The following is a 114,474-nucleotide window of genomic DNA, read 5'->3' as shown; positions in this document are numbered from 1 at the left end:
CGCCCACTGCGAGTTGGAGCCGACGATGTCGACTAGTACCCATGCGAGCCCTCTTGGGGGCCCGCAGAGCGAAGAACTGAGCGAGGAGTCGAACATGCGCGAGAACCAAGGGCCAGCGCCCCTGCTTGAGGTCGATAACCTGGTCGTCATCTTCGATGGCGGTGCTGGGCCAACGTCCGCAGTTAAGGGCGTCTCTTTCAGCGTTAATCCCGGAGAGACGGTTGCCATAGTCGGGGAGTCCGGCTCAGGCAAGTCGACCACGGCGATGGCGGTCATCCGCCTACTCGCGCGCAATGGTCGAATTACCGGCGGGACCGTTCGTTTCGACGGAAAGGACCTTACGTCACTCCCGGAACCGCAGTTGCGTTTGATGCGCGGCAGCCAAATCGGCTTAGTTCCACAAGACCCCATGTCGAACTTGAACCCGCTCATGAAGATCGGCGAACAGCTGATCGAGACAATCAATGCGCACAGGAAGCCGGCCGGCAGAGACACACAGGCTCAGGCGATCGAGGCTCTGACCGCCGCTGGAATCCCGAACCCGGAGATGCGCGCGCAGCAGTATCCGCACGAGCTCTCGGGTGGCCTGCGCCAGCGTGCACTGATCGCATTGGCACTGGTGTGTCGTCCGCTGCTTCTCATCGCCGATGAACCCACGAGTGCGCTCGACGTCACGGTGCAGCGTACGATCCTTGATCAACTCGAGGTTGTTACCCGGGACACTGGGACAGCCGTACTCATGATCACGCATGACATCGCCTTGGCCGCCGAGCGCTCGCAGAAGATCATCGTCATGAAGGACGGAAAGATCGTGGAAGCGGGAGCAACCGAAACGATCCTCGGCAATCCGCAGCAGGAGTACACCCGAGCGCTATTAGCCGCCGCTCCGAGTATTGCAGTGGCCAGGCTCCGCTCCGAGTCCCCAGACGTCGAACGTGAAGCCGCCGACGATGCGGCGGGCCCACTGGTCATCGCCTCAAGCCTTTCCAAGAGGTACAAGATGCGGGGTCGGAGAGCGGACGTCACTGCAAATGTCGATGTGTCGTTCACCATCCCGCGCGGAAAGACTGTTGCGATTGTCGGTGAATCCGGCTCGGGAAAGACCACGACGTCCCGCATCATGCTCAAGCTGATCGAACCAACCTCCGGTCAGATTGCTTTCGACCACACAAACCTGGCAACCATGACAAAGAAGCAGCTGGCGGAGTTCCGGCAGCGCGTTCAACCCATCTTCCAGGATCCATACTCCTCATTGAACCCGATGTACACGATCGGTTCGATAGTAGGCGAGCCGCTAGCTTTCTACCGGCGCGGAAGTAAGCGGGAACGCCGTGAACGCGTGCTTGAGCTGCTCGAGCAGGTGGCTCTGCCTGCTCACCTCATCGACCGCAGGCCAGGCCAGCTTTCCGGTGGACAGAGGCAGCGCGTGGCCATTGCGCGCGCCCTCGCCCTCAATCCCGAACTCCTCGTGTGCGACGAGCCAGTCTCCGCCCTCGACGTCATCGTGCAGGCACAGGTTCTTGCGCTGCTTGGCCGCCTTCAGCGCGAACGCGGGTTGAGCTACCTGTTCATCTCGCACGACCTCGCAGTCGTTCGATTGATCTCGGACTATGTATGTGTCATGAAGGACGGCGAGATCGTGGAGGCGGCGCCCTCGGAGGAGCTCTTCAAGAACCCGCAACACCCGTATACCAAGGCCCTGCTCGCCTCGATACCGGGCAATGAGCTGGGCATCTCGGTGGTTTGAGACGTGAAGAAACTTCCATGGAGTGTGCTCCTGCCGATGGCTTCAGGAACGGTGTTGAGCGCTCTGAATTCGTCCATGATCGCGGTCGCCCTGGTGTCGTTCATGGTCGATTTCGATTCCACGGCGGTTGCGGTGTCTTGGCTTGCTTCAGCGTTCTACCTCACCTCAGCGGTGGCACAGCCGGTTCTCGGCCGGATGGCCGACCGGTTCGGAGCTCGAAGAGTCTTCCTGCTCGGGATGGGAGTTGTCGTCATCAGCGGTGTGCTCGGACCACTTTCTGCCAACGTGCTCATGCTGGTCGCCTGCCGGGTTATCCAAGCGGTGGGCGCATCTGCTGCATACCCTGCGGCGGTATCGATGATCCGACAGTTTGGGGCTTCGCACGGCTCTGACGTACAGCGAGCGCTCAGCGGAATTGCCACGGCGAACTTCACGGGTGCGGCCGTTGGCCCGGTACTCGGTGGCTTTGCGGTCTGGGCTGTAGGCTGGGAGGCCCTGTTCTGGGTGAACATTCCGCTCGCCCTCTTCGCGGCGCTGGGGATCATGAAGATCGTCCCCCGCGATGAGGATCATGAACGTGTGACATTCCGTGCCTTGGTGGTCGGTTCTGATCTCCTGGGGATCGCTCTGTTCGCGGGGGCGACTGTGTTGCTGCTCCTATGCCTGATGCCGCCCCTCGGACTGCTCACTGTGGCGCTCGCCTCTGCGTCGGTTGCGCTCTTCGTGATCTTCCTCGTCTGGGAGAAGCGCACGCCCCAGCCCTTCCTCAACGTCGTGATGCTTCGCGGAAACAAGACGCTGCTGTCGGTCTACGCACGCTTTATCGGATTCAACCTGCTCTTCTACGGCGCCCTGTTCGGGATCCCACAGTGGCTTGAGATAGTGAAGAGCCTGACGCCGGCACAGGTCGGCTTGGTGATGCTGCCGCTGGCTTCCTTGGGCGGCATCATGTCTGCCCTCTTCGGACTGTGGATTGCACGCATCGGGTCGCGGGCGCTGGTGCTGGGTAGCACTCTTCTCGCGGCCAGCGCAGCCGGCATCCTGCTGTTGTTCACGAACACCGCCCCGCTCTGGGTGATTCTTGTGGCTTGCGCGCTGTTCGGGATCTCCTACGCCGGCACGAACCTCGGCCTGCAATCGCAGATGTACGAGAGCACCGACCCATCAATGCTCGGTGTTGCATCAGGCCTTTATCAGTCTTCCCGCAGCCTCGGTGGCGTGCTATCAACCGGTCTATTGGCGGTCGCCTTCACCTCGGGGGTCGATACGGCAGCAATCCAGACCATTGCAATTGCCATGCTTGCCTGCTCACTCGTCCTTGCCATCGCCAACGCGATATCAGTAAGAAGCCGATCAACCGGTTCGCGACTTCCCCGCGCAGAGGAGGTTCCGACGTCAGGAAGTGCCTGAGAGCAACGCTGCGGAGGGTTCACACGAACCGCCACTGACCTGAGATGCGGGTGGTTCGCAGCGCAAAAGACTACAGCCAGCACCAGCAAATCACTACAAAGAGGTAATGAAAAATGCTTTCCAAACGAACACCCATCAAAGTTGCGGCGTTAGCGACGGCTGTAGTCCTCGCACTCGCCGGATGCACGGCAGCTCCAGAGGAGCAGGCGGCCGACGACGAAGCCGTCCTGATCATAGGATCGGAAAGCGAGATACCGTCACTCGACCCCCACACCATCAACGGAACGGTTGGGCTCCGTGTGACAGACGCGGTGTACGAGACCCTCCTCAAAGAGGACCTCCAAACAGAAACAAAGTCAGCGGCCGAAGTCATTCCAGGGCTTGCATCGGAGTGGGACGTGTCAGAAGACGGGCTCTCTTACACATTCACAATTCGCGAGGGAGTTACCTTCCACGACGGGACAGAGCTCACGGCCGAAGCTGTGCTCGCCAACTTCGCTCGCCTCCTCGACGAAGAGTCGCCGCTCTATTCCGACGTTGCGGCAGCAAACATGACCTTCCTAACCCGCTATATCTCCGATGTCGAGGCTGCGGAGAACACCGTCACGGTGTCGCTCGAATCTCCTTTCGCCGAACTGCCACGGTTGCTCACAGACCGGCGTATGGCCATCATCAGCCCGACCGCACTCGAGGCGGAAGGGGACAACATCGGCAGGGCACCAGTGGGCACGGGACCATTCACTATCGAGACGGTATCGCAAGGGCAGCAACTCGAATTCACGCGCAATGAGGAGTATTGGGATGGCCGTCCCGGTCTGGCCGGCATTGTCTTTGTGACAATCCAGGATCAGACAACGATGGCGACCTCGCTCGAGACAGGGCAAATCGATGTGATCCTCTTCGCCGGCCCCGAGCAAGTCTCGCGGTTGAGCGGCAATGACAACGTGGTGATTCAGTATCCTGACCCCGCAAATCAGTACTTCATCCGCTTCAACACCGAAGCTGAACCGACCGACGACGTCAAGGTTCGTCAGGCCCTCAACTACGCGGTAAACCGAGAGGCGATTGAAGCTTTGCTGAATGATCAGGTGAGGCCGTCATATGGTGCAATTCCCGTCGGTAGCGCGGCGTGGGACGAATCAATCGAGCCTTCGTACGAGTACAACCCTGAGAGAGCAGCGGAGTTGCTTGAGGAAGCGGGCGTAACCCTTCCTCTGGAAATTGATATATTCTCTCCAAGCTCGGGGCCCGGCTTCGCCGCGGCAACCGACATCATGTCGCTCGTGCAGCAGGACCTCGCAGCGGTTGATGTAAATCTGAATGTCGAATACGTCGAGTTCACGTCCATGGTCGCTTTGGAGAGCCCCGGTTATGAACCGAATATTAGTGGTTCATTCAACGGGTGGAGCACCGGTGCGGATAGTGCATTCTGGCTCGAGCGAATGTTTGGGCCCGACCAAGTGCCGCCGAATGGTGTAAATCGCGGATGGTATGTGAACGATGAGCTGCGCGATATTTTCGAAGCGGCGCGCGAGACGGTCGACGCTGAAGAGCGCGGTGCACTGTACCGCGAGGCCGGAGGGATCATCACGGAAGACGCTCCTTGGCTGTTCATGTACCAGAATCGGCTGCCGCGCATCTTCAATGCGAACGTGCATGGGATCGTGGAAGCACCGAGTACGTTCATTGACTACTCGAACGTAACCAAGACCGGCTAGCACCACTGGTGACGGTGGTGGTCCGGTGCTAACCCGGACCGCCACCGTCGCGCGATCAGACAGCTGGTGAGAGCCCACGCTGCAGGCGAAGACTGGTCGAGATGGTCGTACACTCCCACTTGGTCGATTGCTGCCGTGCTGGTGAAACGTCCGACCCGTCGATAGGCGCAGGCGACCCACACTACTGCCACATTGTTCATCCCGCGTTTCATTACAAGTACACCGTTCTCGTAATTCCCGGTCACCTCCCTCGGATTGAATACAGACGTTCTCGATATTCGAAACGTCCCCCGTGAAAGGTCCACCATGCGCTACAGCACCGTTCCTGCTTTAGGCATTCTCACCGTCCTCGCGCTCACCGGCTGCCAGGCCGCCACCTCACAAGAAGCCTCCCAAGAAGCGACGACACAAGAACAACCCATCACTATCGCCACCATCCCCCTCGGCGATGACCCCACCAAGGCCAACCCCATCGACGCCTTCGCCGACCTCGTAGAGAAGGAAACCGGCCGCCCCGTCGAGGTCACCGACGTGCCCGACTACCTCAGCGTCGTCGAAGCCATCCGCGCCGACCACGTGGACATCGGCATCATGAGCGGCTTTCCCTCCGCGCTCGCCGTCAACACCGGCGAGGTCGACTCCCTCATGGCCTGGGCCGGCGATGACGAACCCGTCTCCACCTGCGTTGTCCTCAACGACTCCCCGGTGAAAACACTCGAAGACCTCCGTGGCAAGACCGTCGCCTTCGCGGACCAGGCCTCCAGCTCCGGCTACTTCATGCCCGTTTATATGCTCCACGAGGCCGGTCTCGAGCAGGGCACCGACTACGAGGCCATTTTCGCCGGCGGCCACGCCGGCAGCTTCGCCGCGCTCGAACAGGGCCAGGTTGACGCCGCCTGCACCGCCATCATGCTCACTGAACTGGGCGCACCCATGTTCCCCTTCGTCGATGGCGAGTGGCGCGGCGTGGGCGAAAGCCCCGCCATGGACGTGGCCGGCAGCGTCCTCGCACGCCAGACGCTCGACGACGAAACCCGCGCACTCCTCCAGGAAGCCCTCCCGAAGGTCTTCTCCGAGGAAAACGCGGAAGAGCTCGGCGCACTCGGCGAAGGCTTCGTGGGACTCGAGGAGGTCATGGACCCCGACCCCAGCATCTTCAAGGGATTCGCCGAAATCGCAGAGGTCGCCGGCGTGCAGCTCGAGGACCTGGGCTAGATGAGCACCCCAACCCAAACCCAGCCGACGACGGCGGAGCTCCGGCAGGCGCTCCCTCTCGTCACCGTACGTGGCCTGGACGTCGCCTACGGCGACCAGCCGGTGCTCAGCGGAGTCAACCTCGACCTTCGCCCCGGCGAGATGGTCGCCCTGCTCGGCGCATCCGGTTCCGGCAAATCCACCCTGATGAAAAGCCTCACCGGCTTCGCGCCCATCACCGGCGGCAGCGTCCGCGTCGTGGGCTACGACGTCACCAACCTCCTGCGAGGCGAACTGCAAAAGCTGCGCTCCGACGTCGGGCAGGTCTTCCAGCAGTTCAACCTGATCCCGCGGATGAGCGTGCTCACCAACGTACTGACCGGCGCGCTTCACGCCGCGGGACCCGTCAACCTGGCGGGCGGCTTCAGCGGCAAGCACCGGAAGCTGGCCATGCACTACCTCGACCGCGTTGGCATCGCCCACAAAGCCAAGGACCCGGCCCGTTCGCTTAGCGGCGGCCAGCAGCAGCGCGTCGCGATCGCCCGGGCGCTCATGCAGCAGCCCCGCGTGATCCTCGCCGACGAGCCCGTCGCCTCGCTCGACCCGAAACTCGCCGATTCCGTGCTCGAACTCCTCCGCGGTATCGCCACCGAGGACGGCATACCCGTACTCGTCAGCCTCCACGTGCTTCCGCTCGCCCTCGCGCACAGCGATCGCATTGTCGGCCTCCGCCACGGCGAGATGCTCGTCTCCGCACCCACAGCCCGGCTCGACGCCGCGAAGCTCGCGGGTCTGTACAGCCAGGAAGGAGCAAACCATGACGACGACGGCGCCTGACCCCACCCGCGCGACGAACGGAAAACCGCTCGACCCAGCCGAACGCCTGCGCCTTGAGCGCGCCTTCTCGGTACCCAGGGCGAGGTTCCTGCTCGGACTGCCTGTCGTCGTCGTCGTACTGGGCTGGTCCTTCCTGGGCGCGGAGTTCAACTTCACCAAGCTCGGTGAGGGAACGGTCAACATGGGGGAGTTCCTCTCCCGGCTCTTCCCGCCCGATTTTTCGAAGTTCGGCACCATCGTCACCCTGCTGATCGAAACCCTGCAGATGGCGATCGTGGGAACCGTGCTCGGCGCGGTGCTGTCCCTGCTCGTCGCGTTCGCGGCGGCGTCGAACATTGCACCGCAGTGGCTGTATTACCCGGCGCGCTGGATCATGAACGTTATCCGCTCCGTGCCGGACCTGGTGTTCGCACTCATGTTCGTCTCCGCCGTCGGGCTTGGCCCGTTCGCGGGAATTCTCGCCATGACGCTCGGATCCCTCGGCTCGATCGGCAAAATTTTCGCCGAAGCGATGGAGTCCGTGGACCGCGGTCCGATCGTCGCCATGGAAGCGGTTGGCGCGTCGAAGCGGCAGGTCATCCAGTACGGGATTGTGCCGCAGGCTGCGCCACTTCTCGTCTCGTACACGCTCCTGCTGTTCGAGGGGAACGTGCGCGGCGCGACGATCCTCGGGCTCGTGGGCGCCGGCGGCATCGGCCTGGAACTCACCACCGCCATGCGCATGTACGACTACGGCCACCTCAGCGCCATCATCATCTGCATCATCGTGCTGGTCACGGTGATCGACCAGGGCAGCGCCCTCATCCGAAGGAGAATCACATGACAATGACCACCACCCCCGAGATCGAGCCCAGCGCACCGGTCAACCTGCGCGACCTCGGCGGCATCCCGGTCGCCGGCGGCATCCTCCGCGAGGGGCTGGCCCTGCGTGCCGATGACCTTGCGGTGATTACCGACGACGACGCCGCCCGCCTCGTGAGTGCGGGCCTCACCTCAGTGATTGACCTGCGGACCAGTGATGAGGTTGCTCTGACCGGCCGCGGGCCGCTTGCGTCCCATCCGGTGGCGTACCACAACCTGCCGCTGATGGCGAGCATCGGTGCGGGGATGCCGGAGGACCGATCCTTCGTCATCGATCACGTGGCGATGGGGGAGATGTATGCCCGGATGGTGGAGACCGCAACGCCGCAGCTGGTGACCGCGCTGGGGATTATTGCGGTGTCACCTGGCGCGACGGCGTTCCACTGCGCGGCGGGCCGGGATCGGACCGGTGTGCTCGCGGCGATCCTGCTGCTGGTGTTGGGAGCCGACGACGACGACATCGTCACCGACTACGCCCGCACCGACCTCAACATGGCAGCCATTCACGAGCGGATGCGCCCGGTGATAGGGACGCTAATGGCTCGGCTCGGGTTCGACCTCGAGGAGATGACTTCGCTGACGCTGTCCGAGGAGCCGATGGATATCTCGATGCGGACGATGCTCGACCGGCTTCGTGAGCGGCACGGTGATGCGCTGGCGCCACTGCGTGCAGCGGGATTGTCGGATGCGATTGTTGCCGGTCTGCGCGAGCGGTCGGTTGCATGACGACCACGCTCGTCGATGTCGCGACGCCGGCGCGCACTGTGCGTCGGCGTCCGGGCCGTCCGCGTAATGAGGAGATTGACAGCCAGATCCTGCAGGTGACTTTGGAGCTCATTGACCAGGGGGCAGAAATTACGGCTTCACGGGTTGTGGAGCGCAGTGGCGTGAGCAAGGCGGCGCTGTATCGTCGGTGGCCTTCGCTGACGACGCTGATCGCTGCGGCTCTCGACGTCGGCCGTGAAATGCCGCCTGCTGTTCCGATTGATGGCAACCTGCGTGAGTCAATCATCGGGGGACTTCTTGGCGGAAGCGATGGAGCCGGACTTGGCGGCTACTCGGAGGCGCGGTTCCGTCAGCGCATCCGGCTGGCGATGGCTGACCGCGAACTGCAGAAGGCGTACTGGAAATCGCATGTATCGCGTCGTCGGGCGCCGATCGAGGCAGCACTCCGCGCCGGAATCGAGAAGGGAGAGCTCCGTGCAGACCTGGATGTGGAGGCTTGCTTCGACCTCATCGCCGGCGTCTTTTACTACCAGTTGGTGGTCCGCGGAGACCGCGTCGAGGACCCGAAAACTCGTGCCCGCTGCCGTGCCGCACTCGACGTTGCGTGGCGCGGGATGGAAGCTCGCCCCACTGTGTGATTGCTCAGCAGCCTACCGGAGCAGGTCCCGAACCATCGGAATGACCTTCGTTCCATACAGCTCGATACTGCGCATCAGCTTTTCGTGGGGCAGCGGGCCAGCACTGTATTTGAGGTCGAAGCGGTCGAGGCCCAAGGTCGTCGCTGTAGCCGCGATCTTGCGCGCGACGGTCTCCGGGGAGCCGACGTAAAGGGAACCGGAGTCGGCCTCCACGTCGAACTCCGCGCGGCTCGTTGGGCCCCAGCCGCGCTCGGCCCCGATACGGTTTCGCATCACAGCGAAGTCGGGCCACAGCTCCTCCCGAGCCTGCTCGTCGGTGTCTGCGATGTGGCCGGGGGAGTGGACGCCCACGGGTAGTTTCGGTTGGCCCAGTTCGGAGAGGGCGCGGTGGTACAGATCGACGTAAGGCTCGAATCGGGCCGGGTCGCCGCCGATGATGGCAAGCATGATGGGGAAGCCGTAGCGGGCTGTGCGCACAACGGATTCGGGGCTCCCTCCGACGCCGATCCAGGTTTTCAGCTTTCCGGAGGCGGTCGTGGGAAAGACGCGCTGGTTCGTCAAACCGGGGCGGGTGCTTCCCGACCAGGTGATGGGCTTTTCCTTCAGGACTTCGGCGAACAGGTCGAGCTTGTCCTCGAAGAGTGCCTCGTACTGCGAGAGGTCGAAGCCGAACAGGGGAAAGGACTCAGTGAAGGAGCCCCTCCCGAGGATCACCTCCGCCCGGCCGTTGGAGGCTGCGTCCAGTGTCGAGAAGCGCTGGTAGACGCGTACGGGGTCATCGGAGCTGAGGACGGTGACCGCAGATCCCAATCGGATCCGCTCGGTCCGGCCGGCAATCGCGGCCAGCACTGTTTCAGGCGCAGAGACGGCGAAGTCGTCGCGGTGGTGTTCTCCGACGCCAAAGAAGTCGACTCCGACCTGGTCGGCGAGGACTGCCTCGCTGATGACGTTCCGGATCACCTGGTCGTACGCAACGGGATTGCCGTCCACGCCCCGGGTGACGTCTCCGAACGTGTCGAGTCCGAGCTCGAGTTCCTTCGCCATGATCGTGCTCCTGTATTGAGTTGACGCTAATCAAAAGACCTGCGGCCCAGTGGAACCGCTGGGCTTCACAACGCTCCGTGGTTAGTGTGCATTCCCAAGACCAGCCTCGAGCCACGCCGTCGACAGGTATAGCGCAGCCTTATAGACGACGAGCTGGAAGCTCACTGCCATAGTGACTTGCCAGTCGGCATGGCGCCGCCAACGAGGTAGCCGAATCTAAGGGCAGATCGCACGAAAAGCAGCCGAGCCTGACCGCGAACTCACACATTTGCGCCCTTTAAGCGACATAGGGGCCGTTATCGGCACTTTTCATCAGGAGCTAGAGTGAGGTGGGCTGTGCCGAAGAACGGTGCACCTCCAATTTCTGCAGGCCCTGTGACTCCCGAATAGCTGCTCGCCATAACAGGCTTGCTGGTACTGGGACAGAAGCTCTTCTCGTTGCCGAGATTTACCTGCCCGTGGCCGGCGGTCGCTTGCTCTCCTCGAACTGTCTCCCAGCTTCACTGAGCTCGGTTAGCTTGTTCGTAATTACTAAGGGCTTGATCGCACCCGGGGGCCGATCCTTCGGTTTGTCGTTAGATGTTTTGTCGTCGGGCATGGTTTTTCCTTTGCTTCCTATGATTCCACTGACATAAAGCTACACCCACCAGAGGAGTTTCCGCTTCCTGGGCTTACCCCTAGCCCTACACTCAGGGCGGTCGCTTGCTCTCCTCGAACTGTCTCCCAGCTTCACTGAGCTCGGTTAGCTTGTTCGTAATTACTAAGGGTTTGATCGCACCCGGGGGCCGATCCTTCGGTTTGTCGTTAGATGTTTTGTCGTCGGGCATGGATTTTCCTTTGCTTCCTATGATTCCACTGACATAAAGCTACGCCCACCAGAGGAGTTTCCGCTTCCTGGGCTTACCCCTAGCCCTACACTCAGGGCGGTCGCAAGTAACATCGCTGACGCTGCGTAAAAGGCCCATTTCAGGCGGCCACTCCGTTTCCGTTGCTGATTCAATCGATTGAGGACGGATTCCCGCATCAGCGTCAGCTGATAATGCTTGAACTCATCGACTGAACTCTCTGAGGTCTCTGCGTACTTAACCAACTCGTCTAGGTAGACAACATTTGCTGTACGTGGCCATATCGCAGTGATGGACAGAACTGCGGTTGTGAGTGCAAGCGCAACAGCAACCAAGCCGACGATGCCACCAGCTTGGATATGGCCGGTCCACTCAATTGATCCTTCAAAAAAACTGCTCGCCGTAACGACACCAGTAAGTACCAAGAGCAGGGAAGCTTTAGTGTCGGACGTGGAAGCGATGTGGGATACAAGCGCGTCCTGTCGCTCGAAGGCGGTGATGAGTATCTCTACCTTCGCGTCTTCACGAGCCAGGATTTGTGCCTCTGACTCAGTTACCCCTGCTGAGCTGTGTAAGGGCTCCTGAGCTTTACTCGTTGGCGGTTGTTGGGAGCGGCGGAGGCAACGGCCGAGATTCCTAAGTTTTTGCACGTCTCAACCTTGTCAGGTCAGGTGCTGAAAACTGATGACCTCAGCTTCCGTGATGGTCACTCCTGACCGGGGGGGCGATGGTTGAGATGGTTCCGCTCCATAAACCAAAAAGCGTTGACTCGTCCAGGTGATTTAAGCCCAGCCTTGTCGGTTGTCTCAAGTCTTCATCGTTGATGTGAGGAAGTAGCTCTGGAACCCATGCTACGAACGGTTCGTCAATCGGAACGGTCATAGTGATCGAATCGGTAGGGGGGTCACTGGCAGGGACTGCCGCTACCTGGTCAGCTCGCATCAACGGGTGTCTCACCAGCAGCTGAGGTATTGGTATGTATGTGCTGTTTCCTAGCTTGAACGAACGCTTCGCCATTAGCACAGCTTGAGGGACAACTCCACTTGGCGCGGTAATCTGCATCGGCGAAGGAGCGAGCGGCACAATGTGTCCTTCCATCAATAACCGGGCTTGTCGCAAGGTTGCGCGATGAACGATCGAGTAGGACCCCTCCAATGGAGCCAAGGGCTCCTCCAGAATCTCCTCGATCGCGACTAAATCGCTGAACGTATCGATGGAAACGTCTATGAACGCCGCTCTCTCCGCGCTCATCGGGGGGACCGTAAACGAGAAAAATTCAGTATCCGACGCGAAGAAGTTAACCTTTGCGGCCTCTCTCATCTCACGTTGTAACTTCAAATCGGCCAGCTTCATCTTGTTTGTCGTCGCATTGCTGTCCCATCCGATGAACCGACCGTCAGAGACAACCCGATCTTGAACCCTTACGGCAAACTCCGCTGTGACTACGCCCGCTATCAACACCGCCCAATGAGATTCTTCGCTCTCCTGCCAGCGCGCTGACACAGCCGCCTCGTGGGTAGCTATAGTCGACCCATCCGCAGCCGAAATAACAACCTCGACCTGATTGTGAGGATTGTTGCGCAGCAAGACTGTTGGCGTGAAGTGCTCCCAGCCTTCGGGAAGATCATCAAACACGGATTCCATACTTGGCATCGGGCCATCGGTTGGCCCCACATAAGCCACGCCCTCGTCAATGAGTTCGTTCTTACCGACCACTATCTCTGTATCAAGCGATAGGGGGTCCAGCTCAATCGCGCCGGAACTGTACAACTCTATGAAGGCGTCATGAGTTGCCAGCGTCAGCAGTGCAAGGCGGGAGAAGACGGTTACGGCAGCGGAGTATCGTTCCTTGATTGGGAAGAGTAGGCCATCTCGCTTCGGGCCCTTGGGGTCGGAGTGCACCAAGTCGGCGTACATCCACGAAGAGGCAAGTTGGATATCCGAGACCGGGGGCGTCCTGCCAGATCCGTCACGACGCTCAGCTTGTACCCAAAACGTTAGGTACCCACGGCCCTGTAGATCGATCGCGGCCCAATCCTTGTGCAACTGCGCCAGCCGCTCGCCCATTTCTTCACTAGGAGCTTTGTCAGATGACTCCAGGAGTCGATGAAGAGCCTTGAAGGTTTCCTTGAAGTAGATAGGCTCGCGCTCCAGCGTCATTGGGCGCACGCGGGCGGCGAGAGATTCAAAAACTTCCTCATCTGGCAATTCCCGCCGCATCGACATGACACCTTCCGATGTGACCTGTCCGTCGATCTTGAACCCAGCAAACGTCTCGAGCTTGCCGCGCTCCTGGGCCAACGAGTGAGCGGCAACGCGCCGCGCGCGGAGAACAAACTGAGAAACTATGCGGACGTCCTTTTCATCGTTCATGGAAAAACCCTCCCATGAGGAATCTGCCCTAGGAACCCACGGCCTTACCGAGTAAGGGTAGATGACGTTGCGGAGGTATGTTCACAGTTCGTTTGAATGGGGCATCTGCTTTTACGGGGAAAGTGAAAGCCCACCCCGACGCTGGGATGGGCTTTCCAAGCCTTGGCGGGATTCGAACCCGTAACCTCAACCTTGGTAGGGAAGCGCTCTATTCTTTGAGCTACAAGGGGCTTATTTGGTACTTTACAATTCTAACACAATAGCTTATAATTCGCAAATCGCGCACAACGCAGCGGATTGGTTACACGCTTGCACCCCAACCGGGATGAGCCCTTGCATTACTAGGCTGGTTCTACGCGCACGTCGGCGCACTGGAACCGAACGGAACGCTTATGACTGACGCCTCCCCCAGTACCGACGACGATATCCAGCTATACGACTTCACGGACGACGCCGACGGCATCACGCGCGAGATGGTCTCTCCCCGCGACTTCCAGCTTGAGACTCTGCTGGACTTCGCCTTCGGCGTCGACGACGAGATGAAGGAAGGCATGATCAGCCTCACCGTACATTCACAAGGGACCGTAATATCTGGTACTGCGATCCATCCTGACGCGTGGGCCGATGAAATGGTCGAGAACATGGCCCCGATCGGTGACGGGGGCCTCTCAATGGGATTCAAGAAAGTCTATGAGAACGTCGCCGAGAACCGCGAGGAGATGCGTGCCCGCCGCACAGGGAAATACCGCCCCTGGCCAGCACGCCGGTATCTCCACATGAAGGAAGTCCTCATTAATCCAGGTAACGGCGAGATTTGACGGGCTCCCGGCTGTAGCCGACGGCAGATCTCGTCGTGCTGCCGTTGGCGCAGGTCTGGTTGAGAGGTTGCCTGTGTTCCCTAATGCTCCGATGAACCACATTCTGGAGGCACGAGAGGAGCTTGCCGAGGGTCGAAGCGACTACAGGGCGTCCGTGAAGGAGCTGAGCAGCAAGCTCGAATCCTCGGCGCTAGATCCCACGCTACCCAGTGAAATTGACGAGCTGTGGCGCGACACAGTACGGCCCAAGCTGAAGAAACTGCAGAAGTCGACGATGAAGACGCGCTTGATGCACGGTAGGGGTGTACGCCTCATCGACGAGATCCAAAACTTGCCCACAATACTGGTGGCGGTTGTTGACCTCGGTGAGCTGGCAGACACACTTCCCACTCTGACTACGGCAGCAGCCGCCGCCAGTCGCGTTGTGGCCGCGGGTGCCAAGAGGCGCTCCAGGCGCATTCGGCGGTACGCGACCATGAGGTCGGCGACTTGCCGGTCGGTATCCTGGGCACGAGTTGATACCCGCGCATACCCAATCAGCTTTCCCATACCGCTCCTTCACATCGATAGCCCCCAAAACTGTCTCGCAACCTACTTCTCAGTCACGGAAGGATGCCCTTACTTGGGAGACAGGGTAGCAAGACATAGGGGGAGTAGTAGTGGCGGGGGAGTGGGGTTGTCTCGTCCTAGTGTGTTGCAATCCTAGAGTTGCAACACAAACAAATGTTGCTGACGCCGGACCTTTATTTGCGCATTTTCTCGGGCAGGTCTTACGGGATCGGTGCGCCTGTGAGTCCGCGAGCTTCGACTGTTCGCATAGACGTCCGAGGGCGTTCGGTTGAAGTGCCGCCTTGATCGCAGGGTTCCGAAGTTCAGTCTCGTAAACGGTGGGAGGAGCACTAATGTCAGCACCGATCATTACGCTGATAGGGCACTCGCTCTAAAACTTGAAATTGGGGGACCATGACTCGCAGAACTGACCACAGCGCCGCCATAGACACCATACTCCGGACCAAGCTGGACACGAGGTGGGGCCAGGTGGTGCCGACGTCCGACTCGGTGAACCTGAGTAATGGCGGGGTCTGGTTGAAGGCGGTCTACCTTTATACGGATATGGCGGACTCCTCGGGACTGGCGAAGAAGCACACTGCCACCACCGCAGCTCAGATCGTGCGGGCGTTCTTGGCCGCTGTTACAAGGGTCATTCGTGATAACAAGGGCGAGATCCGAAGTTATGACGGAGACCGTGTGATGGCCATTTTCATTGGCGATGGAGCTGCCTCTGTTGCAGCGAAGACCGCGTTAGAGATCAAGTGGGCGGTAGATGAGCTTGTCAGGCCGAGCCTCTCGTACCGTCTAAATGAGTACCTCAAATCAAGCTGGGTACTGAGCAGCCGGACAGGCATTGACATGGGCGACGCTCTTATCGTGCGCGCCGGTGTCCGTAACAACAACGACTTGGTATCTATTGGAGATGCTCCGAACATCGCCGCGAAACTCAGCGAACTGCATCTCGCACGGACTATCATCACGGACAGAATGTGGAATGCGATGAGTTATTCGACTTGTTATTCCCGTATTGATGGAAAAGCCATGTGGTCGATAGCTTCCACAAAGGACATAGGGGGCGGGCGCGTCGAGCAGATTCGGACGTCCAACTATGGGATACAAATCGACTGAACTTAACAACCAGTCTCGTGAGCGTATTGCGAACCATAGGTGTGCTTTGGATACGCTCACTTCAACGTTCAGAGGGAAGCAAGGGGAGAATAATGCTCAAGTCAGACGTCGAAGGTGATATCGCAAAGACGATCAACACCAAGCTCACGACGACCGAGCGGAACGACGGTGTAATCGAGACGGTGCCCGACCCCGCGAAAATGGGCTATTCGGAGGGTCTTTATCTTCCATCGACCTACCTATACGCTGACATGGCCGACTCATCCGGCCTGGTCGCCATCGCCCCCGCGGATACGGTCGCGAGAGTCATGAAGGCTTACCTCGTTGTCAGCACAAGGATTATTCGGTCCAATAAGGGTCACATCCGAAGTTTTGACGGCGATCGCGTTATGGGCATCTATGCGGGGCCGAACAGGTACGACCGCGCGGTGAAGTCCGCTATGCAGATCAAGTGGGCGATGAGGAACTTGGTCCAGCCTGCGATTACTAAGCAATTCGGCTCCATCCAAAAGAGCGGATGGCAGCTCAAGCACGGCTGTGGCATTGCTAGTGGTAAATCCCTCTTGGTTCGTGCCGGATTCCGCGGCAGCGACGACATGATCTCCATTGGAACCGCTCCGAACCTCGCGGCTAAGCTCAGCGACCAGCGGCAGGGAAAATACTCCACTCTTATCGGCGGGAACACCTACAACAAGTTGACCGACGCGTTGAAGCTCAGCAAAGGCGTTCATATGTGGGAAGGCCCCTACACCCACGTGATGGGTGCCAAAAACTACTCCTACTACAAGACTTCTTACCACTGGTCGTTCTAGTGAAATGGCGTAATCAGGCGAAGATGGAGCCAAATACCAGAGACAAAGAGGCGCTCGATACCGCATGGAAGATCCATGCAGCGCTTGTGGACTGGACCGGCAAGGTTGACGCCAAGGCCTCTTTTTCCTTTACCCTGCAATCCGCGGCGCTGGGTGTAACGGTAGCCCTTTCAGCATCAGACCGGATGTTTGCAGTGCTTGAAGGTCCGTGGCAGAACATTGCTTACGCAGTCGCGTGTGTCTCGCTGATCCTCGGAGCGGGTTGTTCCATGTGGGTTGTTATTCCTCGGCTTAGGCTGTTCCACGTCAAGAAGGAGTGGCCGGACAACTTCATCTACTTCGGGCACGTAAAGTTTTGGAAGCCTGGTGACCTCAAGGAGAAGATTCGTGACGCTGACATGCTTTCGGTGCTGAGTAACCAGATGGTTCGCATGAGCCGTATCGCCTGGACGAAGCACATTCTGGTCAAGCTATCGATGAGCTTCGCTTCCATGGGCGGCATAAGCCTCTTGCTTTGTGCTGGATTACTTCGCTTAGGACTGACGCCTTAGTCCGATAGCTCCGTTGCTGGCACATATTGGATTTGAGTGGTCGGTCAAAACTAGCTGAGTGCCGCCTTGCGACGAGGACCCATCTACATCCCACTCGATGGATCGGGCCTACGCGGCGGTGGATTAGGTGTTGGAGCGCGAGTCCGAGCCTGTCCGTGGTCCGATCGTTGGTTCCGAATTGACCACTGATCAAAGGCCGTACTCCGACCGGGTTCAGGTCCACCTGCATCCGAATCTAGCTGCTCGAGAGCGTCTAGCGGGACCTGTCTCGTCCTTCTGTCTTGCATCCCATGGGTAGCGAGACCCTCCAGCGATTCTGATTAGAAGAATTCAGAACCGGCGTCCCACGAAGGCCTTTTGGCGTTGTCGGTGCCGCTGACAAGGGACGGATACTTCATCATCGCCGAAGGCGGTGACCTAAGCGTGCACCCGGGATATTGGGGCTCAGGAGCCGGCGGCAACCTGGAGATCTGACGCCTTGGCAATGACGTCGAAGACATCGATCGCGACGGAGTTTTCGATCCACTCCGCGCGGTCGCCCGGGAGGCCAAGGAAGAGCTTGGCTTGACGCTGGTTCCATCGCAAATTCGAGCGACGGGGGGTCACATTGCGAATGCGGAGGAAACCGGCACGTGGCTGCTGCCAACCTTCGCACCAACCGGCCAGAGCGTGGAAGACGTCTCTCTGGCCACACTCAACGCGGATGCTGTATCGGGGCGATGGGAGGTTGGGACCCATCTTGCAGCCGTGCCCCTTCCTCAGAGTCCAGACCAAGCGCATGGACTGGTCTCCTGGGCCATGAGGAACGAAAACGTTATGCCGCACCTCACGATCTCAATCCTGAAGTTGGTGTCGCTCCTGACGATGTCGAGCTGGCCAGGTGAGGTACCAAGCCATCGCACTGACCAAGATGAGATTCCCCCCGGAGCGGTGAACTTCCGATTCGGTCAATCGCTGGAGTGCTTCCGGCCGGGATGACTTCCGTTCCGCTCGTTGTCTTACAGGCTTCTCCGTGGTTTGGCCACGGGCAGGTTGAGAAAACGGAAGTCACAGCCCTCGTTCGCTTGGGTTACTTCTTGAACGTAGAGACGTCGGTAGCCGCGATCGGGGACTTCGGGTGACGCGGGACCGAGCTCTTCGTCGCGAAGGGTTAGTTCCTCTATCGACACTTCAAGCTGCACCAGACGCCGGCTGACACTCAACGTGACCGTGTCCCCGGTACGCGCCAGCCTCAGCGGTCCACCGACGGCTGACTCCGGCGTCACATGCAGGACCACGGCACCAGCTGCGGTACCGGACATCCGGCCATCCGAAATTCGAACCATGTCCTTCACACCCTGGGCCGCCAGCTTCTTCGGGATCGGCAGGTACCCAGCCTCCGGCATCCCGGGATTACCCACCGGACCGATATTCCGCAACACCAGGACCGAATCAGCGGTGACGTCGAGCGAAGGGTCATCGATTCGCGCGGCAAGGTCAGCTGCGTTCTCGAACACCACCGCCGGCCCGGAGTGCTCGAGCAACGCAGGCGACACCGCTGCCTGCTTGATGATCGCCCCACCCGGCGCCAGATTCCCACGTAACACCGCCAGACTGCCCTGAGGGTAGATCGGATCCGACAAGGGCCGGATGATGTCCTGCGGGAAGCCTGGACCGGCGTCGTCGATCTCTTCACCCAACGTCCGCCCGGTCACGGTGAGCACATCTCGCTTGATCAGCGAACCCAGCTCACGCAGCACAGCCGGGACACCGCCGGCACGGTGGAAGTCCTCCATGTAGTACCTGCCCGACGGCTTCAGGTCCACCAGCACCGGCGTCTCCGCACTCATCCGGTCCAACTCGTCCAGTGACAGTTTGATACCGAGCCGCCCGGCCACGGCGGTCAGGTGAATGATCGCGTTCGTCGACCCACCGATCGCCAGCAGCATCCGCAGCCCGTTTTCGAATGCCTCAGGCGTCAGGATCGCAGACGGTGAAAGCCCAGCGGTCGCCAACGCAACAGCCTGCGTTCCGGTCGCCTCGGCAATCCGCACCCGGTCCGCCGTCACAGCCGGAGCCGAAGCCGACCCAGGCAGCGCAATCCCCATCGCCTCGGCAACGCACGCCATGGTGCTCGCCGTCCCCATCACCGAACACGTGCCAACGCTGCCCACCAGGCGCGAGTTCACGTCGTCGATCTCTGGTTTTGTAATCTCCTGCGCACGGAAGCGGCCCCAGAACGCCCGGCAGTCCGTACACGCACCGACCCGCTCGCCCCGGTACCCACCGGTCAGCATCGACCCGGTCACCAACGAAATCGCCGGAACACCTGCCGAAGCCGCACCCATCAGCTGCGCCGGCACGGTCTTGTCGCACCCACCGATGAGCACGACGGCGTCCATCGGCTGCGCGCGGATCATCTCCTCGGTGTCCATCGACATCAGATTCCGCAGGAACATGCTGGTGGGTGAGGAGAAGCTCTCGTGCACCGAGATGGTCGGGAACTCGACCGGCAGCCCGCCTGCCAACATCACCCCACGCTTCACCGCCTCCACCAGCGCCGGCATGTTGCCGTGACACGGGTTGTAGCCGCTGCCGGTGTTCACTATCCCGACGACGGTCCGGTCCAGTGCATCATCCGAGTACCCGGCGCCCTTGATGAACGCCTTCCTCAGGAACAGTGAGAACTCGGCGTCGCCGTAGCTGGTCAGGCCACGGCGGAGGCCGGACGGTTCAGGCTCGGGGAAGTGACTCACCGGAACGCAGGCGTGCCCGTGATGTGGTTCCCCAAGATCAGGGTATGCACTTCGTCGGTTCCCTCGTACGTCCGCACGCTCTCCAGATTGTTCGCGTGCCGCAGCGGCGAGTAATCCAGGGTGATGCCGTTGCCGCCCAGCATCGCCCGGGCCTCCCGACAGATCTCGATCGCCTCACGGCAGTTATTCAGCTTGCCCACGGAAATCTGGTACGGCTCCAGCGTCCCGGCATCCTTCAACCGGCCAACCTGCAGTGCCAGCAACATCCCCTTGTTGATCTCCAACGCCATGTTCACCAGCTTCTGCTGCGTCATCTGGTACCCGGACAGCGGCTTTCCGAACTGCAGACGCTCCTTCGAATAGTTCAGCGCCGCCTCGTAGCTGTCCCGCGCCGCGCCCATCGCTCCCCAGATGATCCCGTACCGCGCCTCGTTCAAGCATTCGAACGGCCCGCGCAAACCACGAGCGTTCGGCAGCATTGCCGAGTCAGGCAGCCGCACGTCCGTCAGCTCGATGTCGCACTGGATCGATGCCCGCATCGACAGCTTCTGCGTGATCGGCGTCGCCACGAACCCGGCAGTGTCAGTGGGCACAACGAAGCCGCGGACGCCGTCGTCGGTCATTGCCCAGATGATCGCAACCTGTGCCACCGACGCCAACCCGATCCAACGCTTGGCCCCGGAGAGCACCCAGTCGGAACCGTCGCGACGAGCGAACGTGGTCATCGACCCGGGATCAGACCCGGAGGAGGGCTCCGTCAGCCCGAAGCAACCGATCGCCTCGCCTTTAGCCATGCGCGGCAGCCACTCGTTCTTCTGCTCCTCGGACCCGTGCTTGGCAATTGCGCTCATCGCCAGCGACCCCTGCACGCTCACGAATGTCCGCAGACCCGAATCGCCGGCCTCCAGCTCCAGCGCAGCCAGCCCGTACTCCACCGAGCTGCGGCCCGGGCACCCGTACCCCTTGATGTGCATTCCGAGCAGCCCCAGCGACGCCATCTTCGGCACGATCTCCAGCGGGAATACCGCGTTGTCATACCACTCGGCGATGTTGGGCCGGATCTCGGAATCGACAAAGGACCGCACGGACGCGCGCAATTCAATTTCTTCCGAAGACAGGAGCGAGTCGATGGACAGAAGGTCAACAGTCATGGGTCTCCTACTTTCCGCTGATGGTGGTCGTGAGCGCCGCGAACGTCGCATCGTTGTGCTCGCCAAGCAACGGCGGCAAGCGCCGGTAGCTGGCGGGGGTCTCGGACAGATGGATCGGGTTGGCGACCTGGTGGCTGGTGCGGGCGCCGTCGTCGTCGTTCATTTCGACGGCGGGATCAAGCCCCAGCTCCTCGGCCAGCTGAAGCGCCTCCACAATGGAGTTCACCTTCCCGGCCGGGACGCCCTCCCGGGACAGCTCAGCGGCCCACTCGGCCGCGGACCGCTTCGCCAACTGTTCCTCCAGCAAAGCCTTGAGCGAATCGCGGTTCGCCACGCGCTGGGTGTTGGTCTCGAAACGGGAATCAGACGCAAGCGCGGGCACGCCCAGCACCCGTACCAGCGCGGCGAACTGCCGGTCCGTCCCAACGGCGACGGCGAGCGGCCCGTCGGCAGTGCGAAGCGTCTCGTACGGCGCGATCGACGGGTGCGCGTTCCCCATCCGTTGCGGCGACTCCCCGGTGGCCAGCGTGCTCGACGCCTGGTTCACCAGCCCAGCCAGCAGCGACGACAACAGGTTCACGTCAATCCGCTGCCCCTGCCCGGTCGCGTCCCGATGACGCAGCGCCGCAAGGATCCCGAGCGCCGCGTTCTGCCCGGTCACGACGTCCACCAGCGCCACACCCACCTTGCTCGGCTCCGAATCCAGCGACCCCGTCACGCTCATCAGCCCACCGACGGCCTGCACCAGGAGGTCGTACCCCGGAAGGTGGGCTCCCGCCGTCGAACCGAATCCGGTGATGGAGCAATAGATGAGGTCGGAGCGCTGCAGCGTCTCATAGTCCAGCCCGAACTTTTTCATCACGCCCGGCCGGAAGTTCTCGATGATCACGTCAGCGTGAAGCGCGATCTCCTTCGCCCGGGCGAGGCCCTCGTCGGTCCGGAGGTCACACACCACCGAGCGCTTGTTCCGGTTCACGCTCGAGAAATACGTGCCGACGCCGTGCTCATCGACCGGCGGGGTCCACGACCGCGTGTCATCGCCGGCAGGGCTCTCCACCTTGATGACGTCCGCCCCGAAATCGGCGAGCATCATCGACGCATACGGCCCCGCGAGCACGCGGGAGAAGTCCGCGACACGAACGCCCTCAAGCGGGCCCGATGCAGAGCGGCCCGAAACTGACGTGCCCATTGCGCGTCATCCTCCTTACTAGTGCATCGAGAGGCCGGAAATGACCGCCTTCGTCGCCGAAAGACGCTATTTCTGGCCGCTCGATGCGGGTGGTACAAATCCGTAACTCAGGTACCCGTAATCACGGGGTTGCTCAAAACGCCGACGCCGGAAACCCGCGCCTCGGCGACGTCACCAGCGCGAATGTGGATCGCGCCCGGCGTGCCGGTTGAGATGATGTCGCCCGGGTAGAGCGGCATCACCTTCGAGTGGAAACTGATCAGATACTCGGGGCTGTACCGCATGTGCGCCACGGTGTTGGTCCGCAGCACCTCGCCGTTGACCACCGTTGACACCTCCATGTCCGCGAGAATCCCGTCACCCACGGCCTCGGCGAGCGGCACAATCCGCGGCCCGAACGAGAAGAAACCGGGAAAGTTCTTGGACCGCGTCAGGAACCGAGGGTTCCGCTGCAGGATGTCCTCGGCCGTCTGATCCAGCACGGGCACGACGCCGGCCACATAGTCCAACGCGTCCTCCACCTCCACATTGCGGCAGTAACGGCCGATGACGACGGCGACCTCCCCCTCCGCCGTGGTCCGCTCGCTTTGGGACGGGATGGGGATGTCCTCGCCCGGCCCGATGACCGTGTGGTCGCCCTTGATGAACGACGCCGGCTCCTCCGGCACGCCCTCGGACAGGTCCGACGCGTGCTCCACATAGTTCAACCCGATGCCCCACAGCATCCGCGGATGACGGTACGGCGCGCCGTACGCCACCGACGCCGGGTCGCGGAACACAGTGTCGTTCGCTTCGGACGCAGCGCTCTCCAGACGGTCGAGCAGCTCCTCGACCAGGACCTCCCGGACATCACCGCGGAAATCACGGATCAGGTCACGAACCAGCGCGACGCCGCGCTGCGGGTGCACAACGGCGGCGAGCTCGTCCGCGCCGTCGCCGTCGTGAACTGAGCAAAGGTGCAGGGTGTGATTCATCATTGCCATGCTCCTCGCTGGCTCAGGCTGTTGAGTGCGCAGATAATGGCGTTATGCGCCGATGATAAGGCGATTATCTGCACACTCAGCGTGGGGTTGTTCATCATCAGTAGCTCCTCACCAGGCCGCCGTCACAGCGGATCTGCTCGCCGGTCACATAGGCCGCGGGCCCGCTTGCCAGGAACGCGACGACGGCGGCGAACTCCTCCGGCTTCCCGTAGCGGCCTGCGGGGATGGTCGCTTCGGAGGAGGCGCGGGCTTCCTCGGGCGTCTTGCCGGTGCGCTTGGCCGCGGCTTCGTCCAGCGACGCGACGCGGTCTGTGTCAATCCGGCCGGGCAGCACCATGTTTACGGTGATCCCGTCGGCAGCAACCTCGTTGGCGAGGGTCTTCAGGTAACCCGCGAGCCCGGCCCGGCCGATGTTGGACAACGCCAGGTTCGGCAGCGGGCTCTGCACCCCGGACGACCCGACCGCGACAATCCGCCCCCAGCCGCGCTCCCGCATCCCCGGCAGCACCAGCGAAGTGAGCCGAATGTGCTGCAGCAGCAACTGGTGCACGGCGGCCAGCGCCTTCTCATCGGACACGTCAGCTGCACCCCCGGGCGGCGGGCCACCGCTGTTGAGCACCAGCACGTCGATCGGCCCGAACGCCTTCTCAGCGGCCTCGACCAGCCGCTCCGGCGCATCCTCATGATTGAGGTCCAGACCGATTCCGACGGCGGAGGGCAGCTTCGCTGCCTCGGCCTGGACTAGGTCCTCGCGGCGGGCAGCGAGCACCACATTGGCGCCCTCTTCAGCCAGAGCCTGCGCAATGGCCAGTCCGATCCCGGAGCTCGACCCCGGCACCAGTACGTTCTTTCCCTTGAGTCCGGTATCCATCTAGGCAAGCTCCTTTACAGCGTCGAGGTGGGCGTCGATCATGTCGGCAAGTTCGGACGGCAGAGTGGGTGCCGGCGGGCGGACCAGCGCCTCCGCGATGATGCCGCGCCGACGAAGGATCTCCTTGCGCAGCGCGAGCCCGATCCCCGGCTGCCCCTCGAAGTTCGCAAGCGGCAGCCACGGGGCAAAGGCGTCGCGCGCGGCGCGGAAGCCGCCGTCGTCGTTCGCTGTGATCGCAAGCTGCAGCGCCTCGGGATGCGAGAAGCCGGTCATGGCGCCCGCGGCACCGGCGGCAAGCTCATCCAGGAGCCCGACGCCGCCGAGCCCACCGAACACCGGCACGTCGGTCGCGCGGGTCAACTGAGCAATCGCCGCAGCAGTAGGCGGCGCCTCCGATTTCACGGCCGCAATGAACGGACAGCGTTCGACGACGGCCAGAATCTGCGCCGTACTGATCTTCACGCCGGACGCCACGGGGTAATCCTGCAGCACGATGTCGGCGCCGGAGGCCCGGTGGATCGCGGTGAGATGAGCCACCAGGGCATCCGGCTGAGGCGTATTCGCCTGCACCATCAGTGCTGCCAGTTGAGACCCGGCAGCATTGACCGCCGTATGTGCCTGCTCGATCGCCACGTTAGTGGTCCGCGAGGACAACCCCACCACGAGCGGCGTCTCTTCCGCAGCCTCGGCGACCGTGGAAACGGTGAGGAGCTGCTCACCCGTATCGAGCGTGGCACCCTCACCGAACACCCCGAGCACCACCAGACCGGTGGCGGGGATGTGCGTGTACAGCTCGACCTCGCGCTTCAGCGACTCGGTGTCGACGGCGAACGATGGCCCCGCGAACGGCGTAGCCAGCACGCCCCAGAGCCCCCTTTTCAAATGCGTCATGCGGCTTCCTCTTCGTTTAGGACCTGCGAAACAATGTGCTCGGCAATCGCGAGCGAGGACGTGGCGGCCGGCGACGGCGCATTGCGCACCGCAAGGACCGAGCCGTGCCGGGTGATCCGGAAGTCGTCCACCAGCGAACCGTCGCGGTCCAGCGCCTGGGCGCGGATCCCGCTTGGCCCGGGAACGACGTCGTCGACGGTCAGTTCCGGCACGTACTTACGTGCCTCGTTCACGAAGCGTCGTTTGCTGAGTGAACCGATCATTTCGACGGCGCCGGTCCGCCAGTGCTGCTTCGCGAAGGCCCGGAAGCCGGGGTAGGCAACGGCGTCGCCGAGGTCGCGCGGGGAGAGGGTGCCCCAGCCGTACGCCTCGCGGGCCAGCGCCAGCACGGCGTTCGGCCCGACCATCACCTCGCCGTCGGTACGCGGGGTGAGGTGCACGCCGAGGAATGGATAGCGCGGATCCGGCACCGGGTACACGAGCCCGCGCACTAGTGAACGACGTTCGGGGCGCAGCAGATAGTACTCGCCGCGGAAGGGAACAATCTTCGGATCCTCCTCGTCACCGGCCAACTTCGCGACCCGGTCCGCGTGCAGCCCGGCGCAGCTGACCACCGAGTCGAAAATCTCCCACGTCGGCGAGCCGTCAACGGTCCCGGTCACCAGCGTCTCGCCGCCGCGGGTGTTCAGTCCCGTGACCTCGAACCCCATGCGCACGGTCCCACCGGCAGCAACGACGTCGTCAGCGAAAGCCCGCGTCACTGCGCCGTAGTCCACGATCGCCGTGTGCGGGGAGTGCAGCCCGGAAGTCCCGTCGACGTGCGGCTCGAGGTCGCGCAGTTCGGACCGGTTGATGATCCGAACACCCGGGACGCCGTTGGCCCGGGCGCGGTCAAGGATGTCGCCCAGCCGGGATTCCTCCACAGCGTTCCGGGCGACAAGGACCTTGCCGATCTCGTTGTACTCGAGGTCACGAGACCCGCAGTACTCCTTGAGCAACTCGACCCCGCGCCGGCACAGCCGCGCCTTGAGCGACCCGGGCGTGTAGTACAGCCCGGCGTGCACCACACCCGAGTTCCGGCCGGTCTGATGCGCAGCCAGCGAGGACTCCTTCTCCAACACCGTGACCTGGGCGTCCGGCTGCTGCTGCAGCAGGCGGCGCGCAACGGCGGTGCCCAGGATGCCGCCGCCAATAACTGCGTAGCGTGTCATGAAGACTCCTTAACAACTGTTGAAAAACGAACGGGGAGGCCGCGGGATTTTCGGATCAGCCGCCTCCCGATGCGGAAGGTCAGAGCAGCGAAAAGCGCGACGACGCCGGCCACCACCCAGGCGGTGGAATACGAGGTTGCGCTCACCAGCAGCCCGAACAGCAGCGGACCACCGGCCGCGCCGAGTGAAAGTCCGGTCTGCACAACGCCGGTGGCCGAGGCGGCCGCCATCCGGTTATCGCGCACGATCGCGAAGTGCAGCAGCCCCGGCCACGTCCACCCCGCGCTGTAAGCGAGGAACGTGCCGGCCAGGACCAGCGGTTCGGAGCCGACACTGAGCAGCAGATAGCCGACGACGCCGGCCACCAACAGGTTCGCGATCAGTACGTAGGGGCTGCGGGTCGGCATTTTGTCCATGAGGGCGCCCAGCAGGATGCGGATGCCGAGTCCCAGCACTGCGGCTCCGGCGAAGAAAAGCCCGGCTGCGCTGGGGGAGATGCCGGACTGCACCATCGAGTCAACCAGGAACACACCGAGCGACGTCGCAGCGGCCGCAGCGAGGCCGGCGCCGATCGTCAGTACCACCAGCCCGGCGCGCGGGGTGCCGCGGTCCTCGGGGTGGGCCGCCGTCGTCGTCGTACTAAAAGGTGCCCGCCCGCGGAAGAAGGCCCAGACCGCAAGGCACAGTGCCAACAAAGCGCCGATAAAGAACGCGTACCGCCAACCGAATACCAGCGCGATGCCGGGTACAGCGAGGCCGCCCAGCAAGGACGCCGCCGGGATTGAGGATTGCTTCACGCCGAACGCCAGGCCCAGCCGGTCACTGCCGATGCCCCGGGAGATCCCGAGGTTCGCAGAGGGCTGCGCCATGGCGTTGGCAGTGCCGCCGATGAACAGGGCCGCCACCAAAACGGGAAATGACGGTGCTGCTCCGACGCCTGCCAACGCCACGGTGGCCAGGGAGGCCGAGATGACCATGCCCCGGCCCGCGCCCACCCGCTGTACTACGCCACCGAGTGTCCGCGCCAGCACCCCGGAGGTCGCGAACAGCGTTGCCGCCGCGATGCCCAGCTGTGCCGGGCCGAGGTGAAGGTCGTCGCGGATCTGTACTGCCAGTGCTCCGAGGAGGAACGCGGGCAGTACCCCGGTGGTGGTGACGGAGACGGCCTGCAGCAGGGTGGTGACAGGCCGTCCGGGTTGGTGGGAGGTCACGACGCTCGTACAGGGGCCGTCGTCGTCGTGGGGCTTTCATCGGACTTGTGCCGCTTGATGCGCACAATGTGGAGGACGAGTCCGACTGCGATGAGCGCGGCACCGATCCCCAGGTACATCGGCTCCATCACCAGTAACGGCAGGGAACCGACGCCGATCAGTCCACGCTCCAGCCAGTTGGCCGGCCCCATGATCCAGCCGCCCGTAGCAACCGCCAGCGCCGCAACCGCGACGGTGGAGACCACCAGCGCCATCAGCACTGTGCCGATTCCGCCCTGCATCAGCAGGCCGATTCCCGGACCGGTGAGTACGAAGATGAACGGCACCAGGAACGCCGAGAGCGTGTACCGCCAGGTGAGCCACATGGTCTTGATCGGTTTACCGCCGGTGATGGCCGACGCCGCGAACGGCGAGAGCGCGGTGGGCGGGGACACTTCGCTGAGGACGGAGTAGTAGAAGATGAACATCGCGGCGGCGAAGGCGGGAACACCGACGTCCTGCAGCGCCGGGCCGATGATCACCCACGAGATGATGAAGCTCGCCGTTACCGGAACCGCGAGGCCCAGCAAGATCACCGAGATCGCCGAGAACAGGGCCGTCAGGAACAGGCTGCCGCCGGCGAAGTCCACGATGATGTTCGCCAGCTTCAGGCCGAGCCCGGTCAGCGTCATGACGCCGACAATCAGGCCCGCCGCCGCCATCACGGGGATGACCGAGAGCGCACCGGTTGCGCCGGTGGCCAGCGCGTCCCAGATCCGCTTCGGCGTCATCCACGACTGCCGGTCGAAGAAGCTGAGCACAAACGCGAGGACGGTGGCGAAAACGACGGCGCGGAACGGCGTCATGCCCATCGCCATGAACACGACAATCGCCACGAGCGAGCTGAAGTGGTACCCGAAGCGCAGCAGCAGCTTGCCGACGGGCTTGGTGTCGATCTCCACGGCGTGGGTCTTGAACTTTCGGGCGTCCATCTCGATGGCGAGGATGATGCCGAGGTAGTAGAGCAATGTGGGGATGGTGGCCCAGATCAGCACCTGCAGGTAGGAGACGCCGAGCAGCGCGGCGATGATGAACGCCGCGGCGCCGAGTGTTGGAGGAGACATGATCGCGCCGATACCGGCAGCCGCGAGCACGCCGCCGCCGTGTTCCTTCGGGTAGCCGGCTTTCTTAAGCAGCGGCCAGGAGATGCCACCGAGGGTCACCGTCGTGGCAACACCGGAACCGGAAACCGTACCGAGCAGGAAGCCCGCCAGTGTCACAGTGCGCCCGGGGCCGGACTTCGACTGCCCGAACGCCGAGAAGGAAAGGTCGATGAAGAACTTCGTGGCGCCCGACGCCGTCAACACGGCGCCGTAGATAGTGAACAAGATGATGTACGTGGCCGCCACATCCGTTGGCACACCGAAGATGCCCTGCGTTCCCATGACGTTGTGACCCACCAGCCGGATCCAGCCGAAGGATGAGGTCCCGAACGGATCCGGGAAGTACGGGCCGAAGTAGGCGTACGCGAAGAAGAATACGACGACGATCGGCACCAGGATGCCCACGGTGCGGCGGCAGGCCTCGAGCACCACGAGAATGGCGATGGTGCCCATGATCAGGTCGAGATAGGTGGGGATGATCGCGCGCCGGAAGAACGCGTCCCAGTCACTGATGATGTAAGCGAACGGGATGATGGCGATGACCGCGAGCGCCCAGTCGAGGGCGTGCGGGTTGTCGGCTTTCTTCTTTTCCTTGTCCTTATCCGTTCGTCCCCAGCCGCGATACACGAGGAACGTCATGGACAGCCCGATCATCAGGAACGCGGGCAGGTAGAACTGGGTGGCCATCGGGTTGAACACCCAGTACAGGCCGAACACGGACAGCGCGACCCCGATGACCTTGATGATGATTTCCGGCTTGCCGCTGAGGTGCCGGGCGGGCTTCTCGGCCTCGAATTCGGCAATGAGCGCCTCTTCGTCGATCGAGTCCTTCGCCGGGTCGGGGGAGCCGGCGAGGGTGACGTCGTCGTCGTTCTTGTCCCGGTCCTTATCCTGGACCTTGTGTGCAGCCACGGCGCCTTTGCCGTCGGGTCGCTCGGTCATGGGGTCTCCTTGATGTCTAGCACAACGAACGGATTGCGGTCCCCGACCAGCTGCCACAGCTCGAGCGGCGGTTCTCCGGGGACGTGGAGGGTGCGCTGCCCGAGGTCGGTGGCAGCGATCGAGAGGGTGTCAAAGACCACCGGGCGGTCCGGGTTCGGCGGTACAACGTGGTTGCGGCGGTCATCGGGGACGGCCGCCTCGGGGGCTCCGGGGACGCCGTAGTACTCCTCGAGGACCGCCAACTGGTCGGCGGCGATTTCAACCAGGCGGTAGGAGCCGTCGGCCTGCACTTCGTAGCGTTCCTCGGCGTAGGTTTCGTAGATCGAGTTGCGGTAACTCACCGCGAAGGTGTCCCCGGTGAGGGGCACGCGGGCCAGCTCGCCGTCGTCGTTCGTCACTGTCAGGAAACGCTCGGTCGAGCCGGCATTTCCCGCGGCGATCCCTCCCAGTGTGCCCAGGCACACCAGCAAAGCAACGACGACGGCGAGCTTGCGCATGTTTGGTTAGCCCGCCTGGTCGAAGTAAGCCTGGGCGCCCGGGCAGGTTTCGACGAACGGAACCTCACCCGCGGTGGCCGCGTCCATTTCCTCAGCGGCAGGGTGCACCTGGATGAGCTGTTCCTTGTTCTCGAACAGCGCCGTCGTGATGTCTTCCTGCAGCTGCTCGTCCATGCTGGCCGAGGCTACGAGGATGTTCGGCGAGGCGATGACGGAGATGGGTTCGGTCTGGCCCTCGTAGGTGTCAGCCGGGATCTCCTGCTCCACGTAGTAGTCGCCGTATTCCTCGGCCATCGGTGCTGCGTACTCGCCGATCGGGACGATTACCATGTCGCCGTCGCTGGCGAGGTCGATCATGGCGCCGGTGGGCAGGCCGCCGGACCAGAAGCCGGCGTCAATGGTGCCGTCACGAAGTGCCGCGACGGTTTCCGCGACACCGAGCTGGCGGCGGTCGATGCCGGACTCTGGGTCAATTCCTGCGGCTTCGAGCGTGCGGATCGCTGCAACTTCCGTTGCAGATCCCGGCGCGCCGACCGAGATGACCTTGCCTTCCATGTCCGCGACGGACTGGATTCCGGTGCCTTCGACGGTGATGGGCTGCAGGAAGTTGTTGTAGACGTTGCCGAGCGAGCAGACGTCCAGGGCATTGCCTTCGAACTCGCCTACGCCTTCGACGGCGTCGGACACCACATCACCGACCGCCAGTGCGAGCTGCGCGGCGTCGCTCTGGATCAGCAGCATGTTGTCGACGGAGGCGTTGGTCTCCTGCACGGTGGCGTCGTAGCCTTCCACGTTTTCGCGGATGACAGTCGCGAAACCGCCGCCGAGCGGGTAGTAGACGCCGCCGGTGCCGCCGGTCGCGATCGACAGGGTGCCGCCGTCGCCGCTGTCAGCTCCGCCGCCTCCTCCTGCGTTATCGGTGACGGGACTGCCGCAGGCGCTGAGGAACAGTGCCGGTGCAAGGATTGCGGCGGCAACGATGCGCGATCCGCGAGCCTTGTGAGAGGTGCTGGTCATGGGTTTCTCCCTTGATACTCGGTTGGATTTCATTCGGGTTGGGTGGTGTCTTCTGGAGTTTGGTCTTCAGGGGCTTTGACATTGGCGACTGCGAGTAGGCCCGCGAGGGTGCGGTAGTACCCCACGAGGACCGTGACTTCGACGGTTCCCTCATGGCCGAGGTGTTGCTGAGCGTCCTCGAAGGTGCTGTCCGGTATGCCGGCTTCGGCGATCAATTCGCGGGTCAACTTCAGCGCCGACTTCTCCGCGTCCGACGCTTCCTGAGGGATGGTGCCCGCCTTGAGCTGGGTGAGTTCCTCCTCGGTTACACCGACGACGACGGCGGCGCGGCTGTGCGCGTACCACTCGTACTCGGAGTTCAGGGCGGCTGCGACGGCACAGATCACGAGTTCGCGGGTGCGGTCCTGGAGCTTTCCCTTGAAGCGGAGTGCGGAGCCGAGTTCCTGGACGGCGTCGCCGATCAGGGGCGCATGCGCGAGGGCGTTGAACGGGCCGGCGAGGGTGGCGTCGTCGTGCATGATCCGGAACGGACCGTTGGCACGTGGGCCGGCGGCGATCCGGTTGTAGAGACTGCGCTGGTCCGCGGTCATGTTCTCAGGGTGCAGCAGGGGCAGGCGGCTAGACAAGGGTACGGCCTCCATCCGCGTAGAGAACGTGTCCGGTAACGAAGGATGCCTGCTCGGAAGCGAGGAAGAGGACGGGACCGGTGAGGTCCTCGACGGTGCCGAGCCGCCCGGCCGGGACCAGGGACGTGTAGTGCTCGCGGACGCCGGGCTTGTCCAGGTGGGCCTTGGTGAGGTCGGTTTCCGTGTAACCGGGAGCGATCGCGTTGACGGTGACTCCGTCCTTCGCCCACTCCCGTGCCATGACGCGCATCAGCTGGTTGATGCCGCCCTTGCTTGCGGCGTACGGGCCGTGGTCCGGATGGGCAAGCAGGCCCGACACCGAGGAGCAGTAGATCTGGCGGCCCCAACCGGCGCTGACCATGTGCTTCCCGGCGGCCTTGCCGAGGCGGAAGGCGCTGGAGAGGTTGATGTCGAGGGTGCGCTGCCAGTTTTCGTCGGTGGTGTCGAGGATGTTCACGCGGTGGTTGATGCCGACTGCGTGGACGAGGACGTCGATGCCTTTGAGTTGTCCGACGGCTTGTTCGACTGCGTCTTCGCAACCTTCGGCGGTCGAGAAGTCTGCGCGCAGGGTGTTCTCGTGGTTCTGCAGTCGCGTCTCATTGATATCCGCGAGGACCACGCGGGCACCCGCCTGGGCAAACGCCGTCGCGCACGCTTGCCCAATGCCGCCGGCGCCGGCGATCAGTACGCGCCGGTTGGCGAGGCCGAGCCAGTTCTCCACGAATGAGTTCCCTTCGGGCGGTCCTGTGCGCTATTGAGTGGCTTTGGAGATTGTATACAAAAATTGTAGCCGATGTAACCGTCGTCACACAATAGTTCGTAGAAGTAACTTCGTCTTTTTCGCTTCGCCAACTGCGCACGCTCCGCCGCCCTCAGTCCCGCAAATTTCGGTCGATATCAACAAAGTCGTCCAACCATCTGACGAGATTGACGATTTCGACCGAAATTATGAGGTCCAGCTGCGTGCCGGGGTCTACGGAGTTTCGAGGAAGGTGCGAAGGGCATCGACGGCGTGGTCGCGGTGCTCGTCGAGGTGCTTGACGAGGCGGTCGGCGTCGCGGTCGGCGAAGGCATCGATCATGAGGTTGTGTTCGTCTTCGACGCGCTGGCGGTTGGTGGGGACGCCGTAGTAGACGAAGCGGTAGGTGTCGGTGGCGTCCCAGAGCTGTTGGATAAGCCGTTCCAGCCGCGGCATCCCGGACGCTGAGAGCAGCACGAAGTGGAAGCGGCGATTCGCTTCAGTCATGGGGAGGATGTCGGCGGCGGCGCTGGCGGCTTCGACTTCGCTGGCGGCGTCTTTCATTGTTTGCAGGACTGATTCGTCGGCGCGTTCGACCGCGGCATAGGCGGCCTCGGTCTCCAAAAGTTGGCGGATGCGGTAGACCTCGAGCAGGTCCGCGAGGGAGAGCCGGGCGACCTTGAAGCCGCGGTGCGGTTCGTAGACGATCTGCCCTTCGCCTTCGAGGATCTTGAATGCTTCTCGCAGCGGAACCCTGCTGACGCCGAGCCGGTCCGCAAGTGCGTCCTGACGGAGGGGCTGGCCGGGCTGCACTTCGCCGGCGATGATCATGCGCCGCAACTCACCCAGCGCGAAGGCCTGTGCGGTGGGTGGGCGCTTGGGGGAGGTGCCGGTCACCACTGGGCTTCTCCTCTCCATTGCGGCCGATTCCTGACGACACTAGTTCAACACATCTCGCGCTCAGGGTGACCAGCCGGAGGTGTGAAGTGTTTCTGGGGAGTGCCTGCACTGCACTCATCGCAGGCAAAGGCTGCAAAGTGCAGGCTGCGTGCACTTTCTAGAAAGGACATAGTGCCGGGCGGGAGGGAACCAGAGCCGGCCGCACCACAATTCTTGAGGAAAGCTTCGGCGAAAATCGGGCAGTCTCTTGAAATGGGCGGTCCAGACTAGGTATATCCGAAGCAGACGTGCCGGCCCGGAACTCCACCTCCGGGCCGGCGATCCCCAAAACTCCTCCGGACCGGACCGTTCGCCGGTCCGGAGGTTGGGGAAAACCTCCAGGGGGAAGGGACAGACCATGCCGATTGTTGGAGTGAGCGCAGCGTTCCCTCTCTGCGGCGACATCCTGTGCGAGGACGACTGGTGCGGAAACGGTTCGCACACGACTTCCACCCGTATCAATCCGTCCGTTTTCACTGATCGGAGGCGCCAGATGGCCTGGTTCAAGACCAGGAAGGCTCGCATAGTGGACAGCGCCGAGCTGACCGTACCGGACAGCCTGTCCGTTCACCGACGCGATGTCATCGAGCAGTTGGCCACCGAACTGCCGAGCCCCGAAGACGCCCTCCGCTACCGCGACAATTTCGCACGCCTCCTGCCGGAACGGATCCAGAACCTCACAGTCAGCCTCCGGTCGAAAGACGAAGCCGCCGCGATTGCCACCCTGATGAGCCTGAACATCGGTGCCTCCATGGTCGGTGCGCCACGCCTCGAGTACGTGACCAAGCAGTGCCTGACCGACATCCGCAATGGCGACCGAAGTTGCTACCTTCCCGCGCTGGTCCGCGAAGCCGAACGATTCCTCTCCCACCTCGCCACCGAGCAGCGCGCGTCCGGTTGAGCAGCGCGCCCGGCTGAGCCCGAGCTTCGGTCCAGACCGAACTAGGTAACCGGCACCAACCGATACCCAACGCCGCGCACCGTTCGGATGAACCGAGGCTCCCTCGTATCCTCGCCGAGCTTCTTGCGCAGGTTCCGGATATGCACCTCGACGAGGTGATGATCGTCTGTCCACCCCTCGCCCCATACCCGCGCGAGCAGGCTTTCGCGCGTCCACACCCGGCGCGGCCCGGTGATGAGCGTGGCGAGCAGATCGAACTCGATCTTCGTCAGCGCAAGCTCCTCACCATCCAGCCACGCCACCCTTCCCTCGATATCAACCGAGAGGGCACCATGCACGACGACGGCGCCGCCCCCGTCGGGATGGCCGGCTGCGGACGCGCCCGCTACAGAAGATGCAGCGGAAGGAGATGCAGGAGAGCCGGCTGCAACAGATGATGCAGATGCCGAAGCGCCGCCAGTAGTAGAAGAATCAGTAGCCGGACCCGCAGAAGATTCCGCGAGGTTCCTCGGACGACGGAACATGGCAGCGACGCGGGCCCGGACTTCGCGCGGGCTGAAGGGTTTGACGATGAAATCGTCCGCCCCGATCTCGAGGCCGAGCACTCGCTCGATCTCCTCAACGCGCGCAGTGACCATCACGATGTAGGCGTCGGTCATGGGCCGAAGCTGCCGGCAGACTTCCATCCCGTCGAGGTCCGGAAGGTTCAGGTCGAGGGTGATGAGGTCGGGCTGGTGTTCCCGGACCAGGGCAAGGGCCTCTTTCCCGCTCGCCGTCTCGATGATGTTGAAGCCGACCATCGAGAGCGTCAGCGCCAGGAGCTCACGGATATCGGAATCGTCCTCCACAACAACGGCTGTGCGCTCAAAGGAATCAGAGACCATAGCTATCACCTTGCCAGACTGCACGTCAGTGTCGAGAGGCTGAACGGTATTGGTGCCGAACGTGTCCAAAAGGTTTCAGGACCGCGGCAGCTCGATCGTCACGGTTGTTCCCTTGCCGAGTTGGGACTGCACGCCGAGGGTTCCGCCGTGCCTTTCAACGGCTTGCGCGGCGATCGACAGCCCAAGGCCGGTCCCGGGTATTTCGGCGGCCACCGAGTTCGATGCCCGGTAGAAACGGGTCAGCAACTGCGGAAGTTCGTCCGCCGGGATGCCCATGCCGGTGTCTTCGAACTCGACGCGGACGGCGCCGTCGTCGTTGTTGTCCGGCCTGAACCTAATGGTGACCGAACCGCCGTCGGGAGTGAACTTCACGGCGTTGGAGAGCACGTTCACGAAGGCGCGCTCCAGTAGTTCCCGCACGCCGCTGACCAGTTGTTTCGAATCCGTCGGGGCCAGCGAGACGCTAACGCCCTTGGCCGAGGCCAGCGGCAGAAGGTCGGTGACGATCGATTCGACTAAATCCACCAGGTCCACCGGCGCGGGAGCCAGCTCAGTCCCGGCATCGAGGACGGAAAGCGCCAACACGTTCTCCACCAGGCTGCCCAGGCGCTGCCCGTTGCGCTCGATGATCTTCAGCATCTTCAGCGCGGACGGGGGAAGGTCGCCGCCGTCGCCGTCCTGAAGCAGCTCAACGTAACCGAGGATCGAGGACAGCGGAGTGCGCAGCTCGTGATGCACGGTGGCAACGAACGCGTCCTTCGCGGAATCGAGCTCGTGCAACCGGTCCAACACCTGCTGCTGCCCCAGGATGAGCTGACCCTGAATCACGCCATGAGCAAGGTTCCCGAGCAGGTGCGTCAGGAGCGAGATCTCCGCGCTGGACCACTTGCGCCGCCCGCGGTCGGCCACGATCCACAGCACACCGAACGCGCTGGACCCCTCGCCGATCGGCAGCAGCAACCCGCTCTGCGTGAAGTCGGCCGACGCGGCGCGCAGCAGGTGCAGGCGGGCGGGAACGTCTTCGGACTCGCCGTCGATCACGGCCACCGAGCCCGAGGTCCGCCACAGGTCCGTCCCAAGTTCACGCAGCTCGTCGATCAGCTCACCCACGCCCGCGGGCGTCACCGCACCCTCGCCGCTGCGCCACGCGCCCGAGTCGCAGGAGATGCGCCGGTCGTCGAAAATGTGCAGCATGACCTCGTCCGCGCTCAGCGCTTCACCGATCCCGGCAAGGCTCAGGTCAATCATCTCCGAGGGGGAGTTGGTGTGCCGGATGGCGTCCGAAATGCGGCGGATCCGTTCGCGCAGGAACGCCGATTCGTTGCGCCGTTCCTCGCGCAGCCCGTTGCGGTGAACCGCCGTAACCACGCGGTGCACCAGTTCGTCCGGATCGAGGGGCAGCAGTACATAGTCGCTCGAGCGCATCGCCAGCTCGGGATGCGACGTCACCTGCCCGGCGGTGGCAGCGGTCAGCACAACGGGGATGTTGCGCGGCAACAGGTGGTCGGCTTCCTTCGCGATCGTCCCCAGGTACTCAAGGGCGACAGAAGCACCGACGACGGCGACATCCGCCTTCCCCTGGTGCGCCGCCTCCATTCCCGGCGCCACATCGCTGTGCGCGATGACGGCGTACCCGGCGGCACGAAGGGCGTCGGCAACCTGTCCAAGTACGACGACGTCGGAATCCACCGCGAGCACCGTGCCCGCCCCGGTGAACTCACCGATCTCGCCCACGCCCTGTTCCCTTCAGCCGGTTCGCTCTACCCCAGCAACGGGGCAGTTCCAGCCGAGTCTATCGGCGCAGATCCCAATCCGGTCAGGACACAAGCTGTAGGATCGTGCATCAGTCGCAATGGAGGAAAGGTTCTGACGTGCGTCGTGGCACCAACCTCCCCAGGATGGGGGATTTCAACCAAAGCGTCATTCTTGATGCCATCCGTCGTTCAAGCGATGGTTTGAGCAGGGTGGAACTGGTGGACCTGATAGGGCTATCACCCCAGGCTGTCTCCAACATCACCCGCCGCCTGATCGCCGAGGAACTTATCGTGGAGGCGGGCAAAACCGGCAGCGGACCGGGCAAACCGCGCACCATCCTGCGGATCAACCCCTCCGGTCGGTACGCCATCGGGGTTCACCTGGACCCGGCAGTCATGACGGTGCTTCTCATGGACCTGATGGGTACCGTGCTGCACCGCCGCGTCCGGGAAACGCCCATCGGCACCGAGCCGGAGCAGATCATCGACGCAATTGCCGGGGAAGTGCGGGCGCTGCTCGAGGAATCTCCGGTGGATCCGGCGCGGATCGAGGGAATTGGAGTGGCACCCCCGGGGCCGATCGACCAGCCGGCGGGCGCCGTCGTCGACCCTCCGCTGCTGCTCGGCTGGCACCGGGTGCCGCTGCGTGACGCGCTCGCCGAGGCAACGGGCATGCCGGTGCTCGTGGAAAAGGACGTCACCGCCGCGGCCGTTGCCGAAATCTGGGCGGGCGGGCATGAGAGCACGCAGAGTTTCATCTTCGTCTATATCGGAACCGGTATTGGCAGCGGCATTGTGGTGAACGGTGAGGTGCTGCGCGGTGCGTCGGGGAACGCCGGCGAGATCGGGCATATCGTGGCAGACCCGAACGGCCCCGAGTGCGAGTGCGGGATGCGCGGCTGCATTGCCGTGACATGTGATCCGCAGTCACTCGTGCGGGAAGCTGAGCGCCTCGGGGTGCTCAGCGCCGAAAGGCACCGCAACGGGGACATCGCCGACGGGCTGACACAACTGTGTGCCGCCGCCGAAGAGGGCGATCAGCAGGCGGTCGAGATCCTGAGCCGCGCCGCCGTCCGGACCGCGCGGGCGGTGTCCGTCGTCGCGAACATCCTGGACGTGGACCGGGTGGTCTTCGGCGGCCCGTTCTGGGAGCCGTTGGCGAACCGGTACCTTGAGGTGGTGCCGTCGTCGTTGCTCGATTTCCGGGCCGCGCGGAGCATCCACCCGGTGGAGGTGGTGTCCACCGGAATCGGGGACGACGTCGCTGCCATCGGCGCCGCCTGCCTCATGCTGGAACGCACGCTCGGCCCCCGCGCGGAGCGGCTCCTCCTGGCCCTGTGACGCACCGTTGTGCCTTAAATCCATTCGACGTACTATTTCGGTATCGGACAGTCTCCCGATGCCCCGAAGTTTCAAAGGAGAACCATGCGCGGCGCCTCTCGAATTGTTCCAGCGGCGGCGGTTGCCGCGCTTCTAGCCCTGAGCGGATGTTCCGCGGGCACCGAGAGTTCCGAAGACACCACGCTGCGCATCATCTACCAGAAGGCCGGCGACGCCTCACCGCTGGACACCCTGATGCAGACAACAAAGGAACAATTCGAGGCCGCGAACCAGGGCGTGACCGTTGAACTCGAACCGGTCGAAGGCACCGACGAGGACTACAACACCCGCCTCGCACTCTCACAGCGCTCGCCGGACACCGCTCCGGACGTCTTCTACGAGGACACCTTCCGCCTCCGCTCCGACGTCGATGCCGGTTACCTCCTGAAGCTTGACGAACACCTCGCCGGCTGGGACGAGTGGGAGAACTTCAACGCAGCCGCGAAGGAAGCAGGCAAAGCCGACGACGGCGGCACCTACGCGGTGCCCCTCGGCACTGACACCCGGGTCATCTGGTACAACAAGCAGGTGCTGCAGGACGCCGGTATCGAGGTCCCGTGGCAGCCGGAAAGCTGGGACGACATCCTCGAGATGGCACGCACCGTCAAGGAAGCGAAGCCGGATTCAGTGCCGTTCAGCATGTACGCGGGCACGGGCACCGGGGAGGGCACCGTGATGCAGAGCTTCTACGAGCTGCTCTACGGAACCGAAAGCGGCGGCTTGTACAACGAGTCAGAGCAAAAGTGGATCGCCGGATCGGAGGGGTTCGTTGATTCCCTGGCCTTCCTGAAGACGCTCTATGACGAGGAACTGGCCGTCACTCCCGCCGAGGCGCTGGATCCGAACGTCTGGCAGACCGTGATCGGCACCCTTCTGCCCGGGAACAAGATGGGCGGAACCGTGGAAGGTTCCTACGCGCCGTCGTTCTGGCAGGAAGGCGGCCAGTTCGAATGGGCGGAGTACGGCGAGGTCATGGGGGTTTCGCCCTTCCCCACGCAGAACGGGCAGGAGCCCGGTGCGGTGAGCATGTCGGGCGGCTGGACGCTGGCGGTCGGTGCCGGAACCGGGAACCCGGACCTGGCCTTCGAGTTCCTCACCACGGCCATGAACCAGGAGAACCTCCTGCAGTACACGATCGACAACTCGCAGATCGCCGTACGGACGGACATCGCCGAGGACCCTGCATACCTTGAGGCGAACCCCTTCGTCGAGGACGTTTCCGCTGTGGTGGACGTGACGCACTATCGGCCGGCGACGTCCGACTACGCCGAAATCTCCACGGCTGTGCAGGAAGCCACCGAGGCAGTCATCACCGGGGGAGCCTCTCCCGAGGAAGCCGCTGCGACCTACGACGAGGCACTTGTCTCGATTGTCGGCGAAGAGAACGTGCTGGAGGAGTAGCCATCTCTTCGACCGTCACCTCCCGCTCAACCGGCAACAAAAGGCCGGGGCCGCGCGGGACCAACGGACAGGAGCGGGAGCGCAACGGACGGGCCTCCCGCTCCATTTCTTCATTGTTGAGGGGAGTGCCGAGGGTCCTTCCAATAGTGCCGGCACTCATCCTGATCGGGATCTTCCTGGCCGGGCCCATTCTCTGGTCCTTCTACGGATCATTCACCAACGCAGCGCTGACCGGCGCCAACGCCAAGAACCCGGAGTGGATCGGGTTTGAAAACTACGTGAACCTGTTCACGGATCCGCTGTTCCCGCAGTCGCTGCTGCTCACGGTTATTTTCGTGCTGGTGTCGGCGGTGATCGGGCAGAACTTCCTGGGTCTCGGCCTGGCGTTGCTGATGCGGCGGGCGCACAGGGTGGTTGCCGCCGTCGTCGGGGTGTGTGTGGTTGCGGCGTGGGTGCTGCCGGAGATCGTGGCGGCGTTCGTGGCGTACGCGTTTTTCTTCCGTGATGGGACGCTGAACCAGTTGACCGGGCTCGTGGGACTCCCGGGCGTTGACTGGCTGTTCGAGCACCCGATGCTCGCGATCATCCTCGCCAACATCTGGCGCGGCACAGCCTTCTCGATGATGGTGTACCAGGCGGCGCTGGGCGATGTGCCGCGGGAGGTCACGGAGGCGGCGGAGATTGACGGCGCCGGCAGTGCACAGTCGCTGGTGTTCGTGACGCTTCCGATGATTCGGCGCAGCATCGCCACCAACCTCATGCTCATCACGCTGCAGACCCTCGCGGTGTTCACGCTCATCTACGTGATGACCGCCGGCGGCCCGACCAACCGCAGCACCACCCTGCCGATCATGGCGTACGAGGAAGCCTTCCGCTACAGCGACATCGGCTACGGAACCGCCATCGCCGTTGTTCTGCTGATCATCGGAGCCGCGTTCTCACTTGCGTACATTCGCCTGCTGCGGGAGAGGAAGCCGTGAGTCTATCCGGTACGACGACGGCGCCTTCCTCCGCTGCCCCGCGCTCCGGCTCCTCCCACCGAGGCGCCTCTCGCCGCGGTGCCCCGAGTTGGTCGGCCAGCGCCGTGCTCGCCGTGATCGGGCTGTGCTTCGTGGTGCCGCTGAGCTGGCTGGTGCTGGCATCCCTCGATGCGGAGGCCACGTACGAAACTGCATTGCCGTCGTCGTTCTCGTTGGCGAACTTCACGGCGATCCTGACGCCGGAGCAGACGTTCATCCCGCTGTTGAACAGCCTGATCCTCTCCGGTGGATCCGCACTGGTCACGGTGTTTGCAGCCGTGCTTGCCGCGTATCCGCTGTCCCGGTTCCACACGCGGTTCAACCGGCCGTTCCTCTATACGGTGCTGTTTGGGACGTGCCTGCCGATCACCGCGATCATGGTTCCGGTGTACAGCCTCTTTGTGCAGCTGAACCTGTTGGACTCGTTGGCGGCGACCACATTCTTTCTTGCCGCGACATCCCTGCCGATGGCCATCTGGATGACCAAGAACTTCATGGATTCGGTGCCCGTTTCGCTGGAGGAAGCGGCGTGGGTGGACGGAGCGTCGTCCATGAAGGCGCTGTGGCACATTGTGGTCCCGTTGATGCGGCCGGGTCTCGGCGTCGTCTTCATCTTCGTGTTCATCCAGGCGTGGGGAAACTTCTTCGTTCCGTTCATCCTGCTGTTCTCCCTCGAGAACCAGCCGGCCGCGGTGAGCATTTTCCGGTTCTTCGGGCAGTTCGGGACGGTGGCGTACGGCCAGCTGGCCGCCTTCTCGATCCTGTACGCACTGCCCGTGATCATCCTGTACATCCTCGTTTCGCGCGTGTTCGGTGGCTCGTTTGCCATGTCCGGCGCTCTGAAAGGTTAGGTCCATGCACGACAATCGAATCCTCGTCGAAGCCCGGATTGCGCGCTTCCTCACCGAACGGCTTACCCCTGCCGTCTGGCCGGTTCGTGTGCCGTTGGAGGTTTCGATGTGGCAGGCGCCGGGGGAGCCGGTGCCGTTCGCCGACGCCGTTTCGGGGCGATTCTCGCCGTTCGCGGTCGGGTCCGCGTGGGGCAGGCCGTGGGGTACCACCTGGTTCCGGTTCAGTGGCACCGTGCCGGAGGAATGGAGCGTGTCCAGCGGCTTTGCCCTCGAAGCGGTTGTGGACCTGGGATTCACGACGACGATGCCCGGCTTCCAGGCCGAAGGACTCGTCTACGCGCCGGACGGTCGGGTCATCAAGGCACTCGAGCCGCTGAACGTGTGGGTTCCGCTTTCCGCTGCTCCCGGCGAACCGGTTGAGTTCTATGTTGAGGCAGCCTCGAATCCGAACGTGATCCATGGGTTCGATTACCAGCCCACTCCGCTGGGTTCCCTGTCCACTGCCGGAGCTGATCCCCTTTATACGTTGAGCAGGGCGGAGGTTGCGCTGTTCGACAGTGAGGCCTGGGAACTGGGGCAGGACGTGTGGACGCTGAACGGGCTCATGCACGAGTTGCCGGTCGATCTGCCTCGCCGGCACGAAATCCTGCGGGCGCTCGAGAAGGCGGTCAACGCCGTCGACCCCTCGAATGTCTCGCGCACTGCCTCTGCTGGCCGTGCATGTCTGGCCTCTGTCCTGGCATCCCCGGCGTATACCAGTGCGCACCGGATGCATGCCGTCGGCCATGCGCACATCGACAGTGCCTGGCTGTGGCCGGTGCGCGAGACCGTGCGGAAGGTGGCGCGGACGTTCTCGAACGTACTGGATCTGATGGACCGGGACCCCAACTTTGTGTTCGCGGCGTCCTCGGCGCAGCAGTACGCGTGGTTGAAGTCTTCTTATCCTTCTGTCTTCGAACGAGTTGCTGAGAAGGTGCGAACCGGACAGTTTGTGCCCGCCGGTGGCATGTGGGTGGAGTCGGATACCAACATGCCCGGTGGTGAGGCGCTGGCACGGCAGTTCGTTGCGGGGAAGCGGTTCTTCCTGGAGAACTTCGGGGTGGAGCCGAACGATGTGTGGCTGCCGGATTCGTTCGGCTACTCGGCCGCGTTGCCGCAGATTGTTAAGGCCGCCGGATCCGAATGGTTCCTGACGCAGAAGATTTCCTGGAACGAGACGAACCTGTTCCCGCACCACTCCTTCAACTGGGAGGGCATTGACGGGACGAGGGTGTTCACGCACTTCCCGCCGGTGGACACCTACAACTCCGAGATCTCCGGCCACGACCTCGCCCACGCGCAGCGGCGGTACCGGGAAAAGGGTGCGGCGAACACGTCACTGGTTCCGTTCGGTTGGGGGGACGGCGGTGGCGGGCCGACCCGCGAGATGCTCGCTGCGGCCGCGCGCACTTCGTCGCTGGAGGGTTCGCCGACCGTGAGCTTGTCCTCGCCGTCGAGGTTCTTCTCGGAGGCTGCCGCCGAATATCCGGATGCGCCGGTGTGGTCCGGGGAGTTGTACCTTGAGTTTCACCGCGGAACGTACACGTCGCAGGCGCGCACCAAGCGGGGCAACCGGCGCTGCGAGCACCTGCTGCGTGAGGCGGAACTGTGGTGTTCGCTCGCGGCGCTGCGTGCGGGGTTTTCCTACCCGTACGACGCCCTTGAGGATGCCTGGCACACAGTGCTGCTGCAGCAGTTCCATGACATTCTGCCGGGGTCTTCGATTGCATGGGTGCACGAGGAAGCGGAGCGGAACTACGCCTCGGTTGCCGCCTCCCTTGAGTCGCTGATTTCGGACGCGTTGAGTGCTCTGTTGGGTACGGGTTCAGCGTCCGTTGCGCTCAATGCGGGACCGTACGACGTCGCCGGCGTGCCTGCGCTGGGTGGTGCGGTTGTGTCCGGTACGGAGTCTGACGGCTCGTTCGTGCCCTCGCGGGTGGGATCTTCGTGGGTTTTCGAGAGCCCGTCACTAAGGTTGACGGTTGATGAGAACGGCCTGTTCACGTCGCTGGTGTCTCTTGCGGACGGTGGCCGTGAGGTTCTTCCGGCGGGCATGCGGGCGAATGTGTTCCAGTTGTTCCGGGATACGCCGAACCAATGGGATGCCTGGGACATTGATGAGCACTACAAGTTCAATGTCACCGAACTGACTGACGCTGCGGCGATCGACGTCGTTGGGTCGGTGTTGCGGGTTGAGCGGGTCTTCGGGAAGTCGCGGCTGGTGCAGCGGATTTCGCTGAGCGGTGATGGAACGGCTGTGGACCTGTCGATCGAGGCTGACTGGCATGAGCAGCAGAAGCTGTTGAAACTGGCCTTCCCCGTTGATGTGTTGGCGGACCGGGCGGCATCGGAGATCCAGTTCGGGCACATTCACCGGCCGACCCACTCGAACACTTCCTGGGACGCTGCACGGTTCGAGACGGTGGCGCATCGGTGGATTCAGGTCGGGGAGCCCCGCTTCGGGGTGTCACTGGCCAACGATTCGACCTACGGGTACGACATCACGCGCGCTGAATCGCCGACGGGTTCGCCGTGCACGTTGGTGCGGGCGTCCCTGCTGCGGGGGCCGTTGTTTCCGGATCCGCAAGCCGATCAGGGATCGCACACATTCGAGTTCTCGTTGCGGCCGGATTCTGCCGTGGCCGATGCCATCGCCGAGGGGTACCGGTTGAATCTGCCGGTGCGTACTCTGGCCGGTGTTTCCGGGGCGTCTGTTTCGCCGGTGCTGCGTGTGTCTGATCCTGCAGTGGTTGTGGAGGCGGTGAAGCTGGCGGAGGACCGCAGTGGCGACGTCGTCGTCCGCTTGTATGAGGCGTACGGTTCACGTACCTCAGCGGAACTTACCCCTGGTTTCGACTATTCCTCGGTGGAGGTGACGGATCTGCTGGAGCGTCCGATACCGGCGGACTTTGTTTCCACGAACGACGACGGCGAAATTTCCCTTTCGTTGCGGCCGTTCCAGCTGGTGACGCTGCGGTTCAAGCGGGCGTAGCGTTTCGACGGGTTCCGCGAGGGCCGTGTCGGTGGGAGCATGGTGCAATGAGCGAGAACCCAGAACTTGGACGTGAACAGGAACCTGCCGCCGACGAGGAGCGCGATTGGCAGAGCGCCAACCAGGATGAGCAGGCGGTGGCGCGTCGCCGTCGTGAGGCCGAGGAGAAGCTGAACGAGCGCCAGGAGGAAACCGGGCACGGCGAAGAGGACTGACCGTCTTCGGCTGTTCCCGTCAGGACGCGTCGACTTCCGTGACTCGAGCCTGTTCGCTGAGCGTGCGGGGGCATGAGTGTTTGGAGAATCTGCCTGCACTGCAGGCAACGCAGGCAACGCAGGCAACGAGAGCAATCTGCACTCTGTGTTCCACCGTGTGATTGCAATGTGTTCGCTGTGTGCCACTGACACTCCAGTCCGGCGGCGCGCAGTACTTGATGTCCTACGGACTCACTTGATTCAGCTTGAGAGGTCGTCCGCCAATTCAGCTTCCAGTAGTTCGATGCTGGGCAGGGTTGCTGCGAATTCCTCGGGTAGAGAGTCGACAATCTCTTTCTGCCATTCGGCCACGCCGATCGGCGCCGAGTAACCCCGAAGCGCGTACTCGGCGACGATGTTGTTCTTGGTCTTGCAGAGCAGAAGACCGACTGTGGGCTTGTCATCGGGATGGGCGAGCAGATCGTCGACCGCAGCCATGTACATCCCGAGCTGACCCAGGTAATCCGGCTTGAACGCCGTTGCCTTGAGTTCGACAACTACAAAGCAACGGAGCTTGAAGTTGTAGAACAGAAGATCGGCGAAGAACTCCTGCTCGTTGATCTGCAGGCGCACTTGTTCGCCGACGAACGCGAACCCCTGGCCGAGTTCCAGCAGGAACGTCTCGACGTGGGTAGCGAGCTGTGTCTCGAACTCCCGCTCGTTATGCCGGTCGGTCATCGCGACGAAATCGAAGACGTACGGATCCTTGGTCATCTGTTGGGCGAGATCAGAGTCCGACGGCGGCAGGGTCGCCTTGAAATTGGCAACGGCGTTGCCGGATCGCTCGTGTAACCGCGTTTCGATCTGATGGACCAGGACGTTCCGTGACCAACCCTCCTCTATGGCCTTTTCGGCGTACCAGAGACGGGTCTGCGGGTCATCCGCTTTCTCAAGCAGAGCGACATGGTGGCTCCACGGCAATGTTGCAGACGGCGTCTGCAACATTGAGAAATCGGGCCATGTGTCCGCGAAAGCTTTCATGTAGCGAAGGTTACGCGGCGAGAAACCACGGGCTTGCGGAAAACGTTCCCTAAGATCAGTCGCCAGGCGCGTCACCACTTTGGCGCCCCAACCTTCGAGGGTCTCCCGCTTCAGGAGGTCACGACCGATCGACCAGTACGTAGCCACGAGCTCCTGATTCGTCACAGCTGCGGCGCGGGTACGTCCTGCAGAAACTCTGCCCGAGACAGTACTAAGGAGTTCCGGGTACCACTCAGGCATCGCGGAACGTGCAGGGGTGGACGGGAACGTAGCTGGTGCTAAGGAAGTGCCTTCGGCTGGGTTGTTCTCAGCGGCGGTCATGTTTGCGCTCCGTTCAGTGGACTCCGTGGGGTTTCCTTGAAGCTATACCGCCGTTCTGACACTTTTACGGCGATGACCGGAGAAGTGCCTAAACCGAAACCCCTGGCAGCGCCCACAGCCGCACGCCGGGCCCACCGCTCCGGAACCGTACCGCGTCGGCACTCCAATCAGCCGTGACGTCGCCGCTGCCCCACAGTTCGGGAACGCCGTCGGTGGAACAGCAGACCAAATGCCCCGACAGCTCCACTTCGAACCCCGCCCGGGCAGCCACCACCAGCACCGACCCGGACGCGTGCTCGCGTACGTAGATCAGGACGTGACCCTCCGCGTATAACCACCGGAACCCGCCGTCCGGCAACGCGGCAACCTTCAACCGAAGCCGGCCGAGGTGAGCTACGGCGTCGCGCAATTCATGATGGCGATCCTCGAGCCTGTCCCACGGCAAGGGCGCCCGGGAGTCTTCACCGTTGACGCCTTCGAGGCCAAACTCGTCGCCCGCAAAAAGAGTAGGAATGCCGGGCATAGTAAACATGATGCCGAGCCCGATCAGCAGTCCGCCCGGAATCATCACAGTCGCTGCCCGGGCGGTGTCGTGTGTATTGAGCGCGATCATGTTCTGCGTCCGCACCTGCCACGGGAACGCGGCAGCGAACACTGAATGCAACTCCACGAACTGCTCCGCTGGAATCCGGTTGGGCCCGGCCAACGGCGTGCCGAAGAAGTTCACCCGCGCGTCGTCGCGCGCCAGCCACTGCCACAGCGGCCGCGTGAAGTTGGAGTAAGTCATTGCGCCGTGCCAGGTGTCGCCGTCGAAATCAGCCGCCGCATCATTGGTACTCTCCGCCAGCAACAGACTGTCCGGCTTCACCCGCCGCATGGTTTCGCGTACCTGCAGAGCCACCGCCCGGTTCACATCGACCGCACCATGACGCCCGGACATGTTCGCGACGTCGATGCGCCACCCATCGAGGTTGAACGGCGGCTGCAGCCACTGTGCGATGACCGCTGTGAACCGCTCCCGCAACCCGGCAGACGTCCAATTCAGCTTGGGCAGGCTCGGAACGCCGTACCAGGACGCATAGATGGCGTGGTCCGCGGAGAAATAGTAGAAGTCAGCCGACGACGACGACGGATCCGCCAAAGCCGACTGGAACCACTCATGCGCATCCCCGGTGTGGTTGGTGGTCAGGTCACCGATCACCCTCATGCCGCGTGCGTGGGCAGCATCCACCAGTCGGATAAGCGCCTCGTCCCCGCCAAGGAGGGGATCCACGCAGCTGAACGTAGCGGCGTCGTACCGGTGGTTGGACCGGGCCGGAAAGAATGGCGTCAGATACACCACCGTTGCTCCGAGTGACCGGATGTGGTCGAGGCGCTCTGTAATCCCGTCGAGGTCGCCGCCGTAGAACTGGCGGGGCGCGTCAGGACCCTCGAACGATACCGGGGTATCCCAAGTGCACTCCACGGCCCACTCGGGAGTCGCTCGCTGTGCAGCGGAAGCGGCACCGGAAGCGGACCGCGCGAACCGGTCAGGGAAGACCTGGTAGATCACTCCCCGCCGGGCCCAAACGGGCGCGGGTTCGTGGCAGACGGCCCGGAAGTCATGGACGTCGGGGGTATCCCTGCCGAATAGGCCCTCGGCGTTCAGCCAGTGCCACTCGCTGCCTGCGTTCCCGGAGATTTCAAGAAGGAACCGGTAGCGCGTCACAGGATTGACCAGGCTAACGCACGCTTCCCACCACTCCCACCCGGAAGAAGCGGCGACATCATGAGGAACCCGGGAGGCGTCGTCGTAATGGGGCTCCCCATCACGCAGGGACCGGACGTACACGCGAAGCACACGCCCGTACCCGGTCAGCGGCACGCGGAGCCGAACGCGCACAGTGTCGCCGAGGGACGGCGTCTGATCCGGTAGGTAGAGTTCGGAGCCGTCGTGGTGCGGCAGAAGAAACATCAGCCCTTGACCGAACCCGCGGCCAGGCCGTGCACAATGTACTTCTGCAGGTAAAGAAACAGCGCCATGACCGGGACGGCGGCGAGCACCGCGCCCGCAGCGAACACACCCCAGTTCTCCGACCGCTGCTGGCCCACGTAGGAGTACAGGCCAACCGCCAGGGTCTGGCTGTCCGGATCGGTCAGCACCACGCTCGCGATGACAAACTCGCTGCTGAGCCCAATGAAGGCAAGCAGCCCGACGACGGCGAGAATCGGCGTCACGAGCGGCAGAATGATCGTGAAGAACACCTGTACGTGGCTGGCGCCGTCGATGCGGGCGGCTTCGTCCAGCGAAGCCGGGATTGTGTTGAAGAACCCGTACATCAGGTACGTGTTCACCCCCAGGGCGCCGCCGAGATACACCATGATGAGCCCGACCTGACTGCCAAGACCCAGCCACGGCACCACATCGGTTATAAAGTTCAGCAGCAGGAAAATAGCGACGACGGCGAGCAGTTGCGGGAACATCTGCAGTACCAGCAGCGAGAGCAGGCTGAACCGTCGCCCCTTGAAACGCATGCGGCTGAATGCGTACGCGGCCAGCGCCCCGAGGAACACTGTGGCCGCCGAGGTGACGACGCCAATCACCAGCGTATTGACGAACCACTTACCGAAGGGGCGGTTCGGGTCACTGAACAGCTGCTCGAAGTTGCCGACGTCGATCCGGCTGAAGAGCACATTCGAGCCCGCCATGGTCCCGGTCGAGTTCAGCGCCGCGGAGAGCACGTACAGGAGGGGGAAGATCGCGAAGAGGGTCGTGACAACACCGACCAGGTGCCGCCAGCCCTTCTCACGGAACCATGCTCCGAACGTCCGACGACGTTCGGTGGCCGGCTCGACGGGTCTTCCGCCCGACTCACCCGGCCCGGTGAGAACTGCTGTGCTTGTCTCGGTAGACATTAGTGGATCTCCTCGAGGGCCTTGGTCTGCCGGAAGCTGATGATCGAGATCGCGGCGACGATGAAGAAGATGATGATGGACAGGGCGCTGGCCAGGCCATAGTCGCGGCCCACCCCGCTACCGAACGCAATCTCGTACACCATGGTGATGAGGATGTCTGTGGCACCCACATTGGCAGTGGTCTCCGGGAGCCTGGGGCCACCGTCGGTCAGCATGTAGATGACGTTGAAGTTGTTGAAGTTGAAGGCGAAGCTGGCGATCAGCAGCGGTGCAACGGATACGAGCAGCAGCGGCAGCTTGATCGTCGTGAACAGCTTCCACGGCGAGGCGCCGTCCATCCGTGCAGCTTCATTAACGTCCTCGGGGAGCGACTGCAGCGCGCCGGTGCAGACCAGGAACATGTAGGGGAATCCAAGCCAGAGGTTGACCACCAGTACGCTGACCTTGGCCAGGAGTGGATCCGTCAGCCAAGGTATGTCCGCCCCGCCGAAGAAGGTGTTGTTGACGTAACCGAACTCGGGATTGAGCAGACCGGACCACACCAAACCGGCGAGGAACGCAGGGAAGGCATAGGGCAGGATCATCAGGATCCGGTAGATTCGCTTGCCGCGCAGGTTCGGCAGGTTGAAGGCATTGGCGAGGAACAGACCGAGTGCGAAGGTCGAGAGGACGGAGACCAGGGCGAACGTGAAGGTCCACAGGGTTACCTGCACCAGTGGTCCGCGGATGTTCTCGTCGGTGAATGCCTTGACGAAGTTGGCGAAGCCGACGTCGATCTTCCAGCCGGTGCCGAGTTCCTCGCCGTCCTCGGACACGAAGGTTCCATCGCCGGAGTCGGTATAGACAATTCCAGTCTGGGTGTTCGTGAAAGTGTCGGCGGCCTCGTCGTAGACGAGTGTGGGGCTGTAGACGTACGCGGTGGAGCCGTCACTGGTCTTCAGCGTTCCGTCGTCGGGATCATCGGAGAAGGGGACTGTGACTTCGAGGATCTCGGCCTGGTTGGCCAGGACCTCATCGAACTGCAGCGTGCGATAGCCCTCCAGCTCCGTGGCTTTTCCGGTGGAGTCGGTGGCGGCGTCTGACACTTCCTCGAGGGGGTCTCCGGTTGTGCCGATGCTGACGTCGCCGTCAGGGTTGGTGGTGAGGAAGGAGAACTCGCCGTCCTGCTCGACGATGGAGATCCGGTAGGCGGGCGAATCCGGCACCCTCTGCTGCGCCGACAACTGGATGGCGTTGACGGCGTCTTCCTTGGTGCTGTTGTGCCCGTCGCCGTAGTTGGTGAACGCCACGTAGCCGCTGAAGATCATGACGAAGACCTGGAAGACCAGCAGGAAGAAGATTCCGGGCGCCAGGTACTTCGCGGGGAGTCCGCCCCGGCGCAGGTAGATCCAGTTGATGAGCAGGGTGACCGCGGCGGCCAGTAGCAGGACTGCCCACTTCTCCTGCATGAACAGGACGATGAGGACGTAGACGGCGAAAGCGTCGACGATCCCCAGCAGGATGATTTTCGCCAGCAGTCCGCCGATCGAGTCGGTCGGGTAGCGGGTGCGGGAGCGTTTTGGTGGGAGTGTGCGGGGCGGTTCGGTAGTGCGCATGGAGCCGGAGCTTTCGAAGGAGGGCTCACCGGAGGAGAGCAGCCGAGTGGGTCGGAAGTGCCGTTGTGGGCCGGCTGTCGTCACCGGCCCACAACGGCTGAGCGTGCCGGTCCTAGCCAGCGGCGATCTTCTGCTCGATGTTGGCGACCATGGTGGTCCATGCCTCCTCGGGCTCAACGGTGCCCTTGATCAGTGCGAGTTCGGTGGCGCCCCAGTCAGCCCAAACTGCCTGCATTTCGGGTACCGCGGGCATCGGAACACCGTTTGCGCCGATCTCACCGAAAGCGGCAACGATTGGATCGGATGCGGCTTTCTCGAAGGATGCGGTCAGAGCCGGCGGGCGGCCTCCGACGCTGAACAGGGCGTCCTGTGCCGCTTCGGTGGTCAGGTAGTTCACAGCGAATTCGTTCGCGGCAAGCGCGTTGGAGCTCTGCGACGAGATGAAGAAGCCGTTTACGCCGATGAATGGCTGGGCTGGCTGGTCCCCGACGGTGGGAAGGGGATCAATTGCCAGGTTGATCCCGGCTTCCTGTGCTGCAGGAACGTTCCACGGGCCGGTGAGGAAGTAGGGGGATTCACCGGCGATGAACTTCTCCTTGGCGATGTCGCCGGTGATGTTCGAGTTCAGGATGCCCATGCCGCTGTCACCCCATTCGACGAGCTTCTTGGCGAACTCAACACCGTTCGGCTCGCCGAGGAGGAGCTTGGTGGGGTCGTAACTGCCGTCGTCGTTCTGGGCGAAGACTGGAACGCCCATTGAAGTCTGGAACGGGTACATGTGGTACGGATCGGCCTGCTTGGGATCGAGGCCCACCAGGAAGGGGAACTCCGCGTCGCCGGCCTCAACCACTGCCTGGCCGTTCTCGATCACCTCTGCGAAGGTGGCGGCGGGCTCGCCGACGAGATCGGTGTTGCGGAGCAGGGCGATGTTCTCGACGGCGTAGGGAACTCCGTACAGGTTTCCGTTGTAGCTCATCGCCTGGATCGCGGATTCCTGGAATTCGGCTGCCTTGTCACCGAGCTCGATGGGAGCGACGACGCCGTTTTCGATGAAGGTTCCGATCCAGTCGTGGGGGCCGACGATCAGATCGGGTCCGTTGCCGGTGGGTACCTGGGTGATGAAGTCATCGCGGACGGCTGCGAAGTCCTTCACAGCGAGATCGACCTGGATGCCCGTGTCTTCTTTGAAGGACGCGGCAATTTCCTCGAGTGCAGGGGCGCGCTCTGCGTCCACCCACATGGTGAGTGTGGTGGATCCGCCTTCGGCGAGGTCCGACGGTGCGGAGGATTCGCCGGGGGAAGCATCGTTGGATCCGCTTCCGCAGGCGGTCATTGCCATGACTGCGACGGATACCGCAGCCGTGGCGAAGGCCCGGCGGCTGGTTTTGAGCACCTTCATTGGTGAGCCTTTCTGTGGCGCCGCGCAGCACGAACTAGGCGCTTTGCTGTTGGCGCAGGGTGGATGTGAAGCCAGGTGGACAGTGCACTCACTTCGACGATGAACGACTGAAAGTGAAGCAGAACACATCGTAAGCGCTTACGGCCGGAGACCACAACCCCTGCCTTCGAAATGGTTGATCGAGCGGGAATTCCAGATGGCGAGCCGAAATTGATTACTGCAAGCGCTTCCATAAATGACGGTTCCGTGATTAGCATGTACCTCATGCCCAACGCGATGTCCGTAGCCGCCGCTGCGCCTGCAATCCTCCGTGAGCTCGCATTTGACGAGCCAGTCCACCCAACTCACCCGGATAATTCCTGGTGGCGTTCATCGGTGATCTACCAGATTTATCCGAGGTCATTCCGCGACCTGAATGGGGACGGCATGGGTGATCTTGCGGGAATCACCCACGAGCTGGAGCACCTCGCCGAGCTCAGCGTCGACGCCATCTGGTTATCGCCCTTCTACACTTCTCCCCAGCGCGACGGCGGGTACGACGTCGCCGACTACTGCGATATCGACCCCCTTTTCGGATCGCTCGATGACTTCGATGCGCTCACTGCCCGCGCTGCCGAGCTGGACATCAAGGTGATCGTGGACCTCGTGCCGAACCACTGCTCCAGCGACCACCGGCTCTTCCAGGAGGCGCTCGCTGCAGAGCCCGGCTCGCCGGAGCGTGCAATGTTTGTCTTCCGGGATGGAGCCGGGCCCAACGGCGTCAACCCGCCGAACAACTGGCAGTCCCACTTCGGTGGCTCTGCCTGGACCCGGACCCTGAATTCAGACGGCACCGCCGGCCAGTGGTACCTGCACCTGTTCGATTCTTCCCAGCCGGACTTCAACTGGGACAACCCTGCCGTGCACCTGGAGTTCGAGCGGATCCTCCGCTTCTGGCTGGACCGGAATGTGAGCGGTTTCCGGGTGGACGTTGCTCATGCCCTGGTCAAGGCCGAGGGCCTCCCGAACTGGGACGGGCGCCCGGACGGCTGCTCCACAGAGGGGTACCCCGGTTATCTTGCGCCGATGTTCGGACAGAAATCCGTCCACGACATTTACCGTCGTTGGCGTGCCATCCTCAACGAGTACGACGGCGACCGCATCCTCTGCGCGGAGGCGGTAGTTGATCCGCTGTCACGTCTGGTTGAGTGGGTGCGTCCGGATGAGATGCACCAGGCTTTCAACTTCGCCTACCTTCACCATCCGTGGGACGCGAAGGCACTTCGCAGCATCATCACGGATTCCCTGCTGGCGTTCGACAGCGTTGACGCGCCCACCACCTGGGTGCTCAGCAACCATGATGTTCCCCGTCATGCCACCCGGTTTGCCATCGAGGCCGGGCTGGGGGCGGACAACCAGGGCGTCGGACTGGACCGCGCGCGTGCAGCATCGCTGGCAATGCTCGCACTTCCGGGAGGGGTTTACCTCTATCAGGGAGAGGAGCTGGGCCTCCCCGACCACGAGCACATTCCCGACAAACTACGCCAGGATCCGGCTTTCATCCGCACCGGCGGAGAACGCGTGGGCCGCGACGGTTGCCGGGTTCCGCTTCCGTGGAGGGCAGATGAGCCACAATACGGGTTTGGAGCGGGCGACGCCGGATGGTTGCCTCAGCCCGAGGGTTGGGGTGGACTCTCGCGGGATGTTCAGCAGGCCGATCCTGACTCCACCCTGAACCTCTACCGACGTGCCCTGGGTTTGCGGAAAGAGCTCGGTCTCGGAGCGGGTTCGCTGTCCTGGGCTACCGACTCTGAGGACACTGACACCGTGGTATTCCTTAACGGGGACATCATGGTGCTCATGAACATGGGAGAATGCGAATCGTACTTACCGTCGGGCACGGTTATCGCCGCTAGTCACCCAGGAACAGGAGCCGATGGCATGTTGGCTCCGGATCGATGCGTGTGGTTGAGACCCAGCTGAGAGGACTGCGCCCGTCCTTTGCTCTGAAGGAGGGCGCAGTGGTTGGCATCAAGGACGTGGCGGCGCTCGCCGGCGTCTCAACCGCAACCGTGTCGCGTGCCCTCAACGGGAACGGACAGGTTTCTGAGCGCGCTCGTCTGAAGGTTCTTGAGGCAGCAAAGCATCTCGACTTCGTGCCGTCCTTTTCGGCTTCTTCGCTGGCCTCGGGCAGGAATCGGAATGTCGGCGTCGTCGTGCCTTCGGTCAACCGGTGGTACTTCTCGCAGATTGTGGATAGTGTGGCGGCTTCCCTGCTGGACGCCGGCTATGACCTGACGCTGTACAACCTTAGCGAAGGTGCCGAGCACAGGGATCGCGTACTGTCGGAATTTCTGTTGCGGCAGCGCTGTGACGGCGTGATTTCGGTGTCCCTGCAGCTCAGCAAGACCGAACTGGGGCAGCTCTTGGCGGTCGGCAAGCCCATTGTCGGAATCGGCGGCCCGCTTCCCGGTGCCGACACCATCAGTGTCAACGAATTCTCCATTGCGCAGCTCGCTACGGAGCACCTCGTTGGTCTCGGACACCGGCGCATTGCCTACATTGGCGGTCCGGAGGATGCGGCGAAGGACTTCAACATTTCCGAGGGACGCCGCCGTGGATATGAGGTGGCGATGGAGCAGGCCGGGATCAAGATCGTTCCGTCGTGGCTCGCGTACGCCCCCTTCACGATCGCCGGTGGTTATGCCAGCGCCAAGCAGATGTTGGGTTATCCCCGGAACAGGCCAACGGCGGTGTTCTGTGCCTCCGACGAAATGGCGATCGGCACCATTGTCGCTGCACGGGAACTGGGCCTGCGGGTTCCGGACGCACTGTCGGTGATCGGTATCGACGGGCACGACCTCGGCGAAGTCTTCGGGCTGACCACCATTGCCCAGTTTCCGGAACTCCAGGGCGCTCACGCGGTGGAACGGATGCTCGAACTGCTGGTCGACGACGACGACGCGGACGCCCGAACGAATCACACCGCACACACGGAGATGATCATTCGTTCGAGCACGTCCGCGCCGACGGATCAGCTTCACGGCTGATCCGCTGCGCTGACCCGTTACTCGCTGCGCTTCCGCACGATGTAGGTTCCGCCCGCTGCCGCCAGGAGAACGAAGCCGCCACCGAGGGCGAGGAATCCAAGGTTGCCGCCTTCCTCCGGTTCGGCAGCGGTATCTGCACCGCCTATCGGCATCTCACCCATTTGGCCGGGATTCATGTTGCCGTCCTGAGGTGCGCCGTCGTCGTCGTTGTCGTCAGTCGACGGAGGCAGGGCGGACGCTTCCTGAACCACGAGCGTTCCGCTCATATTGCCGTGGAAGATGCAGACGAAGTTGTACTCGCCCGGGGTGTTCGGTGCGGTGAACGTTCCCGTTGCTCCGCCTGCCACGGCGCCGGTGTCAAAGCTCTGACCGGAGCCGCGGCCGGTCACCGTGTGTGCCTCGTTGTCGTTGTTGATGACGGTGACGGTTGCGCCGGGCGTCACCACGCCGGAAATCGTGTAGGCGAAGCCGCTGATCGTGATTGTTGCTTCTGCGGACTGGGTCATCGTCGGCAGAGACGGGGCGCTCGCGGCGGAGGATGCGCCGGCTGTGCCGAGGACGGCAGCACCGGCGAGCATGGCGGAGAGAGTGAGGACTGCGGCTTTGTGGCTGGTGCTGTTCATGGTGGTGCCTTCCCGGAATCAGGGGGCCCACTCTTTGTTTGGTGACGGCGTTCGAATGGGCACAGGCCCGCCGCTGAACGGTATTCGTTGCACGGCGGCTCCGGGATGGCCTGGCGGTGCTACGGACCAGTAGTTCCAGCGACTGCGGGTTCCGGTTCACGCAATGGCTCGGTAGTGGGTGTTGCCGCAGCGGCAGGCTGCTCGAGCGGTGCGCATTGGTTGGTGGCCGTTCCGTCAGCCAGGACCGTCGTGACAATCGTGGAGATCGGTACGACGACCACGTCAGGATCCTGCGCGGCAGGCTCACCGATGACCTCATCGCTGGTGCCGAAGATACGGTCAGCTCCCGGAGCGCAATAGTTTGTACCTTCCGGCGGCACGGGCGTTGAAGGCGGCGGCGTCGACGGGCTCGGGTCGGGTGTCGGATCCGGGGTCGGCGTAGGTGTTGGGTCCGGCGTGGGTGTCGGATCCGGGGTAGGTATCGGCGTTGGGTCCGGCGTCGGCGTTGGGCTCGGGTCAGGCGTGGGGTCCGGGGTCGGCGTGGGTGTTGGGTCAGGCGCCGGGGTTGGCGACGGGTCTGGCGTAGGCGTAGGCGAAGGATCCGGCGTCGGTGTTGGAGTCGGGTCGGTCGTCGGCGGCTTTGTCGGCTCCGACGTCTTGGGCGGGTCCGCCGGCTCACTCGTAGCCGGCGGCTTAGTTGTGGGCTCGTGATCAGGCGACGGCTTAGGCGATGGCTTCGGCTTCTCGCTGGCGCTCGGCTTGTCCGACGGCTTGGTTTCCGCAGGCTTGTCATCCTTCGGTTCCGCCGTGGCGGCATCAACCCGGCCAGGCGAAGGGAATGCTGCCATCGGCTTGAGCTCACCGCCGGAGGCGAGGTAGGCACGCCAGGCTGTTTCGCCACCGGAATCGCCTCCGGGACCGAAGTTCTCCAGGGTCGGCATGTCAATGGGCCCGCTACCGTCCAGCGGAATCAGCTGCCATCCGGACGGATCAGTGTGCTCACCATTCAGGATTGTCTCGAAATGCAGATGGCAACCGGTGGACATGCCTGAGGTTCCGACAGTCGCAATGACTTGTCCCGCGCCAACGTTGTCGCCCTCCTCAACTGCAATTCCTTCGAGGTGGTTGTAGGTGGTGACCAGGCCGTTCCCGTGGTCCAATTCCACCCGGTTGCCACCACCCCATGGGTGCCAACCAACTGCACGCACCACACCGGCGTCGGCCGAGAAAACCCGCGTACCGCAGGGAGCAGCCCAATCGTGCCCGATATGGAACTCGCCGCTCTCGCCCGTAATGGGGCTGGTCCGGTGACCGAACACGGAACTGGTGCTAAGGAACTGAAGCGGTGCGATAAGCATGCCCTTGCCGGGCCGCTCCATGGTGCCCTGCGCTGCTGGAGAGCTGGCGTCTGACTTGTCGCGACCGAGGATGTCATCCGCTGACCACGGCTTATCCGGAATCTTTTGTCCGGGCTTCAGCGAGTCAGTTTGGCCGAACGGTGATTCGATGAAAGGCAGTTCCAATACCTGCTCGCCGACAATGCCAGTGGGCGGCTGGTCTGTGTCGGAAACACTTTCGGCGCCCCGCGCGAGGATGGAGCCATTGGCCTCAAGGCTGGGAGTGCTGCTACCTGAATAACTGGTCGAATAGATGACAGCCAACGCCAAACACGCGCTCAGGCCGGATCGTACCGCTCTGCGGCGGCGGACCCCTCGCAATTCCGGGCCGGATGTTGGCCTTACTTCAGTCACAGGTGGCTCCCCATGTGTTTCCCCGTCGGAGACTGCAAGCGACGGAAATCCACATAAATCCGCGCTTTTAGCCTCATCTGGCTGCCCCGCGAAGGGCCTTGATGGTGCAGATGCTGGCCTTCAGCCTACTGGCCGAATTGTTATGTAGATAGAGTGCGTGTTCTCTCCTGTGAAAACCTTGAGGAAACTCACAGGTTAGATCTTTCTGATCAGAAACGAATCAGAAGGAGCATAAAAAAGCAAGAACTACTTCGGTGCAATTACCTGCCATGCGTCACAAACAACATCCCAACGCCGGTCGGTGAACGGCCCCCACAGTTCACCGTCATTGCTGACCCTGAAACCGTTGCCGTCAATCGCGGTGACTTCAACCGTCTGTCCACGCCCGATCCGGACATCGCTTCGCCGGGCGTGGTCGCCGTCCTTGAGTCCCAACGCGTACCCCACGCGGGCGGCAGGTCCAACCGATTCCCAAAGAACGACGTCGACAAAGCCGTCGTGTGGGTTCGCTGCGGGAATGAGCCTCGCACCGCCGCCAACGGTGCCGCCGAGTCCCAGCGCGGCCATCAGCAGCGGCCGCGATCCGTCGTGAAGGAGTTCCCCGTCTACACGCACACTGAGATTCCAGCCCGGTGAGCTGACGCCTGCAGCCACAGCTCCCAGGGGATAACCCAGCTTGCCGGCCTTGAATCTGGACAGCTTCTTCTTTGCCTCAGCTCCCTTGGCGGCCGCATCAGCCCCAATGCCGACGTGCACAGCATTGACCGCGACGCGATCCTCGCTCAGCAGCAGCTCCATGGTCCGTGCCCGGCCGGACAGCACGCATTCGGCCGCCTTCAGCGCATCCAGCGGTATGTCCAGCGACCGCGCTAGATCATTGCCGGTTCCGACCGGGATGATGCCGATCGGCCCCACAGCGGCAAGTGATCCTTTTTGTTGGAGGCACTGCACCGCGGCGTGGATGGAACCGTCGCCGCCCAGAAGCACGAGGCGCCGGCCATCGAGGCCATTCAGTGCCGAATCGAGTTCGTCAAGGTCGGCTGTGCGGGCCAGCTCAAAGGAAGACCCATGCCGTCCCGCAGCCGAGGCAAGAAAGGAGGCAACGGCGTCGACACTGCGCCGATATGCCGTTCCAGCGGACGAATTTACGACCGCCAACATGTCCTGACTATGCACTGAGGACTCTCGCCTGCCGGAGGGATTGGGACAACTGGCAAGACAATAGTACGCCCGCCGCTACCTAAGCGATCAGCGCGGTCCGGCCGCCGGTAGCGCGGAGCAGCTCCTCTGGCGCAAGCTCTATCTCCATGCCCCTGCGTCCACCCGAAACGAGGATTGCGTCGAACCGCAGGGCAGACTCATCCAGCACCAGCGGGCTCCGCTGCTTCTGCCCGAGCGGCGAGATTCCGCCCAACACGTACCCGGTCCGTCGCTGCGCAACAGCGGGATCCGCCATCGCAGCCCGCTTCTGGCCGCAGGCAGCTGCCATTGCCTTCAGGTCCAGCGTGGGGTTTACAGGTACGACGGCGACAGCCGTCTTACCGCCCAGATCCACAATGAGCGTTTTGAAGACCCGCGCAGGTTCAGCGCCCAGTTTCTCGGCCGCTTCCGTGCCGTAGTGCTCGGCGGATGGGTCGTGACTGTAGCTCAGTACGTTGTAGGGGACGCCGAGCTTGGTGAGCAACGCCGTCGCCGGTGTTCCGCCAGCCATCTCAGACCTTCCGGGCGGACAAACCCTGCACCGCCCTGTTGCGGCCCAGGGATTTCGCCTCGTACAGGGCGGCGTCGGCGCTGGCGATGATTGCGCTCAGGTCCGCGCCGTCGTCGTCAATCGGCGCAATCCCGTAGCTGACGGTCGGGGCCGTCAGGCCCTCCGGTAACGACGTCGCGGCAAGGCGCCTGCTCATCTGCGCCACAATCGCTTCGGCCCGGTGGGCGTCCGCACCGGACAGAAGGACGATGAATTCCTCGCCGCCATGCCGTCCCACGAGGTCAGTCGATCGGACGGTTCCCTCGCACGCAGCAGCGAAGGCCTGGAGCACAACGTCGCCGGCAGCGTGGCCGTAAGTATCGTTCACGGACTTGAAATGGTCCAGGTCCGCAAGTACCAGCGCTCCAGGCATCTGTGTGTCCCGCATCCGTTTCAGCTCGTTGACGGCGAGGTCGTGGAACCCGGACCGGTTCAACAGCCCGGTCAGGGCGTCACGCGTTGCGCGCAGATGCAGGTCATGCGTCACCTGCTCGTTGCTGAGGGCGGCCATGCTGAAGGACACCACCACCAGCAGCACCAGGGTGATGAGCGTTGTGATGCTGGAGTCGAAGTAAGCGGTGAACGTCGGACCGTCAGGCCCCTCAGCGAGGAAGGTGAGCCACCGGCCCAGATAATAGACCGCCAACAGTCCGGACGCTATGGCAAGGGGCTGCCGGATTTTGCTGTAGTACCGCTTGAGGACAAACAGTTCCCAGGACGCCATCCCGATGAAGAGCGTCATCATCCCGAGGAACACCCCGCCGCCGGACCAGTCATTGATCGAAGGATTGTCGAACGCCGAGACCAGGATGGTGACCGCCGGCCCGGCAAGGATCTGCCACGTTGGCGGGCCTGCCGTACGCAGCGTCCGCGCACCCGCCCACACGCTGACCGCACCGAGTACCAGCAGCGCATTGCCCAGCGGGTTGGCCCAAACCTGGTGGACTGACCCGTCAAGCAGGTACGCGGCAGACCCGACCAGGAACAGCGCGAGTGCCCCGCACCACCAGGCGCTGTAAACCGAACGGGTGCGCCTGAAGGTAACGAAATAGAAGAGAAACAGCAGCGTGAGGGCAACAACGCCGAAGGCAACGCGAAGGGTGGCTGTGTCCAGTTCTTCCACCGAAGCCCCCATCGTGTCGAGATCCTGATCAGTATCCCATTCGGTGCCGGAACCCGCTACGGATGGGGCCCAACAACGAGTATCTTTAGGCGGTACCGATTGGTGATGAAGGGACCTTCGCAATGCTGAAACTGTTCGAGGGTCCGAGCATCATCTACACGATCCTGGGCATTGTTGTCTTTGCCGCCGCACTGCTTCCCCGGCTGCTGCGCCGGGCACCGATTTCCATGCCCATGGTCTTCCTCGGCGGCGGGGTGCTGGCCTTCGCGCTGATTGACTACCTGCCCACCCCGGATCCGGTGAAGTACGAGGTTGTCACCACTCACCTCACGGAAGTGTGCGTGATCATCTCCCTGATGGGCGCGGGGCTTGCGCTTGACCGTCCGCTGGGCTGGCGGGGCTGGTCCACGACGTGGCGCCTGCTTGCCATCGTCATGCCGGTCTGCATCCTGGTGCTCGCCTGGATGGGGTACGTTTTTCTGGGCCTCGGGCTGGCGAGCGCGCTCCTCGTGGCTGCCGCACTGGCACCGACGGACCCGGTGCTGGCCTCCGAGGTGCAGGTCGGCGAACCAGCCGACGGCGAGGAAGGGTTTGACCGCGAGGATGAAGTTCGGTTCGGCCTCACCTCCGAAGCCGGGCTCAACGACGGGCTCGCCTTCCCGTTCGTGTACCTGGCCATCAGCATCAGCCTGGTCGGTGTGGCCCCAAGCGAGTGGTTCCCACAGTGGTTCCTCATCGACGTGCTGTGGCGCATCGGGTTCGGTGTCCTGCTGGGGTACGGCACGGGCAAGCTCCTCGGCCGCCTCTTCTTCTCCGCACGCTCACGGTCCTTTCGCCTCTCCAACCACTCGGAAGGATTTGTGGCCCTCGCCGCGACGTTCCTCGCCTACGGGGTGACCGAGACGTTCGAGGGTTACGGCTTCGTGGCCGTGTTCGTGTGCGCGATCACCATCCGGGCGGCTGAACGCGACCATGGGTACCACCGTGTGCTGCACAGCTACGTCGAGCAGCTTGAGCGGCTGCTGTCCGTCGTCATCCTTGTCTTGCTCGGCGGGGCGATCGCCAGGGGGCTGCTCGAGACGATCGGGTGGACCGACGTCGTCCTCGCCCTGGTTTTCCTGCTGCTGGTCCGCCCGCTTGCCGGCTACCTCGGGCTGTTGGGTGGGCACACCGGGACGCGGGACAAGGTGGCGCTCGCGTTCTTCGGCGTGCGCGGGATCGGGTCGCTGTACTACATCGGCTATGGGCTCAGTAACGGCGAATTCACGGCCGAAGCCAACGAAGTATGGGCCTTCGTGGGGCTGGTGGTAGCGCTCTCGGTAGTGCTTCATGGGGTCAGCGCCACTCCCGTGATGCGTGCCCTCGACCGCGTACGACGGCGGGAAGCGGCCCGGCACGGAGACGAACGGGAGGCGCCGCACACCGCGGTATAGACCGGTTCAAGCGCGAAGCAGCCACGCGGATACTGAGCCCGCTCAGTTCCGGAGGATGTCTTCGCGTGCCTTCCGGTACTCCTCATCCGTGATGACGCGGCGCTGGCGCAGATCCTCCAGCTCAGCCAGGCGCGTCTCCTTGGACGCAGGGCGCTCCTGCGAGTGCGGTGCGCTGGAACCGACAGCCAACCCGCTTCGGCGCCTATGCCCGGCGGCAACCGCCAGCGCAATGACGATCGGCACCACCACGACGGTCAACAACGCCAGGATGATGACGATGTGCCAACCTTGAATCTGCATTTCGCTCCCCCTAAGAATCGGTCCCAGCACCCTAGCAGCCCGGGCCTCCGGCTCCCTTGGTGAGGGCGCTCTAGCGATTTGCGGGCGCCCAATTCTCGCTGCGCTCGGCCCGCGACCCAAGCCCGCTAGTCTGTGTCGAAGCCGCTGAGGTGGCTGGCGCCGTCGTCGTGCATGGTGGCATCCACATGCTCGACCCTGCCGGGTGTGCCGCCCGAATTCAGCCACCTCAACAGCTGTTCCACCGACGACGGCGGCCCGGCTGCCACCACGAGGACCGAACCGTCGGGGCGGTTGGTGGCCGAGCCGACCAGGCCCAACTGCTCGGCCTGCTGCCGGGTCCGGTAGCGGAAGCCGACACCCTGAACCTCGCCCGTCACGGTTGCAACCAGGCGGACGGTGTTGCTCATGCCATCCCAGACGGCCGGATGTTCAGCGACTCGATCGTGGAGTCCCGTGACGCGTCCACGGCGAGCCGGACCGCCTTGGCTACCTGGGCCGGCTGGATCCAGGCTTCGGGGGAGTAGTCCTTGCCCTCGAACTCGTGAAGTTCCTGCTGCATGTCAGTGGCAACCCTGCCCGGATGGATGGAACTGACCCGCACGCCGTTGGCCCGTTCCTCCTCACGCAGCGCATCCGTGAGCGCCCGCAGAGCGAACTTGGTACCGCTGTAGACGGAGGACCCTGCGCCGGAGTTGTAACCGGACCCGGAGTTGATCGCGATGACCTGGCCCCCGGCTGCACGCAAGGCGGGCAGCAGCAAGCGGGTCAACCTGGCCACCGCGAAGACGTTGATTTCGAAGCTGTCCCGCCAGGCATCGTCATCGAGTTCTGCCACCGTGCCCATCCGCAGGACGCCGGCAGAGTGGACCAGGACGTCGAGGTGGTCGATGCCCGTGACATCGGCCTCCGTCACCGCGCGGACGTCAAGCGCGAAAGGCTCCGCCGAGGGGTACTGCGACGACGCCGCCTCCAGCGCCGCGCGGTCCCGCCCGCCGAGGAGCAAGTGGTGCGTGGGGGCGAGCTCGTCCGCGATGGCACGGCCGATGCCGCGGGACGCTCCGGTGATCAGTGCAATGGGCAGGGAAGTCATGGGCAAAATCCTACGGGTCCACTCCGACATGTTGCTGCAGGAAACATTTCCCCCTAGCGCCGGCGGCCCGGACTTGGCAGGATGGAAAACGATTCAAGTCCCCGAGCGATAGGAACACCCCATGGAGTACACGCATCTCGGCCGCTCCGGCCTGTCCGTATCCCGTCTCTGCCTCGGCACCATGAACTTTGGGCCGAAGACCGAAGAGGGCGACGCCCACTCGATCATGGACTCCGCCCACGCCTCCGGCATCAACTTCTTCGACACCGCGAATGTTTACGGCTGGGGTGAGAGCAAGGGGTGGACGGAAGAGATTGTGGGCCGCTGGTTCGCCAAGGGCGGCGGCCGTCGCGAGAAGACCGTGATCGCCACCAAGCTGTACGGCGACATGAACGAATGGCCGAACAACGGCAAGCTCTCCGCGCTGAACATCCGGCGGGCGCTCGATGCCAGCCTGAAGCGGCTGCAGACCGACTACATCGACCTCTACCAGTTCCACCACGTTGACCGGAACACACCGTGGGACGAGATCTGGCAGGCCATCGACGTGGCCGTTCAACAGGGGAAGATCCTGTACTCGGGCAGCAGCAACTTCGCCGGCTGGCACATCGCCCAGGCACAGGCCGCCGCGGCCCGCCGCAACTACACCGGCCTGGTGAGCGAGCAGTCCATCTACAACCTGCTGACCCGCACAGTTGAGCTCGAGGTGATTCCGGCAGCCCAGGAATACGGTCTCGGACTCATCCCGTGGTCGCCGCTTCACGGCGGTCTGCTGGGCGGGGTTCTGAAGAAGGAGAACGAGGGCGTCCGCCGCGTCGAGGGCAGGGCCGCCGACACCCTCGAGAAGCACCGCGACCAGATCCAGCGCTACGAGGACTTCGCCGATTCACTGGGCCACAATCCGGGTGACCTGGGCCTCGCATGGCTGCTCGCACAGCCCGCCGTCACCGCGCCAATCATCGGGCCGCGCACACAAGAACAACTCGACGGCGGCCTTCGCGCCCTGGAGATAAAGCTCGACGACAGCGCCCTCGCCACCCTCGACGAAATCTTCCCCGGCCACAAGACCGCCCCGGAAGACTACGCCTGGTAGGAAAACGCGAACGACGGCGGGTGCCCCCCGAGGTGGGCGCCCGCCGTCGTCGTTCGCGTTAGAAACTGCCCGGAGGGCCAGGGACGCCGGTTCGAACCGGCAGGGCACCAACCACACTTCAGCGCCTGATCGACGCGTACGAGGACATCCTGATCAACGACGGCGAACGCAGCGCCACCCTCGACGCCATCGCTGTGCGCGCCGGCGTCTCCAAGGGAGGGCTGACCTACCACTTCAAGTCGAAGGATGAGCTCGCTCAGGCGCTTTTCACCAGGCTGCGCGAACTGGTGGATGCCGATCTCGCCGTCATGCGCTCAGAACCCCAACGCGCGGCCACGTATTACATCAAGAGTTCACTTGAGATTGCGAGCCCTCTGGAACGCTGCAACATGGCGGTCACCCGGTTGGCGCAGGGCTCCTACCCGGAAGCCAATGAACTGCTCGCCGAGTGCCGCAACCAGTGGTTTACGGTCCTCATGGACGCGGTCGGGAACGAAGACATGGTGCACCTGGTGATGCTGCTCGGTGACGGCATCTACTTCAACGCCTCCCTCACCGGTACGGGCGCCATGCCCGAGGAAACGGATCCCCGTACGATCGACAGGATCATCAAGCTGATTGACACCATTCGGTACTGACCCGTCTTGCGGCTGTACTGGCCAGCAAACTACGGTGAACACAAAGCCTACTTATCAGGAGTCGTTCGCATGGAAGTACCCACCATTGTCTGGATCCTGACAATTGCAGGAATCGTGGGGCTGCTACTCTTCGACTTCTTCTTCCACGTCCGCAAAGCGCACACGCCGTCCCTGAAGGAAGCCAGCGTCTGGTCCGCAATTTACGTGGGCATCGCGCTGCTGTTCGGCGTCGGGGTCCTGGTTTTCTCAGGCCCCACGTATGGCCAGGAATACTTCGCCGGGTACATCACGGAGAAGGCGCTCTCGGTGGATAACCTGTTTGTCTTCCTCATCATCATGACCACGTTCAAGGTGCCCCGCGCGGACCAGCAGAAGGTGCTCCTGTTCGGCATCGTCTTCTCTCTGATCGCGCGGACGGGGTTCATTCTCCTCGGCGCCGCGCTCATCAACTCCTTCGCGTGGGTCTTCTACATCTTCGGGCTGATCCTGCTCCTCACCGCGGGTAACATCCTGAAGCCCAAGCGCGTGGAAGAGGAAGAAAGCTTCATCATCCGGATGGCACGGAAGTTCCTTCCGGCCACAGAACATTACGACGGCGACAAGCTCTTCACGGTCGAGAACGGCAAGAAGGTCCTCACCCCGATGCTCCTGGTCATGGTGGCAATCGGCGGAACGGACATCCTGTTTGCGCTGGACTCCATTCCCGCGATCTTCGGGTTGACCCAGGAAGTGTTCATCGTGTTCACAGCCACGGCGTTCTCCCTGATGGGCCTGCGGCAGCTCTACTTCCTGATTGACGGCCTTCTGGACCGGCTGATCTACCTCTCCTACGGCCTCGCGGCGATCTTGGGCTTCATCGGCGTGAAACTGATCCTGCACGCACTGCATGAGAACAACGTGCCGTTCATCAACGACGGTGAGCCGGTTCCCGTCGTCGAAATCACCACAGGCCTTTCCCTCGCTGTGATCTGCGGTGTCCTGGTCATCACCGTTCTTGCTTCGTTGCTGAGCCCCAAGGGCAAGGCAAAGAACCTGGTTTCCGGCGCCCGCCGCCACGCCAACGAGTACCTCGACCTCAACTACGAAACCGACATCAACGAGCGCGAGAAGATCTACAACAAGCTGCGCCGCGAAGAGGAAATGCTCAGGAAGCAGCCGGAGAAATACAAGCGGCTCATCCGGAATGAGGACGAGTTCATGGCCCTCATCAAGCGGGCACACGAGGAACATGAGGCTGCGCTGGATCGCGAGCCCAGCCGCTGACCTGAGGTTCGGCGGTGGGGGGAGATTATTACCTCCGGTTTCCCGTGCACCCTGCCTATCCCGGCGATAGTTGCCTAAGCTACCAAGATGACGGAACCGACTGTGCCGGACCCGGCCTTCCTCACGTCCATCGCCAACGAGACCCGGCGGAAGATGGCAACTGCAACAACCGAGGAGTCACGGTTCGAGGGCGCTCCACCGGAACTGGCCGCCGAGGTGGAACAGCGGATCGAAGCGCTGAAGGAAGACCTCGCGCACATTGTGCACACCCTTCACGCCAACCCTGAGACCGCGTACCGGGAGCACAACAGTGCCAAGGTCCTGGCCGAAGTCCTGGCCAGGCATGGCATCGATGCCACCGCCGGCGTCCACGGTGTCGAAACGGCACTGCGCGCTGAAATCAACGGCGCGGAACCCGGCCCCACCATCGCGGTACTGAGTGAGTATGACGCCCTTCCCGGCATCGGCCACGCCTGCGGCCATAACGTCATCGCGGCCACGGGGGTCGGCGCCTTCCTGGCCCTCGCAGCGGTCAAGAACCGGTTGAAGGGAAAGGTGGTCTTCCTCGGCACACCCGCGGAGGAAGGGTATTCCGGCAAGGAGGTGATGGCTCGGAATGGGGCGTTCGACGGCGTGGACGCCGCGATCATGGTCCATCCCTATGGTTATGATCTCGCCGACCAGGCCTGGCTCGGCCGCCGCCTGCTCACCATGACGTTCACCGGCGTTGCCGCGCACGCCTCAGCCCAGCCCTTCATGGGACGCAACGCGCTCGACGCCGCGAGCCTCGCCTACCAGGGGATCGGCCTGCTGCGGCAGCAGTTGCCGCCGTCGGACCGGGTGCACGCCAACGTCGTCGAGGGCGGGCAGAGCCCGAACATCATTCCCGACCGCGCGGTCCTGAAGCTCTACGCTCGCTCCCGCCTTCCGGAGACGCTGAAGGACCTCAGTGCCCGGCTCGGGGACGTTGCCCGCGGCGCTGCCCTGATGACCGGCACCGCCGTCGAACTGTTGTGGGACGAGCACCCGCCGTCGCTGCCCATCAGGACCAATACCGCCCTGACCGGCCGCTGGGTCAAGGCGCAGCAGGGGAGGGGGCGCAGTCCGCTTCCGGCCGGCGTCGTCTCAGATACCCTCGCCGCCTCCACGGACTTCGGCAATGTCAGCTACCGCATTCCCGGTATCCACCCGTTGATCAGCATCGCGGACTCCGGTACGGCCCTGCACACCCGCGAGTTCGCGGCCGCAGCGAACACCGAAGCAGCGGAACGCGGAGCGTACGACGGCGCCGCCGGGCTGGCGCTCACCGCTCTGGACTACCTGTGCGATCCGGCCCTGCAGCAGGCTGTCCGCGACGAGTTCGAATTCCAGGGCGGGGCGATTGACGTCCCCGCCTACTTCGACTGAACCATCCTTAGGAGCACCCGTGACATCCTCAGCCGTCTCCCGGCGCAGCTTCACCGACCGCTTCCTCAATGGCGTTGAACGCGTCGGCAACAAACTGCCCGAACCGTTCATGCTCTTCCTCATCCTTTTCGGGATCACCGCAGTTGTCTCCACCGCGATGGCCTGGGGCAACGTCACGGTTCAGGTTCCAGGCAGCGACGAGATCACGCGGATCCGCGGCCTCTTCACCGCCGAGGGGCTCACCTGGCTCACCCAGAACCTGGGCCCGAACTACCTCGGCTTCCCGCCGCTCGTGACGGTGCTGCCGATCCTCCTCGCGGTCGGTGTCGCGGAGAAGTCGGGGCTTCTCGCGGCGATGATCCGGAAAGCCTTCGGCTCGGCGCCGCGCTGGGCGCTGCCGTACGCCGTCGGTGTCGTCGGCGTACTGGGCTCGATCATGTCCGATGCTGCATTCGTGGTTATCCCGCCCCTTGCCGCGCTGGTGTTCAAGGCGGCCGGCAGGCATCCCGTCGCCGGTCTGCTCGGAGGCTTCGCGGCGGCCGGCGCCGGCTACTCGACCAACCTCCTGGTCACCAGCCTCGACGCCCTGTTCGCCGGGATTACGACGGCGGTCACCGAGACTCTGCCCAACGCCGGCTCGCCCGTCACGCCCGTTTCGAACTACTTCTTCAACGTGGTCTCGTCACTGGTTCTCATGGTCATCTCCGGCTTCATCATCGATAAGGTGCTGGAACCGCGGCTGAACCGCCAGGGCATCTCTCGGGACGAGGTAGCCAACGACGACGACGCCCCCGCCACCGCGGCGGCCGACCTCAAGGCCGAACTCGACCCGCGCGAAACCAAAGCCCTGCGCTGGGCGATGATCACCGGCGTCGTACTGGCGGCGGCCATTGCTGTGTCGGTGACCATTCCGGGTTCCCCGTGGCGCAACGAAGAGGGTGCGTTCCTGCCCGATTCGCCGCTGCTGGGCTCGATCGTGTTCATTGTCTTCACCATGTTCGTGGTGCCGGGACTCGTGTACGGGAAGCTCGTGGGCACCATAGCGAGTGGCAAGGACGTGCCGCGCGTGATGGGCCAGGCGATCCGCGACATGGCCGGGTTCCTTGTGCTGGCGTTCATCCTGGGGCAGTTCATCGCGTTGTTCAACTGGTCCGGAATCGGGCAGTGGATTGCGGTGGCCGGTGCAGGCGGGCTCGAAGCGATTGGCCTCACGGGCTACCCGGCCATCCTCGGGTTTATCCTGTTGGCGTCACTGTTGAACCTGTTCATCATCTCGGGTTCGGCGATGTGGACGTTGATGGCGGCGGTCTTTGTTCCGTTGTTCGTGTTGCTCGGGTATGAGCCGGCGTTCATCCAGGGCGCATTCCGCGTTGGTGACTCCGCGACACAGGTGATCACGCCGCTCAACCCGTACATGATCGTGCTTCTCGCCATGCTCCGGAAGTACGAACCGGCTGCTGGATTGGGAACGCTGATTGCCCGCATGCTGCCGTTCGTGGTTCCGTTCTGGCTGGCCTGGGTTGCGATCCTCAGCGTGTTCTTCTTCTTCGAGATTCCCATGGGGCCAGGCAACGGGATTTACCTCCCGGCATCGGAATAGGTTGCCTGAGAGCACCGTTGCATCGGATATGACTGCGCAAAAGATCTATGCCCTGCACGAGAACCCCGAGTGGTTTCCGCCGTTCGCGCGGGCCTTCGAGCAGGAAGGCCTCGAGTTCGAGGAATGGCTGCTGACGGACGGGGTGCTTGACCTCGACTCGACGCCGCCGGAGGGCATCTTCTGGTCGCGGATCAGTGCCTCCGCCCATACGCGGGACCACGGATTGTCCAAGGACTACACCCGGGCAGTGCTCTCCTGGCTGGAAGCGCACAGACGGCGCACCATCAACGGACGGCGCATCCTCGAACTTGAGATGAGCAAGATCGACCAGCTCACTGCGCTGAAGGCGGCCGGCATCGACACCCCGCGCACTGTGGCTGCGATTGGCCGGGATCGGATCCTCGAGGCGGCGAAGGACTTCCCGACGCCGTTCATCACAAAGCACAACCAGGGCGGCAAAGGCCTCGGTGTCCGGAAGTTCGAGAGTCATGACGATCTCGCGGAGTACGTAGCTTCGGACGAGTTCGAGGAACCGCAGGACGGCATCACGCTGGTTCAGGAGTACATCCAGGCAGCGGAGCCGGTGATCACCCGGGTGGAGATTGTAGGCGGCGAGTTCATCTACGCGATCCAGGCGGACACGGCACGCGGCGGCTTCCAGCTCTGCCCGGCGGACGCCTGCGCCATTGATCCGACCACGGGTAAGCCGATTATGCCTCCAGGAGCCACCATCGAACCCGAGGCGGACCAGCAGCTGTTCAGTCTCCGCCGGGATTTCGACCACCCGATCATTGAGAAGTACGTCGAGTTTGCCCGCCGGAACAACATCGAGGTCTGCGGTATCGAGTTCATGGAGACCGCTGACGGACGCATCCTCACCTACGACGTGAACACGAATACCAACTACAACGCGGCCGTCGAAGCCGAAGCGCCGAGGTCCGCACCCGGCGCCCTGGCGAAGTACCTGGCGGGAGCCGCCGCGCAGGTTTAGAGACGGACAGGGCCTTGCGGGTTACTAAGTGCACTTATAGTGTCGGGAAGACCAGGCGAACCTCGAACGAACGGAGCTGACGCAATGCCGAAAGTGACGAAGAAGGGGAAGGTCAAGACCGACGAACTGCCGAGCACCCTGCAGCGGTCGGACAAAAAGGCGCAGGAAACCTACGCGAAGACGCTGGATTCCGCCGAGGACCAGTACGGCGACGGCGAACGCGCGCACCGCACGGCGTACAGCGCGCTCAAGCACACGCATGAGAAGGTCGGCGACCACTGGGAGGAAAAGGATCACAAGGGTCCGTCCGACGAACAGGCCAAGGGCGGCCGGTCCACGAACAAGAAGACGGCGGGCGGCGTGGATGAAAGTGCCACCAAGGAACACCTGTACGACGTCGCCAAGAAGCTCGACATTCCTAAGCGATCGTCGATGAGCAAGAAGGAACTCGTCGACGCCATCCAGAAAGCGAATAACAAGGAGACCCGCAAGGCCCGGGACTGAGAGTATTACGCAACATAAACATTTCGTAATAGCATCGAGGATAGGTTAGCCTTACTTTCGTACACGACGGTCCGTCCGACTCGTCCACTCCCCGTCACGAAAGTCAGGAGCCCTCATGGCCCCCACACGCCTGCGCGGTCTGATAGCCGCAGCAGCCATCACCGTTCTGTCCCTCTCCGCATGCTCTACGGGCCCCGCTGGCGGTGGCACCGAAGCGGCTGGCAATAATGAAGCCGGCTCCGCGGATGCCTTCCCGGTCACCATCGAGCATGTTTACGGTGAGACTGTCATTGAGGAGAAGCCCGAGCGGGTCGCGACGGTTTCCTGGGTCAATGCCGATGTGAGCCTGGCTCTGGGCGTGGTACCGGTGGGTATGCCGCTTGACGAGTATGGGCAGAACGAGAACGGTTCCACGCCGTGGAAGGACGCCAAGCTCGAAGAACTCGGAGCGCCCATCGGTTCCGAGAACGCTCCGGTTCAGTATTCCGAACTCGATGGCATCGCGTTCGATGAGATCGCCGCGACCAATCCTGACGTTATCCTCGCTGTCTACTCGGGCATCACCGAGGAGGACTATCAGACCCTCAGTGAGATCGCCCCGGTTATCGCTTACCCGGAGATGCCGTTTGGTACGGCTTGGCAGGATTCCACCCGCATCATCGGGGAAGCCCTCGGATTGTCCGAGAAGGCTGAGGAAGTTGTCACGGAGACCGAAACCGCCATCGAGGAAGCCTCCGCGGAGTACCCGGCGTTTGAAGGCAAGACGTTCATCTGGGGCAACCTGGCACCGCAGGGTCCTGAGCCCATCGGCATTTACGCTTCGGGGGACAACCGTCCTCGCTTCCTTACCCAGCTCGGCATGGTTGAGGCCGATGTCGTAACCGAGAACCTCGACGCCGCCGGAGGCTCGTTCTACTTCCCCTGGGCGGCCGAACGCGCCAACGAACTCGAGTCCGACATTTTCGTTACCTCAGTAGACAGCGAGGAGGTGGCCACGGCCATCGCCGAGGATCCGCTGCTGAGCCAGATCCCCGCCGTCGAGAACGGCACGCTTGTCGCGGACACGAACCCCACCCGCACCCTCTCGCTGTCCGCCGCGAACCCGATCAGCCTCATCTGGGCGCTGGATGAGTGGCTGCCGATGCTCAACGAGGCAGCCGAAGCCGCCGAGCAGTAAAGGTACGACGACGACGACGGCGGCACCGCCGCGCGAAGGGCGCTCCACTTTCTGTGGGGCGCCTTTTGCATTCTTTCAAAGGTGCGACTGGGTGTCTTCACCGAAAGTGCCTGCGTTGCACTCATCGCAGTCAATGCCTGCGAAGTGCGCTCTGGCTGCGAACTGCAGAATGCCTGCGAAGTGCACTCTGCAGGCAATTTTCAGCGAGGGATATAGCCTCTCACACGCCCATCGCGGACCCACGATGATTCGCCTGATCTCAACCACGCGAACTCCCGGGCGTTGCCTTCGGTGCTCCACTAAGCTGGGATGGTAAGCGTACTTGTTATCGAGCAGTGGAGGGCATGATGGAGCAGCTGGAACTCGAACAACTACAGGCAGCGACGGCGTGGGATGTGGACGGTGAGAAGCTGGGAAACGTCTCCCAGGTTCATCTCGACGGCGTCTCCGGTGAACCAGCCTGGGTGACCGTGGGCTTGGGATTGCTGAACTCGCGCGAGAACTTTGTACCGCTGGCCGGTTCCAGGCTCGATGGTGACAGCCTGTTCGTGGCAGTGACCAAGGACGTGATCAAGGGTTCGCCGGACTTTTCCTCCGAGGAAGGTCTGACTCCTGAAGACGAAGACTTGCTGAGGACCTACTACAACCTGTAGCGCCCGCCCCGGCGCATGGCCAAAGCTAGCCCGAAAGCAGCCCCACGACAAGCCGGTCGACGCCGAAACGGAAGGCGGCGGCGTCGTCGTCGGGGGTGTTCTCCGGGAGCAAGCCCGCCTGTGCCAGTTCGGCGTGCGTTTGTTCTTCGGCGACCGCGCCCAGAATGTAATGGACCAGCGCCCGCGCCGCCCAGCGTGCCTGCCTGTCATCCAGGCTGCCAAATAGCGATTCCAGGCTCGGCAGCAACAGGTTGGGGCTCAGTGCCTGGGCGAGTGAGACGACATCGGCCGCGCCACGCACGGCCAGAAGGGCGGCCCGAATCTCCTCAGCCGCCTGCCGGATTGAGTCCTTCTCAATCCCGCTGCTGCGAAATGCGACCGGTTCCAGGATGCGTTCGGCAACCACGGTGAGGAGATCCTGCTTGTTTTTCACGTGCCAGTACAGTGCGCCGGGTTGGACATCGAGTTCCCTCGCCAGCCGGCGCATGGACAAATCCGCGAAACCGTAGCTGTTGAGCACTTTCAGTGCGGCGTCGATGATCTGCTCGCGGGACAGGGCCATTGTCGATACCCGACCTGTGCGGCTAACCGACCAGGCGCTTCGCGCGGAGTACCGCTTTCCGGAGCTCTTCCTGCTTCGTCTTGCGCGATAGTGCCTGCGGCCCGACCCCCGGAGCCTTGATAGCGATCACGCGAGGCACGCGGTCCCTGAGGTGCCGCTCCCACGTCTGCTGCACCATATCGCTGCACAGAAGCACCACCTCAAGCCGCGGCAGGAGGCGAAGCACCGAGCCCAGGGCCTTGGCGCCGGCTGTCCGGTCATCGGCAGTTGGGCTGGACGCAGGGAAAGGGACCAGGTTCCACATGAGGACCTCGTTGTGCAGACCGGCTGCATCGCGTTCGATCCAGCACCGTTCAGCGGAGCTGTCAGGGTTGTCAACGGAAACGAAACCGGAACCCTGCTCGGATAGCACCTCTTCCGGTGGACGGTCCAGCACGAACAGGACACGCGCCTGATCGCCCGCATCGTCGGGATCGAAATGCGGAATGCGCAGCGATCGCGCGGCCACGTAGTCGGCGCGCCATTGTTCAAGGCTTTGGATGTGCGGAGCGGTGGCCAGTTGAGATCGGCGACCTTCGAGGACCGCTTTGTCAGATAGGGCTTGGGGGCGGTCAAGGAACATACCTCCACTCTATCCGCGTCTGTACGAGTCCTTGAGCGTTCCTGAGGTGGGTGACCCGTGAAGGGACATTCCCGATTGACAAGTCACGTCCGGATGAACACTATTGAACGGTGTTCAATAAATCGGTGTTCATTCCTTCTCGGCGTTGGCCGACCAACAGCTTGGCGGAGGCGCCCTGACCCGCGCGCAGGCCCTCGCGATCCTGACTTCCGACGACGCCGCCCTCCTCGATCTGGTGGCAGCGGCCGCAACCCTCCGCCGCGCCCACTTCGCCAACACGGTGAAGGTGAACTACCTCGTTAACCTCAAATCGGGTCTCTGCCCTGAGGACTGCACGTACTGCTCGCAGCGGCTCGGTTCCGCCGCGCAGATTTTGAAGTACACGTGGTTGAAGCCGGACGAGGTAGCCGAGCAGGCTTCCTGCGGAATACTCGCGGGCGCCTCACGGGTTTGCCTCGTGGCCAGCGGCAAAGGCCCAACGGACCGGGACGTGGAGCGCGTTGCAACCATGGTGGCCGGGCTCAAGGAAGAGCACCCGCAGGTGGAGGTGTGCGCCTGCCTCGGCATCCTGAAGGACGGGCAGGCGGACCGGTTGCGGGACGCGGGCACTGACGCCTACAACCACAACATCAACACCAGCGAATGGAACTACGCGGACATCTGCACCACGCATGAATACGCCGACCGCGTGAACACCGCCGGCAAGGCCAAGGACGCCGGGCTTTCACCCTGCTCGGGGCTGATCGTGGGCATGGGGGAGGCCGACGACGAGCTCATCGACGCCGTCTTTGCGCTCCGCGACCTCGGCGCCGACTCCATTCCGGTGAACTTCCTCATGCCGTTCGAAGGGACCCCGCTCGAGGACACCTGGCTGCTCACGCCCGCGCAGTGCCTGCGCATCCTCGCGCTGGTCCGCTTCGCGTGCCCGGACACCGAGCTGCGAATGGCCGCGGGCCGCGAGATGCACCTACGCTCTCTGCAGCCCCTCGCCCTGCACGTCGCGAACTCCCTCTTCCTCGGTGACTACCTGACCAGCGAAGGCCAGGAAGCCAAAGCGGACCTCGACATGATCGCCGACGCCGGCTTCGTCGTCCTGGCGCCGGGACAGCATGCCGCAGTGCGGCATGCCCCGGGACAGCTAGCCCCAGGGCAGCCCGACGACGGCGGGGCGGGCCACGCCCGAGCCCAGGAACCCGCCATCCGCCAGCGAGGGGCAGGGACGGAACTTGCCCCCAACGTCTAGCGCCGGCGTCGTGCGTGCCCCTGCGTGACGGGCCTTCTGGAGCGCGACCACGGGTTGCTGCTCGGCGCTATACCCGCGGGTGCGTCGTCACTGGAACCGGCAGCCTTCGCAGCCGGCGCTCAGGGGTGGCTCGATGTCAGAAGAAATCCGCTATATAGCCCACGAAGAACAGCAGTCCCAGCAGCACAACAATCCCGATAAGCACGAGCCAGATCCGGGACGCGGCCTTGCCTGGCGCGTTCTCCTCATGACCCTGCGGGCCACCGGTGCTGGCTTCGGCGGGTGGGGTCTCGCCGGGAGGAACACCCCCGCCCGGCTCCAGTCCGGTGATCTTTTCCTCGTCCGGATCCGGGTTCTGGCTGCTCATGACTGCTCCTGGCTGTTCGACGCGCTGCCCGAATCGGCGTTCGGATCGCTCGCGGTCTCTCGGGGCGCCTCGCGCGGGGTCCAGGACATCGTGATGTTCGCGCCATGCTCGGTCTCAGTGACGTAAAGGTGCAGGTCCTCGCCATAGAGGTTCTCGTTCTCCACCACGTCGCCGGCCTCATGCGCCATGTCCACGAGGCGGCTGATCGCCACAGCCATGGCCCTGCCCCAGTCATGTGGGTGCTTGCTGTCCGATTCCTCGGTTGCCGAAAACTTCTTCTCTGCGCTGCCCATAGCTACTCCTCCCAGCTGTCATGCCAGGGGCGCGGCAGCCCGCCGTCGACCCCTCCTGCATTCATAAGCCAGCTTTGTAGTGATCCTCGTCCCACAGTAGCAGTCTGCTCACCAGGAGTCTTTCCCCTCACCGCGCAGCACCGCCCGCGCGGCATACCCGATGATCGAGCTGTACGTCGGGTACGCGAACTTCACCCGCGCCAGCGTCGCGACGTCAGTCCCGGCAGCCATCGCGGACGCCACCGCCTGGATCACCTCGACCGCGTTCTCACCCACCGCATGCGCACCAAGAATCAGTTCGCGGTGCCGGTCCGTGACGAGTTTCAGGAACCCCTGCTCCCGCTCGTCGATGATCGGCCGCTCCACCGAACCATAGGGAACGACGACGACGGCGCACCGGTCGTCGCGCTCCCGCGCCGCCGCTTCGGTGAGGCCCACACCGGCGTAATCCGGGTCGGTGAACCCACCCTCGGGCAGGAGATGGTGCGGCGTGGTGCGGTGAGCACCGAGCACGGCGTTCTCCCCTGCCGTCTCGCCTTCGAAGACGGCCGCCTGCACGAGCATCGACGTTCCATTCGCGTCACCGGCAACGAAGATGTGCGGCACGTTCGAGCGCAGGTAGTTGTCCACCGGGATGGAGCTGCGTCCCGCTTCAATGCCCGCAGCGTCCAGGCCCAGTCCGTCGATGTTTGCCGGCCAGCCGGCCGCCATGACGACGGCGTCAACCCGCGCCGAGTGGTCGCCATCGGTGCCGTGCCAGCGGATCTCGAGGCCGCCGTCGTCGTGCTCGTCTATGCCGTCCACGCCGCCTATACCCGTTTCCACCTGCACGCCGCGGGTGCGGAAGCCGTCGGTGACGGCGGCGGCGACGTCCTGGTCCTCAGTCAGCAGGATGCGCGGCGCGAGGTCCAGGAGGATTACGTGGGAGCCGAGCGCGTCGAAGATCGTGGCGAGCTGCGCGCCGGTATGGCCGCCGCCGATGATCGCTACTGCTCCGGGGAGCTCGGTCAGGTCGAGTACGTCGGAAGGCAGCACGGCGTGCTCGGCGCCGGGGATCGGCAGCCTGCGTGCACTGCCGCCCACGCAGAGGATGATGGACGTCGCGGTGATCGAGCGGCCGTCGAGGGTGATTTCATTGGGCCCTGCGAAAGCCGCGTCCCCGCTCAGGTGGGTGATGCCGAGGCGGCCCATGGCGTCGTCGTACGCTTTGGCTTCCAGCACCCGGTCCACGGTGGCGCGGACCCGCTTGATGAGCTGCGTCCAGTCCACCGCCGGCTCGTGGACCACAATCCCGTAGTCCTGCGCGGTGCGCACCTCCCGGTACAACCTCGCCGTCTTCGCGAGTACACGGGTGGGCACACAGCCCGAGTTCACGCAGGTACCGCCCAGCCGGGCGCGTTCGACGACGGCGGTCCGGGCCCCGAGCTCGGCGGCGCGCATTGCCGCGGCCATGCCGGCCGGCCCGGCGCCGATCACCAATAGGTCAAAGTCCATGTATGTCTCCCGCTTTCGTTCATCGACTCTCCCCTACCCATCGACTCTCCCCGAATGGTCGTTATGGAGCCAAATCCCGTCCCAAAAGAACCATTTGGGGAGAGTCGATGCAGTCTCTCTTGGGTGCGATGCGCTCAGGTGGACGGCACGCCCGGGATGCGGTTCTCGCGGAACGCATCGACGAAGAGCGCGTGATCGCCACGGACCGATTGCGCGTAGTCCATCGAGAATTCGATGATGTCGTCGATGAACTCGTCACGCCGCCCGTCGACCGCCTGCATGATGGCGCGCTCGGTCTGGAAATCCACGAGATCCTGTTCGCTGTCCTGGTCCGAAGCGCAGTGCACCTTGGCCGTCGCACGGCCGAGGTCCACCAGTACCGGCTCGATCTCATCCGGTTCGGTGAGGTTGTCCCAGCGCAGGTCCGCCTTGTAAGGGGAAAGTTCGTCGACGACGAAGCCAACGCCGTCCACCGTTGTGTAACCCAGGAAGGTGTCGGTGTGCACCTGGAGCGCCCGCTGGCTGATGACCGTGCGGTGGCCGTCGTGCTCGAAGTAGGAACGCACCCGCTCATCCGTGACAATGCGGCTGGGCGCGGCGACGTTGCCCTGCTTCATGGAGATGATGATGTCATTCTCCAGCGCCTCGTTGTACCCCTCGATCAGCACGTTATAGGCGGGCAATCCTGCGCTGCCGATGCCGAACCCCTTGCTGCCGACAATGTCCTTCACGTGGTAGAAAATCTCGCGGCTGGACCGCTTGTCTTCCGGGATGGTGGCCAGGTAACCCTCGAATGCCTTCGAGACCATCTCGTACTCCGCCTCGTCCAGGCGCCGGGTCTTGCTGTTGTCGCGGAAGTGCCGTTCATGGTCCTCCACGAGGGTCATCGCGTCCAGCAGGTCGGTGCGGCGTGACGCCCTGGCGGCGAGGAGCACGCGGTGGATGGTGCCGGAGGTGTTGGAAAGGTGGAGCGCGAAGTCGTCCTGGCCGGCGTCGTCGTAATGTTTGACCTGCTCCAGGTACGCCGAAAGGTACGTCCGCGCGAGGCTGCGGACCGCTTCGGCGGGCAGCGCCTTCTGCCAGGACATCAGCGCTAGGGAGGTGGTGAACCGACGAAGGTCCCAGGAGAAGTGGCCGAGGTAGGCCTCGTCGAAGTCGTTGATGTCGAACGTGAGCTCACCCGTGCTGCTCATGTAGGTGCCGAAATTCTCTGCGTGGAGGTCGCCGTGGATCCAGACCCGGCCCGTATTCTCGTCCGCCCACTTGTCCTCCAGTTCGCGCATATCCGCGTAGAAGAGGCATGCGCTGCCGCGGTAGAACGCGAACGGATCGGCGGCCATCTTCCGGAATTTCGTCCGGAAGCCGTGCGCGTCCGCCTCCATGAGCGGTTTGAATGCCTCCACGAGGGTGTCGGCAATGAGCAACTGGCGGTCTTCGTTGTCTCCCATTGCGCCAGTCTAGGCCGACGCCTTCCAAACGACGACGACGGCGGCAGCCCTCAGCTGGGTTTGAGCAACAGCCCCGGATCAGGCGTAAGCTCGAAGCATGATTGAAACGGCGAGCATCGACGCCCGCCCCCGGGTGTTGCCGGTAATCTCCGCCGCGCTTGTTTCGGTGTCCGGGTTTACAATGTTCGCGCTGGAGCAGCGGCTGATCGGCTATGCCGTGCTCGTCGCGGCGCTTGTTGTGGCGTATTTCTCCGGACGGGCGCTGTTCAAGGACCTGATCCTGCTGGCCATCGGGCTGGCGATCATCAGTGCCGTACCCATCACCACGGACATCAGCTTCAGCCACATGACCATCATGGGCGCCGCGATGATCTTCGCCGTGGCGGTGCCGTACCTGCTCTCGAGGTTTGTATTCAAGGACCACGCGATCCGCTTCCCCGTCCTTACCGGCCAGAAGTGGACCCGGACCGAGCGCTGGTACCTGCTCGCCGTCGTCGTCATCGGATATTTCCTGCTCCCCGTGTACATGATTCCGACGGGTGTGTATGAGAACTGGCCCGCGGCGTCTGATGCGGACACCATCGCGCGGTTGTTCCTCGGGACCAACGTGCTCGGGATCTGGGATGAGCTGTTCTTCATCTGCACGGCGTTCACGCTGCTGCGGCGCCATTTGCCGGACTGGCAGGCGAATATGCTGCAGGCGGTGCTGTTCACGTCCTTCCTGTGGGAGCTCGGTTTCCACGCGTGGGGGCCGTTCCTGATCTACCCGTTCGCGTTGATTCAAGCCTGGATCTTCTCGAAGACGAAGTCGCTCAGTTACATCGTGAGCGTTCATCTGCTCTTCGACTTCGTGCTGTTCCTTGTACTGCTGCACGCCCACAACCGCGAGTGGTTCGCGATCTTCCTGTACTGAGCGGGCTTGTCGGGGCGCCAGTCAGCGGTCATGCCGGAGGGCTGGCACCGGCGGGTACCGGCCCTTCGGAAAGTTCAGTGCTTTCCGGTCCAGTGAGGGCTGTGCATCAGCCCGAGCACGTTCCCGAATGGGTCCACCACCGATGCGGTCGTGAAGCCGCCGCCGCGTTCGGTGATGGCGGTGTGGGTAGTCGCTCCGCGAGCAAGGAGGTCGGCTACCGCAGCTTCGATGTCGTTGACCTGCCAATGGGTAATCGAAGTGCCCGTCCCAGATGAGCCCGATGGAGCGTAGCTGCGATCCATTATTCCAAGTTCGTCTTCGTCCGGCCCGAGACGAAACTCCACGTAGGCAGCCGGACCCTCTTCCGGTCGGCGGAAGTACGGGTCGATGCCCAGGGCTGTCGCGTACCAGTCTGCCGCGGCGTCGACGTCGTCGGCCGTGAGCACCATTGTGGTCAGGCCTTGCAGAGTCGTCATTGTCTGGTCCCTTCGTCGAGTTTGTTCATCTACACGTTCTACTGTGGCAGTCAAAGTACTCATCCAATGAGCACTTTTCTGGGATAGTTTTAACATGCGTGCCGACCGGCTCATTGCCCTCCTGATTTTCCTGCAGTCTCGGGAGCGGGTGACTGCAGCTCAGGTCGCCGCCGAGTTGGAAGTTTCCCTGGCGACCGCGCGCCGCGACCTTGAGGCATTGTCGGCAGCGGGGATCCCTGTTTACGTGCAAGCGGGGCGCGGAGGGGGCTGGCAACTTGTCGGTGGCGCGCAGACAAATCTGTCCGGATTGTCCCTGTATGAATCGAGAGCTCTCTTCTGGCTGCTCGGCACTGCGGGTTTGTCGAGTCCTGAGACTCGGGTTGCCACGATGAAGCTAATCCAGGCTCTGCCCCAGTCCATGCGCACCGAAGCGGATCGGCTGGCCACGTCGATTCATTACGATCACGCCGCGTGGGGCGAACAGTCCAGTGAAGCGGCAGTCGGGTTGGATCGGCTTCGCGACGCAGTCGTCCAGCGGCGGTCAATCATCGTGTCATATACGTCCCGCGGGGGAGACCGGGACCAACTTCAGCTTCGCCCTCTAGGTCTCGTCGCGAAGTCCGGCATCTGGTATCTCGTCGCCGACGGTGCGCGTGGCCGTCGTACGTATCGAGTATCGCGGCTCGAGGAGGTGGCCGGTACTGACGAGTTCTTTGATGAACCGGCTGACTTTGAACTGACTTCCTACTGGAAATTCCATACGGAAACGGTGGAGGGCCTTCGGTCGGAAGTGGCTGCACTCCTGCGGGTGCCCAATTGGATCGCCCCGATCCTGCAGAAACAGTTTGGACGCTACTGCAGGGTCCAAAGCCGAGGCGATGAGGGCCGGCTCACTGTAGAGGTACGCGCCAACCTCGTGGTTGCATTGGCGGAGCAACTTGCCGGATGGGGCAAGCAGGTCGAAGTGCTCGCTCCCCCTGCACTGCGAGTCGAACTCGCCCGCATCGGCGCCGAACTGATCAGGCAGCATGGCTCTGCGCCGAAACAGGACTGAAAACCGCCCCTGACGAGAACGGCTGGCTGAAGAGGCGGATTGGACGTACCCCCGGGGACCTCTGAGACGGTAGGACCATGGACTTTCTTGAGGCGATTGCTCCCATCCTTGCCATCGCGGGCGCGGTGCTTGCCGCCGTCGTACTGGGCTGGATCCTGCGCAAGGTAGCCACCCACGCCCTGCGCAAGGTCCCCAAAATCCAGGAAGTGACGCGGAAGGCGCGGGGTCCGCTGCAGGCGGTGCTCGCCGTCCTCGGCATCCGGATTGCGCTCGGCGCCACAGCCCGGGACACCCCGTGGTTCCCGCCGGTTGACTACGTGCTGGTGCTGGCGCTGATCTTCTCGTTGGCGTGGCTGCTGGTTGCCGTGCTCTCCATCATCGAGACGGTAGTGCTGCGCCATTACGAGAACTCGGGCCGGGATTACCGGCGCGGCCAGCGGCTCAAGACGCAGATCATGCTCGCGCGGCGCGTTGCCGTGGCCGTGATCATCACCCTGGCGCTGGCGAGTGTGCTGTTGACGATCGATGAGGTCCGGGCGCTCGGCGCCGGGATCCTGGCCTCCGCCGGTCTGATTTCGATCGTGGCCGGCCTGGCGGTACAGAGTTCGCTGAGCAACGTCTTCGCCGGTGTGCAGTTGGCGTTCACAGATGCCATCCGGGTGGACGACGTCGTGCTCGTCGAGGGCGAAATGGGCACCATCGAGGAGATCACCATGACCTACGTGGTGGTCCAGGCCTGGGATGAGCGGCGCCTCATTCTGCCGTCTACCTACTTCACGTCGACGCCGTTCGAGAACTGGACGCGGCGCCGCTCCGAGCTGCTCGGCACCGTGGAACTGGACCTCGACTGGCGCGTGCCGATCGAGCAGATGCGCAGCCACCTCCGCGAGGTCCTCGACGCCTCCGACCTCTGGGACGGCCGCACCGGCACCCTCCAGATCACCCAGGCCACCGACGGCGTGGTGCGCGCGCGGATCCTCGTCAGCGCAGCGGACAGCGGCGCGCTCTGGGACCTGCAATGCCTCGTCCGCGAGAAGATGGTCGGCTTCATCCAGACCCGGTTCCCCGACGCCCTGCCGCGCCAGCGCTGGGAGGCGGTGACGGCGTCGTCGTCATCTTCTTCCTCGGCCCCCCACACCGCGAACGACGACGTCGCCGGCCACCACCCGCGCGATGGGCGCCTCTTCACCGGCTCACCGGAAGCCGAGCGTCGTCGTGAGGACTTCAGCGGTCCTGGAGAGGACGCGCTCGACGAGCGTGAGGCCCGGAAGGCGTCCTGAGCCCGGTTCCTTGATCGCGTCCGGCGAAGGTCGCTACCCTTGCATCGAGCGGGCGCTAGTTGTACTGACCGGAGACATTAGTTGAGCGTGCGTCGCTCGCGCCGAAGTCGCTTGTGAGCCAGTCCTCAATGGAATCCCAGGGGAAGTCGCGACGCTCATGTGGCCCGGGCAAGGTTGTGGAGGCTTGCATCCGGTCGAATCGAAAGAGACGCCAGTCGTCGCGGTCGAGGTCATAGGCGATGAGGTACCAGTGCTGCCGCCGCAGGAGATGTCGATACGGCTCGACTGTTCGGCGCGTATAGCGGCCGTGCTGGTCCGTGTAGTCGAAGGCGAGGCGCGCACCTGTTGCTACGGAGTCGGCGATCGTGCCGACGAGCTGCCAGTCCACGGACGCAGGAGCTTCGCGTAGGACCTGTGTGGACAGCGCCACCGCTCCGGCGCGCCGCTGCAGGCCCCGAGGCAGCACCTGTTCGAGCTTTGTGCGCGCGGTTGCGGCTGTGGTGTCGTCGGGTTGCCACGCTTCGAGGACCAGCAGGCTCGTGATGATCGTTGAGACTTCGTCCGCGCTGAGCAGTAGCGGCGGGATTTTCATGCTCGGCCGCAGTGCGTAGACAGCACCTGGGCCCGGGCGAGAGTCGACGTCGTAACCCATGCGGCGAAGACGCATCGCGTCCCGGCGCACGGTGCGTTCGCTAACCTGCAGGCGGACTGCGAGGTCGTGGGCGGTCCACTCCCGCCCTGGCTGGAGAAGCGCCAGTAACTCCAGTGACCGTGTCGATGGCGAGTCCATAGATCCATGATCGCCCAAGATGCGGCCAGTATGGGGCCGCATTTGCTTCTAGCGTGGAATCACGAACGGAAAGAAGGGAACTCCATGAAAATCGCCGTCACGACACCTCAAGGTAATGTCGGCCAGCATCTGACCCGGATGCTCATCCGGGCAGGCGTCAGGCCGATGCTGCTCACCCGCCACCCAGAGAACATCCCCGCCTCCCTCGCCGAGCACGTCGAGCTGGTGACGATGGACTCGCGCGAGCCGAGACAGGTCGCTTCCGCCACTGCCGGCGTCGACGCCGTCTACTGGGTCGACCCGCCCGCCGAGTCTTCTGATCCGATGGCTGACTATCGCCGTGCGACGGAGTCCATCGTCGCCGCAGTTGAGGCGAACCGGATCGGACGGGTTGTTTTCCAGAGCAGCGTCGGTGCGGAGAAGCGGTACGGTGCGGGTGAGATCGACGGGCTTGCGGAGACGGAAGTCGCCCTCGACAATTGCGGCGCGGATCTCACGCATCTGCGGTGCGGCTACTTCTTCACCAACCTGCTGTTCGAGGCGGAGTCGGTGAAGGCCGGGCTGCTCCAGACTGTGCTGCCCGTCGACGCTCCGATGAGCTGGGTCGCTCCGCGGGACATCGCAGAAGTTGCCGCTCTCACATTGCTGAGCGGCGAGTGGAGCGGACGCCGCGTCCAGGCCGTCCACGGCCCCGAGGACCTGTCGTGGACCCAAGTTGCGAAGACCCTCACGGAAGAGCTTGGTCGAGAGGTGCGCGTCGAGCGGATCGCCGACGAGCAGATGCGCGAGCAGTACCTCCAGGCGGGTATGCCGTCCGCCATGGCGGACGCGGTGCTGGGGATGTCCGCCGGGCTGCGAGACGGCTTCGTGCCCGAGCAGGAACGCTCGATGGTCAGCACCACCCCGACCCCACTGCGGAGCTGGATCCGTGAGGAGCTCGTCCCCCTCCTCTGAAGCGATCAGATGACCGGATCAACTGTGGGTGGCCCCGGTCCGGGGCCACCCACTTCAACCTAGGAGCACAGATGTCACATGCCAACGCGGCCTTGACTCCGCGCCACCGGCTCAAAGTCGCCCGCCTCGTCGTCGAGGGCGGATGGCCCATCAGCGAGGTCGCAGCCCGCTTTCAAGTTTCATGGCCCACCGTGAAGAGATGGGTCGGAAGGTATCTCGCGGGAGAACCCATGCTCGATCGCTCATCGCGACCCAGAATCTCGCCGAACAAGACGAGCAAGGCGGTGACCAAGCGCTGCGTGAGCCTGCGGATGCGCCTGCGCGAAGGCCCCGTTCAACTCGCCGCTCGGCTCGGCATTGCCCCGTCGACGGTGCACCGCATTCTGCGCACCGCGCGGCTCAATAGACTCATCTACATCGACCGCGCCACGGGCGAGCCGATCCGACGATATGAGCACGACCACCCCGGCTCGCTCGTGCACGTTGATGTCAAGAAGCTCGGGAACATCCCTGACGGCGGCGGTTGGCGCTACGTCGGCCGCCGACAAGGGGGGAAGAACCGCTCCGCGACTCCAGACAGGCCAAAGAACAAACAAGGAAACCCCAAGCTCGGGTACGCCTTCGTTCACACCGTGCTCGACGACCACTCGCGCGTCGCGTACACCGAGGTTCATGACGATGAGCGCGCAATTACCTCGGTCGGCGTCCTGCGCAGGGCGGTGGCGTGGTTCGCACAGCGCGGTGTGACGGTCGAGCGTGTCCTGTCGGACAACGGCGGCGCGTACCGCTCGTACCTGTGGCGCGACTCCTGTGAAGCCCTCGCCATTCGTCCTAAGCGGACGCGGCCTTACCGGCCACAGACGAATGGCAAGGTGGAACGCTTCCACCGGACCATGGCAGACGGTTGGGCCTACGCCCGCTGCTACAGCTCAGAGCAGGAACGCCGGGATGCGCTCGAGAGGTGGTTGCATCACTACAACCAACATCGCCCTCACAGCGCATGCAACAAGCAGCCGCCCTTCACTCGATTGATTAACGTCCCGGGTCAGTACAGCTAGTAACGCCTCTCTTGGACGAAGGATGGTTCTCAGCGCCCAGTCAATGATCGTGGGACGCCGCGCTGCTACCAGTTATTCGCCACAATCCATCGCTCTGTTTGACGGCAGGACTCGGGTACGACTGCCTCCGGCAATCGCCCCGGCGATATTCCGCCACCGAGGCTCTGCCCTTCTTCGCCGCGCCGGAATAGAAACTGCCCGTAGGTTCAGAACTGCCGCTTCGAACCGGCAGCCCTGAACGTGCGGGCAGTTTCTCGAGTGCACGGGTGCACGGGTGCACGGGCGTTAGACGGCAGCGGGCGCTGGCTTGGCGGCAGGGGCTGGCGCCATCGAGAGCAGCCGCTCGACCAAGTGCGGCGCGAACTGCTCCTCAAGCTCGAGCACTACGCGGCAGTGCGCCCCGGCCTGCACCGGGTAACCGAGGTACTGTCCCCGCAGGTCGCACACCGTCTGCCCGCGGCCGGGACCGGAAGTGGTGTCGACGTCCACGGAAACCACCGGGGCGGTACGCAGCGCCACACTTCCGACGGCGATCGCGGCCGCAAGGGGATCGTGCATTGCACAGCAGCGCCGCCCGAAAATCCCCTCGTAGAAGCCGCTGTAGTGCGCCAGCATCTCGCCAAGGGCGTGAACCAGCGGCAAGGATGAGGCGAGCAACTGGGTTGCGTGCTCTTCCTCCAGGGCGTTGGACATCGTGACATCCAGCGGCACCAGCGTGATGCTCCAGGGCGCCGCGAAAACCTCCCGTGCGGCTTCCGGGTCGTTCCTGATGTTCGCCTCGGCCACGGCGCTGATGTTTCCGGGAACCAGCGCGGCGCCGCCCATGATCGTGATTTCCGCGACCAGTTCCGGCAGGCGCGGATCCAGGCGCAGCGCTTCGGCGATGTTCGTCAGGGGTCCGATCGCCAGCACACGCAGCGAACCGGCGTGCTCGTGCGCGAGGCGAACCAGCATCTCGGCAGCCGTTTCGGTGACCACCGCTGACCCGGAGCCGGGAAGGAAGACCCCGCCCACGCCGTCGTGCCCGTGGACGTGCGGCGCACCGCCGCCGAACTCGCCGGCCTGCGGGTGGTGCAGGCCCACCGCCACCGGAATCGTGGAAAAGCCTGCCATGGAGAGCAGCTTCAGCGTGTTCTCTGCACCCACCGAGGCTGACACGTTTCCACTCACCGTACCGATGCCGCGCAGGTCAACGGACGGTGTGGCGAGCAGGTAGGCGAGGGCGAGGGCATCGTCGATCCCGGTGTCGCAATCCAGGAAGAACGGTAATTTCGCAGGAGAGTTCACAGCGTGCCTTTCTGGGAATCTTCACGGGGAGCTGGCACCAGCAGGCTGACCAGGAAGGCTGCCGCGGTGACCCCAACGGAAATCCAGAGCGCGACGACGTAGCCCCCTTCAGTGCCGAGACCGGCGAACGGGGCCACGAGCGCGACGCCGAGGCTCGCGCCCGTGCCGAAGGAGGCACCGTTGAGCCCAGGCAGGGCTCCAGGCGCATCCTTGGGCGAGAGCAGGACCGAGAGGCCGTTGACCGCGGTGAGGAAGAACCCGTTGTAGAAGATGCCGAGCGCTGCCACGGCCGCCAGGACCGCCCACTGGTTATCGGCGAACAGGGCGGCTGCGATTGCGCACGCCAGGCTCATGGCCGAGCCGATGCGCAGGGTCTTGATCCACCCCGTCCGGCTGGTCAGCCAGCCCGCCAGGGGAGCAGCGAAGACGCCGATGAGCGCAGCCGGTGTCAGGAACAGTAGCGCCGAAAGTGATGCGGTCAGCCCGAAACCGTTCTCGGCATCCTGGCTGAGGAGGACCACCGTGAAGTTCATGATCGCGAAGATGCCGGTCAGCGTGAGCACGGTGGTGGCGATGACGGTCCATACGTTCCGCGAACGGAGGTGATGCACGGCGATCAGCGGCGAAGACCTACGCTTTTCCAGGAAGTAGAAGCATGCGAAGGCGGCGACCGTCGCCACGCCCAGCAGGAGCGTCTGGACCGAGGCCCATCCCGCGGCGGATCCGGTGGTCACGAAGTAGCTCAGGCACACGAGGAACACGGAGAGGAACGCTGCACCCCACCAGTCCATGCGCCCGGTCGAGGACGACGACGGCGCCCGCCCGCCTGGGACGACGGCCAGGATGCAGACGGCCGCGATCGCGGTGAGGCCCAGCACTACGAGGAAGATCGACCGGAAGCCGAACGCTTCGGTCATGAGCCCGCCGACGTAGCCGTCGAAGCCGGCCACTCCGCCGTTGACCGCGGCGAGAATTCCCACGGAGGTTCCGAACATGCGCGAGTCGAGGTTCTCACGCAGCACGATGTACGCGAGGGCGAAGATCGCACTGGAGACGCCCTGCAGGAAGCGGCCGACGATCAGCAGCGGAAGCGTTGGGGCCAGCAGACAGAGCACGGTACCGGCGGCCATCACGCCGAGGACCAGCAGCAGGGCACGGCGGCGGCCGAGGAAGTCGCTCCACCTGCCCATGATGGGCCCGGAGATCGCACCCGCGAGGAAAAACATGGACTGGACCTGCGCAACCGCGGCGGAATCGGCGTCGAAATCTGCACCGATCTGCGGAAGCGCGGGGGTGACCATGCTCGCGTTGAGCTGGAACGAGAGGACGCCCAGGAGGAGCGTCGTGATGAGGATGGAGGCTTTCGGGCTTCGTCGTGTTGATGAGGCTTCTTCGGCCACCGGCGACGCCGAGGGTGTTGTGAGCACGGCAAACTCCTTTGTTTCGTTCAGGGCGTGTCACTAGGATACAGGTTGTTATACAACCATGTATGACGCGCAAGTACAACGTGTGGCGAAGATCGCGTAATATCTCAGTACCTTCCACGAACTGGGCCACCGCACAGTCGTCCGGGAAGCCCGCATGCCCGCTCGGGCCGGCCAGCTGGCCATCCGGCAGTCCTGACGCTTCAACCCCCAAGGAATCCCCATGACCAACTCCAGCCTGACCGTGCTCGGCAGCATCAACCTCGACATCATCGCCACAGCCGAACGCCTGCCGACCGCCGGTGAAACGATCGGCGACGGCACGCTCACGCAGCAGCCCGGCGGGAAGGGTGCCAACCAGGCCGTTGCTGCCGCGCGGCTCGCCGGATCGGCGCAGCTTATCGGTGCAGTGGGCGACGACGACGCCGGCCGTCTGATGCTCGAGTCCCTCGCCTCCGCGGGCGTGGACATCACGAAGGTCGCGCACCGCAGCTCGCCGACCGGAACCGCGTTGATCGTGGTGGACGCGAAGGGGGAGAACCAGATTGTCGTCTGCCCGGGCGCCAATAGCGAGGTCTCCGTTGACGGCGTCGACTTCGCCGAGGACCAGATGCTCCTGTGCCAACTGGAGATCGGCGTCGACGTCGTGGTTGAAGCCTCCCGCAGCCATCCGGGTTTCTTCGCTCTGAATGCTGCTCCGGCGCAATCCCTCCCGGCGGAGCTGGTGGAGCGCTGCGACCTGGTGATCGTGAACGAAACTGAATATGAGCTCATCCCGGAACTGGCCTCAGCGAAGCTCGTGGCGGTGACCTACGGTGCCGAAGGTTCTGCGCTGTATCGGGACGGTCAGCTCGCGGCCCGGGCTCCCGGGCGGAAGGCGAAGGTGGTCAACACCATCGGCGCCGGCGACGCCTTCTGCGCAGCGCTGGTGTTGGCGTTGCGGAACGGCCTCGCCGACGAGGAAGCACTGGGCGTGGCAAACGCGGTGGGTGCGGATGCGGTGGGCCAGTTGTCCTCGCAGCCGGACCTGGCGCCGCTCGCCCGGTACATCGAGGATGCCCGCATTGAGGCCGCCCGATGAGCACCAAGCTTGAAGCAAAGCTTTCGTTCCGGTTGGCATCCAGGGAAGACTTCGACGCGGTTCGCCGGATCACGCTCGATGCGTACCTGGCGGCGGGGCACGTCGATGAGGCGCACCCTTACCTGCGGATTCTTGCTGACGTTGAGCGCCGGGCCGAGTCGGCTCAGGTCTGGCTGGCCGATTACGACGGCGGACCAACCGGCACCGTCATGCTCACCGGCGCGGGTGAGCCGTACACGGAGGTCGCGCGGGAGAAGGAGCTTGAATTTCGGATGCTCGCGGTGGATCCTGCTGCGCAGGGCAATGGCGTGGGCCGTGCGATGGTCGAGTGGATACTGGACCGGGCCCGCGCGCTCGACGGGATCGACGCCGTCGTGCTCACCAGCGCCTCCTATATGGTGCCCGCGCACCGGCTTTACGAATCGCTCGGGTTCGAGCGGATGCCGGAGCGGGACTGGAGCTTCGACGGGACCGAAAGGAACCTCTGGGTCTTCCGCCACGCGCTCTAAATCGATTCTCCCCAAATGGTCGTTCTGGAGCACTTTTGAGTGTTCAGAACGACCATTTGGGGAGAGTCGATACCTAAGAGAGCGCTCCGAGCGCCCTCGCGATCGGCACCGCCGACGCCGCCGCCCACGCCTGCGGACGGCACGACGCCGGGTAGGGCACCGGCGGCCACATGTCTTCCGCCGAGTGCCCCGAGAACAGTTCGGGCAGCCGCCAGTCGAAGCCTTCAGCAGCACGGAGCAGACCAGTTGCGACCACGGCCGCCTCCTCCGCAAACCCGTCCTTCACCAGGCCGCTGATGATCATGCCGGTGTCATGGCTCCACACCGAACCCGCGTGGTACCGCGTGGGCCAGAACCCGCCGTTGGTGGTGGATACCGTGCGGATCCCGTAACCGGAGAACATCGTGGGGTCCATGAGCCGGCGGACCACGTGCGACTGCTCCTCCTCATTCAGAATGCCCGTGCCAAGGAGGTGGCCCATGTTGCTGGTGACGCCGTCGACCGCTCGCTTGGAAGCGTCCAACGCGATCGCAGGGTAAGGGCCAAAAGAATCCGTGCACCAGAACGCCTCACGGAACCGCAGCTGCAGTTTCTCCGCGTAGCCGCGCCAGTCATCTCCACCGGGCCGCCCGAACGCGTCGAGCAGCGCAGCCCCGCCCATCGCAGCCTCGTACGCGTACGCCTGCACCTCGGCCAGGGCAATCGGGCCATCAGCGAGCGAGCCGTCATGCCAGCGGATCGAGTCCCCGGAATCCTTCCACCCCTGGTTCGCGAGCCCGTGCCCACTTTCGTCCTGGTACTCAAGGAAGCCGTCGCCGTCGGAATCGCCGTGGTCGCGCAGCCAGACGAGCGCCGCGTCGAGTTGGTCGAGTAAACCCTCGACTTCCGACGCCGGAAGCCCGGCCTGCCAGGCATCATGCAGCAGGCAGATCCACAGGGGAGTGGCGTCGATGGTGCCGAAGTAAACCGGTGGCAGGGATACGCCCGAGCCGCCCTCGCTGAAGGAGAGCGTGCCGCGGCGCACCTCGTGAAGAATTTTCCCGGGCTGCTCGGCAGTTTCAGGATCGGTGGAGTCTCCCTGCCGCGCACCCAGGGCGCGCAGCGTGCTGCCCGCCAACCGGGTGTCCACCGGCAGCAGCAGGCGTGCAGAGATGAGCGAATCCCGCCCGAACATGGTGAAGAACCAGGGAGCCCCCGCGGCCAGGAACGTATCATCAGGGTGGGCGGCGGTTGCCATGCGCAAACCGTTCAGGTCAGAGATCGAGCGTTCCATCAGCCGCTGGGCAGCGTGGCCCGTGACAGCCGGAACCGAAAGTCCTGGTCCGCGCGGCGCCACCATCGGCGCGCTCGTGTCCGACACCGATAGCCGCCAGGGGAGTACGACGACGGCGCCGGGCTCCACGTCCACGTTCCAGGTCAGGGCGATGCGGCCGCGCTCGTAATCAGTGTGCGCGCCGGGTGCCTCAAGGGAAGCGGTAGTGGCATCGTTGCGCCAGTTCCACCGCGGCCCGGTCACGGCGACCGGGCCACCGCTCACGCCGGACTTCACCTGCTCCATGGGCGTGTTGTCTGCCTCCAGGACGAGCTGCACCTCAAGCCGGACCAGGAAGTTGTACGCGGATTCGATCCGCAGCTGTTCGGAGATGCCGCGAGCGTCCGCGGTGCGGGTGCGGGTGAGGTACATCAGCGGATCGGCCACCTGTGACTGGACCCGGACGAAGTGCAGGTAATCAACCTGTTGGGCAGAGCGCACCTGGGTTGAGACCCAGTCCGGTTCCTCGCCGTTGACCGTGAGCACCGCGGAACGGATTACACGATCATCTCCGCAGTGGATGCCCTGCGCTCCGTTGCTCCGAATCTGGCCGTACGGATCAGCCCACGCCTGGACGGGAGCACTGAAGACGCCGGTGAGGTTGTGCAGGAAGGGCTGTAGATACGCCACGTAAGGTGCTCCTCATTCCATAACGGACAGGTGGGCGTTACCTCGAGCTTAGCGCCGTCGTCGTTATTTGATCGTTCAAATTAGTGATTGACATCATATTTGAACGTTCATATTCTGTAAACCAGTAACCACTCGAAGGCGGAAGGAAACAGTATGGCAAAAACCACGCTCGTCAGCCTGGCTGACTCCCTCGGTGTCTCGCGGCAAACCGTGTCCAACGTGATCAACGCCCCGCACCGGGTGAAGCCGGAGACCCGCCTGCGCGTGCAGAACGCCATCATGGAGAGCGGCTACCGTCCCAGCGCGGCCGCCCGCCAGCTGCGCACCCGCCGGTCCATGAACCTCGGCATCCGCATGATGCCGGTGGTGGATGGGATCAACGGCTCCATCCTGGACCGCTTCCTGCACGCGCTCACCGAAGCCGCCCAGCAGGAGGGCTACCGGCTCACCCTGTTCTGCGCGGACTCGGACGCCGATGAGATCCGCCAGTACGAGGATCTCCTCAAGGTCGCTGACCTTGACGGCTTCGTCCTCACCGGCACCCACTACGGCGATGACCGCACCGCGTGGCTCCTCGAGAACGAGGTGCCCTTCGCCGCGTTCGGCCGGCCCTGGAGCAGCGTCGAGGACCCGTTCGAGTCCCGCCACCCCTGGGTGGATGTCGACGGCGGCGCAGGCACCGAACAGGCTACGCGCGTCCTGATCGACCAGGGCCACACCGCCGTCGGCTTCCTCGGCTGGCCCGAGGGTTCGGGCGCCGGTGATGACCGCCGCACCGGCTGGAGCCGTGCGATGGCGTCGGCGGGACTTCCCACCGCGAATCTCGACATCCGGGCCGACGACGGCGTCCCCGCCGGAGCGCAGGGCGCCGAACGCCTCGTCGGGAAGGGGGCCACCGCCGTCGTGTGTGCCAGTGATTCACTCGCCCTCGGTGCAGCGGCGAAGATGCGGCAGTTGCTGCCCAGCCACGGGTCGCCCGCCGTTATCGGCTTCGACGACACCCCGGTGGCCGCCGCCGTCGGGCTTTCCAGTGTTGCCCAGCCCACGGAAGACGCAGCGCGGCACCTGATCTCCGTACTCGCACACCAGCTTGCCGAGGGGGATGAGGAGACCGCCCCCGAGCGGCACCTGATCCTGCCTCCCAGCCTGATCCAGCGCACACCCTACTCATTCAGCAGCATGTGACCGTCCACCCGAAAACAAGAACATAAGGAATCAGACAATGAAGACTGCACATCCCCGAAAGCGGCTCGCTGTCGCCATCACCGCGGCATCGATGCTCGCCCTCACAGCGTGTGGCGGCTCGGGCTTCGATGAATCCGCGGAGGAAGGCGGCGAACAGACGCAGGCAACTGACGCGCCCGTGAGCGTCCTCATCGGCTCCTCGGGCGACGCGGAAACCGAAGCGGTCAACACCGCCGTCGACGCCTGGGCCAGCGAGTCCGGCGTGGAGGCATCCGTGATCGTGGCGTCCGACCTGACGCAGCAGCTCAGCCAGGGGTTCGCCTCCGGAGAGCCCGCCGACGTGTTCTACCTGTCCACCGACGCCTTCGCCGGCTACGCAGCTAACGGTTCGCTGGAACCGTACGGCGAGGACCTCGAGAACAAGGACGACTACTACCCGGCGCTTCGCGAGGCGTTCACCTACGAGGACCAGCTGTACTGCGCGCCGAAGGACTTCTCCACGCTCGGGCTCATCATCAACACCGCCATGTGGGAGGAAGCCGGGCTGACCGAGGAGGACATCCCCACCAACTGGGACGAACTCTCCGCTGTCGCCGAGCAGCTGACAACTGACGACGTCGTCGGGCTGGGCTTCAGCCCCGAGTTCCAGCGCCTGGGCGTCTTCACCGCGCAGGCCGGCGGCGGCCTGGTGACCGACGGCGAAGCCACCGTGGCGAGCCCCGAGAACGCCGAGGCGCTGGGCTATGTGAAGCAGATGATGACCGACGGCGTTGCCGCCTACTCCTCGGATCTCGGCGCAGGTTGGGGCGGCGAAGCCTTCGGCAAGGGCCTCGCGGCGATGGTCATCGAGGGCAACTGGATTGCCGGTGCCATGACCAATGACTTCCCGGACATCGCCTACCAGGTTGCTGAGCTACCCGCCGGACCCAGCGGGCAGGGCACGCTTCAGTTCACCAACTGCTGGGGGATTGCAGCGGACAGCGACAACGTCGAGGGCGCCAAGGCCCTGGTGGAGCACCTCACCTCACCGGAGAGCCAGCTCGCGTTCGCTGAGGCGTTCGGCGTGATGCCGTCACTGCAGTCGGTGGCGAGTGACTGGTCCGAGCAGTACCCGGACCTGGCGGCGTTTATTGCGGGAGGCGAGTATGCGCAGAACCTTCCGGCCCAGCAGGGTGCGGCGGATGTGCTGTCGGAGCTGAACTCGCAGCTGGAGTCCCTGGAGTCTTCGGAGCCGCAGCAGATCCTCGAATCCGTGCAGCCGTTGATGGAATCCGTGCTCGCCGGCTGATGCCGGCTTACTGACTCGCAGCGGCGCCCCTTACCTGAGATCCCTTGTCTAAGGGGTCTCAGGGCGCCGCCGCGGGAAACCAATAGCGGCAAAAGATCGAGGCCTCCCAGATGACATCCCATCAAGCATCCCAGTCAAAACCGGCGCGGTCCGCTCCGCAGCGCCGCGGCAGCATCCGCGGCAGGCAGGGACTGGCCGGCTGGCTGTTCATCGCCCCGATCATCCTGATCCTCGGGTTGTTCCTCGTGATCCCGGTCCTGATGGCGGCGTGGGTGAGCGTCTCGGACTGGACCGGACGCGGCAGCCCGTTCTCCGGTTCCGTGAACTTCGTCGGAACGGAGAACTACTCGACCATCCTCGGCGGTGAAGGACTGATCGGCCGGGACTTCGGAACTTCGATACGGAACAACTTCTACTACGTGGTGCTGGTTGTTCCCCTGCAGACAGCGCTCTCGCTCTTCCTTGCGGTGATGGTGAACCGGCAGATCCTCAAGGGTCGCGGATTCTTCCGGACCGCGTTCTACTTCCCGTCCGTCACCAGCTCGGTTGCGATCACGGTCCTGTGGCTGTTCCTCTTCAGCGCAACCGGCGTGGTGAACAAGGTGCTGTCCTTCTTCGCCATCGAGGGTCCCAACTGGTTCCAGGACCCTCGCGGCGTACTGCACATCCTGCTGGGAGTCGTGGGGCTCGACCAGGCGCCGGATGCCCTCCAGGATCCCGCCTTCCTCGGCATCAGCGGCTGGGAATGGCTCGCCGGGCCATCGGTTGCCATGACGGCCTTTGTCCTGATGGCCATCTTCACCACTTCGGGAACGTTCATGCTGCTCTTCATTGCCGCGCTGCAGAACGTCAGCGGGGAAGTGCAGGAGGCCGCAATGATGGACGGCGCCACGGGCTGGCAGCGGTTCCGTCGCGTCACCCTTCCGATGCTGCGACCAACCCTCTTCACCGTGCTGACGCTCGGGCTCATCGGTACGTGGCAGGTCTTCGACCAGATCTACACCGGCACCCAGGGCGGCCCGGCCAAGACCACCCTGACTCCGGCGTACCTGTCCTTCAACTCGGCATTCGTTGACCAACAGTGGGGAGTGGGCGCGGCCATCGCGTTCGTACTGTTCGCGATCATCGTGGTCCTGACCCTGGTTCAGCGCTGGGCGCTGCGGGAGCGCGATGTACCACGACGACGGCGGATGGTGCCCGCCGGGGTCAGTGGCGGTTCCAGCGCCGCAGCCGCACCCGGCATCGCGGCGCCGAAGGACGAGAAGAGGGACACCCACTGATGAGCACGGCAACCGCACCCGCCCCGGAAGCGACGAGCCGCCGTCGTCCTGTCTCGCCTGCGCGGCGCAGGGCAACCCGCGGCGCGTGGATCACGTACGGCATCCTCATCGCGCTCGCGATCATCTACATCTTCCCGTTCCTGGTGCAGGTGGCGACGTCCTTCAAAACGGAGCCCGAGGCCGCCCAGGACCCGCTCAGCCTCATCCCGCAGAACTGGACGGTGGCCGCGTACGAGGGGTTGTTCGCGAATTCCGACTTCCCGCTGTGGGGGCTGAACTCGTTCATCGTCACGGTGTTCATAACGCTCGGGCGGGTCTTCTTCGACTCGCTGGCCGGCTACGCACTGGCCCGTATACCGTTCCGAGGCCGCGGTCTTGTGTTCGCGCTGCTGGTCGCGGTGATGGCGGTGCCCGGCGTCGTGCTGTTGATCCCCAAGTTCCTGGTCATCAACCAGCTGGGCATCTACGACTCCTACACCGGCATGATCCTGCCCCTGCTGGCGGATGCGGCGGGCGTGTTCATCATGAAGAACTTCTTCGAATCGATTCCGGTCAGCGTGGAGGAGCAGGCACGGATCGACGGCGCCGGGACGTTCCGCACGTTCTGGTCGGTGGTGCTGCCGATGGCGCGGCCGGCGGTCATGACGATCGTGATCCTGTCCTTCCAGGGTTCCTGGAACGAGCTCAACCACTTCATCATCTCCACTCAGGATCCCTCGTTGACCACGCTGACCAAGGGCGTTGCCCAGCTGGCGTCCGGTGCGTTGAGTCAGGGCACCCAGTATCCGCTGAAGCTCGCAGCGGCGGCGCTGATGACGGTTCCCGTGGCGATCGTGTTCTTCGTGTTCCAGAAGCGGATCATGAACGCATCGGCGGGTGCCGTGAAGGAGTAAGGGTCTACCGCCCGGGACGCAGGCTCGGCGACCCATGCACGCCAGCGCCGTCGGCCATCCCGTCGATCACCTCTCGCATCGCCGCAACCGAGGACCGCGTGGGCTCCCAACCCAGCAACGTACGCGCGCGGTCCGTGTTCATTACCGGTGCTCCGGCCGCCATGTCGATCCAGCCCGGATCCGTCGCCTGCAGGTGCAGGCTCCATGAGGCGGCGACGACGGCGCGCAGCACCGAGACGGGGATATCGAGCACCCGCTTGGCACCGAGCAGTCCACCCACCAGTGCGGGAGTCAATACCGGTTCAGCGGCAATATTGAACGCTCCCGAGGCCCGCTGGTCCACGATCCTCCAGTACGCATCAGCCATATCCGCGGCATGCACCGATTGGAAGATGAGTTGCGACGGAATGGGCAGCACCGGGATCTTCAACTTGTTCAGGATGGACTTGGGAACCAGCGGGCCGAGGAAGAACCGGCCGATCTCCTCGCCCGCATCCGCCTGGAAGATGAGGCCCGGGCGCACCCGTGCCACCGGGATTTCGGGGTAGTCGCGCTCGAATGCATCGAGGAGGTCCTCCTGCGCTGCCTTGTGACGGCTGTAGTGGGAGGTCGGGATGCCCCCGGTCGGCCAGTCCTCGGTCACGCGCTGGTCCTTCGGCGCCGGACTGTAGGCACCCACGGACGACGCGCAGACAAAGTGCCTTACGCCGGCGTCGGCCGCAGCCTGCAGGGTGTTCTGCGTGCCGGTTACGTTGGTGCGGTGCATCGCATCTTCGTCGCGGTTGGGCTGGATAGCCCAGGCGAGATGTACGACGGCGTCGGCCCCCTTGAGCGCCTCGGTGAGGACTTTCCGGCCAGCATCGGTGCCGACGTCGGCGGTGTGCCATTCAACCCCGGTGTACGGAGGTTGCTCCAATGACGGCTTGCGGCGGGAGACGCCAACGAGGGAGATGTCCGCATTCTCCTGACGGGCCTGTTGGAGACGTCGCAGGACCGCCGTTCCCACGTTGCCTGTTGCTCCGATGACAGCGATGCGCATTTGGGACCCTTCGATTGGCTGGAAAGTCTCTGGCGGCCTGAAATCCACACTAAACGCTCGACCACCCATTGCAATACTAAGTATCCTTATGGTTCGGTGGAAGAAGCGGATCCCGAACCGGAGGTGGAAGGTGAGCACAAAAGATCCAGCACAGGCGGATTCGACGGAGGAGGCCACACAGGCCAAGGCTGCATCGAGTCCGCACCCCGATGATTCCCGCAAACCGGATGATCCAACGGACATCAAAAAGCCCGCGTGGGGATATGTCTTCAAGCGCACCGTCAGCGAGTTTAGCCGTGACCAGTGCACAGACCTCGCCGCGGCGCTAACCTACTACGCAGTACTGGCGATCTTCCCGGCACTGCTGGCCCTCGTCTCCATCCTCGGGTTCTTCGGGCAGGCTGAAGCGACAACGGATGCGGTGCTGAACATTCTTGCCAACGTGTCGCCCGATGCAGAGACCACGCTCCGGCAACCCATTCAGCAGTTGGCCTCTTCAAACGCCGCCGGTCTGACATTCGTCATCGGCCTTGTCGGCGCCATCTGGTCCGCTTCGGGATTCGTTGGCGCTTTTGCCCGCGCAATGAACCGGATGTACGAGGTGGAGGAAGGGCGTCCCTTCTACAAGCTGCGCCCCGTCATGCTGCTGGTCACCGTCGTGGTGCTCCTTCTGGTGGTGTTGATGGCGCTGCTGCTGATTCTGTCCGGGCCGGTTGCGGAGGCGGTCGGTAACGCGATCGGTCTCGGCCCTACAGCAGTCATGATCTGGAATATCGCCAAGTGGCCGGTCATGGTGTTCTTCGCGGTGCTGATGATCGCCGTGCTCTACTACGCCGCACCCAACCTCAAGCAGCCCAAGTTCAAGTGGGTGAGCGTCGGCTCACTGATCGCCCTGGTCGTCCTGGCAATCACCACCGCAGGGTTCTCCCTCTACGTCGCGTTTTCGGACAGCTACCAGCGAACCTACGGGGCAATAGCGGGCGTCATCATCTTCCTGCTATGGCTCTGGTTGGCTAACCTGTCGCTCCTCTTCGGTGCCGAGTTCGACGCCGAACTTGAGCGCGCACGCGAACTGCAGGCCGGTATCGAGGCGGAAGAAACCGTGCAGCTTCCCCCACGGGACACCAAGCAGGCACGCAAGAAGCGGGACAAGCAGATCGAGCTCGTGGACAAAGGCCGCGAGCTGCGCCAGAAGTACCGCCGCCAGAAGGAAAGCCGAGAAAGGATCAAACCATGACCCACATCGCAGACATGATCATTGCCCACCCAAGGCCGTCCGGGCACCTGCAGGCGGGCGATCTGGCAGCAGCCATCGAAGCCTGCTTGGACTGCGTCGCAACGTGCGGAAGCTGCGCCGACGCCTGCCTCGGCGAGGAAAGCATTGCGGACCTGCGCCATTGCATCCGGACCGACCAGGACTGCGCGGACATCTGCCTCGCTACGGTACGGATGCTCCAACGTCAGGGAGGACACCATCCCGGCGTGCTCAGGCCGCTCCTCGAAGCGTGCCTGCAGGCCTGCCGCAACTGTGCCGAGGAATGCGAGCAGCACGCTTCCATGCATGACCACTGCCGGATCTGCGCCGAAGCATGCCGCCGCTGCGAAGCGGCCTGCCAGGTACTCCTCGACAGCCTCGCCTAACGGAACTTCCACGAGCTCAGCGGACGACGTCGGCTCAGTTGGCTTTCATCTGGCTCCCATCTGAACAGATTAAGGTGTCCCCATGAACGAGCACAGCACCAAGGGTGCCTACGTGGACTCCGGCAAGGAGTTCAAGCGCGACACGAACTACATCGAGACCCGGATCACCCGGGACGGCGCGGACGGCTTTTCAGTGGAGCCGGGCAGGTACCGGCTGATTGCGGCGCGTGCCTGCCCGTGGGCCAACCGCTCGATCATCGTCCGGCGGCTGCTTGGCCTCGAAAACGCCATCTCGCTCGGCACGCCCGGGCCCACGCACGACAAGCGGTCCTGGACCTTCGACCTGGATCCGGGCGGCAAGGATCCGGTGCTCGGAATCGAGCGGCTCCAGGAGGCGTACTTCAAACGCGACCCCGGGTACCCGCGCGGGATTACGGTGCCGGCGATAGTGGACGTCAATACCGGCGAGGTGGTCACCAACAACTTCCCGCAGATCACGCTCGACTTTTCCACCGAGTGGACCGAGTACCACCGGGAAGGGGCGCCCGAACTCTATCCCGAGGATCTGCGCGAGGAAATCGACACCGTGAACCGGCGGGTCTTCACGGAGATCAACAATGGTGTGTACAGGTGCGGCTTTGCCGGATCACAGGAAGCGTACGAGGACGCCTACGACCGCCTGTTCACCGCACTGGACTGGCTCGAGGAGCGGTTGTCGAGCCAGCGCTACCTCGTGGGCGACACCATCACCGAGGCCGACGTGCGACTGTTCACCACGCTGGTCCGGTTCGATCCGGTGTACCACGGGCACTTCAAATGCAACCGCAACAAGCTGACCGAGATGCCGGTGCTTTGGAGTTACGCACGTGACCTGTTCCAGACGCCGGGGTTCGGCGACACCGTCGATTTCGACCAGATCAAGAAGCACTATTACGTGGTGCACGAGGACATTAATCCCACCGGGATCGTCCCGAAGGGGCCCTCACTCGAGAACTGGCACTCTGACCACCAGCGGGAGCGTCTGGGCGGAAGCCCCTTCGGACGCGGAACACCGCCAAGCGCGGCACTGTAACCCTCGGAACTTTCGTGCACGTCTGGCGGCTTCGAGGGTGGCGAAGTCGCCAGACGTGCACGAATCTTCGCGCGAAATAGAGTACAGAACCGTTTCTTAATGCCGCCCTGCATAGGCTAGCCTTACTTAAGTCCGAGCTCGACAGACTTGAAGGAGGCATGCATGGCCATCGACGCCGCCTCCCCTCGGACCCTCGAAGCACCCGCCCGTAAGCGGCCCGCAGCGCGGGGACTGAAGCTGACAATCGCGTCGCTCGTGCTCCTGCTCGCAGCACTCGCATCGTTGGCAATCGGCGCCCGGCCCATCAGCATTGAGACTCTCTTCCAGGCACTCACGGCGTTCGACCCCGCGAACGGGGACCACGCCGTCGTACTCTCCCGAGTACCGCGAACCATTATCGGTCTCCTGGTTGGAGCGGCCCTCGGACTTGCCGGTGCAGCGATGCAGGGCGTTGCACGCAATCCGCTCGCAGATCCAGGCATCCTGGGCGTCAACGCCGGCGCAGCGCTCGCCGTGGTGATCGGCATCTTCGTCTTCGGCGTCACGAACTTCACCGGTTACATCTGGTTCGCGTTCCTCGGCGCAACCGCCGCCGCAGTGCTGGTGTACGCCGTCGCCAGTCTCGGACGCGATGGCGCCACACCGGTCAAGCTCGCGCTCGCCGGCGCCGCACTATCGGCAGGAATGGTCTCGCTGCTCAATGCGGTGCTCGTCTCCAGCCAACAGACCTTCGACACCTTCCGCTTCTGGCAGGTCGGCTCGGTTTCCGCTCGTGGCTGGGAGGTCATCGGTCCGGTAATTCCGTTCCTCGCCGTTGGTTTCCTGCTCACGCTGCTCACCGGGAAGGTGCTCAACAGTCTTTCCCTCGGCGATGACATTGCCCGCGGACTAGGCCAGAACGTTGTCCTGGCTCGTGCGCTGACCGCCCTCGGCGTCGTTATCCTCTGCGGGGCAGCGACGGCGGCTGCCGGCCCGATCGGCTTCGTCGGCCTGGTCATCCCGCACGTTGTCCGCGCCTTCACCGGCCCGGATTACCGCTGGATCCTGCCGTTCTCGATGATCCTCGCACCGGTCCTGCTGCTCGTCGCGGACATCATCGGCCGCATCATCCTGCCGCCGGGTGAGGTGCAGGTGGGCATCGTCACCGCAGTTATCGGCGCCCCGGTCTTCATCTGGCTGGTACGACGCCGGAAGCTGGCACAGCTATGAGCCTCACCAAAGCCCCCGTTGACTATTCAAGTAATGACGGAATACGCCTGCCAAAGCGCCATGATCTCCGCACTCAGCGCGCGGTCAAGATCGGTGCCCTCGTCTTCGCGGTCATTGCCCTCAGCTCCGTCACTCTCCTGCTTGGCCGTTATACGGTCACCATCCCGGACTTCTTCCGCATCCTCGGCGGAGCCGACATTCCCGGCGCCAGCTTCATCGTGATGGAGAACCGGCTTCCCCGCGTCATCATCGGCGTGATGATCGGAGCGGCGTTCGGGGTGGCTGGCGCAATCTTCCAGACCATGCTGCGCAACCCGCTCGCCAGCCCGGACATCATCGGCATCAGCTACGGCGCCAGCGCCTCGGCGGTGTTCGCGATCGTGCTGCTCGGTGCATCCGGCCTGGTGCTCTCAGGGTTCGCGATGATCGGGGCGCTCGCAGTAGCCCTCGCCATCTATTTCATCTCCCGGCGAGGGGGAGTGGCCGGTTACCGGCTCATCCTTGTCGGGATCGGCTTCTCGGCGGTACTGCAGTCGGTGGTCAGCTTCCTGCTCACGCGAACCGACATCAACGTCGCAACGGATGCGCTGGTCTGGCTGAACGGGTCGCTGAACTCCAGCAACTGGGACCGCGTGAGCGTCCTGGCACTCGCGCTGATGGTACTGGCGCCCGCCGTCGTTGCACTCTCCCGCTCGCTGCGTGGGCTGGAACTGGGCGACGACACCGCAGCCGGCCTCGGCGTCAATGTCGAGCGTTCACGGCTCTCGCTCATTGTGACCGGTGTCCTGCTGGCGGCGGTTGCGACGGCGGCTGCCGGGCCGGTCTCCTTCATCGCTTTCCTCTCCGGGCCGATCGCGCGCAGGTTCCTGAACGGTCACCGCCCGTTGCTGACCGCGGGGCTGGTGGGTGCGGTCATTGTTCTCGCTGCCGACTTCATCGGCGCCAACCTGATTCCCGATGTGTCGCTCCCGGTGGGCGTGATCACGGGTGTGCTCGGGGCGCCGTTCCTGCTGTGGCTACTAGCAACATCCAACCGATCTGGCCAGGGAGGCTGACATGAGGTTGAACGCCAAGAATCTGACTCTCGCGTATGAGGACCGCCGCGTGGTCGAGGACCTCACGGTCGAACTGCCCGAGGGCAAGGTCACCGTGATTGTCGGCGCCAACGCGTGCGGCAAGTCCACGCTGCTGCGCGGGCTCGCGCGGCTGCTCAAACCGGCGTCTGGCTCGGTGCTGCTCGATGGAAAGAACATCCACTCCCTGTCCACCCGCGCCGTTGCCAAAACGCTCGGCCTTCTCCCGCAGACGCCCGTCGCACCGGACGGCATTGCCGTTTCCGACCTCGTGGGCCGCGGCCGCTACCCGCACCAGGGCTGGTTCCGCCAGTGGAACCCGGACGACGACGCCGCCGTGGCCGCCGCACTGCAGGCTACCGACACACTGGAACTCGCGGACCGGAACGTGGACGAGCTTTCGGGCGGTCAGCGGCAGCGGGTCTGGATAGCGATGGCACTGGCCCAGCAGACAGACATCCTGTTGCTCGATGAGCCGACAACCTTCCTTGATGTTTCGCACCAGGTCGAGGTGCTTGACCTCATCACCGACCTCAACCGCCGTGCCGGAACCACCGTCGCGATCGTGCTGCATGATCTCAACCTCGCGGCACGGTACGCCGATCACCTGATCGCCATGAAGGGCGGACGCATTGTTGCGCAGGGCGCGCCGTCGGACGTGGTGACGGAGGAGACCGTCGGTGAGGTGTTCGGGCTGCAGTCCCGTGTCATCGGCGATCCCGTTTCCGGTACGCCCATGGTCGTACCGATCGGCCGCCACCACTCAGCGTCCGAGGACGCAACCACAACAGAGACCAACCCGGAGCAGAACCTGGGTTTTTTAGCGAACCCGCAGGACGGGATTCGAGCACTGACCATGGAGGCAGCATCGTGACCGAAGTGAGCACCAAGCGACAGAGTCGCACTGAATCCCGCGCGGCAACAACCACGGCCCAGGGAACGGTGTCGGCGATTAAGGCGTTCGACGTCGTGGTCAGCCGGGTGGAGCGCATCAGCGCCAACTTCCAGCGGATCACTTTCGGTGGAGCGTGCCTGGCGGACTTCGGCGTGCAGGGTTCCACGCTCGATCTCCGGATCAAGGTCATGATCCCGCCCGCAGGCAACGAGGGCGTGGATATCGGCGCGCTGATGGCCGACGGCGGCAGCACCTGGTACCAGCAGTGGCTGGCCCTGGACCCGCGAGAGCGCGGTGACATGCGCACCTACACGGTCCGCGAATCGCGCTGTGACAGCCAGGTTCCGGAGTTGGACGTGGACTTCGTCATGCACTTCGACGCCGAGGGCAAGGGCGGCCCGGCGTCGTCGTGGGCTGCCACTGCCGCACCGGGCGACCGGGTCTGGCTGATCGGTCCCAACGTGCACGCCGCGACATGCGCAACTGCCGGTGCCTACGGCGGCATCGAGTGGCGTCCGGGTCTGGCACAGAACGTCCTGCTGGCCGGTGACGAGACAGCAGTTCCGGCGATCAGCGCCATCCTGGAATCGCTGCCGAAAGACATTGCGGGCCATGCTTTCCTTGAGGTGCCCGACAGCTCGGACATCCAGGACATCCAGACGCCGTCCGGCGTCGGCATCAGTTGGCTGGTGCGCAGCGGCCGTCCGCACGGCGAACTGCTCGACGCCGCCGTCCGCCAAACGATCAAGGTTCCGGGTTGGGTGTCCCTTGCGGCACCGTTCCGCGTCGCTCTCGGCGCGGATACGCCTACTGCCCAGGCGCTGAGCGCTGCGGCAGGCGGAGCTGCGGGGCCGGAGCCCGAAGAGATCGACATCGACAAGACGATCCTCTGGGAAACCCCGCAATTGCTCGACGCCGCAGCCCTCGACGGTTCACTGAACCCGGACAAGCCATCTGGAGCGCTGCCGTTCTACGCGTGGATTGCCGGGGAGGCCGCCGTCGTCCGCGGACTCCGCCGTTACCTCGTGCGGGACGTGGGCATCGACCGCAAGCAGGTTGCATTCATGGGCTACTGGCGGCAGGGCAAGGCCGAGCTGTAAGCGGTCTCTGTCCGAACCGTTTCCGGCTGTGGGCGTCTGGGTCCGAACCGTTTTCGTGCAGGAGGTGGCCTGTCTCCGAACCGTTTTCGTGCAGGATTGAGTGCCCCAGTCGGCGTGTCGGTCGCGACACGCCGCGGTGCGAGCTGCATCCGGCTCAGACCTGCACGTAATCGCGGGGGTAGGCCAGGACAGAGCCAGAAACCAGGCTTACGGCTCCGGGTTCGTGAGGATCGCCGGGTCCTTCTTGCCGTAGGGCATGCGCAGTTTCAGTGAGTTCGGTTCCACCCGGAAGGCCATGTGTCTGCCCTTGCCCAGGGCGTCGCCGTCGAGTTGGATCTCCAGCGGCGTGTCGACCTCAACCTCGGCCTCCTTGCACTGGAAGTACTCGAGTGAGGGGTCCTTGCCCTTGCCGCGGGCCACGAGCTTCCCGAGCACAGCGAACCAGCCAAAGGCGCCGCTCGGCGCGACGGTCATGATGTCCAGCAGCCCGTCGTCGATCTTCGCGCCCGGGAAGATTTCCAGGCCGCCCATGATCTTTCCGCAGTTGCCGCCCATGACGCTGCGGAGGCGGCGCGTCATACGTTTCCCGCCGTCGAGCGTGATCTTCACCTTCGACGGCTTGCCCTGCAGATTGCGGATACCGGCGTCGACATAGGCGAGCCAGCCCACCTTGTCCTTCAGGTCATCCCGGGTGTCCGCCATGATCGACGCATCGAAACCCAGCCCCGCCATGACCAGGAAGACGTGGGCGTCCTGGGCCCGGTCCACATTCACATAGACGACGTCCACCTGCCGCTCCGTGCCGGTCAGAGCTGCCTCGACGGCCGAGCGCGGATCGTCAACGTCGATGTCGAGGTTGCGGGCCAGCAGGTTGCCGGTGCCGAGCGGGAGCAAGCCGAGCGCCGTCGTCGTACCCGCAAGTTCCTCGGCCACGCACCGTACGGTGCCGTCGCCGCCGGCGGCGATAACGACGTCGACCCCCGCCTTGAGTGCCTCCTGCGCCTGGCCGTGCCCCGGGTCATCCTCCGTTGTCTCCAGGACGAGGGGCTCGTCCCACCCTTCCTGGGCGCTCAGTTCCGCGACGATACCGCGGATGTCCTCCTCGGTGGGTTTGACCGGGTTGAGGATCAGGGCGGCGCGCTTGCGGCCTGATCCCGGCTCTGGTTGGGACTCCGGCAGGGATTCGGGCATGCTGATCTCCTCACGAGGTGCTATTCGTAACCGAGCTTAGCGTCTGCGCAGGCCGGGTGTGCCCTGCGCCTCCGCCGACTATGCTGGTTGGGCGAAAGTAGCGTCCCGGTACTCATCGGATGCCCGCAGGAATCGCCGCATAGGAGGAGCCATGACCAAGGATCAGCAAGCACCGAAGCCAGCCGACGAGGCCGCGCAGGAAGGCAACGATCTCGGCGGTTCGCCGACCTTCCCCAACCCGCCCTCAGCCCAGCCAACCGGCGATCCGGCTGGGTTCAACGGCTCGTTCGGCGAAACCGAGCACCACACCCAGCACGAGTACGACGCCGGGAACCAGGCCTCGAAAGAGGACGGCGACAAGGACGAGGAGAACTAGGCCCGGTGGAGTTCACCCAACGGTATGTCGCCCTCGGCGATTCATTCAGTGAGGGCGTAGGGGACTGGAATGCTGAGTGCCCCAACGGCGTGCGCGGCTGGGCGGACCGCGTGGCGGAGCAGCTGATCCTTGCCGACCCGTCCTGGGGCTACGCCAACCTGGCCATCCGCGGCCGCAAGATGCGGCAGATCCTGACCGAGCAGGTCGACGCCGCACTGAAACTGCAGCCCACCCTGGTCACCATCTATGCGGGTGCCAATGACATCCTTCGGCCCTCCATCGACCTGGACGCGCTGATGGCGGAGTACGACGCCGGCATCGCGCGGCTGCGCGGGTCCGGTGCCGCTGTGGTCCTGTTCACAGGGTTCGATTCCGTGAAGTCAGCCGTGTTCGGCAAGACCCGCGGGCGGACCGCGATCTACAACGAACTGGTGCGTGAGATCGCGGACCGCCACGATGCCGAGATTGCCGACTACTGGCGGATGCGCGAGTTCCAGAACTGGGACTACTGGGACGTGGACCGGATGCATATGGCCACTGCCGGTCACACCCTGATGGCGGCGCGGGTCCTGGAGGTGCTGAAGTCGGCGCACAGCATCGAGGTGCCCGAACTCGACACGCGGCCGGCCCGCTCACGCCTCGCGCAGATCAAGGATGACGCTGTGTGGGCGCGGGAATACCTTGCTCCCTGGGTGGGGCGGAGGCTCCGCAGGCAATCCTCGGGCGACACGCTGACAGCGAAGTACCCGCAGCTGGTTCAACCCGTGTGGAAACCGGCAACCCGCAGCGCGGTGTGAGGAATAACACGGCGCATGCCCGTCCCGCGTGGTCATGGGGATGCGTCGGTGCTCAACCAGCGAACAGCGGCCTGATGTAGGCGCTCCGGTTCGGTTTCGTGAGGCAATTTCACTAAAATTGAAGGTCTGTTTTGCGGGCGATGACCCGCAAGGGATCTCGGTTCCAAGCAAATGACCTCACGAAAGGCCCAAATGCCCATGGACGATCACTATTCCACCAAGACGGCAAAAGGCGGATCCGCCCGACGCTTCGGGAAACGCAAGCTCGCCGTCGATGACATCCAGGTAGTTGAGAAACCAACGCTCCGCAAGGCAGTCGGCGGCACCGTCGTGGGAAACACGATGGAGTGGTACGACGTCGGTGTCTTCGGATACCTCGCCGTCACCATGGGTGCAGTGTTCCTGCCGCAGGCCGATCCCGCAGTCCAGCTGCTGTTCGCCCTCGGCACCTTTGCTGTGACGTTCATCTTCCGCCCGCTTGGCGGCGTCGTCTTCGGTTACATCGGCGACAAGATCGGCAGGCAGAAGACCCTTGCATGGACGCTGATCATGATGGCTGCGTCAACCTTCGCGATCGGCCTGCTGCCGGATTATGCGGCGATCGGGTTCCTGGCGCCAGCGCTCCTGGTGTTCCTGAAGATCCTGCAGGGTTTCTCCACGGGCGGCGAATACGCCGGCGCCACGACCTTCGTCAGCGAGTACGCGCCGGATAAGCGGCGCGGGTTCCTGGCGAGCATCCTTGACCTGGGCAGCTACCTGGGCTTCGCCGTCGGCGCCGTTGTGGTCTCGATCCTGCAGGTCACGCTCGGGCAGGACACCATGGAGGCCTGGGCCTGGCGCATCCCGTTCCTGATCGCCGGACCGCTTGGCCTGATCGCCATCTACTTCCGGATGAAAATCGAGGAGTCGCCGGCATTCCAGGCAACGCTCGACGCCCAGGAGGAGGGCGCCAAGGAAGCCCAGACCAACGACGACGCCGTCTCGCACGGCCCGCTTGGAATCTTCCGCCGCTACTGGCGCGGCATCCTCATCGCGATGCTGCTGGTCGCCGCGGCGAACACGGTCGGCTACGCGCTGACCTCCTATATGCCGTCCTACCTGACCAGCGTTCTCGATTACGATCCGCTGCAGGGGACCGTCCTCACCATCCCGGTTCTGGTGGTCATGGCGTTGTGCATTCCGCTTGCGGGACGTCTTTCGGACCGCATCGGACGCCGCCCTGTTCTCTGGATCGGATCCGGAAGCACCATCGTCTTTGCGATTCCGGCGTTCCTCCTGCTCCAGGTGGGAGCGGTGTGGTCCACCCTGCTCGGACTTGCGCTGGTGGCCTTCCCGGTTACCTTCTATGTCTCGATCCTCGCGTCGTCGTTGCCTGCCCTTTTCCCGACCGCCAGCCGGTATGGGGCCATGGGCATCGCCTACAACTTCGCGGTTGCGATCTTCGGCGGCACCGCGCCGTTCATTATGCAGGGCCTGGTGGACCTGAGCGGTGACGACATGATGCCTGCCTACTACCTCGTGGCCACCTCGATTGTGGGCGCGGTGACGGTGTACTTCATGAAGGAGTCCGCGCGTAAGCCAATGCCCGGTTCCATGCCGTCGGTGGACACCGAGTCGGAGGCACAGGCCCTGGTGGCCAACCAGCACAGGAACGAGTTGCTGGACTACTCGGAGCTGCCTCTGGACCTGGAGCCCGACGGCGAGCGCAAGCCGGCCGGCGTCTGAGACGTGCCGCGCGCCTTTTATGCCAGAATGACCGGTATGACAGGCGCGCGGTGGTTGGGTCCAGCGGAACGGCAAGCTTGGCTCGCTCTCTATGCGGTTGCCACCATGCTGCCCGGGACGCTCGATGCTGATCTGAACAGGCGCGCCAAGATCACGTTGTTCGATTACCACGTCCTCGCCATGCTCTCCGAAGCGGGGGACCATACTCTTCCCATGAGCGAGCTGGCCGGGCGTTCGAACGCATCGCTGTCCCGGCTGAGCCATGTGGTCACCAAGCTTGAGGGCAGGGGGTGGGTCCGGCGAAGCCAGAGCACCCGGGACCTTCGCGTCACCACGGCCACAATCACGGGCGAGGGACTTGAGAACCTTCAGGTCCTCGCCGTGGACCACGTGGATTATGTGCGGCAACTGGTGTTCGATGCGCTTGACGATAGGGACGTGACTGACCTCGAACGGGTCGGGAAGAAAATCCTCGCCCGCCTGGATGAGACGCACTGGATCCTGAAGCAGTCGGCGCCGGTGGTCTCGGCGTGAAGACGCCGTCCATCCTGGCCATCATTCTTGCAGGCGGCAGTGGAGGGCGACTGGGGTCGTTGACCGATCGGAAGGCCAAACCCGTTGTCCCGGTGGGCGGAACGTACCGCCTGATCGACATTCCACTGTCCAACCTTCACCACAGCCACATTTCCGATGTCTGGGTGGTGGAGCAGTACCAGCCCAAGTCCATCAATGACCACTTGGCCAACGGCAGGCCATGGGACCTTGACCGGACCAACGGCGGACTTCGGGTACTCCCGCCTTTTGAGGGCGAGCACGGTGAAGGCTTCGCCGAGGGAAACGCCGACGGGCTGTATCGCCAGGCTGAGTTCATCCGTGAGTTCGCCCCGGATCTCGTCCTTGTCCTCAGCGCCGACCACCTTTACCAACTCGATTACCGCGACGTGGTGAAGACCCACCAGGACACCGGCGCTGTGCTCACCATGGTGACCAAACAGTACGACGGCGATGCCTCCCAACACGGTGTCCTCGAGTCTGCGGACGGCCTGGTTACCGGTTTTGAGTACAAACCGGAGAAGCCGCAGACAGACATTGTGGCCGCCGAGATTTTCCTCTATTCGGCGGATGTACTACTGGATACGTTGCAGGAGCTGCACGAGCGGGAGGGGCAGCTCGAGGACTACGGCGATCAGTTGATTCCGTATCTCGTGGAGCACTCAACGGTTGCCGAGCACAGGCTCGATACCTACTGGTTGGACCTTGGGACGCCGGAAAACTATCACCGGGCGCACATGGACCTGTTGGACGGCCACGGCCTGCCCTTTGACGATCCCCATTGGCCTATCCTCAGTGCCAGCCCCAGGCGTCTTCCCGCCTTCGTCGGGGAAAGTGCCAGGATTGGTTCGAGCCTCATTTCTCCCGGTGCACGGGTTGAGGGGACGGTGACCCACAGCGTTATTGGACCCGATGCCGTTGTGGAGGAGGGCGCCGTCGTCGTCGATTCGGTGGTGCTGGACCAGGTGAAGATTTCATCCGGTGCTCAAGTGCGTTCGACGATCGTTGATACTGCAGCCGTTCTTCCGGCAGGTTTCCGTGGGGGCGAGCCTGGGGTTGTGACTGTGGTCGACTCTGACGGTGCGTCAGACTAGCCTGATTCGATTGGTCTTAACCCGTGTCACCTCCTAGAATGGAGGGGCATCAGATGGCGAAGCGTGCGCAATTGCTCCGGTTTTCAGGATTTTTCTTCCTGCGGGCCGGTAGTTAGGGGCTCAGGTTGCGCAGGATAGCGCGTCTCCCGGCAGTCTTACGGACAGTCATTACAGGGCGTCACTGATTGCATTCCATGGCAGGTAGCACTGTCTGCTACTTGCTTTATTCAATCTTTGGAGGATCGTCATGGCAGCTCACTGCCAAGTGACTGGAGCCGAGCCGGGCTTTGGGCACAGCATTTCGCACTCGCACCGCCGCACCAAGCGCCGGTTCGACCCGAACATTCAGAAGAAGCGCTACTGGGTACCGTCCCTGCGCCGCAACGTAACGCTGCAGGTTTCGGCCCGCGGCATCAAGACCATCGACGTCCGCGGTATTGACGCCGTGGTCGCTGAGATCCAGGCGCGGGGAGTGAAGCTCTAATGGCAAAGGACAAGGACGTACGTCCGATCATCAAGCTGAAGTCCACGGCCGGTACCGGGTACACCTACGTGACCCGCAAGAACCGCCGGAATGACCCGGACCGCATGGTCCTCATGAAGTACGATCCCAAGATCCGCAAGCACGTCGAATTCCGAGAGGAGCGCTAAACATGGCTAAGAAGTCAAAGATTGCTCGTAACGAGCAGCGCAAGGTCATTGTTGAGCGCTACGCGGCCAAGCGCCTCGAACTCAAGAAGACCCTTGTGGATGAGAACGCTACCGATGAGGCTCGTGAAGCTGCACGGCTCGGCCTGCAGAAGCTTCCCCGCAACGCTTCGCCGGTTCGCCTTCGCAACCGCGACCAGATTGACGGGCGTCCCCGCGGCACGCTCCAGAAGTTTGGCATCTCGCGTGTCCGCTTCCGCGACATGGCGCACCGTGGCGAACTGCCCGGTGTGACCAAGTCCAGCTGGTAAGCATTTAGTCCCACACTGGAGCGGCGACTCTCACGGGTCGCCGCTTCAGTCATTTAACGCTCCAGTCATTGAAGTCCGCTGAAAGGGCGCACGTTGACCAACCAGACCGTGCTCCGCCCGCCCCTGCTGCTGTTATCCGCAGGCGGTTTCCTCGCGGTCGCCACAGAGGTTCTCCCCATCGGTCTCCTGCCCCTGATGGCCGCGGACCTCGGTGTGTCCGAATCATCAGTAGGCCTGCTCGTCTCGGCTTACGCCGCAGTGGTTGTGCTCGCATCCATTCCGTTGAACGCCTGGACAAGTGGGGTTTCCCGCAAGCCTCTGCTGGTCGGACTCCTCGCCGGTTACGGTGCAAGCAATTTCATGGTGTGCCTGGCCGACAGCTACGCCCTCGCGCTGGCTGGAAGACTGCTCGCGGGCGCCTGTCACGCACTGTTCTTCGCCGTGGTGTTCGGTTACGCGTCCAGGCTCGCGCCGCCCGGTCGGCTGGGCGCTGTGATTGCCCTGGTGAATGGTGGCAACGCGCTTGCCATCGCGGGCGGGGTACCGCTGAGCACCTGGGTGGGATCGACCATCGGCTGGCGGTGGGCCTTCGCGGCCGCAGCCCTGCTTGCCCTGATCCTCGCCGCCGGTGCCGCGAGGATCATGCCGCCGCTGGCTGGGTCGACCGTCTCCGGGGGTGCGCAGTTACGCGCTGCTCTGGCCGAGCCGGCACTTCGCAGGGTAATTGTGGCGGTGGTGATACTGATGAGCGCGCAGTTTGCCCTGTACACATTCGTCACGCCACTGCTCCTCCAGGCAGGTTTCACGGAGAGCTCCGTGGGCATGGCACTGCTGGCCTACGGTGCCGCCGGCGTGCTGGGCCTCATTGCGCTCGGCCGTTTCACGGATGCCAACCTCCGCCGCGCCCTCCTGGTGTCGATCGGGGTGATGACTGGCGCCGTCGTCGTTGTTGCGCTGCTGGGCGGCGCACCCGGGTGGACACTGGTCCTGGTGGTGGTGTGGGGAGTGTTCTACGGACCGGTGCCGTCCTATGTGCAGACGGCGGCGATGAACGCCTCGCCCGAACACCCGGACACTGTTGCGGCGATCCACAACTCGACCTTCAATATCGGGATCAGCGCGGGTGCATTCATCGGAGCGCAGGTGGTGATCGGTTCTCCTCCGTCCGGCATCGCGTATGTCACGGCAGCGCTGATGCTGGTGGCGTTCTTGGTGGTGTTGACCGGATCCCGGGCCGGATTTCCCCGTAGAATCCGCTGATTTCCGGGGATTTTGCCCGGTTTTTGCTGAGAAAGGCCGTAATTCGCGCCAATCTGCGGGACTTTGGGGTTGAAGCTGGTAGGTTTTCCTCCAGAAGCTTCGCCATCAAGGTGGGGTTCTGCAATATCCGGACGAGTCCAGGAGGACATACATTGGCTAAGAAAGAGACCAAGAACCGCAGCGAACTGGTTGCAGAGGTAGCAGCAAAGGCTGACACCAGCCAGACTGCCGTGAACAGCGTGCTTGACGCCCTGTTCGACGTTCTCGCTTCCTCTGCCAAGAACGACGTCAAGGTCACTATCCCCGGCTGGCTTGCTGTTGAGCGTACCGAGCGTGCAGCTCGTACCGGCCGCAACCCGCAGACCGGCGAGACCATTGAGATCGCAGCAGGTAGCAGCGTCAAGCTGACTGCAGGCTCCAAGCTCAAGGCTGCCGTCAAGTAGGTTTCCTGAAGCGTTGGCCGTCACCCCTGCGGGTGGCGGCCATCGCTGGTTAAGCGGGATTGTTCTCTCTTCGGTCGCTCCTGCATTCGATCCGAAATTGTCGTAGGTGGATGATGGACTCGGTTTATGAGTTCATCGGGAGGTTCCGAGTGGGGTGCTCCATCGTGTGCCCGATGAGAATGTCACCGGCGGATGATGGACTGGGGTTATGAGTTCATCAGGAGGTTCCGAGTGGGGTGCTGGAGCAGCCGGCCCCGGGTTCGACGGCGCCGGGTCGGCGGGTGTGGGTTGGGATGATGCCGGGACTGTCGGCCCCATCTGGGAAGGCACTGAAGCGCCTGCTCCCGCGGGCCCGTGGGGGATGGTCGAACTCCCTCCCGTCACAGCCCTGGAGGAGCTTGGTGATGCGGTGACGACGCTGCAGTCCTTGAACGAGTTGCAGTGTTGGGCTGATGCGCAGAAGGCCCGGCTGGTGGATCGGATCCGGGAACTCTATACCCTCGTAGACCGGGACACGTCCACTGATCATCCATCACCGGCCGACGATGCGAAGGCCGATGAACTCGCCACGTCCCGTGCCGCCGCTGAAATCGGTGCTTTGCTGCGGTTACCGGACCGCACGGCCACGGTTCTGGTCGAACAGTCCCGGATGCTGAGCCACCAGTACCGGCACACGCTCACCTCGCTGGAGGCCGGGAAGCTCTCCTGGAGGCACGCGACTACGGTCGCTGAGGAATGCGGTGGCATCGCCGCTGAAGCAGCCTCGAAGTTCGAGAAGGACCTGGTCGAACATGCTGAGCAGACCACGGTGGCGAAGGTCTCCCGGTTAGCGCGGGGTTTACGGGAAGTTCTGCATCCCGAAGCCGCACCCGTCCGCAAGGCGCGGGCGGTCACCGAGCGCAGGGTCGTCTTCGAGCACGACCTTGACGGGATGGCCTGGCTCAGCGCCTACCTACCCGCAGAGCAGGCCTGCGGAATCTACCAGCGCATTGACGCCGGAGCCCGCACCTTACAGGCACCGGATGAGGAACGTACCCTCACCCAACTGCGGGCTGATGTTTTCGCCGATGTCCTCACCCACACCTGTGCCGGGGAACCAACCGCCGGTACCGGGTTCCGCGGCATCAATGCCACCGTTCACCTCACCGTCCCCGTCATGACCCTCCTGGACTATGGACGCACCGGGAATGCTCAAATACCGTGCGGTACCTTCGGCGGGAAAGAGACCAACGCAAATACCGGGGACCAGAAGGACTCTGTTACGGGTGGCTCCGTTGGCGGCGACTCTGTTGCGGGTGGCTCCGTTGCCCGTGCTTCGGTTGGGCGTACAGGTGGTGTCCCGGTGTTGGAAGGCTATGGCCCCATCGACGCTGAAACCGCCGCGAGGCTGGCCGGGCACGCACCGTCGTTCATGCGGATCTTGACCCACCCGGAAACCGGGGCAACACTATCCATCGGGCGGGAAACGTACCGGCCGCCGAAACATTTACAGGACTGGGTACGCATCCGGGATAAAACCTGCAGACATCCCGGCTGCAGCCGGGTGGCGTCGAACTGCGAACTTGATCATACGACCCCCTGGCACCAGGGCGGAGGAACCTGCCACGGGAATCTTCAATGTCTATGCAGAAAGCATCACGCCCGTAAATCCGACGGCGGCTGGATGTACAGCCAACCCACACCCGGCATTATTACCGCAACCTCACCAGCCGGAAAAACCTACACCACCAAACCGCCACCCTTCTGACCAGGAAGGTGAAAGCAGGGGCGCAAACCCCGCGGACACACCCGCGGGCCGTTCCTTGTTTCTGGGTGCCCGCCAAGTCGCCCCATCCCGTCGGCACGAGCCGTGCGCATGAGCCGTGCGCATGAGCCTGTCCGCACACGGGCGCCGCCCTCCGTGCTCGTGCGGCATCCCACGTTAGTTGGCCGTTGTTCTACTGCGGGTAGACAATGGAAAGCGTGGCCACAACAACCAAGCAATCCAAGCCGGGCAGCGCAGGCACAGCACGCTGGCCAGGGGTCAAACCTGTCTGGCTGATTGTTGCCGGCGCCCTCGTGATCGTTGCGGTGGTCTGCGCGCTCGCATTCTCCGGCGCGGCAGCTCCCCGGCAGC

General features: G+C 63.7%; 109 protein-coding genes and 1 pseudogene (2 of these 110 running past the window's edge). 63 read left to right on the top strand and 47 right to left on the bottom strand.

Going from position 1 to position 114,474, the window contains the following annotated elements; genetic code table 11:
- The 9 genes from BJ994_RS13630 to BJ994_RS13590 all read left to right on the top strand — a co-directional run.
- A protein-coding gene (locus BJ994_RS13630) for a phytoene desaturase family protein (protein WP_167994904.1) crosses the window boundary here: on the top strand, window positions 1-36 show its 3' portion. The gene continues 1,572 nt to the left of window position 1, outside the view; the window shows 36 of its 1,608 coding nt (coding positions 1,573-1,608); the start codon falls outside the window, past its left edge; it ends in the stop codon at window positions 34-36.
- A gap of 58 nt (window positions 37-94) precedes the next feature.
- A complete protein-coding gene (locus BJ994_RS13625) occupies window positions 95-1,747 on the top strand; it encodes a dipeptide ABC transporter ATP-binding protein (protein WP_167994902.1) in 1,653 nt (550 codons plus the stop codon).
- 36 nt (window positions 1,748-1,783) lie between these two features.
- Window positions 1,784-3,157 (top strand): MFS transporter, encoded by a 1,374-nt coding sequence (locus BJ994_RS13620; RefSeq protein ID WP_280801361.1) that lies wholly within the window; start codon window positions 1,784-1,786, stop codon window positions 3,155-3,157.
- Window positions 3,158-3,270: 113 nt separating this feature from the next.
- Complete coding sequence (locus tag BJ994_RS13615; RefSeq protein WP_167994898.1) at window positions 3,271-4,875, top strand: ABC transporter substrate-binding protein; 1,605 nt, start codon at window positions 3,271-3,273, stop codon at window positions 4,873-4,875.
- A gap of 306 nt (window positions 4,876-5,181) precedes the next feature.
- The gene (gene phnD, locus BJ994_RS13610; RefSeq protein ID WP_167994895.1) at window positions 5,182-6,090 is read left to right on the top strand and encodes a phosphate/phosphite/phosphonate ABC transporter substrate-binding protein; all 909 of its coding nucleotides are present in this window, start codon (window positions 5,182-5,184) and stop codon (window positions 6,088-6,090) included.
- Window positions 6,091-6,906 carry a phosphonate ABC transporter ATP-binding protein gene (locus tag BJ994_RS13605; RefSeq protein WP_167994893.1) on the top strand — a complete coding sequence of 272 codons (816 nt, stop codon included), beginning with the start codon at window positions 6,091-6,093 and terminating at the stop codon, window positions 6,904-6,906. It begins immediately after the preceding gene.
- Window positions 6,887-7,729, top strand: a complete 843-nt coding sequence (gene phnE, locus BJ994_RS13600; RefSeq protein ID WP_167994891.1) for a phosphonate ABC transporter, permease protein PhnE — start codon at window positions 6,887-6,889, stop codon at window positions 7,727-7,729. Before BJ994_RS13605 ends, phnE begins: the two co-directional genes overlap by 20 nt.
- Window positions 7,726-8,493: a tyrosine-protein phosphatase gene (locus tag BJ994_RS13595; protein WP_167994889.1), complete on the top strand. Its 768-nt coding sequence runs from the start codon at window positions 7,726-7,728 to the stop codon at window positions 8,491-8,493. Before phnE ends, BJ994_RS13595 begins: the two co-directional genes overlap by 4 nt.
- On the top strand, window positions 8,490-9,131 hold the full coding sequence (locus BJ994_RS13590) for a TetR/AcrR family transcriptional regulator (protein WP_167994887.1): 642 nt from the start codon (window positions 8,490-8,492) through the stop codon (window positions 9,129-9,131). Before BJ994_RS13595 ends, BJ994_RS13590 begins: the two co-directional genes overlap by 4 nt.
- Before the next feature lie 12 nt (window positions 9,132-9,143).
- Here the strand turns inward: BJ994_RS13590 and BJ994_RS13585 are convergent, their stop codons facing one another.
- The 3 genes from BJ994_RS13585 to BJ994_RS13580 form a co-directional block, all read right to left on the bottom strand.
- Window positions 9,144-10,175, bottom strand: a complete 1,032-nt coding sequence (locus tag BJ994_RS13585) for an LLM class flavin-dependent oxidoreductase (RefSeq protein WP_167994885.1) — start codon at window positions 10,173-10,175, stop codon at window positions 9,144-9,146.
- Between the two features lie 844 nt (window positions 10,176-11,019).
- Window positions 11,020-11,670 (bottom strand): Pycsar system effector family protein, encoded by a 651-nt coding sequence (locus BJ994_RS18600; RefSeq protein ID WP_483413536.1) that lies wholly within the window; start codon window positions 11,668-11,670, stop codon window positions 11,020-11,022.
- 40 nt (window positions 11,671-11,710) lie between these two features.
- Window positions 11,711-13,393 (bottom strand): hypothetical protein, encoded by a 1,683-nt coding sequence (locus tag BJ994_RS13580; protein ID WP_167994883.1) that lies wholly within the window; start codon window positions 13,391-13,393, stop codon window positions 11,711-11,713.
- 392 nt (window positions 13,394-13,785) lie between these two features.
- On the opposite strand from BJ994_RS13580, the gene BJ994_RS13575 reads away from it, so the two are divergent.
- A complete protein-coding gene (locus tag BJ994_RS13575) occupies window positions 13,786-14,211 on the top strand; it encodes a hypothetical protein (protein ID WP_167994881.1) in 426 nt (141 codons plus the stop codon).
- 468 nt (window positions 14,212-14,679) lie between these two features.
- On the opposite strand, the pseudogene BJ994_RS18200 reads toward BJ994_RS13575, so the two are convergent.
- A pseudogene (locus BJ994_RS18200) lies at window positions 14,680-14,760 on the bottom strand (recombinase family protein); the annotation flags it as partial.
- A 414-nt stretch (window positions 14,761-15,174) separates the two neighbouring features.
- Here BJ994_RS18200 and BJ994_RS13570 point away from each other — a divergent pair.
- The 3 genes from BJ994_RS13570 (at window position 15,175) to BJ994_RS13560 (ending at window position 17,254) form a co-directional block, all read left to right on the top strand.
- Entirely contained in the window at window positions 15,175-15,891 is a 717-nt protein-coding gene (locus BJ994_RS13570) for an adenylate/guanylate cyclase domain-containing protein (protein ID WP_209066860.1), read from the top strand.
- 92 nt (window positions 15,892-15,983) lie between these two features.
- The gene (locus BJ994_RS13565) at window positions 15,984-16,703 is read left to right on the top strand and encodes an adenylate/guanylate cyclase domain-containing protein (protein WP_167994877.1); all 720 of its coding nucleotides are present in this window, start codon (window positions 15,984-15,986) and stop codon (window positions 16,701-16,703) included.
- The gene (locus tag BJ994_RS13560) at window positions 16,703-17,254 is read left to right on the top strand and encodes a Pycsar system effector family protein (RefSeq protein ID WP_209066858.1); all 552 of its coding nucleotides are present in this window, start codon (window positions 16,703-16,705) and stop codon (window positions 17,252-17,254) included. The genes BJ994_RS13565 and BJ994_RS13560 overlap by 1 nt, the downstream gene beginning before the upstream one ends.
- A gap of 444 nt (window positions 17,255-17,698) precedes the next feature.
- On the opposite strand, the gene BJ994_RS13555 is transcribed toward BJ994_RS13560, so the two are convergent.
- The 15 genes from BJ994_RS13555 to BJ994_RS13485 form a co-directional block, all read right to left on the bottom strand.
- The gene (locus BJ994_RS13555; RefSeq protein ID WP_167994875.1) at window positions 17,699-17,860 is read right to left on the bottom strand and encodes a hypothetical protein; all 162 of its coding nucleotides are present in this window, start codon (window positions 17,858-17,860) and stop codon (window positions 17,699-17,701) included.
- A 392-nt stretch (window positions 17,861-18,252) separates the two neighbouring features.
- Window positions 18,253-19,989, bottom strand: a complete 1,737-nt coding sequence (locus BJ994_RS13550; protein ID WP_167994874.1) for a dihydroxy-acid dehydratase — start codon at window positions 19,987-19,989, stop codon at window positions 18,253-18,255.
- A complete protein-coding gene (locus BJ994_RS13545; RefSeq protein ID WP_209066856.1) occupies window positions 19,986-21,140 on the bottom strand; it encodes an acyl-CoA dehydrogenase family protein in 1,155 nt (384 codons plus the stop codon). The genes BJ994_RS13550 and BJ994_RS13545 overlap by 4 nt, the downstream gene beginning before the upstream one ends.
- A gap of 7 nt (window positions 21,141-21,147) precedes the next feature.
- Window positions 21,148-22,329, bottom strand: coding sequence for a CaiB/BaiF CoA transferase family protein (locus tag BJ994_RS13540; RefSeq protein ID WP_167994872.1), 1,182 nt, complete (start codon window positions 22,327-22,329; stop codon window positions 21,148-21,150).
- 107 nt (window positions 22,330-22,436) lie between these two features.
- Complete coding sequence (locus BJ994_RS13535) at window positions 22,437-23,306, bottom strand: fumarylacetoacetate hydrolase family protein (protein WP_245192299.1); 870 nt, start codon at window positions 23,304-23,306, stop codon at window positions 22,437-22,439.
- Window positions 23,307-23,409: 103 nt separating this feature from the next.
- Window positions 23,410-24,183 (bottom strand): SDR family oxidoreductase, encoded by a 774-nt coding sequence (locus BJ994_RS13530; RefSeq protein ID WP_167994871.1) that lies wholly within the window; start codon window positions 24,181-24,183, stop codon window positions 23,410-23,412.
- The gene (locus BJ994_RS13525; protein ID WP_167994870.1) at window positions 24,184-25,074 is read right to left on the bottom strand and encodes a dihydrodipicolinate synthase family protein; all 891 of its coding nucleotides are present in this window, start codon (window positions 25,072-25,074) and stop codon (window positions 24,184-24,186) included.
- A complete protein-coding gene (lhgO, locus tag BJ994_RS13520) occupies window positions 25,071-26,285 on the bottom strand; it encodes an L-2-hydroxyglutarate oxidase (RefSeq protein WP_167994869.1) in 1,215 nt (404 codons plus the stop codon). The genes BJ994_RS13525 and lhgO overlap by 4 nt, the downstream gene beginning before the upstream one ends.
- Complete coding sequence (locus BJ994_RS13515; RefSeq protein ID WP_167994868.1) at window positions 26,282-27,496, bottom strand: MFS transporter; 1,215 nt, start codon at window positions 27,494-27,496, stop codon at window positions 26,282-26,284. Before BJ994_RS13515 ends, lhgO begins: the two co-directional genes overlap by 4 nt.
- Window positions 27,493-29,580, bottom strand: a complete 2,088-nt coding sequence (locus tag BJ994_RS13510) for a TRAP transporter permease (protein ID WP_167994866.1) — start codon at window positions 29,578-29,580, stop codon at window positions 27,493-27,495. The genes BJ994_RS13515 and BJ994_RS13510 overlap by 4 nt, the downstream gene beginning before the upstream one ends.
- Complete coding sequence (locus BJ994_RS13505) at window positions 29,577-30,077, bottom strand: hypothetical protein (RefSeq protein WP_167994864.1); 501 nt, start codon at window positions 30,075-30,077, stop codon at window positions 29,577-29,579. Before BJ994_RS13505 ends, BJ994_RS13510 begins: the two co-directional genes overlap by 4 nt.
- Before the next feature lie 6 nt (window positions 30,078-30,083).
- A complete protein-coding gene (locus BJ994_RS13500; RefSeq protein ID WP_167994862.1) occupies window positions 30,084-31,094 on the bottom strand; it encodes a TAXI family TRAP transporter solute-binding subunit in 1,011 nt (336 codons plus the stop codon).
- A 29-nt stretch (window positions 31,095-31,123) separates the two neighbouring features.
- Window positions 31,124-31,720 carry a carboxymuconolactone decarboxylase family protein gene (locus BJ994_RS13495; RefSeq protein WP_167994860.1) on the bottom strand — a complete coding sequence of 199 codons (597 nt, stop codon included), beginning with the start codon at window positions 31,718-31,720 and terminating at the stop codon, window positions 31,124-31,126.
- Window positions 31,713-32,441, bottom strand: coding sequence for an SDR family oxidoreductase (locus tag BJ994_RS13490; protein WP_167994858.1), 729 nt, complete (start codon window positions 32,439-32,441; stop codon window positions 31,713-31,715). The genes BJ994_RS13495 and BJ994_RS13490 overlap by 8 nt, the downstream gene beginning before the upstream one ends.
- Before the next feature lie 252 nt (window positions 32,442-32,693).
- Window positions 32,694-33,356 carry a GntR family transcriptional regulator gene (locus BJ994_RS13485; RefSeq protein ID WP_342450376.1) on the bottom strand — a complete coding sequence of 221 codons (663 nt, stop codon included), beginning with the start codon at window positions 33,354-33,356 and terminating at the stop codon, window positions 32,694-32,696.
- 400 nt (window positions 33,357-33,756) lie between these two features.
- Between BJ994_RS13485 and BJ994_RS13480 the strand changes: the two genes are divergently transcribed.
- Window positions 33,757-34,299 carry a hypothetical protein gene (locus tag BJ994_RS13480; RefSeq protein WP_167994854.1) on the top strand — a complete coding sequence of 181 codons (543 nt, stop codon included), beginning with the start codon at window positions 33,757-33,759 and terminating at the stop codon, window positions 34,297-34,299.
- A gap of 41 nt (window positions 34,300-34,340) precedes the next feature.
- Here BJ994_RS13480 and BJ994_RS13475 read toward each other — a convergent pair whose 3' ends face one another.
- Together BJ994_RS13475 and BJ994_RS13470 are read right to left on the bottom strand one after the other, a co-directional pair.
- Window positions 34,341-35,183 (bottom strand): response regulator transcription factor, encoded by an 843-nt coding sequence (locus BJ994_RS13475; protein ID WP_167994852.1) that lies wholly within the window; start codon window positions 35,181-35,183, stop codon window positions 34,341-34,343.
- A 75-nt stretch (window positions 35,184-35,258) separates the two neighbouring features.
- Window positions 35,259-36,917, bottom strand: a complete 1,659-nt coding sequence (locus tag BJ994_RS13470) for an ATP-binding protein (RefSeq protein ID WP_167994850.1) — start codon at window positions 36,915-36,917, stop codon at window positions 35,259-35,261.
- A 164-nt stretch (window positions 36,918-37,081) separates the two neighbouring features.
- Between BJ994_RS13470 and BJ994_RS13465 the strand changes: the two genes are divergently transcribed.
- From BJ994_RS13465 to BJ994_RS13440, 6 genes are all read left to right on the top strand, one after another.
- The gene (locus BJ994_RS13465) at window positions 37,082-38,278 is read left to right on the top strand and encodes an ROK family transcriptional regulator (protein ID WP_167994848.1); all 1,197 of its coding nucleotides are present in this window, start codon (window positions 37,082-37,084) and stop codon (window positions 38,276-38,278) included.
- Window positions 38,279-38,362: 84 nt separating this feature from the next.
- Window positions 38,363-39,718 (top strand): extracellular solute-binding protein, encoded by a 1,356-nt coding sequence (locus BJ994_RS13460; protein WP_167994846.1) that lies wholly within the window; start codon window positions 38,363-38,365, stop codon window positions 39,716-39,718.
- A gap of 146 nt (window positions 39,719-39,864) precedes the next feature.
- On the top strand, window positions 39,865-40,698 hold the full coding sequence (locus BJ994_RS13455) for a carbohydrate ABC transporter permease (protein ID WP_425339387.1): 834 nt from the start codon (window positions 39,865-39,867) through the stop codon (window positions 40,696-40,698).
- Window positions 40,695-41,588, top strand: a complete 894-nt coding sequence (locus tag BJ994_RS13450) for a carbohydrate ABC transporter permease (protein ID WP_167994844.1) — start codon at window positions 40,695-40,697, stop codon at window positions 41,586-41,588. Before BJ994_RS13455 ends, BJ994_RS13450 begins: the two co-directional genes overlap by 4 nt.
- Window positions 41,589-41,592: 4 nt before the next feature.
- Window positions 41,593-44,619, top strand: a complete 3,027-nt coding sequence (locus BJ994_RS13445) for an alpha-mannosidase (RefSeq protein WP_167994842.1) — start codon at window positions 41,593-41,595, stop codon at window positions 44,617-44,619.
- 47 nt (window positions 44,620-44,666) lie between these two features.
- Window positions 44,667-44,834, top strand: coding sequence for a hypothetical protein (locus BJ994_RS13440; RefSeq protein ID WP_167994840.1), 168 nt, complete (start codon window positions 44,667-44,669; stop codon window positions 44,832-44,834).
- A gap of 240 nt (window positions 44,835-45,074) precedes the next feature.
- Here BJ994_RS13440 and BJ994_RS13435 read toward each other — a convergent pair whose 3' ends face one another.
- From BJ994_RS13435 to BJ994_RS13415, 5 genes are all read right to left on the bottom strand, one after another.
- On the bottom strand, window positions 45,075-46,094 hold the full coding sequence (locus BJ994_RS13435) for a PDDEXK nuclease domain-containing protein (RefSeq protein WP_245192298.1): 1,020 nt from the start codon (window positions 46,092-46,094) through the stop codon (window positions 45,075-45,077).
- Between the two features lie 169 nt (window positions 46,095-46,263).
- Window positions 46,264-48,129: a glycoside hydrolase family 13 protein gene (locus tag BJ994_RS13430; protein ID WP_167994836.1), complete on the bottom strand. Its 1,866-nt coding sequence runs from the start codon at window positions 48,127-48,129 to the stop codon at window positions 46,264-46,266.
- Complete coding sequence (locus tag BJ994_RS13425; protein ID WP_167994834.1) at window positions 48,129-49,070, bottom strand: sugar ABC transporter permease; 942 nt, start codon at window positions 49,068-49,070, stop codon at window positions 48,129-48,131. Before BJ994_RS13425 ends, BJ994_RS13430 begins: the two co-directional genes overlap by 1 nt.
- Entirely contained in the window at window positions 49,070-50,665 is a 1,596-nt protein-coding gene (locus BJ994_RS13420) for an ABC transporter permease subunit (protein WP_167994831.1), read from the bottom strand. Before BJ994_RS13420 ends, BJ994_RS13425 begins: the two co-directional genes overlap by 1 nt.
- A gap of 112 nt (window positions 50,666-50,777) precedes the next feature.
- Window positions 50,778-52,064 carry a sugar ABC transporter substrate-binding protein gene (locus BJ994_RS13415; protein ID WP_167994829.1) on the bottom strand — a complete coding sequence of 429 codons (1,287 nt, stop codon included), beginning with the start codon at window positions 52,062-52,064 and terminating at the stop codon, window positions 50,778-50,780.
- Window positions 52,065-52,340: 276 nt separating this feature from the next.
- On the opposite strand from BJ994_RS13415, the gene BJ994_RS13410 reads away from it, so the two are divergent.
- Together BJ994_RS13410 and BJ994_RS13405 are read left to right on the top strand one after the other, a co-directional pair.
- On the top strand, window positions 52,341-54,026 hold the full coding sequence (locus tag BJ994_RS13410; protein ID WP_209068249.1) for a glycoside hydrolase family 13 protein: 1,686 nt from the start codon (window positions 52,341-52,343) through the stop codon (window positions 54,024-54,026).
- 38 nt (window positions 54,027-54,064) lie between these two features.
- Complete coding sequence (locus BJ994_RS13405; RefSeq protein ID WP_167994825.1) at window positions 54,065-55,093, top strand: substrate-binding domain-containing protein; 1,029 nt, start codon at window positions 54,065-54,067, stop codon at window positions 55,091-55,093.
- 17 nt (window positions 55,094-55,110) lie between these two features.
- Here the strand turns inward: BJ994_RS13405 and BJ994_RS18005 are convergent, their stop codons facing one another.
- The 5 genes from BJ994_RS18005 to BJ994_RS13375 all read right to left on the bottom strand — a co-directional run bounded on the left by BJ994_RS18005 (window position 55,111) and on the right by BJ994_RS13375 (window position 60,352).
- The gene (locus tag BJ994_RS18005; RefSeq protein WP_209066850.1) at window positions 55,111-55,716 is read right to left on the bottom strand and encodes a cupredoxin domain-containing protein; all 606 of its coding nucleotides are present in this window, start codon (window positions 55,714-55,716) and stop codon (window positions 55,111-55,113) included.
- A gap of 119 nt (window positions 55,717-55,835) precedes the next feature.
- A complete protein-coding gene (locus BJ994_RS18000) occupies window positions 55,836-57,377 on the bottom strand; it encodes a M23 family metallopeptidase (protein ID WP_245192296.1) in 1,542 nt (513 codons plus the stop codon).
- A 336-nt stretch (window positions 57,378-57,713) separates the two neighbouring features.
- Window positions 57,714-58,628, bottom strand: coding sequence for a diacylglycerol/lipid kinase family protein (locus BJ994_RS13385; RefSeq protein ID WP_167994823.1), 915 nt, complete (start codon window positions 58,626-58,628; stop codon window positions 57,714-57,716).
- Between the two features lie 79 nt (window positions 58,629-58,707).
- Window positions 58,708-59,178, bottom strand: a complete 471-nt coding sequence (gene ybaK, locus BJ994_RS13380; protein ID WP_167994821.1) for a Cys-tRNA(Pro) deacylase — start codon at window positions 59,176-59,178, stop codon at window positions 58,708-58,710.
- Between the two features lies 1 nt (window position 59,179).
- A complete protein-coding gene (locus BJ994_RS13375) occupies window positions 59,180-60,352 on the bottom strand; it encodes a GGDEF domain-containing protein (RefSeq protein ID WP_167994819.1) in 1,173 nt (390 codons plus the stop codon).
- A 119-nt stretch (window positions 60,353-60,471) separates the two neighbouring features.
- On the opposite strand from BJ994_RS13375, the gene BJ994_RS13370 reads away from it, so the two are divergent.
- Window positions 60,472-61,773, top strand: coding sequence for a cation:proton antiporter (locus BJ994_RS13370; protein WP_167996023.1), 1,302 nt, complete (start codon window positions 60,472-60,474; stop codon window positions 61,771-61,773).
- Between the two features lie 42 nt (window positions 61,774-61,815).
- Here the strand turns inward: BJ994_RS13370 and BJ994_RS13365 are convergent, their stop codons facing one another.
- From BJ994_RS13365 to BJ994_RS13355, 3 genes are all read right to left on the bottom strand, one after another.
- On the bottom strand, window positions 61,816-62,073 hold the full coding sequence (locus BJ994_RS13365) for an SHOCT domain-containing protein (protein ID WP_167994817.1): 258 nt from the start codon (window positions 62,071-62,073) through the stop codon (window positions 61,816-61,818).
- 125 nt (window positions 62,074-62,198) lie between these two features.
- Complete coding sequence (locus tag BJ994_RS13360; protein ID WP_167994815.1) at window positions 62,199-62,480, bottom strand: acylphosphatase; 282 nt, start codon at window positions 62,478-62,480, stop codon at window positions 62,199-62,201.
- Complete coding sequence (locus BJ994_RS13355) at window positions 62,477-63,163, bottom strand: SDR family oxidoreductase (RefSeq protein ID WP_167994813.1); 687 nt, start codon at window positions 63,161-63,163, stop codon at window positions 62,477-62,479. Before BJ994_RS13355 ends, BJ994_RS13360 begins: the two co-directional genes overlap by 4 nt.
- A gap of 121 nt (window positions 63,164-63,284) precedes the next feature.
- Between BJ994_RS13355 and BJ994_RS13350 the strand changes: the two genes are divergently transcribed.
- From BJ994_RS13350 to BJ994_RS13310, 9 genes are all read left to right on the top strand, one after another.
- Window positions 63,285-64,256, top strand: coding sequence for an aldo/keto reductase (locus BJ994_RS13350; protein ID WP_167994811.1), 972 nt, complete (start codon window positions 63,285-63,287; stop codon window positions 64,254-64,256).
- A gap of 65 nt (window positions 64,257-64,321) precedes the next feature.
- The gene (locus BJ994_RS13345) at window positions 64,322-64,894 is read left to right on the top strand and encodes a TetR/AcrR family transcriptional regulator (RefSeq protein WP_342450450.1); all 573 of its coding nucleotides are present in this window, start codon (window positions 64,322-64,324) and stop codon (window positions 64,892-64,894) included.
- Window positions 64,895-64,963: 69 nt separating this feature from the next.
- Window positions 64,964-66,157, top strand: a complete 1,194-nt coding sequence (locus tag BJ994_RS13340) for a TerC family protein (RefSeq protein WP_167994807.1) — start codon at window positions 64,964-64,966, stop codon at window positions 66,155-66,157.
- 87 nt (window positions 66,158-66,244) lie between these two features.
- On the top strand, window positions 66,245-67,564 hold the full coding sequence (locus BJ994_RS13335; RefSeq protein ID WP_167994805.1) for a M20 family metallopeptidase: 1,320 nt from the start codon (window positions 66,245-66,247) through the stop codon (window positions 67,562-67,564).
- Between the two features lie 19 nt (window positions 67,565-67,583).
- The gene (locus BJ994_RS13330) at window positions 67,584-69,164 is read left to right on the top strand and encodes an AbgT family transporter (RefSeq protein ID WP_167994803.1); all 1,581 of its coding nucleotides are present in this window, start codon (window positions 67,584-67,586) and stop codon (window positions 69,162-69,164) included.
- 28 nt (window positions 69,165-69,192) lie between these two features.
- Window positions 69,193-70,155, top strand: coding sequence for an ATP-grasp domain-containing protein (locus BJ994_RS13325; RefSeq protein WP_167994801.1), 963 nt, complete (start codon window positions 69,193-69,195; stop codon window positions 70,153-70,155).
- An 84-nt stretch (window positions 70,156-70,239) separates the two neighbouring features.
- A complete protein-coding gene (locus tag BJ994_RS13320) occupies window positions 70,240-70,659 on the top strand; it encodes a ChaB family protein (protein ID WP_167994799.1) in 420 nt (139 codons plus the stop codon).
- 115 nt (window positions 70,660-70,774) lie between these two features.
- A complete protein-coding gene (locus BJ994_RS13315) occupies window positions 70,775-71,836 on the top strand; it encodes an iron-siderophore ABC transporter substrate-binding protein (protein WP_167994797.1) in 1,062 nt (353 codons plus the stop codon).
- A 344-nt stretch (window positions 71,837-72,180) separates the two neighbouring features.
- Window positions 72,181-72,489: a PRC-barrel domain-containing protein gene (locus tag BJ994_RS13310; RefSeq protein WP_245192295.1), complete on the top strand. Its 309-nt coding sequence runs from the start codon at window positions 72,181-72,183 to the stop codon at window positions 72,487-72,489.
- Window positions 72,490-72,514: 25 nt separating this feature from the next.
- On the opposite strand, the gene BJ994_RS13305 is transcribed toward BJ994_RS13310, so the two are convergent.
- Together BJ994_RS13305 and BJ994_RS13300 are read right to left on the bottom strand one after the other, a co-directional pair.
- Entirely contained in the window at window positions 72,515-73,051 is a 537-nt protein-coding gene (locus tag BJ994_RS13305; RefSeq protein ID WP_167994795.1) for a TetR family transcriptional regulator, read from the bottom strand.
- A 22-nt stretch (window positions 73,052-73,073) separates the two neighbouring features.
- Entirely contained in the window at window positions 73,074-73,673 is a 600-nt protein-coding gene (locus BJ994_RS13300; protein ID WP_167994793.1) for a uracil-DNA glycosylase family protein, read from the bottom strand.
- Window positions 73,674-73,818: 145 nt separating this feature from the next.
- Here BJ994_RS13300 and bioB point away from each other — a divergent pair, with 145 nt between their 5' ends.
- Complete coding sequence (gene bioB / locus BJ994_RS13295) at window positions 73,819-74,916, top strand: biotin synthase BioB (protein WP_167994791.1); 1,098 nt, start codon at window positions 73,819-73,821, stop codon at window positions 74,914-74,916.
- 136 nt (window positions 74,917-75,052) lie between these two features.
- Here bioB and BJ994_RS13290 read toward each other — a convergent pair whose 3' ends face one another.
- From BJ994_RS13290 to BJ994_RS13275, 4 genes are all read right to left on the bottom strand, one after another.
- Window positions 75,053-75,283: a DUF6480 family protein gene (locus BJ994_RS13290; protein ID WP_167994789.1), complete on the bottom strand. Its 231-nt coding sequence runs from the start codon at window positions 75,281-75,283 to the stop codon at window positions 75,053-75,055.
- Window positions 75,280-75,576: a hypothetical protein gene (locus BJ994_RS13285; protein ID WP_167994787.1), complete on the bottom strand. Its 297-nt coding sequence runs from the start codon at window positions 75,574-75,576 to the stop codon at window positions 75,280-75,282. The genes BJ994_RS13290 and BJ994_RS13285 overlap by 4 nt, the downstream gene beginning before the upstream one ends.
- A gap of 108 nt (window positions 75,577-75,684) precedes the next feature.
- Window positions 75,685-77,070 carry a dihydrolipoyl dehydrogenase family protein gene (locus BJ994_RS13280; RefSeq protein WP_167994785.1) on the bottom strand — a complete coding sequence of 462 codons (1,386 nt, stop codon included), beginning with the start codon at window positions 77,068-77,070 and terminating at the stop codon, window positions 75,685-75,687.
- Between the two features lie 134 nt (window positions 77,071-77,204).
- Window positions 77,205-78,518 carry a DUF2252 domain-containing protein gene (locus BJ994_RS13275; protein WP_167994783.1) on the bottom strand — a complete coding sequence of 438 codons (1,314 nt, stop codon included), beginning with the start codon at window positions 78,516-78,518 and terminating at the stop codon, window positions 77,205-77,207.
- Between the two features lie 97 nt (window positions 78,519-78,615).
- Here BJ994_RS13275 and BJ994_RS13270 point away from each other — a divergent pair, with 97 nt between their 5' ends.
- Window positions 78,616-79,431: a CPBP family glutamic-type intramembrane protease gene (locus BJ994_RS13270; protein ID WP_167994781.1), complete on the top strand. Its 816-nt coding sequence runs from the start codon at window positions 78,616-78,618 to the stop codon at window positions 79,429-79,431.
- Between the two features lie 74 nt (window positions 79,432-79,505).
- On the opposite strand, the gene BJ994_RS13265 is transcribed toward BJ994_RS13270, so the two are convergent.
- Window positions 79,506-79,907 carry a VOC family protein gene (locus tag BJ994_RS13265; protein WP_167994778.1) on the bottom strand — a complete coding sequence of 134 codons (402 nt, stop codon included), beginning with the start codon at window positions 79,905-79,907 and terminating at the stop codon, window positions 79,506-79,508.
- A gap of 94 nt (window positions 79,908-80,001) precedes the next feature.
- On the opposite strand from BJ994_RS13265, the gene BJ994_RS13260 reads away from it, so the two are divergent.
- Window positions 80,002-80,961, top strand: coding sequence for a helix-turn-helix transcriptional regulator (locus BJ994_RS13260; protein ID WP_167994776.1), 960 nt, complete (start codon window positions 80,002-80,004; stop codon window positions 80,959-80,961).
- Between the two features lie 77 nt (window positions 80,962-81,038).
- Window positions 81,039-82,241 (top strand): mechanosensitive ion channel family protein, encoded by a 1,203-nt coding sequence (locus tag BJ994_RS13255; RefSeq protein ID WP_167994774.1) that lies wholly within the window; start codon window positions 81,039-81,041, stop codon window positions 82,239-82,241.
- Between the two features lie 55 nt (window positions 82,242-82,296).
- Here the strand turns inward: BJ994_RS13255 and BJ994_RS13250 are convergent, their stop codons facing one another.
- Window positions 82,297-83,031 carry a helix-turn-helix transcriptional regulator gene (locus BJ994_RS13250; protein WP_167994772.1) on the bottom strand — a complete coding sequence of 245 codons (735 nt, stop codon included), beginning with the start codon at window positions 83,029-83,031 and terminating at the stop codon, window positions 82,297-82,299.
- Window positions 83,032-83,115: 84 nt separating this feature from the next.
- On the opposite strand from BJ994_RS13250, the gene BJ994_RS13245 reads away from it, so the two are divergent.
- Complete coding sequence (locus BJ994_RS13245; RefSeq protein ID WP_167994770.1) at window positions 83,116-83,985, top strand: NAD(P)H-binding protein; 870 nt, start codon at window positions 83,116-83,118, stop codon at window positions 83,983-83,985.
- A gap of 71 nt (window positions 83,986-84,056) precedes the next feature.
- Window positions 84,057-85,043 (top strand): IS481 family transposase, encoded by a 987-nt coding sequence (locus BJ994_RS13240; protein ID WP_167994768.1) that lies wholly within the window; start codon window positions 84,057-84,059, stop codon window positions 85,041-85,043.
- A gap of 285 nt (window positions 85,044-85,328) precedes the next feature.
- On the opposite strand, the gene BJ994_RS13235 is transcribed toward BJ994_RS13240, so the two are convergent.
- Together BJ994_RS13235 and BJ994_RS13230 are read right to left on the bottom strand one after the other, a co-directional pair.
- The gene (locus BJ994_RS13235; RefSeq protein WP_167994766.1) at window positions 85,329-86,330 is read right to left on the bottom strand and encodes a nucleoside hydrolase; all 1,002 of its coding nucleotides are present in this window, start codon (window positions 86,328-86,330) and stop codon (window positions 85,329-85,331) included.
- Window positions 86,327-87,730, bottom strand: coding sequence for an MFS transporter (locus tag BJ994_RS13230; protein ID WP_342450449.1), 1,404 nt, complete (start codon window positions 87,728-87,730; stop codon window positions 86,327-86,329). The genes BJ994_RS13235 and BJ994_RS13230 overlap by 4 nt, the downstream gene beginning before the upstream one ends.
- A 247-nt stretch (window positions 87,731-87,977) precedes the next feature.
- Here BJ994_RS13230 and BJ994_RS13225 point away from each other — a divergent pair, with 247 nt between their 5' ends.
- Entirely contained in the window at window positions 87,978-88,835 is an 858-nt protein-coding gene (locus tag BJ994_RS13225; RefSeq protein ID WP_167994764.1) for a ribokinase, read from the top strand.
- On the top strand, window positions 88,832-89,344 hold the full coding sequence (locus BJ994_RS13220) for a GNAT family N-acetyltransferase (protein WP_167994762.1): 513 nt from the start codon (window positions 88,832-88,834) through the stop codon (window positions 89,342-89,344). Before BJ994_RS13225 ends, BJ994_RS13220 begins: the two co-directional genes overlap by 4 nt.
- A gap of 73 nt (window positions 89,345-89,417) precedes the next feature.
- Here the strand turns inward: BJ994_RS13220 and BJ994_RS13215 are convergent, their stop codons facing one another.
- On the bottom strand, window positions 89,418-91,286 hold the full coding sequence (locus BJ994_RS13215; RefSeq protein WP_167994760.1) for a glycogen debranching N-terminal domain-containing protein: 1,869 nt from the start codon (window positions 91,284-91,286) through the stop codon (window positions 89,418-89,420).
- 153 nt (window positions 91,287-91,439) lie between these two features.
- On the opposite strand from BJ994_RS13215, the gene BJ994_RS13210 reads away from it, so the two are divergent.
- From BJ994_RS13210 to BJ994_RS13195, 4 genes are all read left to right on the top strand, one after another.
- Window positions 91,440-92,471: a LacI family DNA-binding transcriptional regulator gene (locus tag BJ994_RS13210; protein ID WP_167994759.1), complete on the top strand. Its 1,032-nt coding sequence runs from the start codon at window positions 91,440-91,442 to the stop codon at window positions 92,469-92,471.
- Window positions 92,472-92,508: 37 nt separating this feature from the next.
- Window positions 92,509-93,759, top strand: a complete 1,251-nt coding sequence (locus BJ994_RS13205; protein ID WP_167994758.1) for a sugar ABC transporter substrate-binding protein — start codon at window positions 92,509-92,511, stop codon at window positions 93,757-93,759.
- Between the two features lie 110 nt (window positions 93,760-93,869).
- Entirely contained in the window at window positions 93,870-95,039 is a 1,170-nt protein-coding gene (locus BJ994_RS13200) for a carbohydrate ABC transporter permease (protein ID WP_167994757.1), read from the top strand.
- Window positions 95,039-95,932: a carbohydrate ABC transporter permease gene (locus tag BJ994_RS13195; RefSeq protein ID WP_167994756.1), complete on the top strand. Its 894-nt coding sequence runs from the start codon at window positions 95,039-95,041 to the stop codon at window positions 95,930-95,932. The genes BJ994_RS13200 and BJ994_RS13195 overlap by 1 nt, the downstream gene beginning before the upstream one ends.
- A gap of 4 nt (window positions 95,933-95,936) precedes the next feature.
- On the opposite strand, the gene BJ994_RS13190 is transcribed toward BJ994_RS13195, so the two are convergent.
- Window positions 95,937-96,971, bottom strand: a complete 1,035-nt coding sequence (locus BJ994_RS13190) for an NAD-dependent epimerase/dehydratase family protein (protein WP_167994755.1) — start codon at window positions 96,969-96,971, stop codon at window positions 95,937-95,939.
- A 130-nt stretch (window positions 96,972-97,101) separates the two neighbouring features.
- Between BJ994_RS13190 and BJ994_RS13185 the strand changes: the two genes are divergently transcribed.
- From BJ994_RS13185 to BJ994_RS13155, 7 genes are all read left to right on the top strand, one after another.
- Window positions 97,102-98,208 (top strand): YihY/virulence factor BrkB family protein, encoded by a 1,107-nt coding sequence (locus tag BJ994_RS13185; protein ID WP_342450375.1) that lies wholly within the window; start codon window positions 97,102-97,104, stop codon window positions 98,206-98,208.
- Entirely contained in the window at window positions 98,205-98,612 is a 408-nt protein-coding gene (locus tag BJ994_RS13180) for a four-helix bundle copper-binding protein (RefSeq protein ID WP_167994753.1), read from the top strand. The genes BJ994_RS13185 and BJ994_RS13180 overlap by 4 nt, the downstream gene beginning before the upstream one ends.
- Window positions 98,613-98,694: 82 nt before the next feature.
- Window positions 98,695-99,684, top strand: coding sequence for a glutathione S-transferase family protein (locus BJ994_RS13175; RefSeq protein WP_167994752.1), 990 nt, complete (start codon window positions 98,695-98,697; stop codon window positions 99,682-99,684).
- 162 nt (window positions 99,685-99,846) lie between these two features.
- Window positions 99,847-100,893 carry a FecCD family ABC transporter permease gene (locus tag BJ994_RS13170; RefSeq protein WP_167994751.1) on the top strand — a complete coding sequence of 349 codons (1,047 nt, stop codon included), beginning with the start codon at window positions 99,847-99,849 and terminating at the stop codon, window positions 100,891-100,893.
- The gene (locus BJ994_RS13165; protein WP_167994750.1) at window positions 100,890-101,948 is read left to right on the top strand and encodes a FecCD family ABC transporter permease; all 1,059 of its coding nucleotides are present in this window, start codon (window positions 100,890-100,892) and stop codon (window positions 101,946-101,948) included. Before BJ994_RS13170 ends, BJ994_RS13165 begins: the two co-directional genes overlap by 4 nt.
- Before the next feature lies 1 nt (window position 101,949).
- A complete protein-coding gene (locus BJ994_RS13160; protein WP_167994748.1) occupies window positions 101,950-102,840 on the top strand; it encodes an ABC transporter ATP-binding protein in 891 nt (296 codons plus the stop codon).
- Between the two features lie 68 nt (window positions 102,841-102,908).
- On the top strand, window positions 102,909-103,961 hold the full coding sequence (locus tag BJ994_RS13155) for an SIP domain-containing protein (RefSeq protein WP_167996020.1): 1,053 nt from the start codon (window positions 102,909-102,911) through the stop codon (window positions 103,959-103,961).
- Between the two features lie 207 nt (window positions 103,962-104,168).
- Here the strand turns inward: BJ994_RS13155 and BJ994_RS13150 are convergent, their stop codons facing one another.
- The gene (locus BJ994_RS13150; RefSeq protein WP_167994746.1) at window positions 104,169-105,152 is read right to left on the bottom strand and encodes a diacylglycerol/lipid kinase family protein; all 984 of its coding nucleotides are present in this window, start codon (window positions 105,150-105,152) and stop codon (window positions 104,169-104,171) included.
- A gap of 151 nt (window positions 105,153-105,303) precedes the next feature.
- Here BJ994_RS13150 and BJ994_RS18195 point away from each other — a divergent pair, with 151 nt between their 5' ends.
- From BJ994_RS18195 to BJ994_RS13090, 12 genes are all read left to right on the top strand, one after another.
- Window positions 105,304-105,528, top strand: coding sequence for a hypothetical protein (locus tag BJ994_RS18195; protein WP_167994744.1), 225 nt, complete (start codon window positions 105,304-105,306; stop codon window positions 105,526-105,528).
- A gap of 5 nt (window positions 105,529-105,533) precedes the next feature.
- A complete protein-coding gene (locus BJ994_RS13140) occupies window positions 105,534-106,325 on the top strand; it encodes a GDSL-type esterase/lipase family protein (RefSeq protein WP_167994742.1) in 792 nt (263 codons plus the stop codon).
- Window positions 106,326-106,523: 198 nt separating this feature from the next.
- On the top strand, window positions 106,524-108,050 hold the full coding sequence (locus BJ994_RS13135; protein WP_245192294.1) for an MFS transporter: 1,527 nt from the start codon (window positions 106,524-106,526) through the stop codon (window positions 108,048-108,050).
- Between the two features lie 36 nt (window positions 108,051-108,086).
- Window positions 108,087-108,584 (top strand): MarR family winged helix-turn-helix transcriptional regulator, encoded by a 498-nt coding sequence (locus BJ994_RS13130; protein ID WP_167994738.1) that lies wholly within the window; start codon window positions 108,087-108,089, stop codon window positions 108,582-108,584.
- A complete protein-coding gene (locus BJ994_RS13125; protein WP_167994735.1) occupies window positions 108,581-109,696 on the top strand; it encodes a sugar phosphate nucleotidyltransferase in 1,116 nt (371 codons plus the stop codon). Before BJ994_RS13130 ends, BJ994_RS13125 begins: the two co-directional genes overlap by 4 nt.
- 247 nt (window positions 109,697-109,943) lie before the next feature.
- The gene (gene rpmB, locus BJ994_RS13120) at window positions 109,944-110,180 is read left to right on the top strand and encodes a 50S ribosomal protein L28 (protein ID WP_026545364.1); all 237 of its coding nucleotides are present in this window, start codon (window positions 109,944-109,946) and stop codon (window positions 110,178-110,180) included.
- Window positions 110,180-110,347, top strand: coding sequence for a 50S ribosomal protein L33 (gene rpmG, locus BJ994_RS13115; protein WP_019481734.1), 168 nt, complete (start codon window positions 110,180-110,182; stop codon window positions 110,345-110,347). The genes rpmB and rpmG overlap by 1 nt, the downstream gene beginning before the upstream one ends.
- Window positions 110,348-110,349: 2 nt before the next feature.
- Window positions 110,350-110,655 (top strand): 30S ribosomal protein S14, encoded by a 306-nt coding sequence (gene rpsN / locus BJ994_RS13110; protein ID WP_026545363.1) that lies wholly within the window; start codon window positions 110,350-110,352, stop codon window positions 110,653-110,655.
- A 93-nt stretch (window positions 110,656-110,748) separates the two neighbouring features.
- Window positions 110,749-111,915 (top strand): MFS transporter, encoded by a 1,167-nt coding sequence (locus tag BJ994_RS13105; protein ID WP_167994733.1) that lies wholly within the window; start codon window positions 110,749-110,751, stop codon window positions 111,913-111,915.
- Between the two features lie 152 nt (window positions 111,916-112,067).
- Entirely contained in the window at window positions 112,068-112,358 is a 291-nt protein-coding gene (locus BJ994_RS13100) for an HU family DNA-binding protein (RefSeq protein WP_056544463.1), read from the top strand.
- 208 nt (window positions 112,359-112,566) lie between these two features.
- Complete coding sequence (locus tag BJ994_RS13095) at window positions 112,567-114,105, top strand: HNH endonuclease signature motif containing protein (RefSeq protein WP_167994731.1); 1,539 nt, start codon at window positions 112,567-112,569, stop codon at window positions 114,103-114,105.
- 206 nt (window positions 114,106-114,311) lie between these two features.
- Window positions 114,312-114,474, top strand: the beginning of a protein-coding gene (locus BJ994_RS13090) for a bifunctional copper resistance protein CopD/cytochrome c oxidase assembly protein (RefSeq protein ID WP_167994729.1). The gene runs 2,000 nt beyond the window's last position; only the first 163 of its 2,163 coding nucleotides appear in the window; the start codon lies at window positions 114,312-114,314; the stop codon falls past the right edge of the window.

Origin of the sequence: Arthrobacter pigmenti (assembly GCF_011927905.1) — a bacterium.
Classification (GTDB): domain Bacteria; phylum Actinomycetota; class Actinomycetes; order Actinomycetales; family Micrococcaceae; genus Arthrobacter_D; species Arthrobacter_D pigmenti.
This window is presented reverse-complemented; position numbering and strand designations above follow the sequence as displayed.

Bases quoted from the DNA above. Each gene is read 5' to 3' on its own strand.
- BJ994_RS13625 (WP_167994902.1), top strand. From the start codon at position 95: ATGCGCGAGAACCAAGGGCCAGCGCCCCTGCTTGAGGTCGATAACCTG.
- BJ994_RS13620 (WP_280801361.1), top strand. From the start codon at position 1,784: ATGGCTTCAGGAACGGTGTTGAGCGCTCTGAATTCGTCCATGATCGCG.
- BJ994_RS13615 (WP_167994898.1), top strand. From the start codon at position 3,271: ATGCTTTCCAAACGAACACCCATCAAAGTTGCGGCGTTAGCGACGGCT.
- phnD (WP_167994895.1), top strand. From the start codon at position 5,182: ATGCGCTACAGCACCGTTCCTGCTTTAGGCATTCTCACCGTCCTCGCG.
- BJ994_RS13605 (WP_167994893.1), top strand. From the start codon at position 6,091: ATGAGCACCCCAACCCAAACCCAGCCGACGACGGCGGAGCTCCGGCAG.
- phnE (WP_167994891.1), top strand. From the start codon at position 6,887: ATGACGACGACGGCGCCTGACCCCACCCGCGCGACGAACGGAAAACCG.
- BJ994_RS13595 (WP_167994889.1), top strand. From the start codon at position 7,726: ATGACAATGACCACCACCCCCGAGATCGAGCCCAGCGCACCGGTCAAC.
- BJ994_RS13590 (WP_167994887.1), top strand. From the start codon at position 8,490: ATGACGACCACGCTCGTCGATGTCGCGACGCCGGCGCGCACTGTGCGT.
- BJ994_RS13585 (WP_167994885.1), bottom strand. From the start codon at position 10,175: ATGGCGAAGGAACTCGAGCTCGGACTCGACACGTTCGGAGACGTCACC.
- BJ994_RS13580 (WP_167994883.1), bottom strand. From the start codon at position 13,393: ATGAACGATGAAAAGGACGTCCGCATAGTTTCTCAGTTTGTTCTCCGC.
- BJ994_RS13575 (WP_167994881.1), top strand. From the start codon at position 13,786: ATGACTGACGCCTCCCCCAGTACCGACGACGATATCCAGCTATACGAC.
- BJ994_RS13570 (WP_209066860.1), top strand. From the start codon at position 15,175: ATGACTCGCAGAACTGACCACAGCGCCGCCATAGACACCATACTCCGG.
- BJ994_RS13565 (WP_167994877.1), top strand. From the start codon at position 15,984: ATGCTCAAGTCAGACGTCGAAGGTGATATCGCAAAGACGATCAACACC.
- BJ994_RS13545 (WP_209066856.1), bottom strand. From the start codon at position 21,140: ATGACTGTTGACCTTCTGTCCATCGACTCGCTCCTGTCTTCGGAAGAA.
- BJ994_RS13540 (WP_167994872.1), bottom strand. From the start codon at position 22,329: ATGGGCACGTCAGTTTCGGGCCGCTCTGCATCGGGCCCGCTTGAGGGC.
- BJ994_RS13535 (WP_245192299.1), bottom strand. From the start codon at position 23,306: ATGATGAATCACACCCTGCACCTTTGCTCAGTTCACGACGGCGACGGC.
- BJ994_RS13530 (WP_167994871.1), bottom strand. From the start codon at position 24,183: ATGGATACCGGACTCAAGGGAAAGAACGTACTGGTGCCGGGGTCGAGC.
- BJ994_RS13525 (WP_167994870.1), bottom strand. From the start codon at position 25,074: ATGACGCATTTGAAAAGGGGGCTCTGGGGCGTGCTGGCTACGCCGTTC.
- lhgO (WP_167994869.1), bottom strand. From the start codon at position 26,285: ATGACACGCTACGCAGTTATTGGCGGCGGCATCCTGGGCACCGCCGTT.
- BJ994_RS13510 (WP_167994866.1), bottom strand. From the start codon at position 29,580: ATGACCGAGCGACCCGACGGCAAAGGCGCCGTGGCTGCACACAAGGTC.
- BJ994_RS13505 (WP_167994864.1), bottom strand. From the start codon at position 30,077: ATGCGCAAGCTCGCCGTCGTCGTTGCTTTGCTGGTGTGCCTGGGCACA.
- BJ994_RS13500 (WP_167994862.1), bottom strand. From the start codon at position 31,094: ATGACCAGCACCTCTCACAAGGCTCGCGGATCGCGCATCGTTGCCGCC.
- BJ994_RS13480 (WP_167994854.1), top strand. From the start codon at position 33,757: ATGCCGATTGTTGGAGTGAGCGCAGCGTTCCCTCTCTGCGGCGACATC.
- BJ994_RS13475 (WP_167994852.1), bottom strand. From the start codon at position 35,183: ATGGTCTCTGATTCCTTTGAGCGCACAGCCGTTGTTGTGGAGGACGAT.
- BJ994_RS13465 (WP_167994848.1), top strand. From the start codon at position 37,082: ATGGGGGATTTCAACCAAAGCGTCATTCTTGATGCCATCCGTCGTTCA.
- BJ994_RS13460 (WP_167994846.1), top strand. From the start codon at position 38,363: ATGCGCGGCGCCTCTCGAATTGTTCCAGCGGCGGCGGTTGCCGCGCTT.
- BJ994_RS13445 (WP_167994842.1), top strand. From the start codon at position 41,593: ATGCACGACAATCGAATCCTCGTCGAAGCCCGGATTGCGCGCTTCCTC.
- BJ994_RS13440 (WP_167994840.1), top strand. From the start codon at position 44,667: ATGAGCGAGAACCCAGAACTTGGACGTGAACAGGAACCTGCCGCCGAC.
- BJ994_RS13435 (WP_245192298.1), bottom strand. From the start codon at position 46,094: ATGCCTGAGTGGTACCCGGAACTCCTTAGTACTGTCTCGGGCAGAGTT.
- BJ994_RS13430 (WP_167994836.1), bottom strand. From the start codon at position 48,129: ATGTTTCTTCTGCCGCACCACGACGGCTCCGAACTCTACCTACCGGAT.
- BJ994_RS13425 (WP_167994834.1), bottom strand. From the start codon at position 49,070: ATGTCTACCGAGACAAGCACAGCAGTTCTCACCGGGCCGGGTGAGTCG.
- BJ994_RS13420 (WP_167994831.1), bottom strand. From the start codon at position 50,665: ATGCGCACTACCGAACCGCCCCGCACACTCCCACCAAAACGCTCCCGC.
- BJ994_RS13415 (WP_167994829.1), bottom strand. From the start codon at position 52,064: ATGAAGGTGCTCAAAACCAGCCGCCGGGCCTTCGCCACGGCTGCGGTA.
- BJ994_RS13410 (WP_209068249.1), top strand. From the start codon at position 52,341: ATGTCCGTAGCCGCCGCTGCGCCTGCAATCCTCCGTGAGCTCGCATTT.
- BJ994_RS18005 (WP_209066850.1), bottom strand. From the start codon at position 55,716: ATGAACAGCACCAGCCACAAAGCCGCAGTCCTCACTCTCTCCGCCATG.
- BJ994_RS13385 (WP_167994823.1), bottom strand. From the start codon at position 58,628: ATGTTGGCGGTCGTAAATTCGTCCGCTGGAACGGCATATCGGCGCAGT.
- ybaK (WP_167994821.1), bottom strand. From the start codon at position 59,178: ATGGCTGGCGGAACACCGGCGACGGCGTTGCTCACCAAGCTCGGCGTC.
- BJ994_RS13375 (WP_167994819.1), bottom strand. From the start codon at position 60,352: ATGGGGGCTTCGGTGGAAGAACTGGACACAGCCACCCTTCGCGTTGCC.
- BJ994_RS13365 (WP_167994817.1), bottom strand. From the start codon at position 62,073: ATGCAGATTCAAGGTTGGCACATCGTCATCATCCTGGCGTTGTTGACC.
- BJ994_RS13360 (WP_167994815.1), bottom strand. From the start codon at position 62,480: ATGAGCAACACCGTCCGCCTGGTTGCAACCGTGACGGGCGAGGTTCAG.
- BJ994_RS13355 (WP_167994813.1), bottom strand. From the start codon at position 63,163: ATGACTTCCCTGCCCATTGCACTGATCACCGGAGCGTCCCGCGGCATC.
- BJ994_RS13350 (WP_167994811.1), top strand. From the start codon at position 63,285: ATGGAGTACACGCATCTCGGCCGCTCCGGCCTGTCCGTATCCCGTCTC.
- BJ994_RS13340 (WP_167994807.1), top strand. From the start codon at position 64,964: ATGGAAGTACCCACCATTGTCTGGATCCTGACAATTGCAGGAATCGTG.
- BJ994_RS13335 (WP_167994805.1), top strand. From the start codon at position 66,245: ATGACGGAACCGACTGTGCCGGACCCGGCCTTCCTCACGTCCATCGCC.
- BJ994_RS13325 (WP_167994801.1), top strand. From the start codon at position 69,193: ATGACTGCGCAAAAGATCTATGCCCTGCACGAGAACCCCGAGTGGTTT.
- BJ994_RS13320 (WP_167994799.1), top strand. From the start codon at position 70,240: ATGCCGAAAGTGACGAAGAAGGGGAAGGTCAAGACCGACGAACTGCCG.
- BJ994_RS13315 (WP_167994797.1), top strand. From the start codon at position 70,775: ATGGCCCCCACACGCCTGCGCGGTCTGATAGCCGCAGCAGCCATCACC.
- BJ994_RS13310 (WP_245192295.1), top strand. From the start codon at position 72,181: ATGATGGAGCAGCTGGAACTCGAACAACTACAGGCAGCGACGGCGTGG.
- BJ994_RS13305 (WP_167994795.1), bottom strand. From the start codon at position 73,051: ATGGCCCTGTCCCGCGAGCAGATCATCGACGCCGCACTGAAAGTGCTC.
- BJ994_RS13300 (WP_167994793.1), bottom strand. From the start codon at position 73,673: ATGTTCCTTGACCGCCCCCAAGCCCTATCTGACAAAGCGGTCCTCGAA.
- BJ994_RS13290 (WP_167994789.1), bottom strand. From the start codon at position 75,283: ATGAGCAGCCAGAACCCGGATCCGGACGAGGAAAAGATCACCGGACTG.
- BJ994_RS13285 (WP_167994787.1), bottom strand. From the start codon at position 75,576: ATGGGCAGCGCAGAGAAGAAGTTTTCGGCAACCGAGGAATCGGACAGC.
- BJ994_RS13280 (WP_167994785.1), bottom strand. From the start codon at position 77,070: ATGGACTTTGACCTATTGGTGATCGGCGCCGGGCCGGCCGGCATGGCC.
- BJ994_RS13275 (WP_167994783.1), bottom strand. From the start codon at position 78,518: ATGGGAGACAACGAAGACCGCCAGTTGCTCATTGCCGACACCCTCGTG.
- BJ994_RS13270 (WP_167994781.1), top strand. From the start codon at position 78,616: ATGATTGAAACGGCGAGCATCGACGCCCGCCCCCGGGTGTTGCCGGTA.
- BJ994_RS13265 (WP_167994778.1), bottom strand. From the start codon at position 79,907: ATGACGACTCTGCAAGGCCTGACCACAATGGTGCTCACGGCCGACGAC.
- BJ994_RS13260 (WP_167994776.1), top strand. From the start codon at position 80,002: ATGCGTGCCGACCGGCTCATTGCCCTCCTGATTTTCCTGCAGTCTCGG.
- BJ994_RS13255 (WP_167994774.1), top strand. From the start codon at position 81,039: ATGGACTTTCTTGAGGCGATTGCTCCCATCCTTGCCATCGCGGGCGCG.
- BJ994_RS13250 (WP_167994772.1), bottom strand. From the start codon at position 83,031: ATGGACTCGCCATCGACACGGTCACTGGAGTTACTGGCGCTTCTCCAG.
- BJ994_RS13245 (WP_167994770.1), top strand. From the start codon at position 83,116: ATGAAAATCGCCGTCACGACACCTCAAGGTAATGTCGGCCAGCATCTG.
- BJ994_RS13240 (WP_167994768.1), top strand. From the start codon at position 84,057: ATGTCACATGCCAACGCGGCCTTGACTCCGCGCCACCGGCTCAAAGTC.
- BJ994_RS13225 (WP_167994764.1), top strand. From the start codon at position 87,978: ATGACCAACTCCAGCCTGACCGTGCTCGGCAGCATCAACCTCGACATC.
- BJ994_RS13220 (WP_167994762.1), top strand. From the start codon at position 88,832: ATGAGCACCAAGCTTGAAGCAAAGCTTTCGTTCCGGTTGGCATCCAGG.
- BJ994_RS13210 (WP_167994759.1), top strand. From the start codon at position 91,440: ATGGCAAAAACCACGCTCGTCAGCCTGGCTGACTCCCTCGGTGTCTCG.
- BJ994_RS13205 (WP_167994758.1), top strand. From the start codon at position 92,509: ATGAAGACTGCACATCCCCGAAAGCGGCTCGCTGTCGCCATCACCGCG.
- BJ994_RS13200 (WP_167994757.1), top strand. From the start codon at position 93,870: ATGACATCCCATCAAGCATCCCAGTCAAAACCGGCGCGGTCCGCTCCG.
- BJ994_RS13195 (WP_167994756.1), top strand. From the start codon at position 95,039: ATGAGCACGGCAACCGCACCCGCCCCGGAAGCGACGAGCCGCCGTCGT.
- BJ994_RS13190 (WP_167994755.1), bottom strand. From the start codon at position 96,971: ATGCGCATCGCTGTCATCGGAGCAACAGGCAACGTGGGAACGGCGGTC.
- BJ994_RS13180 (WP_167994753.1), top strand. From the start codon at position 98,205: ATGACCCACATCGCAGACATGATCATTGCCCACCCAAGGCCGTCCGGG.
- BJ994_RS13175 (WP_167994752.1), top strand. From the start codon at position 98,695: ATGAACGAGCACAGCACCAAGGGTGCCTACGTGGACTCCGGCAAGGAG.
- BJ994_RS13170 (WP_167994751.1), top strand. From the start codon at position 99,847: ATGGCCATCGACGCCGCCTCCCCTCGGACCCTCGAAGCACCCGCCCGT.
- BJ994_RS13165 (WP_167994750.1), top strand. From the start codon at position 100,890: ATGAGCCTCACCAAAGCCCCCGTTGACTATTCAAGTAATGACGGAATA.
- BJ994_RS13160 (WP_167994748.1), top strand. From the start codon at position 101,950: ATGAGGTTGAACGCCAAGAATCTGACTCTCGCGTATGAGGACCGCCGC.
- BJ994_RS13150 (WP_167994746.1), bottom strand. From the start codon at position 105,152: ATGCCCGAATCCCTGCCGGAGTCCCAACCAGAGCCGGGATCAGGCCGC.
- BJ994_RS18195 (WP_167994744.1), top strand. From the start codon at position 105,304: ATGACCAAGGATCAGCAAGCACCGAAGCCAGCCGACGAGGCCGCGCAG.
- BJ994_RS13135 (WP_245192294.1), top strand. From the start codon at position 106,524: ATGGACGATCACTATTCCACCAAGACGGCAAAAGGCGGATCCGCCCGA.
- BJ994_RS13130 (WP_167994738.1), top strand. From the start codon at position 108,087: ATGACAGGCGCGCGGTGGTTGGGTCCAGCGGAACGGCAAGCTTGGCTC.
- rpmB (WP_026545364.1), top strand. From the start codon at position 109,944: ATGGCAGCTCACTGCCAAGTGACTGGAGCCGAGCCGGGCTTTGGGCAC.
- rpmG (WP_019481734.1), top strand. From the start codon at position 110,180: ATGGCAAAGGACAAGGACGTACGTCCGATCATCAAGCTGAAGTCCACG.
- rpsN (WP_026545363.1), top strand. From the start codon at position 110,350: ATGGCTAAGAAGTCAAAGATTGCTCGTAACGAGCAGCGCAAGGTCATT.
- BJ994_RS13095 (WP_167994731.1), top strand. From the start codon at position 112,567: ATGAGTTCATCAGGAGGTTCCGAGTGGGGTGCTGGAGCAGCCGGCCCC.